The sequence below is a fragment of the Bacteroides sp. RTP21281st1_H5_RTP21281_210402 genome, assembly GCF_040918965.1.
Lineage (GTDB): Bacteria > Bacteroidota > Bacteroidia > Bacteroidales > Bacteroidaceae > Bacteroides > Bacteroides congonensis.
This window is the reverse complement of sequence record NZ_JBCOWR010000013.1, coordinates 1-115343: the sequence shown is the minus strand read 5'-3', so window position 1 is coordinate 115343 and position 115343 is coordinate 1. Positions and strand designations below refer to the sequence as shown.

Below are 115343 nucleotides of genomic sequence, written 5' to 3'. Positions count from 1 at the left end.
GACGGTAAAGAAGTGCAGAATGGATGTACGGCAGATATGCTTTTCAAAGTAGACGATATCATAGCGTATGTCAGTCAGTTTGTTACCTTGAAAATCGGTGATTTGTTGTTTACAGGCACTCCTGTCGGTGTAGGGCCTGTCAGTATAGGACAACACTTGCAAGGCTATCTGGAAGGGGAGAAGCTGCTGGATTTTTATATCCGTTGATTGCCCTTCGAACATTTATCATTAACCATTATCACGATTACTAGTACTCATTTATTAAACAAATTATGAAGATAAGAGTAGGTTTTGGCTTCGACGTACATCAGTTGGTCGAAGGGCGCGAACTGTGGCTCGGCGGTATCCTTTTGGAACATTCGAAAGGATTGCTGGGACATTCGGACGCTGATGTATTATTGCACGCCGTTTGTGACGCCTTGTTGGGGGCGGCAAATATGCGCGATATTGGCTATCACTTCCCGGATACAGCGGGAGAATATAAAAATATAGACAGCAAGATTCTGCTGAAAAAGACAGTGGAATTGATTGCTTCTAAAGGATATAAGGTCGGCAATATTGACGCCACCATCTGCGCCGAGCGTCCGAAACTCAAAGCTCATATCCCTTTGATGCAGGAGACAATGGCGACAGTTATGGGAATTGATGTGGATGATATCTCCATTAAAGCGACTACTACCGAGAAACTCGGGTTTACGGGTCGCGAAGAAGGTATTTCAGCCTATGCCACAGTACTGATTGAGAAGAATAATTAACCCCCTAATATAAATAATTATGATTCGACTTTTGAGATTTCACTTAACACTAATCTTACTGTTGGCAACTACTTTTTGTATAGCTCAAAAAAGAGAACTGAAATTCAGTAAAGATGGTAAATTCAAGATTGTGCAATTTACCGATGTACACTTCAAGTATGGTAATCCGGCTTCTGACGTAGCATTGGAACGTATCAATCAAGTACTTGATGCCGAACGGCCGGATTTGGTTGTTTTTACCGGAGATGTTGTTTATGCAGCACCTGCGGATTCCGGTATGCTGAAAGTCTTGGAACAGGTATCCAGGCGCAAGCTTCCTTTTGTTGTGACTTTTGGCAACCATGATGATGAACAAGGACTGACACGCTCACAGTTGTATGACATCATCCGTACCGTTCCGGGTAATCTGCTGCCTGACCGGGGAACTGCTTTGTCACCGGACTATGTATTGACCGTGAAATCGTCTTCTGATTCTAAAAAGGATGCAGCTTTGCTTTATTGCATGGACTCTCACTCTTATTCACCTTTGAAAGATGTGAAGGGATATAATTGGCTTACGTTCGACCAAATAAACTGGTATCGTCAGCAAAGCGCCGCTTATAAAGAACAGAATGGCGGACAACCGTTACCTGCCCTTGCATTTTTCCATATTCCTTTGCCCGAATATCACGAAGCCATTCGCGATGAAAACGCAGCTTTTCGTGGAACACGTATGGAAGAAGCCTGTGCACCTAGAATAAATACAGGAATGTTTGCTGCCATGAAAGAAGCGGGAGACGTGATGGGTGTATTTGTCGGTCACGACCATGACAATGACTATGCGGTCATGTGGAAAAATATCCTTTTGGCTTACGGGCGTTACACCGGTGGGAATACAGTGTACAACCATTTGCCGAACGGTGCCCGTATCATCATATTGGATGAAGGCGCACGCACGTTCACTTCCTGGATTCGTCAGAAAGACGGTATTGTGGATAAAGTCTCTTATCCGGCAAGCTTTGTCAAGGACGATTGGACTAAACGTTGAGACTTGCAAACTTCACATGGCTAAGGCGCGTATATTTTGAACCGTAGCTTTCGTACTGGCGTGATACTTTCGCCGATGCGACGTAGATAATCTCTCCCAGTCGGTATTCATGCTCTATCCCGGATAAAGTACATGATACCGCACTGGGATTTTTTGAAGGAATACTCATGACGACCAGGTTTCCGCTGGCATCCGTCAGCGTGAGCATCTGCTTGACAAAAAACTGTGGAGTAGTACCATTCACTCTTGTTTTGTACGGATCGTCTTCCAGCCGTACACGGGTCACTTTCAGTTTCAAGTCTGTAAGTTTCTCTCCCAACTCTCCCAAATACCGGCTTGACGATCGCTTCTCTCTGGACTTTCTCTGCATAATGTCCAGATGTATGGAATGGTAAGCCTGTGCTATCTTGACGAAGCGTTCCTGTTTCGGGATTTTCGGAGTAAACTTATAGGCTATCCAGCTTAAATAAGCAGGGTCTATCTTCAGTATTTCATGCAGGAAGTGTCCGCGATATTTTCCGAAGAAGATAAGGTCGTCGCCATTGCTCTGCATTCTTTTTTCATTATAATCCACAAGAATAAGGCAACGTCTTGAGTAATAAAACATCGTGCTTGCCATCCGTAGAGATTCATTAATATCCGGTGACAGGTCATGTATGTAAAGAATTGATTGTTTCTCGGGCAGGGGAGAATAGAGCCAAAGGGAATAGTTTGGTTTCCCCGGTCGGGGCATCACCACCAAGTAAACACCCGCCTCTTTGAAAGAGGCTCTGCCTCGGTTGTATTCATTCAGTTTGGCATACAATAAGGCTTGCTCGTTTTCGGAAATGCCCGGTAATCTAGGGTTAGCCATAATTGTTCTCGCTTTTGTTATATTTCAAATATAGGGAATTTTATTTGGAAAAGCAACATTTTGTTTGCTAAAAACACTTATCGGTTATGACCTTCTTCTCCAAGTTCCTCTATATTCTCACTCAATTGTCGCATTTATAAATTGAACTCAGGATTCAACTACATAGTGAAGAAAATATCTATCATGCCATCATTCATTTCTGTATTTTGTTAATTGTCAGAGTAATAAGTATGATAGATGTTTTTCTAAAAAGGTATCTATCATACTTTTATCGTAAAAATAGGGTATCTATCATACTTATATTGCACCTGTTTTAGGGTAGCATTAGGTGAAACCATCCATTTAAAGGCATAAGGATACCCCTTTTATAGGATGATAACCTGTATTTAGCAGCTTAATAATCCATTTGGAACGGTAGTCTTTTTATAGCTCACACATGCAGGCTGTACAGCCCGCATGTGTAAACCGTACAGCCCACGTATGGGGGCTGTATATCACACATATGTGGGCTATAAACTTATCGCCATTAAAGTTGTATTATTAAGCCATGATGGTTGGATTTATGCGGGTTTATTGTAACAAAAACGAGCTGTCTTACGTTTGTTCAGCCTTTATCCGACTGTTTTATTAATGATAGATAGCCTGTTTTTGGTGGTGTAAGTATGATAGATACCTTTTTGGAAAATTATCTATCATGCTTATTCTTTTGATAATTAATAGAATACAGAAATGAATGATAGCATGATAGATGTTTTTTCGCTATGTTATATTTTATAAGCTTGGTTACAATATCAAGGCGGATATTTCAGGTGATAATCCGATGCTTTTGTTTTCGTGGAAGACGATAAAGTTGGCATTGTATAATGCATTGATTATTTCATTGTAAGTTATCTCCCCTAATCCTTCAAGACGTTTCAGGCGAGGCCATCCGTTTTGGGCGGTGTATTGCAGAAGCTGATGTACGGTATGTATATTCAGTTTGAACAATGCATTGCAAGCACGGTCACTGATCATCCGCCTTAATGGAATATTTGTGGGATCATCCGTATTGTATTTGCCGAAAAGGGATGTCATTGCCCGGTCGCGGAAAGTGGCTATCCGTTCGGTATTCTTGCTTAGATTTATGAGGAGTTCACTATAAGTGTTGATTGTGTCTTGATATGTCATATTATGTCTTACTGCTACTCGTGAGATTGGTTCCCCACAAGAGATACTAAGAAATATCTCCCGCTGACTGGTGTCGGTAATCAGCTGACCGAGTTCCTTGATGATAATATGAAAGAGTGGTTGGTGGAGCTTTTGAGTTTTTAACAGGAAAAGTTCATCGTCAAGTTGAGAAAGAACTATTTCATATTCCGATTCTTTTTCTTTGATTAATTTTTCCAAGGATTCTTTGTTTAGTCCTTTTGTTTGGTGAACATTCAGATAAGAGGTTAGACTGTCATCATCTAACATGATAATGCCATCAATAGTTGCAGAAGTGATGTAGCCTAAGTTTGTCCAATTGCGTAAAGTTGATTCTGTAAGACCTCGTTTTGCGGACAGTTGTTTGATTGTTAGCCAGTTTGCCATAGGTAAATAGGGAATTAAGTTAATAATATGTTTCATGTTTTGTTTTCTATGAATATTAATCCCTGTCCGTATTCTGATGTATACCCTGTATATAAAAGAAGCCGGGCGCTGAGTTCATATTTATCCGCTAAGAGGTAGTACCAATACCCAAGACTTAATAAATATGTTCACACGCCCGACCCTACGTCGCACGCATGAAACAGATTTATTGAAGTCTTGTTTTTTGTTTAAATGAAATTTGGTACTTTTCTTAGCGCAAAAAACGTTTCAATATGCCGTATTTCTCTTCGGCTTTGTAAAAGGCAAAGATAGGTGAATTATTGGGGATAGCAAAGAAGTGACAAGGAAATTCAATAGAAAAAGATATAGGATATGAAATTACATCTTCTCTCTATGGCTATCTGAATAGAATCTCGTACATTTGTGTCCACGTAATTTATAAAATTCGGATGAAAGAACGAAATAAGCGAGTATTAGTCGGAATGAGCGGTGGTATTGACAGTACCGCCACTTGTCTGATGCTACAGGAACAAGGATACGAAATAGTAGGAGTGACCATGCGTGTATGGGGCGACGAGCCGCAAGATGCCAGGGAATTGGCTGCACGGATGGGAATCGAACATTATGTGGCGGATGAACGTATTCCTTTTAAAGAGACTGTCGTAAAAAACTTCATAGACGAATATAAGCAGGGACGTACGCCGAATCCATGTGTGATGTGCAACCCTTTGTTCAAGTTTCGTGTTCTGACGGAATGGGCGGATAAGTTGGGCTGTGCCTGGATCGCTACCGGACATTATTCGCGACTGGAAGAACGGAACGGACATATTTATATAGTAGCCGGAGACGATGATAAGAAAGACCAGTCTTATTTCCTTTGGAGATTGGGACAGGATATACTAAGGCGTTGTATTTTTCCTTTAGGGGATTATACAAAGGTGAAAGTTCGGGAATATCTTGCGGAGAAGGGCTATGAAGCCAAGTCGAAAGAGGGGGAAAGTATGGAAGTCTGCTTTATAAAAGGCGATTATCGTGACTTTCTCCGTGAACAATGTCCGGAACTGGACACCGAGATAGGGCCGGGATGGTTTGTCAATTCCGAAGGTGTGAAACTGGGACAACATAAGGGTGCACCTTATTATACTATCGGTCAGCGGAAAGGATTGGAGATTGCCTTAGGTAAACCGGCTTATGTGTTGAAAATCAATCCGCAGAAAAATACGGTGATGCTTGGTGATGCCGAGCAGTTGAAAACCGACTATATGCTGGTGGAGCAGGATAAGATTGTTGATGAACAAGAGTTGTTCCAGTGTGAGAATCTGGCTGTGAGGATTCGTTATCGAAGCCGTCCGTTACCTTGCCGGGTGAAGCGATTGGAAGATGGTCGTCTGCTGGTGCGTTTTCTTGAGACTGCTTCGGCTGTTGCTCCCGGACAATCGGCTGTATTCTATGACGGAAAACGTGTATTGGGAGGAGCTTTTATTGCTTCGCAGCGAGGAATAGGACTGGTGATTATAGAGAACGGGGACGAATCAAGATGAATGAAGACCAGAATATAGAATATAAACAAAGTTGGCGTGATGAATATCTGAAATGGATATGCGGCTTTGCCAATGCTACGGGAGGAAAGATTTATATCGGGATAGATGATAACGGTCAGGTGGTCGGCGTAGAAGACGCAAAGAAACTGATGGAGGATATACCGAACAAGATAGTCAACTTCTTGGGCATTGTGGCGGATGTGAATACTATGGAAATGTTTCTTGGGAAGCATGCCTCGAAACCATATAATAAGAATATTGCGGATATATTCTTCAAAGCCGGGTTCATTGAGGCCTGGGGGAGAGGTATCTCCAAGATAATGAAGGGGTTTGCGGATGCCGGAATGGAACTGCCGACTTTTGAATTTTCGATGGGAGGACTTTGGGTTGTTATGAAGAGAAAGGTGTTTGGGGAGGTTACCCCCCAAGTAAGTGTACCAGTAAGTGTACCAGTTACTGCACCAGTTATAATGGAAATTTTGAATTCAAAAGAATATGTCAATTCCTTTATATATCTATTCTCTGAGAAACAAGAATGTAGCTCCAGGGAAATAATGGAAGCATGGGGATTGTTGAGTTTACGATATGTCAGGCTTAATTATATCACTCCTTTGTTGAAAGCTGGTATTTTAAGGTTGAAATACCCTGACAATCCTAACCATCCGCAGCAACGTTATCTACTTAATGAAATAAAATAAAGCAATCATAATATGAAGAAACTAATTACATTGATTCTTTTTACAGCCGTAGCCATCAGCATGTCGGCTCAATTCACGCCGGGTGATACTTTGAAATACCGTATTAGTCTGAAAGACAAGGCGGCTACGGAATACTCTCTGCAGAAGCCGGAAAAATACTTGTCCGTGAAATCTATTGAACGGAGAAAAAGACAGGGATTGGCGATAGATTCCACCGACTTGCCGGTATGCGGAAAATACATAGATGCGATACGGAAGAAAGGCGTTCACGTACTTGTTACCGGAAAATGGGATAACTTTGTCACTGTCTCCTGTAATGATAGTATGCTGGTAGATGAAATAAGCAAATTGCCTTTTGTACTTTCTACCGAAAGGGTTTGGAAGGGTAAAATGGAGAAATCTACCAAAAGGGATTCGTTGATAAATAATCCGTTACGTACCGATAGTCTTTATGGCCCTGCTATTACACAAATAAGGATGAGTCGGGCGAATCTTCTCCATGATGCAGGTTTTAAGGGACAAGGGATGACAATTGCTGTTATTGACGCTGGATTTCATAATGTGGATAAGATTGAAGCAATGAAGAATATCAATATACTGGGGGCGCGCGACTTTGTAAATCCCGAAGCAGATATCTATGCAGAAAGCAGTCATGGCATGTCCGTTCTCTCCTGCATGGCGATGAATCAGCCAAATGTGATGATTGGTACGGCTCCCGAAGCTTCCTATTGGTTGTTGCGCAGTGAGGACGAATATTCGGAGAATCTGGTGGAACAGGATTATTGGGCGGCGGCAATCGAGTTTGCCGATAGCGTGGGAGTGGATTTGGTAAATACTTCCCTCGGCTATTATTCATTTGACGATCCAACGAAGAACTATCGCTACCGTGACCTGAACGGGCATTATGCGTTGATGTCCCGTGAAGCTGCAAAGGCTGCTGATAAAGGGATGGTGGTTGTTTGCAGTGCCGGAAATTCCGGTGCCGGCTCTTGGAAGAAGATTACTCCGCCGGGAGATGCGGAGAATGTAATTACTGTAGGGGCTATTAATAAAAGAGGAGAACTGGCTCCATTTTCTTCAGTTGGCAACACGTCGGACGGACGGGTGAAACCGGATGTAGTAGCAGTTGGGTACGGTTCGGATGTAATGGGGACAAACGGCAATCTTCGCCATGCCAACGGTACTTCTTTTTCTTCTCCAATCATGTGCGGAATGGTAGCTTGTTTATGGCAGGCTTGTCCGAAACTGACGGCGAAAGAGATTGTCGAACTGGTTCGTCGCTCGGGTGACAGGGCGGATTTCCCGGATAATATATATGGATATGGTATTCCTGACTTGTGGAAAGCGTATTTAACGGTTAACGGGAAAGTGATTAGTGATTAACCACTGGTTGCTGGTACGTTAACACTAATCATTAATCACTAACCGTTATGGATTCCTCTCTTTCCCTTTTAGAACTGAATTCGCTTGTCCGCCGTAGCCTGGAACAATGCCTGCCTGATGAATATTGGATACAGGCAGAACTGAGTGACGTCCGTTCCAATACGACCGGACACTGCTATTTGGAGTTTGTGCAGAAAGATCCTCGTAGTAATAGTCTTGTTGCGAAAGCGCGCGGTATGATATGGAACAATATTTATCGCTTGTTGAAAACCTATTTCGAGGAAACTACCGGACAGATGTTTATGTCCGGCATCAAAGTATTGGTGAAGGTGACGGTTCAGTTCCATGAACTTTACGGTTACAGTCTGACTGTGCTTGATATCGACCCTACATATACTTTAGGAGATATGGCGCGCCGTCGTCGGGAAATATTATTGCAGTTGGAAGAAGAAGGAGTACTCACGCTGAATAAAGAACTGGAAATGCCGGTTCTTCCGCAGCGTATTGCTGTCATATCTTCCGCTACCGCAGCCGGATACGGCGATTTCTGCCATCAGTTGCAACATAATCCCGGCGGATTCTTCTTCTATACGGAGCTTTTCCCCGCATTGATGCAGGGAAATCAGGTCGAAGAGTCGGTATTGGCAGCCTTAGACCGTATCAATGCCCGTGTAAACGAATTTGATGTAGTCGTTATCATCCGTGGTGGTGGAGCGACTTCCGATTTATCCGGTTTTGATACCTATCTGTTGGCGGCTGCGTGTGCACAATTTCCGCTGCCTATCATTACCGGAATCGGACATGAACGGGACGATACAGTTCTTGACTCAGTAGCGCATACACGTGTGAAAACCCCTACGGCTGCTGCCGAACTTCTGATTCATCGGATCACGGAAGTAGCCGACCATTTAGAGGAACTATCTGTCCGTGTCCAACAAGGAGCCTATGCGATTCTTGAACAGGAATGGCGAAGACTGGAGAATCTTCAGACCCGTATTCCGAATCTTGTTCACCGGAAACTTACTGATGCCCGTTTTGCATTACTGGCAGCCAAGAAAGACTTGTCACAAGTGACGATGTCGTTGTTAGCGCGCCAACGACATCGGCTGGAGCTCCTGCAACAGCGTATTGCGGATGCTTCACCCGATAAATTATTGAGCCGGGGATACAGTATTACACTAAAGGATGGAAAAGCTGTGACAGATGCTTCTTCACTGAAGCAGGGAGACAGGTTAGTCACCCGGTTTTCGAAAGGAGAAGCCCGTTCGGTGGTGGAATAATAAGCATCGGAATAGAAATTATAAAAGAAACGGAATTATAAAAGAAACATTCATCATTAACCATTAATAATCAATCATCGTGGCAGCAAAAAAAGAAACATATCTTCAGGCGATGGAACGTCTTGAAAAGATTGTCCGCCAGATAGACAATAATGAATTGGATATCGACGTTTTGAGTGAGAAAATCAAAGAAGCCAATGAAATAATTGCCTTCTGTACCGAAAAACTGACGAAAGCCGATAAAGAAGTCGAAAAATTATTGAAAGAAAAGCGGCAGTCTGAAGAATAAAAGTTATTTTTGCGAATCAAAGCTTAAGAAAAAATAAACTAATACATTACGATATGGAACAAATAGACTGGGCGAATCTGTCATTTGGATACATGAAGACAGACTACAATGTGCGAATCAATTTCCGCAATGGAGCATGGGGAGAACTGGAAGTTAGTAGTGACGAGCATCTGAATCTGCATATGGCAGCTACGTGTTTGCACTATGGACAGGAAGCATTCGAAGGATTGAAAGCATTCCGTGGAAAAGACGGTAAAGTGCGTATCTTCCGTTTGGAAGAAAATGCGGCCCGCCTGCAATCTACTTGTCAGGGAATCCTGATGGCTGAACTTCCTATCGAACGTTTTAAGGAAGCTATCTTGAAAGTCGTGAAACTGAACGAACGTTTCATTCCGCCTTATGAGACGGGTGCTTCTCTCTACATTCGTCCTTTGTTGATTGGTACAAGTGCGCAGGTAGGTGTACATCCGGCAGATGAATATATGTTTGTAGTATTCGTGACTCCGGTAGGCCCGTACTTCAAAGGTGGTTTCTCTACTAATCCGTACGTTATCATCCGCGAATTTGACCGTGCCGCTCCTCACGGGACAGGTATCTATAAAGTTGGCGGTAACTATGCAGCCAGCCTCCGTGCCAACAAGAAAGCACATGACTTGGGCTATTCCTGCGAGTTCTATCTCGACGCTAAAGAAAAGAAATATATCGATGAATGTGGTGCTGCCAACTTCTTCGGTATTAAGGATAATACATATATTACTCCGAAATCATCTTCTATCTTACCGTCTATCACCAACAAGAGCTTGATGCAGTTGGCAGAAGATATGGGTATCAAGGTAGAACGTCGTCCGGTGCCGGAAGAAGAACTGGAAACATTCGAAGAGGCAGGTGCATGCGGAACAGCAGCGGTAATCAGCCCGATTCAGCGCATTGATGATTTGGAAAACGGAAAGTCTTATGTAATCTCCAAAGACGGTAAACCGGGGCCGATTTGTACAAAGTTGTATAATAAATTACGTGGTATTCAGTACGGTGACGAACCGGATACGCATGGCTGGGTAACTATTGTGGAGTAATACACACACTAAACTAAGACACATTTATTTATTTAATTAATTATATCATGTTAAAAGAGAATTCGCAATTACGTGCAGAAGCACGTCAGGCACTTCAAGGTAAGTGGCCTATGGCAGCCGTTGCTGCACTTATTTATTCAATCGTTGCCGGTGGTTTATCAGCTATCCCTTTCATTGGAGGATTGTGCTCATTATTTATCGGACTGCCAGTTGCTTACGGTATTGCTATCGTGATGTTTGGCGTATTCAAAGGTAAGGATGTTGATTTTGGAGTATTATTTGAAGGCTTCCAGGATTATAGCCGTATTTTTGTAACGAAATTGCTTCAGGGCATTTACACTGCTTTGTGGTCATTGCTATTGGTTGTTCCGGGCGTCATCAAGTATTATTCTTATGCAATGACGGACTATATTCTGAAAGAAGAACCGGAAATGAAAAACAATGCGGCTATCGAAAAGAGTATGGCAATGATGGAAAACAACAAAATGAAATTGTTCTTACTTGATTTGAGTTTCATCGGTTGGGCTCTTCTTGCTATCGTTACTTTTGGTATCGGATTCTTGTTCCTGCAGCCTTATATGCAAGTATCTCGTGCAGCTTTCTATGAAGACCTGAAAGCACAGCAAGGCGGAAATATTGAAGTAGACGTTGAAGTGAACGTTACTATTTAATAGACGAATACATTCAGCTATATAGAAGAATGGAGTACGGAGAAATCTGTACTCCATTTCTTTTTGCCGGTTGCGTCAAAATCAGTACCTTTGCGACCTAATCAGGATTGATATGGGTAAGAATAAATTAGAAAAGTTTGCCGATATGGCGAGTTATCCGCATGTGTTCGAATATCCTTATTCGGCAGTAGATAACGTGCCTTTTGACATGAAAGGGAAATGGCACAAGGAGTTCTTTAAAAATGACCATCCGATAGTGCTTGAACTGGGCTGTGGACGTGGTGAATATACCGTCGGACTTGGTAAGATGTTTCCCGAAAAGAACTTTATAGCAGTTGATATTAAAGGTGCCCGCATGTGGACGGGGGCAACGGAATCGTTGCAGGCAGGAATGAAGAATGTAGCTTTTCTGCGCACGAATATCGAAATCATCGAACGCTTCTTTGCCGAAGGCGAAGTTAGCGAGATATGGCTGACTTTCTCCGACCCACAGATGAAGAAAGCGACCAAACGACTGACTTCCACTTATTTCATGGAAAGATATCGCAAGTTCCTGCAACCGAACGGTATTATCCATCTGAAGACAGACAGTAACTTCATGTTTACTTATACCAAATACATGATAGAAGCCAATAAACTTCCGGTTGAGTTTATGACGGAGGATTTATATCACTCCAACCTGGTGGATGATATTCTGGGTATCAAGACTTATTATGAACAACAATGGCTTGATCGTGGTTTAAATATAAAGTATATCAAATTTCAGCTTCCGCAAGAAGGCAAATTGCAGGAGCCGGATGTCGAAATAGAACTTGATCCTTATCGTAGCTATAATCGTAGTAAACGCAGCGGGTTGAGCACAAGCAAATAACTTGCTGAAATAATCGCCATAAAGTAAGCTAAACATAAACAGTATACTGAGTGGTGAATCTGAAATGGTAGATTGTAAATCGTCAAATAGTAAATAAAATGACTCTTTATCCTAAATTGATATTGGATGCATTGGCAACGGTGCGTTATCCCGGCTCGGGAAAGAATTTGGTGGAAGCGGAGATGGTTGCCGATAATCTCCGTATTGACGGTATGACTGTCAGCTTTTCATTGATATTTGAAAAACCGACAGATCCGTTTATGAAATCAATGTTGAAGGCTGCCGAAACAGCTATTCATACCTATGTATCTCCGGATGTACAGGTTACGATAGCAACGGAAAGCAAGCAGACTCCTCGTCCGGAAGTGGGCAAGATGCTTCCGCAGGTGAAGAATATTATTGGTATTTCTTCAGGCAAAGGTGGGGTAGGTAAGTCTACTGTATCTGCGAACCTGGCAGTCGCTTTGGCTAAATTAGGCTATAAGGTAGGTTTGCTCGATGCGGATATTTTCGGACCTTCTATGCCGAAGATGTTCCAGGTGGAAGATGCGCGTCCATATGCTGAACGTATAGATGGACGTGACCTGATTATCCCTGTAGAAAAATATGGAGTGAAATTATTGTCGATCGGTTTCTTTGTTGATCCGGATCAGGCTACTTTGTGGCGTGGCGGAATGGCAAGCAATGCACTGAAGCAATTGATTGGCGATGCGTCCTGGGGTGATCTGGATTATTTTCTGATTGACCTTCCACCGGGAACAAGTGACATTCATCTGACTGTTGTCCAGACATTGGCAATGACAGGTGCGATTGTTGTCAGCACTCCGCAGGCAGTGGCTTTGGCAGATGCCCGTAAAGGAATCAATATGTTCACTAATGATAAGGTAAATGTACCTATCCTCGGCTTGGTTGAGAATATGGCATGGTTTACTCCTGCCGAACTTCCGGAAAACAAATATTATATTTTCGGTAAAGAAGGTGCAAAGAAGTTGGCCGAAGAGATGAATGTGCCTTTGTTGGGGCAGATTCCTATTGTGCAGAGTATTTGTGAGGGTGGGGACAATGGTACGCCGGTTGCGTTGGATGAAAATACCATCACCGGACGTGCTTTCTTGTCATTAGCTGCGAGTGTTGTCCGCCAGGTGGATCGTAGAAATGTTGAGATGGCTCCGACCCAAATTGTAGAAATGCATAAATAGCCGGAATCCGGACAAGATAGCTTTTATATAAGCTGTTCGTAAGATATAAGAAAGAACCTTCATAGTTTTTATAAAGACTATGAAGGTTCTTTTTATAGTAGCTCTATTATTTATTCAATGCTTCTGTCAGTTTCTTTTTCATGGTGTCAGCTCCTGGGAAACCGATCTGCTGGTAAACTGTGTTACCATTGCGGTCGATAACAAAATAAGTCGGTACTCCCTGAATATTGAATTTATCCATAAGATATCTCCATTGGTCATTAGTCACACGGAAATGTTCTCCGTGAACATCGGGTATCATATTTTCCCAAGTTCCTTTGGGGGAATTTTCTCCTGCGACATATAAATAGAGGATATCCTTATCTTTTAATTCTTCTTTCATTGGAACCATAGCTTTGTTCGCCATTCTGCAAGGGCCGCACCAAGTAGCCCAAAAGTCTACTAATAGGACATGGCCTTTAAATTTGGAAATGATGGCAGAGAAAAGTTCTTCATTTTCTACTTCGCCTATTTCATTGATTTTGTATCCGGTCTTCTGTTTGTTCAATTCCATCTTCTTGAGCAACTCTCCATTGAGTGCTGTCAGCATGTTTTTGTAGGCGGGCGAAGGCAGTGCTTCAAGCGCGGTTATCTGTTCGGCGGTCAGCGGGGTAAAATCTTCAATCGAACGGTAACATTTATATGCTTCCATCATTTGGAATAGAATCCCCTGGTTTGTTCCCAACTGTTTTTCCAGAAGATCTTTCCGGGAACTGAATATTCCCGTTCCGTATGCGTATTCCGATGCATATAAATCTACCGGTGTATTGAGAGCCAATTCTTTGAATATATCAAAATAATTATCCGGAAATTCAATCTTGGTGTTTGTGTAATATTCCTTAGTCTGCTCTCTGTTCAACTTTTGACTAACGACATGTGCACGCATCAGGATATCTTTGCCCATAAAAAGTCCGATAGCTGTAGTTATATCTGTATTGGCTTTCAGAACTTCTTTTGCGGCCGGACTAAGAGGAGATTCTGCTATCTGTTTATGGATATTGCTCCGTTTCTCTATGAAATAGTTTTTCACTCCATCTATATCTTTTCCGATTACTTCGTCTACGATTTCCCCCGGACTGCTGACCAGATTACACTGAATGGTATTGTCCGTCAACTCTTGTTGCAGTTCAGCCAAATAACCGCTGTAATAAGCTTTCTTTCCATAAGGCTTATCGTCCTTTTGCAAGTGTGATTGTTGGCGTGTACATTCGGCCGTATTAATAATAATGGAACTTTCTTTTCCCGGAGCTAATAAGCAGGAAATTTGAGCAAACGGGAAAACAAGAGTCGCCGGAGTTACCGTGATGACATTTGTTTGAATCTGGAAAGTCCCGTCTTCATTTATACTCACTTCTTCGGCAAAGTTCAGCCACCTGACCGGGTCATTCAGATGCAATTTACCTGATGCCGGCATATCTTTCTTAAAGTCGAGCACTCTTCCTGTTAGTGTGGCTTTACCGTATGCGAGTTCCGGGGTAGGTAATTGGGCTTTCTTATTAATCTTATGGATTATTGCGTCTTTAGGTAACGGAGTTTTACGGAAATTCTTCTCATTGAGCTGTATTCCCCATATCTTGTATGCTCCGTCAAAGTCTCCTTCAGAGAAATCCAGGCTGGTAACATTTTCCGGTATAGGAGGAAAGAGTAACTGAAATTCCGCTTCTCCGGATTCCGGCATCCAAAATTCTTTGTCCAGTGTTATTCCAACTCCCTTCCGGATTGGATAAAGTGCCCCGTTATTATCTTTCAGAAAACTTCCGGTTGCTACTTTTATCCAGTACTTAGGCCGATAGTAAGCTTTCACATAGACAGTGGTCACTGTGTCACTCATGACAATTTTATCAACTTCGATACTGTTGGAGCTCCAGGCAAGAAAAGGAGGACGCTCGATAACTCTGTCTTTGGCTTGTACAGTGCAAACTGTGCAGAGTATCAAACCGATAATCCATGCGAATCTTTTCATATGAATAGCGTTTTATTTCTAACAAATATAAGGATATTTTTGTAAACTAGCCTTATGGAAGTAGAAAAAAGAAATTCTTTTTGGAATTGATGAGGTTAGTGTTCCCCACCGATGAGACTTGTGTCCGGCACCGGGGAACGCCTCTCTCCCCACCGATGAGGAGAGAGAGCGGCATCGGGAAAATAAATTATTGTAGCCGGAATGTAATAGGAAGGGTGTATTCTACGGCAACCGCTTGTCCGCGTTGCAGTCCCGGTTCCCATTTCGGCATATTACTTACTACGCGCATGGCTTCTGTATCTAAAGAAGGAGAAACGCTCCGCAGCACTTTTATTTCTGACAAGCTGCCATCTTTTCCGACAACCATCTTTATGATGACTCTGCCTTGCTGCTTTTTCTCTTGTGCAATAACAGGATATTTGATACTTCTGGCAAGATATTGCATTAGACCTCTTGTTCCGCCGGGGAATTTCGGCATTGTTTCTACTACCTTGAAAGTAGGCTCTGTATCTCCGGTTTTTACACCTACTGCATCGGGATTTGAATCTTCCTTTAAACCATACCCTACAACGACTACTTCTTCCAAATCAGATTGTTTGATTTCTTCAGCTTTCGGAGTTTCAGGTCCGGTTAGTCTGAACATGACAGGAACTGTAAATCTGACATTTACTGCTTCTCCTCTTTGCTTGCCGGGCTTCCATTTTGGCATGGCAGTAATTACACGTATGGCTTCCTTATCTAAATAGGGGTCTACACTCCGAACTACTTTTATGTTATCTATACTTCCGTCTTTTTTTACTACGAAACATACAATCACACGTCCTTGTGTGCCTTTTGCGTGTGCTTCAGCCGGATATTTGATGTTTTGTGAAAGATATTCCATCAAGGCTTTCATTCCTCCGGGGAAATCCGGCATTTCTTCTACAACTTCAAATATGACGGAATCCGGTACAATCTTGCTATGAGTCTCCAGTGTCTCTTGCGCCTTTTTCTCCTGCGGGAGAATGATTTTTTGAATTTCTTCTGCAGGAAGTTCGGGAATAGTCGCTATTTCGGGTTTCGAAGTGACTTGTGTCGTCGCCTGTCCCATTACTTCCTTGGCGAATTTCTCTGTGGTACGTGCCACCATTTCGATGTTGCTGACAATCATCAACAGGGCAGCCAAGGGGAGAAACATAAGATACTTTGTTCTCCCTATTTCTTTTGTTCTTCGTTTATTCATCATTTTAATACGATTTTTGAGTGGTAAAACATTGAAACTATTTGATAAATTTGCTGCAGCCTTGTGATGTGCCAGTCCCAATAAATGGTACTGGTATGATTTACTGTCATGTCCCGTCTCCAATACCCGGTGATCCGCCATGTATTCGAGATTTCCTCTGACTTCCCGTTTCATCAGCCAGATAAAAGGGTTGAACCAGCAGAATGTACACATTAGTTCACTGATTAACACATCTACCGAATGATGCTGACGGGCATGCGTTTCTTCGTGAGTAATGATTTCACCGATTTCGGACTCTGTATGTGACTGTGGATGAATGAATATCCAATGGAAGAAAGAGAACGGGCCGTATTCTTTCTTTAAAAGATGTACGCGTATTCCTTGTATAGTACTTTTAGGGCACTGGATATGTAGCCGTATGATACTGCCTAATTGCACAAGGAAACGTGTTGTTAATACTAATACTCCACTCCAATAAATGATTTTCAAAAAGAGTATGATTAACTCTCGCCAGTTCATTGTTGGTTCTTGCAGTGGAGTGATGGTTTGTTCCGGAAGTATAATTGTAGCATAAAGATCTGCCATTGCCACCATTGGTTCATGGGCTTTTACCCATCCTTGAATGTTCAACAAAGGATAAAGTAAGGAGATGGCAAAAAAGCATAGCAAAGCCGCCCGACGCCAATGGAAGAAGGTGTCTTTATAGAAAAACAACCGATAGAATGCGTAGAATAGGGCTATTGCTACATTTATCTTTAGAAAATAGGCTAATTCCGGAGTCATCATAGTAATGAATATTTTCTATTAATCTTCTTTTCCTTTTTCAATCAGGTCGATGATATCTTTGAGATCATCGGTCGAAATCTTCTGATCCTTAGCAAAGAAAGAAACCATTTCTTTGTAAGAGTTCTCAAAATAGTTACGAACTACGCCGCTCATAAAATGGCGCTTATACTCATTTTCGCGAATAGCGGGAGTGTACTGGTAAGTGTTACCCACACGTTTCGGTGTGACGTATCCCTTCCGTTCGAGGTTCTTCACGATGGATGCTACTGTGGTGTACGGCGGAGCAGGTTGCGTATATTTCGCTACGATGTCCTTTACGAAACAGCTTTGTAACTCCCAAATGTAGATCATTACTTCTTCTTCTTGTATTGTTAACTTTTCCATGGAGATATTGTTTAATTACGAATACTTCGCAAATCTACGAATATTTCGTAAATAGGCAATGGTTAGTCGGTTAATAATTGTAAATGCATGAGACTTGCAATTATATTTTGATTGTCTTTCTGTCCTTAAAATAATTAAGCACAAAAAACGAATGGATGGGCATAATTTTTGCCTAAATAGTCACTGTTTAATAACATTTATGCAAAAAATAGACTATCAAGGATTTTTTTATATAAAATAAATGAAATATATTTGCGGACACGAAACAGACGTTAAATATGGACAGTGTGTTCCGATACGCTGGTAAAGTTCGGAAAATTCCCCGCACTAGACAATGGAACTATTTAATTAACAATGCTGCCCGAAGGGAAGAGGGGAGCAAACTAAAAAAATAATGATATGAAAAAAGGTTTGATTTTTGTGCTATTCGCACTTGTTTCTATCGTTTCTTATTCTCAGATTTCCTGGAATGCCAAAGTAGGTATGAATATGAGTAACTACACTGGTGACATGGATACTGATATGAAGATTGGTTTCAATGTGGGAGTAGGTATGGAATATCAGTTTACTGATATGTGGTCTATTCAACCTTCTTTGATGTTTACTCAAAAAGGAGCTAAAGCTGGTGATGAAAAGGTTAAGCCGATGTATCTTGAAATTCCGGTACTTGCAGCGGCTAGATTTGCTGTTACAGATAATCAGAATGTTGTAGTTAAAGCAGGTCCTTACTTTGCTTTTGGTGTAGCAGGAAAAGGTGGTGATGTGAAATGTTTTGATAAAGACGGATGGGATATGAACCGTTTTGATGCTGGAATTGGTGTAGGTGTGGCTTATGAAATCAATAAATTCTTTATTGCTTTGGATGGAGAATTTGGTTTGACAAAAGTTCTTGATTTTGAAACTGATGGTGTAAGCAATCCGAAGAACATGAACTTCTCTATCGGCGTAGGTTACAAATTCTAAAAGAATTATACTCTCTTTATAATATCTCTGAAAATCCCTCGTCCTATACTCTCTTCGGACGGGGGATTTTTTTATCCTTACTTTCCGAAAAAGAAAAAACGGCATATCTTAATAATAAGAATATACCGTTCGTTTCTCTCTCTTGTGTTATATTTATCAATCACTTACCTGCTTGGATAAGTTCTCTTTTTCTTTTAGTTCCTTATATCTCTCTATGGCATGTTTACGACTCATAAGTATTTGCCAGCGATATACCCAACAGGTAGTAAGGAAATAGATACCTGCCTGTAACCACAAAGCTTTGTATTCAAAAGCCACTTCACTCAAAGTTGCTCCCATATTATTGATTTTTACAAAACCATTGATTCCGAAAGTAGACGGGAATATGTAAGATACATATTTCCAGAACGGAGGAATTGCAGCCCCCGGCCAGGAAATTCCTGATATAAATAGCAAAGGAACGGATGTGAATACAAAAATCAGCATACATGTTTCCCGGTTGCGAATGGCAATGGACGTTGTCATGGCAAAGAAAATACAAGCCGCCAAATAAGGAACAACGAATAATATTAATGAACCGGGTTGTCCGATTTGGTTGAGGCTGAATAGTCGTGGTACGATATGTAGCACATAGAAAGCCACCAATACATAAACCATAAAATAACTCAGTCCTTTTCCGAGTACGATTCGCAATGTACCGTTATAATGCCGGTTGATGGGTACGAGATCCTTGAACCGATTATTTTCACGGGCAGTTCCGGCAGCAAGACCGATGCCGAGCGATAATGTCTGTTGAATAATCAATACCAGTACGGCAGGAATCAGGAAAGCGGCGAATCCGGCAGTAGGATTGAATATCGAAATCTCCTCATATTCTATCGGATAAGCAGTTATCTCATCCTGCCGGTCGGTTGTATTGCCGCTACGGGCAATCTTAATATCCTGATTCATATCCAATGAAACGGCGGTATTGGCTATCAACATGGACTTATAATAAAGTAATCCGCTCATATCACAATAGATGCTGACTTGCGTCTGCTTTCCTTTTGCGATATTATCACTGAAATCCGAAGGAATGTAAATGATGCCATACGCACGTCTGTTCTTCAGCATTTGCTTGGCTTCTTCCATATCGGCGCAATAAGATACGATTTGAATGTCGGGCGTAGCATCTACTTTCCGGAGATATTCACGGCTCAAAGAGGAATGAGAATCGTCCACAACAACGGCAGGAACTTCACGCACCACTTCATTGTCATAGATAAAGCTGTATAGCAGTGGATAACCTAACGGGACGAGTATAAAGAATATCAGTACCCCCTGGTCGCGGAAAGTTGTCTGAAACTCCCGCTTCCAGATATAAAACAGGTCATTGATGCCTTGGGCTATCTTATCTTTTAATTTTATATCTTTCATTTAGGGTATGTATTTATAGTAAACCAATGCTTCTTTCAAGCGGTGAACCACGAAGAAAGGAAGCATCATGAATATTAATAAGGCCATATAGTTACTCCATGAGTAAGCCATGCTATATCCGTTGAGTGCCTGATCTACATAAATCAGGAAATAATGACGCAATGGAAACAGGTTGCTCAAAGCCTGCAAAACAGGATGCATCGCCATCACCGGAAATGAGAAACCGGAAATAGAGAACGATATGACACCCCATAACGAAGCGAAGCTTAGTCCGAGCCGCAGAGTAGGCAGAGTCCCTATCATGAGAATTCCGCAACACTGTGATGCCAGCACAAGACAGAGTGTGGCGAATATCATGGGAAAGATACCGCTATTGCAGGGGAAATGCAGGAAACCATATAAGTATACATTATAAAATATACCCATAATGAAGAAGATTACCGTGTGTGGAAGCAGTTTTCCTGCCAATGCTATATAAATGGAATTGTTACTCATGCGCAACCATTCACGGGCGGTGCGATCTTTGATTTCTACACCGATAGAATAAACGGTGACCATGAATATAAGCAGCATGAGTACTCCCGGTATCAGCGTATTGCATAGATATACCGAATAGTTCAGCCAGGGATTATTCAACGGATGCGTATCTATCACGATAGGTTGCAGAAATCCCATAGCCTGGTCTTCCGTAGCTCCTTTGGCATATAGCGTGGTACGTGTGGCAGAGCCTGCTGTCAGTTCCCCCATCATTTTCATATCCCTGAAAAGCAGGGAACCTGCAATCAGGTATGAATAGTTGGTATAGAAAGAAATCTTGGGTTGCCGCTGGCTTTGTGCTTCCGCCGACAAGCCTTTGGGTATATAAAAGAACCCGTAGATTTTTCCTTCCTGTACGGCGATACGTGCATCCGTCACATTACTGTAATGGGCGACGACACCCGTCTGCGAAAAAGCATCCAGATTGCGCACGATATTGCGGGACGTAGACGAATCATCCATATCCACCACACCGGCAGGAAGATCCTTCGGCAGTCCCGAATCCATTAAAGTGGTGAAGAAGATATAGCAGAAAAGTGGGGCGATGACCATGCAGAAGAGATAAAGCGGTCGTGATACCAACCGCCGGTATTCTCTTTGCATGACCTGCCACAATGCTATATATTTCTTTTCTCTCTCTTTCATGATTACTTATCAATGACAACTGACATGCCCGGACGAAGATTCTCTACTTTTTCCATCGGAGATGCTTTCACTTCAAATGTTTTCAGATCAAACTGACCGGTCGTCTTGGTAGCCTTCCAGGCTGCGTAACTACCCAAGTCCTTCATATAATACACTTTGAGTTTGATCGCTTTATTATCCAAAGCCGGAACGACTGCTTCAAATTCAGTTCCCATAGTCAGGTTTTTAAGCAGGTCTTCGCGTACATTGAATGTTATCCACATGTCATTCAGTTCGGCAATATTCATGATAGGTGCGCCGGTACCTACCAGTTCTCCTACCTTCGGGAAAATCTCCGAAACCTCTCCGGCTGCCGGAGCGATAAGATAAGTCTCCTTGATGTAAGATTCAACTTCGGCAACGGCTCCTTTTGCACGGTTGACAAGAGCTTCCGCAGCCATTTTGTCCTCACGTTCAGCTCCGTTCCTTGCCATTGTATATTGTGCTTTTGCAGCTTTCTCGGTAGCGATAGCGGCGTCCCGTTGTGCAGTTACTTCGTCCAGCTTTTGTGCGGGCATCACTCCCTGTTCATACAAGTTTTTCACTCTTTTGTATGACTTTTCGGCAATGGTGACTCCCGCCTGTGCTTTCTGCCACATCTCATAAGCGGCCTGAATCTGTTCCTGACGTACCCCTTTGATAGCTTTTTCGTTTTGTGCCTGTGCGGCAGCTTCGGCGGCACGTGCCTGTTCCATCTTCGCCACTACATCCGGCGCTTCCAGGATAGCTAGTGTATCACCGGCATTGACCTGCTGTCCTTCTTTCACGCGAAATTCCAGAATACGTCCCGGAACTTTACTTGAGACACGATATTCGGTAACTTCTGCCTGTCCCTGAATGATTTCAGGCCCTTTGCGAAGCATGAAAAAACCAACGACTGCAACGATTGCAATAACTCCGAGTAAAGTAAGAAATGCCAGCAGCATATTGCTGTTTTGTGATTTAGTAGGTGCCATATGATTATGAATTATTTCAAAGTTCCTAATGATTTTTTTAGATAAATTTCTGTCAGCTTCACGTCTATTTGAGCATCAATCTTCTCCGATTGAGCAGATAACCAAGCTGTTTGCGCTTCGAGAACATTACTGGTAGCAATTACGCCTTCTTTAAAGCCAAGTGTCGCATAGCGAAGATTCTCTTCCGCCTTCTCCATATTCTTGGAAGCCATCACCAGTTTTTTACCGGCCTCGTTCACCTTGAACGCTGCCTGATTAACCTGCAATTCGATTTTTTCCCTGGCATCTTCCAGTTGATATTGCGCGATTCTTGCTTCGGCTTTGGCAGACCTTGTTTTGTAAATACCTTCGCCCCAATGCCAGATAGGTATCTGCACCATCACTCCGACATTCCACATTCCTTTGAACTTATTCTCGAAACTGTTGAAGACAGAAGGATTCGTGACCATATAATTTCCCATTAACGCAATAGAAGGAAGATGCTCGGAACGGGTTACATTCACTTTCTGCCTGTAGATTTGCGTAGCCAGTTCGAGACTGCGTATCTCCGGTCGGTTGGCGTAGGCGGTTGACATATCGTAATGAGTCTCCGGTGCTAATAGGGGAATGTCATCCATATTTTCGTCTGTCAGAGTGACGGGAGAGCTAAGATCGAGCCCGCATAGTTGGCACAACAACATTCGGGCAAGGCTTAATCCGTCCTCTACTTTTGTCAGGGTCATTTCCGCTTCATTCACCTTGACGCGCACGGATAAACCGTCTGCTTTAGTGGCTACTCCTTCGGCAATCATCTTTTCCACATCGCTGTCCAACTGTTGTAGAAGTTTCAAATATCCTTCCGCCAACTTTTTTTTATTGACTAATGAAATGACTTGCCAATAAGCTTGGTCGGTGCTCATGATAACTTCCTGCATGCCGCCTTGATGTTGCTGGCGTGCCAGTTCTTCGGCGTATTGTGTTATCTTGTTGTAAGCGCGGATTTTTCCACCCATATAGAGTGGCTGTGTCAGCGTGACAGCTCCGGCGTACACGTTTCTAGTGTCCGTGCGGAGCGCGTCTACCAGAGAACTTCCGGCATTGTTAAAGGCAGAAGTCAGGCTCGCTCCTAATTCAGGGATTTTAGAAGCAAGTTCCGGATGTAATTGCGCTATGATTCCGCCGGCTTGCTCCAATGGGCCTGCCATACTGGTTCCTAATCCCGAAAGTGCAACTTTCTGGTCGGTATTCAATAAAGAGAACTCTTTTTGATTTCTCATGTAAGCTCCGGTTGCCGAGAAGCTGGGTAGGTAATTGGTAAATGCGGCTTTTCGCTGATAGTGGGCGGCATTTATCTTTTCATTGCTTATCAACAGATCTTTATTGTTGGCAAGGGCTAAAGCGCGGCAACTATCCAAACTCAGTATAGTTTGTGCTTTTACTATAAAAGTCAGGTTTAACAGAATTGTCAGGAGAAATAGTTTTTTCATCGCATCTTGCATATTAATAAGGTGATACTTCTATTTAAATAACCCTGTTCTTATGTAATTTGTTTATTGAAGTAGTCAGTTTTTTTGAACTTGTTAGCTTAAACAATAATTGCATAAACAACGATGCAAATGTATGCGCTTTCTGTGAAAACGCAAAAAGAATTAGCTTTTTTTAAAAATATAACAAGATGAGCGGGGGGAGAAGAAAAGAAAGAAGGCTGTCCTTCCATGATGAAGGACAGCCTTTCCTGATATATAAATGTAAGGGGATTTGCTTTATTAAAGAGCACCTACTTCTTTCAAAGCAGCGTTAGTTCCGTGTACAGCTTTTGCGCTAGCTGCGAACTTGGCTTTTTCGTCTTCGTTCAGGTCGAGTTCAACGATCTTTTCGATACCGTTCTTGCCAAGGATTACAGGAACACCGATACAAATATCTGATTCGCCGTATTCACCTTCGAGGAATACTGAACAAGGAACCATCTTCTTCTGGTCGTGAAGGATAGATTCAACAACGAATGCTCCTGCTGCGCCCGGTGCATACCATGCGGAAGTACCCAGCAATTTAGTCAGAGTAGCGCCACCTACCATAGTAGCAGCGGCAACTTCTTCCAACTTTTCAGCAGAGATAAAGTTAGTTACAGGCATACCTTTGTAAGTAGCGAAGCGAGTCAACGGAATCATTGTAGTATCACCGTGACCGCCGATAACCATACCTTCTACTTCGTTAGCATTGCATCCCAAAGCTTGAGACAGGAAATATTTGAAGCGAGAGCTATCCAAAGCGCCGCCCATACCGATGATACGGTTTTTCGGCAAGCCCAGAGATTTCAATGACAGGTAAGTCATTGTATCCATCGGGTTAGAAATTACAACAAGGATAGCGTTAGGAGAATATTTCAAGATGTTCTGTGCCACTGATTTAACGATACCAGCGTTTACACCGATCAGTTCTTCACGAGTCATACCCGGCTTGCGAGGAATACCTGAAGTAATCACAACAACGTCAGAGTTGGCAGTCTGGGCATAATCGTTAGTGCAGCCTACGATTGTAGTGTCGAAACCCAACAATTGGGCAGTCTGCATCATATCCATTGCTTTACCTTCTGATACGCCTTCTTTAACGTCCAGCATTACTACTTCGTCTGCTACTTCATTAAAAGCAAGTACATTTGCACATGTAGCACCTACGTTACCTGCGCCTACTACGGTTACTTTTGACATAATACTATATATTTAAAAAGTTGATAATTTGTTTCATCTATTTTGCGCGACAAAATTACAACGATAATCCTAATTAAAGAAATTTTTCCGTAATAATTTTAGTTAAAGGTCGAAGTAATCAGAATCTACAGACAGTAGCCTGAAAGGAGAGCCGATAGAATGCCAAACTGGTTAATAAATTAAAATTGTACGGATTAGCCGATGGTTTTTCTAAAACTCTCTGTTTTTCCGCTTGACTTCTGTTGTGAAATGATTACTTTTGCGCACGTTATCAATTCACAACTGAAACTATGAGTAAAAAAAGTCTTCTTATTGCGGCCGTAGCTATTTTGGTAATAGCGATTATTGGCATTACCTATTTATTGTTTACAGAAAAACAAGCCAACAGGGAGTTGGTACAGGAATTCCAATTAGATAAGGAAGAGCTGGAAACTGAATATACCCGTTTCGCGCAGCAATATGATGAGTTGAAGATGACCATATCTAATGACTCTTTATCCCAACTGCTTGAACAGGAACAATTGAAGACACAGCGCTTGCTGGAAGAACTCCGCACGGTGAAAAGCTCGAACGCTACGGAAATCCGCCGTTTGAAGAAGGAACTGGCCACCCTGCGTAAAGTTATGATTGGGTATATCAACCAGATTGATTCATTGAATAAATTGACTGAGCAGCAGAAATTGGTGATAGCTGATGTGACCGATAAGTATAATAAGGCTTCTCAACAAATCAGTAATCTTTCTGAAGAAAAGAAGAACTTGGATAAGAAAGTGACACTGGCAGCCCAGCTTGACGCCACCAATATCCGTATCGAACCCCGCAACAAACGCGGCAAAGTAGCGAAGAAAGTGAAAGACGTGGTGAAACTGGCTATCAGCTTTACAGTCGTAAAGAATATCACTGCTGAAAACGGTGAGCGTACCATATACATACGTATCACCAAACCGGATAACGATGCGTTGACTAAGAGTGCGTCCAATACTTTCCCTTATGAGAATCGTACACTGACCTATTCTATCAAAAAGTATATCGAGTACAACGGAGAAGAACAGAACGTAAATGTGTTTTGGGATGTGGAAGAGTTTCTGTACGCCGGAAACTATCGGGTTGATATCTTCGAAGGTGGTAATCTGATTGGCTTGCAGACGTTTACATTGAATTAGACTCCAGTTTAGTTCATAACCAACATCATTGAGTAAGTGACTCACCATATCAACTGTTGAGCTAATAAATTATCTCATTAGGGTACGGAAATGAACTAATTCGATTTCAGAACTAAACACGCACTCCAAACAAAAGTTTTCACGATTTACCCTCATACCCTCATAAATTTCTTCAAATCCTTTATTCATCGTAGCTTCAGCTATGAGAGCAGGTCATGATAGCACCCTGAGAGTAACTTTTGCTCTCAGGGTATTATCATCCCATCCCCCTATAAAACATAGGATATACTAACGGGATATTAACGTTATCTCTTCGGTATCCTTTCGTTAGATTACCGATATCACTAGTTCGTCACAGCCGTGACAAATTCCTACCACGGCTGTGAAGAGAACCTACCATGGCCGTGACGAATAGTTACCACGGCCGTGGTGAGATAACAATACCGGTAATCTAATGAAAGAATACCGGCAGCCTAACGCAAGGATAAAGGCAAGATAACTAACACTTCCTTACTTCATAACTTATTGTTTCCCTAAACAACATAGCCAGGGAACCCACATTAAAGCACAACGTACTGAAATGAGTTAAACAGTACGGAAATAAATCTTCTGGGGCTAGTTGCCCTAAAAACACATTCCTAAACCTTTCAAACTCAGGTTTTGGTACAGCATATGTGGAATATCCGTTATTGGGTGTCTATGATTTTTATAAGAAAGGACTATTGCCTGCCGTCCGCCCCCCACATCATTTTGCTGCGAAGCGTATCGAAAAAGATATGATTGAAGCGTTTTACTACTTTCACGCTGTAGTCGGCACGGCGAATAGTGAGTTGAGTCGTTTCTTTGCAAGTTTCACTGCTGCCGTCGATGGCAACCAGAAAGTTATGACTGCGGCTTTCCACGTCTAATGTGATTTCCCAATCATCACGGATGACGATAGGGCGGACGTTGAGGCTATGCGGAGCTACGGGAGTAATGACGACAGTGTTGGCATGGGGAACCATAATCGGGCCGCCCACACTTAGGGAGTAGGCTGTTGAACCGGTTGGAGTAGCAATCACTAATCCGTCGGCCTGATAAGTATTCAAGAATGCACCGTTGATAGCAGTGCGGATACTAATCATTGAAGAACTGTCCCGTTTGAGCACGGCAATTTCATTTAAAGCATACGGAGATGCTTGCAGATGGGTATCGTTGCAGATAAGTTGAAGTACACTCCGTTCTTCCACGCTGTATCTTCCGGCTTGAATCTCGTTGAATGTCTCTTCCATCTCTTCGGGAGAAATGTCTGCTAGAAACCCCAGGCGCCCTGTGTTGATGCCAAGGATAGGGATTCCCTTTCTGCCTACCCGGCGGGCAGCTTTCAGGAAAGTGCCGTCCCCGCCGATACTGATTACCATGTCGGCTGTGAAATCATCACCGTCAAATAACTGGTCGGCTTCGATTTCCATATGCTCTGAAATCAGGAATTGATAGAACTCCCTGCATACACAGACTTCCGCTCCCCGTTTTTTCAATAACCGGAACAGATTGGCGGCATGAGAGGACTTCTTGGCCTGATAAGTATTTCCGAAGATGGCAAATTTCATAAGCGATGTCATTAGTTTCGGTTGCAAATTTGGCATTTTTTCTTGGATTTCTACTTTAAATAACCAAAAAAGAAACGAGAATGCGTTTCGTATTATTAGGCAACTAATAATAATATTTGTATTTTTGCGGCAAATATTACGTAGAACCATGACTAAATTAAGTGTAAACATAAACAAGATAGCTACGCTGAGAAATGCACGCGGTGGAAATGTGCCCAATGTAGTAAAGGTAGCGCTTGATTGTGAATCTTTTGGAGCAGACGGTATCACCGTTCATCCTCGTCCCGACGAACGCCACATCCGTCGTTCGGATGTATATGATTTGCGCCCTTTGCTGCGGACAGAATTTAATATCGAAGGCTATCCGTCGCCTGATTTTATAGACTTGGTGTTGAAGGTAAAACCGCATCAGGTAACTTTAGTGCCTGACGATCCTTCACAGATAACTTCCAATTCCGGTTGGGATACAAAAGCGAATCTGGAATTTTTGACCGAAGTTCTCGACCAGTTCAACAGCGCCGGTATCCGTACATCTGTCTTTGTGGCTGCCGACCCTGAAATGGTGGAGTATGCGGCGAAAGCAGGGGCCGACCGTGTGGAACTGTACACCGAACCGTATGCGACGGACTATCCGAAGAATCCGGAAGCAGCCATCGCCCCTTTTATCGAAGCTGCCAAAACTGCCCGTAAACTGGGTATCGGTCTGAATGCCGGACATGATTTGAGTCTTGTGAATTTAAACTATTTCTATAAAAACATTCCTTGGGTGGACGAAGTCTCTATTGGTCATGCATTGATTAGCGATGCGCTGTACTTGGGACTGGAGCGTACCATTCAGGAATATAAAAACTGTCTACGCTGATGAATGCAATGATCTTGTTGGCCCAAGGGGCTATGAATATGGCCGATTCGCTGGCTACTGCCAATCCTGTCCTGACAGAGGTGAACGCTCCTGAAATGAACATGCTTGATATGGCTATCAAGGGTGGTTGGATTATGATTGTGCTGGGTGTGCTGTCCGTAGTCTGCTTCTATATCCTTTTCGAGCGTAACTATATGATTCGCAAGGCGGGAAAAGAAGACCCCATGTTTATGGAACGCATTAAGGACTATATTCATAGCGGCGAAATCAAGGCGGCCATTAACTACTGCCGCACGATGAACACGCCTTCGGCACGTATGATAGAAAAAGGTATCAGCCGCCTGGGACGTCCCATCAACGACGTGCAGGCTGCCATCGAGAATGTCGGTAACATCGAAGTGGCGAAACTGGAAAAAGGACTGACTGTGATGGCAACCATCTCCGGTGGTGCCCCGATGCTCGGATTCCTCGGTACGGTGACCGGTATGGTACGTGCATTCTACGAAATGGCGAACGCGGGTAGCGGAAATATAGACATTACACTGCTTTCCGGCGGTATCTACGAAGCCATGATTACTACAGTCGGCGGTTTGATTGTCGGTATCATTGCCATGTTTGCCTACAACTATCTGGTGATGTTGGTAGACCGCGTGGTGAACAAGATGGAATCTCGCACGATGGAGTTCATGGACTTGTTGAACGAGCCCACATAAAGGCAGAACGAAGCCCGCGTAAAAGCAGGAAAGTAACTGAGAACGTTAATCATGAATCACTAACCACTAATCGTTAATAAAGTGGGATTAAAAAGAAGAAATAGAGTATCGCCCAATTTCAGTATGGCTTCCATGACGGACGTCATATTCCTGTTGCTGATATTCTTTATGATAACCTCTACGGTGGTGTCGCCCAACGCCATAAAAGTGCTGTTGCCGCAAGGCAAGCAGCAGACTTCCGCCAAACCGCTGACAAGAGTCGTTATTGATAAAGACCTGAACTTCTATGCCGCTTTCGGCAATGAGAAGGAGCAACCGTTGGCGTTGAACGAACTGACTCCCTTCCTGCAGAGTTGTGCAGAGAAGGAACCTGAAATGTATGTGGCTTTGTATGCGGATGAATCGGTACCTTACCGTGAGATAGTACGTGTGTTGAACATCGCAAACGAGAATCATTTTAAGATGGTGCTGGCTACACGCCCGCCTGAAAATAAATAGGAACAATGGACAGAAGAAAAAAGGGTGAATACATAGGAGCGCTGGGTGCATTGTTGGTGCATGTGGCAGTGATTGCTCTTTTGATTCTGGTGAGCTTTACTGTCCCTCAACCGGATGAAGACGCAGGCGGAGTGCCTGTGATGATGGGGAATGTGGAATCGGCACGCGGCTTTGACGACCCTTCACTGGTAGATGTGGATGTACTGGATGAAGATGCGGCAGCCCCTGCGGAGACAGCACCCGAACTTCCTTCCGAACAAGACTTGCTGACACAGACCGAAGAAGAAACGGTCGCTTTGAAACCGAAAACGGAAGAACCCAAAAAAGAAACGGTGAAACCGAAAGAAGTGGCCAAACCGAAAGAACCCGTGAAGAAGCCCGAAAAAACGGAAGCCGAGAAAGCCGCCGAAGCCAAACGGCTCGCTGAAGAAAAAGCGGAGCGTGAGCGCAAGGCCGCCGAAGAAGCTGCAAGAAAGAGAGTCTCCGGTGCTTTTGGAAAGGGAGCGCAAATGGAAGGAAACAAAGGAATATCGGCCGGTGGTACCGGAACTGAAGGTAGTAAGGAAGGAAATTTTTCTACCGGAGCTAAAACAGGAACGGGTGGTTATGGAACATTTGACCTCGGCGGACGTTCTTTAGGTACGGGCAGTTTGCCAAAACCTGCATATAATGTGCAGGAAGAAGGGCGTGTCGTGGTGAATATTACTGTAAACCCTGCGGGACAAGTGATTTCGACCGGCATTAATCCCCAGACAAATACTGTAAGTTCAGCGTTGCGCAAAGCCGCCGAAGATGCGGCAAAGAAAGCCCGCTTTAATACAGTGGATGGAGTGACGAACCAAACGGGAACGATCACTTATTATTTTAATTTGAGATAGAAGAAGTATCATTAACCAAAAATAAAAAGCATTATGGGAACTGTATACGCATTTTTTGCAGATGGTTTTGAAGAAATCGAAGCTTTTACTACTATTGACACGTTGAGACGTGCCGGAATGAATGTGGAAATCGTATCCGTTACACCGGATGAAATTGTAGTCGGAGCACATGACGTGTCTGTCCTTTGCGATGTCAACTTCGAGAATTGCGATTTCTTTGATGCTGAACTTTTGTTCTTGCCGGGTGGAATGCCGGGAGCCGCTACGCTTGATAAGCACGAAGGGCTGCGCAAGCTAATCCTTAACTTCGCGGAAAAGGGCAAGCCTATTGCTGCCATTTGCGCAGCTCCGATGGTATTGGGTAAACTGGGACTGCTGAAAGGAAGGAAAGCTACCTGCTATCCTAGTTTCGAGCAATATCTGGATGGCGCTGAATGTGTCAATGAACACGTAGTGCGTGACGGAAATATCATCACAGGTATGGGGCCGGGCGCTGCCATGGAATTTGCTTTGACTATTGTTGACCTGTTGGCAGGTAAAGAAAAAGTAGACGAGCTGGTAGAAGCGATGTGCGTTAAACGCTAAGCTGTCCATGAAGAAATCTGTCATTATTGTCGCCGGTGGAAAGGGCTTGCGGATGGGAAGTGAACTTCCGAAACAATTCCTTCCTGTCGGTGGTAAACCTGTGTTGATGCATACGCTGGAAGTATTCCGGAAGTATGACGCTGCACTTCAGATTATATTAGTGCTTCCAAAAGAGCAACAGGACTTTTGGAAACAACTCTGCAAGGAACAGGGTTTTGCCGTGGAACACCTCATTGCCGACGGCGGTGAAACACGTTTCCATTCCGTAAAGAATGGACTGGCATTGGTGCAGGCTCCCGGATTGGTGGGAGTGCATGACGGTGTCCGTCCATTTGTCTCGATAGACGTGATAAGTCGTTGCTATGATTTGGCAAAAGAGCGGAAAGCGGTGATTCCGGTGATTGACGTGGTAGAGACATTGCGCCATTTGACGGACGGCGGAAGTGAAACGGTCAGCCGCAATGACTATAAATTGGTGCAAACCCCGCAAGTCTTTGATGTGGAATTACTGAAACAGGCTTATGCGCAGGAGTTTACTCCGTTCTTTACCGATGACGCTTCGGTGGTAGAAGCAATGGGCGTACCTGTATATCTTGCAGAAGGTAACCGTGAAAATATAAAGATAACAACTCCTTTCGACCTGAAAGTAGGGAGTGCTCTGTTGTAAATGTTCGATTTAGCCACACGCGACATAAAATTTATCTCCGGTGTAGGGCCACAGAAGGCTGCCGTATTAAATAAGGAGTTGGAAATCTACTCTTTGCATGATTTAATTTATTACTTCCCTTACAAATACGTTGACCGGAGCCGCATCTATTACATTCATGAAATAGATGGCAATATGCCGTATATCCAGTTGAAAGGAGAAATACTGGGTTTCGAAACCATTGGCGAAGGGCGTCAACGGCGTCTGACTGCCCATTTCTCGGACGGAACGGGAGTCGTGGACTTAGTATGGTTTCAGGGAATAAAGTATATCTTAGGTAAATATAAGCTTCATGAAGAATATATCATCTTCGGCAAACCGACTGTTTTCAACGGACGTATCAATGTAGCCCATCCTGATATAGACAAGGCGGATGAACTGAAACTTTCTTCCGTAGGCCTGCAACCTTATTATAATACGACGGAGAAAATGAAACGCAGTTTCCTCAATTCTCATGCAATAGAGAAGATGATGGCAACTGTGATTCAGCAGCTACAAGAACCTCTGCCCGAAACACTCTCTCCCAAGTTATTGGCAGAACATCATCTGATGCCGTTGACGGAAGCTCTCCGGAATATCCATTTCCCGACCAATCCCGATTTGCTTCGCAGGGCGCAGTACCGCCTTAAATTCGAGGAACTGTTTTATGTGCAACTCAATATCCTCCGATATGCCAAAGACAGACAAAGGAGATACCGTGGCTATATCTTCGAAAAGGTGGGCGATGTATTCAATACATTTTATACAAAGAACCTTCCTTTCCAACTTACAGGTGCGCAGAAACGAGTCTTGAAAGAGATACGTAACGACGTAGGCAGCGGGCGGCAGATGAACCGTCTTTTGCAGGGAGATGTGGGAAGCGGAAAAACACTGGTCGCCTTGATGAGTATGTTGCTTGCTTTGGATAACGGCTATCAGGCATGTATGATGGCGCCTACCGAAATTCTGGCAAACCAGCACTATGAAACCATAAAAGAATTGCTTTTCGGAATGGACATCCGTGTCGAACTACTGACCGGCTCTATTAAAGGAAAAAAACGGGAAGCTATCCTTACCGGATTATTGAACGGAGACGTGAATATCCTGATAGGGACGCACGCCGTCATTGAGGATACTGTCAACTTCTCCTCGCTGGGTTTTGTGGTTATCGACGAACAACACCGTTTCGGTGTGGCGCAACGCGCCCGTCTCTGGAGTAAGAATAATCAACCTCCACATGTACTTGTAATGACTGCCACCCCCATTCCCCGTACATTGGCAATGACACTATATGGTGATCTGGACGTATCTGTAATTGATGAACTTCCTCCCGGACGAAAACCAATTACCACTGTTCACCAGTTTGATAATCGTCGGGAAAGTATGTATCGTTTCGTGCAGAAACAAATAGACGAAGGACGGCAGGTCTATATCGTTTATCCTTTGATAAAGGAAAGCGAAAAGATTGATTTAAAGAACCTTGAAGAAGGTTATCAGCATATCCTTGAGGAATTTCCCAAATGCACGGTGTGCAAAGTGCATGGCAAAATGAAATCTGCCGAGAAAGACGAGCAGATGCAACTTTTCATTTCGGGAAAGGCACAGATAATGGTAGCCACCACAGTCATTGAAGTGGGAGTGAACGTACCGAACGCTTCGGTGATGATTATAGAAAATGCCGAACGTTTCGGACTGTCGCAGTTGCATCAGTTGCGCGGTCGGGTAGGGCGTGGCGCCGACCAGTCTTATTGTATCCTGGTGACCAATTATAAACTGACCGAGGACACCCGGAAACGACTGGAAATTATGGTGCGTACCAATGACGGCTTTGAAATAGCCGAGGCGGATTTAAAACTTCGTGGCCCTGGTGACCTTGAGGGGACACAGCAAAGTGGTGTCGCTTTCGATTTGAAGATTGCCGATATAGCCCGTGACGGACAACTGCTGCAATATGTCCGTTCCATAGCCGAAGGAATTGTGGAACAAGACCCCGCGGCACAGAATCCGGAGAACGAAATTCTGTGGCGGCAACTCAAATCCCTGCGGAAAACGAATGTTAACTGGGCTGCCATTAGTTGAAAAACGGTTAAACATACGGTTTATTTGCGTAAATGTGTTGCATAACATATTTAGTCCCTATCTCTCCTATTTATAGGGGTTTAAAGACTCATTTCTTATCCCTTTTGTCGCTAACCATCTGAAAAATAGTTAATAACTCTCTTGCTGTTTCAAAGGAAAATACTACCTTTGGGGGAATTTTTTTAGTAAATGTATCGTTTAACCAATTGAAAAGTCGAGTATTATGCTTGAAAAAACGCTGGTCATTTTAAAACCATGTACCCTTCAACGGGGATTGATTGGTGAGATTACTCATCGTTTCGAACGTAAAGGATTACGGTTGGCCGGCATGAAGATGATGCAACTGACTGATGAATTACTAAGCGAACATTATGCCCACCTCAGTGGCAAAGAATTCTTTCAACGTGTGAAAGATTCCATGATGACAGCTCCTGTTATCGTTTGTTGTTTCGAGGGTGTGGATGCTATTCAAACAGTCCGTACGTTGGCGGGACCGACTAATGGACGTCTGGCTGCTCCGGGAACCATTCGTGGAGATTACAGTATGAGCTTTCAAGAGAATATAGTTCATGCTTCTGATTCACCGGAAACCGCAGCTATTGAATTAATGAGATTTTTTAAACCGGAAGAAATATTCGAATACAAACAGGCGACGTTTGACTACCTGTATGCTAACGACGAATATTAAATGAATTGACAAAGAACGAATGAATTTCAATTGCATTATTAAAACTGGATTGGTAGCTGTAGCGGCTATGGTTAGTCTGAGCTCTTTCTCTCAAGACCTGATTGCCCGCCAGGCACCGATAGACAAAAAACTAAAATCAGTAGACTCTTTGGCCTTGCAAAAGCAAATCCGTGCCGAACAATCCGAATATCCCGCCCTAAGTCTTTATCCTAACTGGAACAACCAGTATGTACACGCTTACGGAAATGCCATTATCCCCGAAACTTACACTATCGACCTGACAGGTTTCCATATGCCGACTCCGAGTACGAAAATTACTTCGCCTTTCGGCCCTCGTTGGAGAAGAATGCATAATGGTCTGGACTTGAAAGTGAATATCGGTGATACTATTGTTGCCGCATTCGATGGTAAAGTGCGTATTGTAAAATACGAGCGTAGAGGATATGGTAAATATGTCGTTATCCGTCATGATAATGGATTGGAAACTGTATATGGTCACTTGTCCAAGCAATTGGTTGAAGAAAACCAATTGGTGAAAGCCGGAGAAGTAATCGGTTTGGGTGGTAATACAGGACGTTCTACTGGTTCACATCTTCATTTTGAAACCCGTTTCCTGGGAATTGCAATTAATCCGGTTTATATGTTTGACTTCCCCAAACAGGATATCGTAGCCGATACTTATACGTTCAGGAAGACAAAAGGCGTGAAACGCGCAGGCTCACATGATACTCAGGTGGCTGATGGCGCAATTCGTTATCACAAGGTGAAGAGTGGTGATACTTTGTCCCGCATTGCCAAATTGCGTGGAGTGTCAGTCAGTACACTTTGTAAATTGAACCGCATCAAGCCGACTACAACTTTGCGTATCGGACAGGTTTTGCGCTGTTCATAAACTCGCTTGCTTATAAAACAGTAATACAATAGCTTTTGAAGAGGGCACTTTAATATAATTTAGAGTGCCCTCTTTCTGTTTTTACTTAATTATTGTTACCTTTGTGCACTATTTGGAAGAAGATGAAAGATACCAAGCAACAATTTGAACATGTCATCGCTTTGTGCCGTGACTTATTTTCCAAGAAGCTGCACGATTACGGGCCTGCGTGGCGTATTCTGCGTCCGGCTTCAGTAACCGACCAGATTTTTATCAAAGCCAACCGGATCCGTAGTATTGAAACCAAGGGGGTGACCTTGATTGACGAAGGAATCCGTGCCGAATTTATTGCGATTGTCAATTATGGCATCGTCGGACTTATCCAGTTGGAACTGGGATATGCCGAATCTGCCGATATCAGCAATGAAGAAGCGATGGCTTTATACGATAAATATGCCAAGGAAGCATTGGAACTGATGCTTGCCAAGAACCATGACTATGATGAAGCTTGGCGTAGTATGCGTGTCAGCTCTTACACAGACTTGATTCTGATGAAGATATACCGCACCAAGCAGATTGAAACTCTATCCGGCAATACGTTGGTATCCGAGGGAATTGATGCCAATTACATGGATATGATAAATTACTCTGTTTTCGGACTCATAAAGATAGAATTTGAAGGATAAGAACTTACATATTATTCAGAAAGTCATAGCGAATACCGGTCGCTTTCTTTTGGCGGCTTCGTTCATCTTTTCCGGATTTGTCAAGGCAGTTGATCCGCTGGGCTTCCAGTATAAGATACAGGATTATCTGACTGCATTCGGCATGGCTTCCTGGTTTCCTTCATTTTTCCCTTTGCTGGGCGGTATAGTACTGTCTGCCATTGAGTTTTTTGTCGGTATCTCCCTGTTCTTTGGTACGCGGAGAACGCTCGCTTCTTCGTTGGCACTGATGCTGATGATTGTCATGACACCACTGACTTTGTATCTTGCCCTCTTCGATCCGGTTTCGGACTGCGGTTGTTTTGGTGATGCGTGGGTGTTGACAAATTGGGAAACATTTGGCAAGAATGTCATATTGCTACTTGCAGCAATTGCAGCATTCCACTATAGGACGATGCTGACCCGCTTTATTAGTGTGAAAATGGAATGGCTGGTTTCTTTATACACATTGTTTTTTGTATTTACCCTGTCATTCTATTGTTTGGATCGTCTGCCGGTTTTAGATTTTCGCCCCTACAAGATAGGAAAGAATATCCTGGAGGGAATGACAATGCCCGAAGGAGCAAAACCTAGTGTATATGAAAGTGTCTTTATCCTGGAGAAAAACGGAGAAAAGAAAGAATTTACGCTGGATAACTACCCGGACAGTACATGGACATTTGTAGACACACGCACTGTACTCAAAGAGAAAGGATATGAACCGGCCATCCACGATTTCTCCATGATGGACTTGAGCACCGGAGATGATATTACACAAGATGTATTGACTGATATGGGATACACTTTCCTGTTGGTCGCCCATCGGATTGAAGAAGCGGATGACAGTAACATTGACTTGATTAACGAAATATATGACTACTCGGTGGAGCATGGCTATAAGTTCTATTGCCTGACCTCTTCACCGGAAGAACAGATAGAATTGTGGAAGGATAAGACCGGAGCGGAATATCCTTTCTGCCAGATGGATGATATAACGTTGAAGACGATGGTACGTTCTAATCCGGGATTGATGTTGATAAAGAACGGAACGATTCTGAATAAATGGAGCGACGAGGATATACCGGATGAGTATGTGCTGACTGACAAACTGGAAAATATACCGTTGGGACAACAAAAGATGGAGAGCGATGTTCACACCGTGGGATACGTATTCTTGTGGTTCATCATACCATTGTTGCTGGTATTGGGAGTGGATGTTTTGGTGGTTCGTCGTAGAGAACGGAAATCCGTAAAGAGGAAGCAGCAGGAAGATGCCCTGAAAGCAACTGAAGTCCAAGAACTGACGGACAGTGCCCGGAAGCCGACAGACAACGCGCCAATGTCAGTGGATAACTCCAACGGGGTGAAGCCATAGACTATTAAATAGAAAATCGTAAATAAGAGAATAGTAAATTTATTAACCCTTTAAATAAAGAAAACAAAATGAGAAAGAACATTGTCGCAGGAAACTGGAAAATGAACAAAACCCTTCAAGAGGGTATCGCTTTGGCAAAAGAACTGAACGAAGCATTGGCTAACGAAAAGCCCAATTGTGATGTAATCATCTGTACTCCGTTTATTCACTTGGCTTCTGTTACTCCGTTGGTAGACGCTGCCAAGATCGGTGTAGGTGCTGAAAACTGTGCAGACAAAGCGTCAGGTGCATACACAGGTGAAGTTTCTGCTGAAATGGTTGCTTCTACCGGTGCTAAATATGTAATTCTGGGTCACTCTGAACGTCGTGCTTACTACGGTGAAACAGTTGCTATCCTTGAAGAAAAAGTAAAATTGGCTTTGGCTAACGGTCTGACTCCGATTTTCTGTATCGGTGAAGTATTGGAAGAACGCGAAGCTAACAAGCAGAATGAAGTAGTAGCTGCTCAGATGGAATCTGTATTCTCTCTGTCTGCTGAAGACTTCTCTAAGATTGTGTTGGCTTACGAACCGGTTTGGGCTATCGGTACAGGTAAAACTGCTACTCCTGAACAAGCACAGGAAATCCACGCTTTCATCCGTTCAATCGTGGCTGACAAGTATGGCAAGGAAATCGCTGATAATACTTCTATCCTTTACGGTGGTAGCTGTAAGCCTTCTAACGCAAAAGAACTGTTCTCTAACCCGGACGTTGACGGTGGTTTGATTGGTGGTGCTGCTTTGAAAGTATCTGATTTCAAAGGTATCATTGATGCATTTAACGCATAATTAAAACTTATTTCGGGCACGGATTTCACGGATTACACGGTTTAGTGTATGAAATCAGAAACCGTGTAATCCGCATAATCCGTGCCTAATATTATTTATAAAATGAGAAAACTAGCTTTACTTACTTTATTGTTGGTCTTGGCAAGTGTCGGCGCACAAGCACAGGGCATTGTCAAAAGCCTGGAACGTACAGTGCCGGGACAGGGAAAGGTGACTATTCATCAAGACCCCCGTATTGGAGCTCTGATTGGTGTGGAACGTCCTGCGACAGGAGAACAGAAAGTAATAAAGACTTCCGGATACCGGATACAGGCGTATGCCGGTAATAATACCCGTCAGGCTAAGAATGATGCTTATCATGTAGCCTCACGTGTTAAAGAGTATTTCCCGGAGTTGCCGATATATACTTCATTCACTCCTCCCCGTTGGCTTTGCCGTGTGGGTGACTTCAGGAGCATTGAAGAGGCGGACGCAATGATGCGTCGGTTGAAAGCTACCGGTGTGTTCAAAGAGGTCTCTATTGTAAGAGATCAGATAAATATCCCTTTATAAATCTATCATGTTAGGAAAAGAAGAAATTATCTCTCCGAATCTGGAAGAGTTGAAAAGTCATTATCACAGTATTATAACTTTGTTGGGCGAAGATGCTGAACGGGAAGGGTTGTTGAAAACTCCGGAACGGGTGGCTAAGGCAATGTTGAGTTTGACAAAGGGATACCATATGGATCCTCACGAAGTGCTCCGCTCTGCTAAATTCCAGGAAGAATATAGTCAGATGGTGATTGTAAAGGACATTGATTTCTTCTCTCTCTGCGAACATCATATGCTGCCGTTCTACGGAAAGGCGCACGTGGCTTATATCCCTAACGGCTATATCACCGGGTTGAGCAAGATTGCCCGTGTAGTCGATATTTTCTCTCATCGCCTGCAAGTGCAGGAACGCATGACGCTGCAAATCAAAGAGTGTATCCAGGAAACACTGAATCCATTGGGAGTGATGGTTGTAGTGGAAGCAAAACATATGTGTATGCAGATGCGTGGTGTGGAAAAGCAGAACTCTATTACTACTACCTCAGATTTTACAGGCGCCTTCAATCAGGCAAAGACTCGCGAAGAGTTTATGAATCTTATTCAACACGGGCGGGTATAAACAGTTTCCCGCCTTAGGAGATTAGCGTAAAACGACGCGGTCTCCCAGGCGTTTAGCCATAATGCTTTGGACTGTTCTTAGTTCATTATAGCGTTGCATCAACGAATCGCACTTTTCATTATCGTGCGCTAGTGCAGGGTCTTGCAAAGCATAAAGCATATGCTTTAACTCTTCCGTTACAATGGCATATTTGAAGTTAATCATCAGCATTGGAACCAGTTCATAAAGACGTTCCTCATCTGTCACAATCTTCTGTGACTTGGAATGATATTTACTAAGCTGATAACGTACATTAATCAAGTCCACACTCAGTTTACTGATAACCTGATCGGGATGTGCCAGAAAATAGCGTTCCGCTACGAAACCTGAATCGTGCATATGTGCGGCGGCTTCCGACAACATTTGGCGGTGTAACGGATTATGAAAAGCCAAATCATCTTCTTTCAAGTCATTGATGACGTACTCTATAACGGTCACCGGAATCTCGTTTCCTTCTTCATCCGTCAGATTACACATGACTTTTTCTCCATAGCGGACTACCGCCTGCAATATCAGTCGCTCGAATTTATAGAACTCCTGTCCTTCTTTTCCTTCCTGTGGAATAAAAGAAGCATAGTTATCTTCTTGTGGCGGGAAAGGGGCTTCTGTATATCCGGCATCAGTAACTTCCGGTGGTAACGGAACATCACCGTCCGTCATGGGGATATTACCATTCGCTTCTCCCTGCTGACCTTGTTGAGCCATCGTAGCTGTTCGCTGGGCAATCCGGCGATCACGTTCAGTCTGTTCGGCACGTTTTTCTGCTTGTGTTTCCCTTCTTTTGGCAACTTCCGAGACCAGCAGTTTGTCTTCTACATGCAGTAACTGTGCGCATTCTTTGATATATACATCCCGTACAATCGCTTCCGGTATGACGGAGATGCTTTGTACCAAGTTGCCGATCAACTCTGCCCGTTTGATAGGATCTTTTCCGGCATCTTCCAGCAGCAAGTTGGTCTTGAAGCGGATAAAGTCCGTCTCATGCTCCGATATGAAGGCTTGGAATTCCGTAGAGTTATGTTTGCGGGCAAAAGAGTCCGGGTCGTCGCCATCGGGCAGCAGACAAACTTTGATATTCATGCCTTCTTCAAGCAGCATATCAATGCCTCGGATAGAAGCCTTTATACCTGCAGCGTCGCCGTCATAGAGCACAGTCATATTATTGGTGAACCGGTGAATCATACGGATTTGTCCCGGTGTAAGAGCCGTTCCCGAAGAAGCTACCACGTTTTCTATACCGGATTGATGCATGGAAATAACATCCGTATAGCCCTCGACCAAAAAACAACGGTCTTGTTTCACAATCGCCTGTTTGGCGAAGTAGATACCGTATAATTCGTTACTCTTATGGTAAATCTCCGATTCTGGAGAGTTGACATATTTGACTTTTACGCCTTTGGTGGCACTGGCAAGCACACGTCCGCCGAAGGCCACTACTTTACCGGAAAGAGTATGAACGGGGAAAATGACACGTCCCCAAAAACGATCCCGCAAACGATGATCGTCTGTCTCATAGCAAAGTCCTGTTTTTACGAGATATTCCTTCTTATATCCTTTCTGTAAAGCTTCCTTGGAGAAAGCATCATGACTATCAGTACAATATCCCAATTGGAACTTCTCGATAATGTCATCCCGAAAACCACGGTTACGGAAATAAGCCATACCGATGCTACGACCGTCTATATGGTTCTTCAGTATATTCTGAAAGTAGTCGCGTGCGAAGTTATTAACAATAAACAGACTTTCGCGTTCACTCTGCACAAACTTCTCTTCATCGCTCAGCTCCCGTTCCTTAATCTCGATATTGTATTTCTTGGCAAGGTATCTCAGAGCTTCCGGATAAGACATCTGCTCGTGTTCCATGATGAAATGCACCGCATTTCCACCTTTGCCACAGGCAAAGCATTTGCAAAGCCCTTTGGCGGGAGAAACGTAAAAAGAAGGTGTCTTGTCACTATGAAACGGGCACAAACCGACGTAATTGACACCACGCTTGCGCAGGGTGACAAAATCTGAAACGACATCCATAATCTGTGCCGCGTCCAATATTCGGTCTATGGTAACTTGATCTATCATTCTTTCTCCTGTGAATCTGTTTTTGCGGATACAAAGGTACATATAAAAAAATCCCCTGCAAAGAACTTTTTTGCAGGGGATCGTTAAATCTTATATGCCGGTTAGGAATTATTTAATCTTCTCCCGAATCTTCGTCAGATACTTTTTCATCCCTTCCGCATCCTTGTTTTCGATAATTTCGAGAAGGTTTTTCAACTCGGTGCGGATATTGGTCACTTGTCCCGGAGTACGCGGGTTGAACAGGATTTCCTGAAGCAGATAATCATCCTCGTTCAACAATCCCTTGGCGATAGCCATGTGCTTCTTGAACGTAGTTCCCGGAGCTTCCTGATGCTTCATTACGGCCGCGAATACGAAAGTCGAGACGAACGGGATAGAAAGCGAGTAGGCTACTGTCTCGTCATGTTCGTCGAATGTGTATTCGAAAATATTCAGCCGTAACGTTTGGTAGAGGTCTTTGAAGAATATCTTTCCCAAATGATCCCCTTCACTGATGATAATGGCATTTTCGCTGCTTAGGTTACTAAGACTGGCGAAAGTTGGGCCAAACATCGGGTGACTGGAAACGTAACGGAAACCGCTTTCTTCATAAAACTTCTTCAGTCCTGTTTTTACAGAGGCAATGTCACTAATGATACAGTCTTTGGGAAGTACGGGCAGTACTTTACGAAAAGCATCCAGCGTGTACTTTACGGTGACGGCATTAATAACCAGTTCCGGTTCGAATTCCTTAATCTCCTCTAATGTAGTGAAACGATACGTGTTATAGACAAAGCGCAACTGGTGCGGGTTGACGTCATACACGGCCGTCTCGTGTTGAAAGCTCAAAATATCAGTAAAGAAGGAACCCATTTTTCCGGCTCCAAGGATTAATATTCTCATATTCTTATTTATTTAATAGTAAGTAGTCAATACCTGACTACTTATTGATAATTTCCATCTGCTGACGAACAGATTCCTCGTGGATGGCTTCGAAGATTTTCTTCATAAATTCGGCATCCATGCCACATTGCTCTCCTTGTGTACCGCGTTTTTCGAGAATCTCATTATAACGTCCGGTTTGGAGTACCGTGATACTATGTTCTTTCTTGAATGTACCGATTTCACGGGCAACACGCATTCTTTTTGCAAGTTCCTGGATGATGTTATCATCACATTCGTCAATCTGTTTGCGCAATAGGCTCAGACTTTCCGTAGATTGGGTTTCGGTGCGAATAACCAGCAGGTTGAGAATGTAATCGAGTACATCGGGAGTAACCTGTTGCGAAGCGTCGCTCCATGCACAATCCGGGTTGCAGTGACTTTCTACAATCAGCCCGTCGAAATTCAAGTCCATCGCTTGTTGGCAGAGCGGAGCCACCAGTTCACGTTTTCCACCGATGTGGCTCGGGTCACAGAAAATCGGGAGATTAGGAATGCGACGACGCAGTTCGATAGGAATGTGCCATTGGGGAAGATTACGGTAAATCTTCTTATCGTAGCTGCTGAAACCACGATGGATAGCACCCAAACGTTTCAGACCTGCATTGTTGATACGTTCCAAAGCTCCGATCCATAATTCAAGGTCAGGATTCACAGGGTTCTTGACAAGTACAGGGATATCTACCCCTTTCAGAGCGTCAGCGATTTCCTGTACGGCGAAAGGATTCGCAGTAGTACGTGCACCTACCCAAAGGATATCAATTCCGGCTTTCAGACATTCATAAACGTGCTTGGCGGTTGCTACTTCGGTAGAAACATACATACCAGTTTCCTTCTTTACTTCTTTCAGCCAGGCAAGACCTTCCACACCGATTCCTTCGAAACCACCCGGTTTGGTACGCGGTTTCCAGATTCCTGCGCGGAATATCTTTTGCCCTTTAGCTGCCAATTGCTTGGCTGTATCCATCACTTGTTCTTCAGTCTCTGCACTACATGGGCCGGCTATGACAATCGGTCTTTTAGCTTCAATGCCCGGTAATAAAATTGATTCGAGTTCCATATTCTTATTTGTTTTTACTTTTATTCTTGTTTATTGTAACGACTCTGGCGGGATATCGTTTTTGATTATCAACAATCTCCTTTTCTTGTGAACGGTCAGAGTCTTTTGATTCTTTCCAATGCTTCCGCTAATTTTGCATCCTTGCAGCAGAGGGAGATACGAATATATCTTGCTCCGTTACTGCCAAAGATAAATCCCGGCGTGATAAACACTCTTGCTTCGTGTAGCACTTTTTCCGTCAGTTCTTCTACGTCTTTGCAAGAAGCCGGAATCTTTCCCCAAAGGAACATTCCTACTTGCTTTTCATCGTAAGTACATCCCAATGTTTTCATAATTTCACCGGCAAGATGGCGGCGGTTGCGATAATTCTCATTATTGCCTTCGTACCAGTCTGCTTCTGCTTCCAAGGCTGTTGCTGCCGCCAACTGCATGGCGCGAAACATTCCGCTGTCGATATTGCTTTTTACTTTCAATATCCATTGTACGAATTCAGGGTTCGACGCTAACATTCCGATACGCCATCCCGGCATATTGTGGCTTTTGCTCATGGAGTTGAACTCAATACAACATTCTTTAGCCCCCGGCACACTCAGGATACTGATAGGTTTTTCATTCAGTATGAAGCTATACGGATTATCGTTCACAATCACAATATTCTTGCGACGGGCGAAATCAACGAGACGTTCATACAGTTCGGGAGTTGCGTTAGCACCAGTCGGCATATTCGGATAGTTAGTCCACATCAGCTTCACACGGCTTAAGTCCATCTTTTCCAAAGTCTCGAAGTCAGGCATCCAACCATCTTCTTCTTTCAGGTCATAGTTGATAACTTCCGCGCCGAGTATCTTACTTAGAGAGGTATAAGTAGGGTATCCCGGATTCGGAACCAACACTTGCTCACCCGGATTGACGAATGCCAGCGTGACATGAAGGATACCTTCTTTCGAACCGATCAATGGTTGTATTTCCGTATTCGGATTCAGTTCTACTCCATACCAGCGTTGATACCAATTGGCGAAACCTTTGCGAAGTTCAGGGATACCTACATACGGCTGATAACCGTGTCCGTTGGGGTCGTGGGCATTGTTGCACAATGTCTCGATGGTCTTTGCCGAAGGCGGCATATCAGGGCTTCCGATACCCAGGCTGATAACGTCTTTTCCTTCTGCGTTCATCTGTGCTACCTCTTTCAGTTTCTTGGAGAAGTAGTATTCGCTTACACTTGCCAGTCTGTCGGCAGGAGCGATCTTATACATTTGACTTTCCTTCTGCATATTCGCCTAATGTTTTGAGTTCTTTAGTTAATGGAGTGATTGCTGCAATAGATTGCTTATATCTTAGGTAATCGTTGAAAGCTACATCTACGTAAAATTGATATTCCCATTCACGTCCGATAATCGGCAACGATTGTATCTTGGTCAGATTAATATTGTAAAAAGATAGAATAGATAATACTTGTGACAAACTGCCTTCGGTATGCGGTAGAGTGAATACCATACTTGCCTTATTGGTTGCGTTGGCGTGATGCTGGCGAAGTCCGTCTACCTGCCAGGGATCGGCAACGACCAGGAAACGGGTGAAATTGTGTTTGTTAGTTTCGATACCTTCCTGAAGGATTTTCATTCCGTAGCGTTCTGCCGCTGCCTTGGAGCAGATGGCTGCATGCCCTTTCAGATTGTCCTTTTTGATGATTTCAGCGCTGCGGGCGGTATCTTCGCCTTCCACCACTTTCAGTTGCGGATGCTGATTCAGAAAATCACGGCATTGCATCAGGGCGATGGGATGGGAGTTAACTTCCGTCAGGTCTTCCCAACTTTCATCGGGCAGGCAGACGAAGCTGTGAGAAATACGCAGTTTGTATTCACCGATAATCTGCGTACCGCTTTGTCTCAACAACTCATTGTTGTGCAGCAAGCTTCCCGCAATCGTATTTTCGATGGCTAGCATTCCGATAACCTGGCTGTCTTTTCGTATCGAACTAAACACGTCCTCGAAGTTGGCACAACAGATTAACTCTATTTCTTCTCCCTCGAAGTACTTGTGTGCGGCGATATCATGATATGAGCCGAGTGTTCCTTGAATTGCTATCTTTTTCATTGTTCTAATGTATTATATAAAAAAATCCCGCGTCCATATCGGAGCGGGATTCATATGATTGATTTCTCTATTCAGTCCTTAAGCATCACTGTCACTTGATACATACAAACTCCCGCTCTACTTTGTTGCTAAAGTAAAAGTAAAAAAAGAAGTAATATGCATAAGTAAATGATCTCATACGAGTCTTTGTTTTTTGCTTTGGTTTCTAATTCTGGGGACAAAAGTAATACTTTTCTGTTAAACGCAAACAAAAAGCGATACTTTTTTTGTTTTCTTGCCTGAAATATATGAAAAGGACACTTAAAAGATGCCGGGAAGTGCTTCCGACTTTGGTTCCAGGTTCTTGAATTCACCGTTTAAGCTGGCTTCATCTTTCGGATTCAATTCCAGTGACTTCTTCATATCTTCCACAGAACCGTCCTTGTCTCCGTTCAACAGTTTGGCACGTCCGCGTTCCTTGTAGGCTTCCGCGAAATTCGGGTTCAGTTCGATAGCCTCATCAAACAGAGCGATGGCTTCCGTCAGTTTCTTTTGGTTGATATAAAGTTGGCCTAAATATAGGTATGCCTGTTCGTTGAAAGGATTTATTTCCGTGACAAGCCGGTAGTCCGCTTCCGCTTCTTCAGCCTGTCTGTTCGCTTCTTTCACTTTCCCGCGCAGGAGTATGGCTGTTTCTTCTTCCGGATTTTGGGCAAGTACAGCATCTATGTCTTCCATCATTTCGTTGTACTGTCTCAGATTCAGTAGGGCTTCCGCACGCAGCAGGCGGGCTTCGATGAAATCATCTTTCAAAGTGATGGCCTTCGTGAGATGAGCAATGGTCATCAAGTCGTCGTCCTGTCCTTGGCGGGCTTTTCCCAGGAGATAATGTGCTACGGCATTTCCTTCTTCGATGGCAATCGCCTTGTTGGCGGCTTCTTCCATCGCCTGATAATCTTCCTGGATGAAACATACATTGGCTAATGTAAGGAAGGTATTCGTGATATGCGGTTCCATTACAGCCATTTTCTCCAACAGTTCGCGGGCTTTTGCCGTATCTCCCATTTGGATGTAGAGTTGGCTGAGATACCCCATTGTTTCAAACTCTTCCTCAATAGCAAGAGCTTCAGTGAAACATTTTATGGCATAATCCGGACGTCCCATACGTTGCGCACGCAAACCGTCATATTTGAAAATATCGAATCTTTTCTGATCGTTTTTCTGCTTTTCATTCTCCGGAGTTTCAGACTTGCCGGAGAAGAAAGATTTAAAAAAGTTCGGCATGATATGTTGTTTTTAAGTTTATCTGCAAAAGTAATAACTTATTTTGAAATATGTATCATTCCATCCTGCATCTTCAATGCGCCTTCTTCCAATAAATGATGGATGACTTCCGCGACTCTCTCTCTTTCCGCTTCTATTTTATTAGCTATCTCTACAGGGAGCAGCGGTTTCTGTGCCAGTAATTCTGTGATTTGCTGTTTCAGTTCTTCGAAAGAGTCTTCGGATAGGGTAACATCCGTTGCACGATGGCTGATACAAACATCGCATTGTCCGCAGTTATGTTCATTTTTCTCCCCGAAGTAGCGGAGCAGCATCCGGCTGCGGCATACATCTTCCGAAGTGACATATTCTTCCATCGCCTTGATGCGCGCTTCATAACGGACTTTGCGTTCTTCGTAGACAGAAGGCGGAATATGTACGAAACGAAGTTCCTGACGTTCGCGCGTGTATATAATATAAGGTGTCTTTTTGCGGGGAATATAATCCACGATGCGGCGTTTGGTCAGTGTCACGAGTATATTGTAGATCTTTTCACGTGTCAGTCCGGTACGTATGGACAGGGATGCTTCGCTGATATAGGCATAGTCGGTGAACACGCCTGTATATGAGCGTAGAATGGTCTGTATCAGTGCTTCCGTTTCCGCACCCATTTCGCGCAACTTATACAACTCATCCCGCCGAAGCGTAAACAGGATACGTGACGCATTGTCCTGTTCGTCCGTATATTCCAGATAACCGGCTTGGGACAGTATTTTCAGCGCACTGTCTACCGGCACCGGAAAGTATTTGAACTTCCGGCAAAATTCCTCGATATTGAATTCGCGGACACACTGGAATCCGTCTCCCATCGCCATCTGGTAGTAATACTGCAAATGTTCGTAGACATTGAGGATATATTCTTTGTCGGGAAAAGTATCCACTACCCGTTTATGTAGCGTCGTCTTATCTGATTTGGAATATAAGATGACAGCGTAAGCCTTTTCCCCGTCTCTTCCCGCACGTCCGGCTTCTTGAAAATATGCTTCGGGAGAATCGGGAAGATCGAGATGCAGTACGATGCGGACATCCGGTTTGTCAATGCCCATTCCGAAAGCGTTTGTCGCCACCATTACGCGAACCTCTCCATTTTGCCAGCGTTTCTGCCGGAGGTCTTTCACGGCGTTATCAAGTCCGGCATGATAGAAATCAGCGGTAATGTCTTCATTTACCAGCAGTTCGGTGATTTCTTTGGTTCGTCGTCTGTTGCGGGCATAAATAATGGCACTACCCGGTATTCTTCGTAAGATATGTAATAATTCGCTCGTCTTATTATCCGTCTTGCGGACAATATACGCCAGGTTCTTCCGTTCGAAACTCATACGGAAAACATTTCCTTCATGGAAATTCAGGCGGGCTTGAATATCTTTCACGACTTCCGGAGTCGCGGTAGCGGTAAGTGCAAGTACCGGAACTCCCGGCAATAACTCCCGTATTTCCGCTATCTTCAGATAAGCGGGGCGGAAGTCGTATCCCCATTGCGAGATACAGTGGCTCTCGTCCACGGTAATCATGGATACCTTCATGGAACGCAGTTTGATACGGAATATTTCCGTATCCAGACGTTCCGGAGAGATATAGAGGAATTTGTAATCACCGAAGATACAGTTCTCAAGCGCGGTGATAATCTCCTGGCGTGTCATGCCGGAATATACGGCAAGTGCTTTGATACCTCGTTTACGCAGATTATGCACCTGATCCTTCATCAAGGCGATAAGCGGGGTAATGACGATACAAAGCCCTTCCTGGGCGAGGGCAGGTACTTGAAATGTGATGGACTTACCGCCACCGGTCGGCATCAGTCCTAATGTATCTTTACCTTCGCCGATACTGGTAATGATCTCTTCCTGCAAGTCGCGGAAAGAGTCATATCCCCAGTATTGTTTTAATATCTCCTGATACTTATTCAATCGGTCTTATATCCTCGATTTGAAGTTGGACTTCACCACGTTTGTGGGTATTCTCTTCGATGGTGTAACAGATGTCGAACGAACGTTTGGTCTTGATATAACGCACGTGTGAGCTTTGCCCGAATGCGATACCGTTCATTACATTGTTCGATTTATTGTCAACCAGTTCCAGCTTGATATGCTCCTGGTCGCGCCCCACCACTTTGCTCGTTCCATAATCGTAGACGTGATGCGTACAGAAGACAGGTTTCAAATTATCAGGGCCGAAAGGATTGAACTTCTTCAGGTCATTGAAGAACTTGGGAGAAATATCCCTGAAATCGATCTCGGCATCAATGTCAATAACGGCACTCGTCTGTTCCGGCAGGATATGTTGTGAGACATATTCCTCAAACCGCTTGGTGAAAGCATCCACATTCTCTACTTTCATAGACAGTCCGGCGGCATAGGTATGCCCGCCAAAATTCTCCAGTAAGTCCCGGCAATGCTCAATCGCCTTATATACATCAAAACCAGAAACGGAACGTGCGGAACCGGTTGCCATATCATCCGTCCGGGTCAGCACCACGGCAGGGCGATAATACACTTCCGTCAACCGGGAAGCTACGATACCAATCACGCCTTTATGCCATTCCTCATTGTAAAGCACGATAGAACGGCGGTCGGCCAGCCCTTCCAGGTTGGCAACGATTTTGTTCGCCTCTTCCGTCATACTCTTGTCGAGGTCTTTGCGAGTCTCGTTATACTGATTGATTTGTCCGGCCTTCTCAAGCGCGGCTGAGAAGTCTTTTTCCGTCAGTAAGTCCACCGCTTCTTTTCCGTTTTGGATACGTCCCGACGCATTGATGCGCGGCCCGATTTTGAAAACAATATCGCTGACGGTGATTTCCTTTTCAGAAAGTCCGCATACGTCGATAATGGCTTTCATTCCGATACTCGGGTTGCTGTTCAATTGCTTCAAGCCATGAAAGGCAAGAATGCGGTTTTCGCCCATAATCGGCACAATGTCCGATGCGATACTTACCGCTACGATGTCAAGCAGCGGAATCAAGTGGTGAAACTCGATACCGTTATTGATAGCGAATGCCTGCATAAACTTGAAACCGACACCACAACCGGAAAGGTGAGTGTACGGATACGTATTGTCCAGGCGTTTAGCATTCAAAATAGCTACAGCAGGCGGCAGAATATCATCCGGCACATGGTGGTCGCAGATGATGAAATCAATGCCTTTCTCTTTGGCATACGTAATTTCCTCTACTGCTTTTATTCCGCAATCGAGTACGATAATCAGTCCTACACCGGTTTCAGCGGCATAGTCTATTCCTTTTTTAGAAATGCCATACCCTTCGTTATAGCGGTCGGGTATGTAATAATCAAGGTTCGAATAGAACTGTTGAATAAACTTGTAGACCAGTGCCACGGCGGTAGTACCGTCTACGTCATAATCTCCATAAATTAGAATACGTTCTTTCTTTCCCATCGCCTTGTTCAGACGTTCTACTGCAATATCCATGTCCTTCATCAGGAACGGGTCATGCAGGTCGGGCAATTGCGGGCGGAAAAACTTCTTGGCGTCCGTTGCCTTCGTTATTCCCCGCTGCACCAAAAGTTGTCCAAGTATCGGGCTAATCCCTAATTCTTGGGCCAATGTTTGGCTTGTCTCTGCCTGTTCGGGTGTAATGGGTCGATAATTCCATTTGTGATTCATTTTATATATTGTTTTTTCTTTTTCTGCTCTCAGGGGTTGAGAAAGGCACTTCTTTCCAACGAGGGGTAAAAGTACGAAAAAAACGGGAAGTGGGAGTAGATATGACGAAAATATTTCAAAACGCTTTCTTAAAGAGTTGATTCCTAATCTCCCGGATTCGTTCGTTATCGTTTTTAGGTTTTATCTGGATTATACTGTTTGCCATGTTTTCAGCTTTTTCTTTTTCTCCTGTTTTTTTGTATAATAGATATAGCTGATAGCGGGGGACGATATGATGCGGAAGCATTGTGATGGCATCTGAAAAGGCGTTTTCTGCTTCTTTGTATTTACCAGTTTCTAAATAACAAGTTGCTAAGTCACAGTATTTGTCGGTTGTAGGATAAAGGTCGATAGCCTGTTTTATAATAGGAATAGCCAACTGATATTCTCTTTTCAAGAAAAGAACGCGTGCATATCGGAAGATAAAAGAGGAAGAATATTGGATGGAAGAATAATGGTGTTGAATGTAACTTAGGTTCTTATAATCGTCTCTGTAGAAAAATCGGGAGAAGGATTTTTCGATTAACTCTCTACTTAGTAATTTATTACCAGTTACTCCAATGAGTGATATAATTATGGTGGAAGCAATTATAGTGAAAGGGTATTTTTCTATTTGAATTATGAGGAATGTGTCAGCGGATAGTTTGCCTAATAGCAGTGCAAAGAATAGAAATAACAGGAAGATGTCATTTGGGTATGAAAAACAGGAAAACAGAATGTAAGTAATTAAACAAGGAAATAATACCGAGTGTTGTTTGACGTATTTGATATATAGTAATATAAGGATGCTTAAAAAGGAAAATAGTCCGATTATTCCCTGTTCGACGGTAATATGGAGAAATTCATTGAATGCATATCGGTTGTTATTCAATAGTCTATGATTGTCCGATGAAGGAAATTGCTGGATGTAATGTGTTTGATAATTCATGTATTCACGTTGAAATCCGCCGAAGCCAAATCCAGTGAGAGGATGTTCCCCAATCATTGTGCAGCAGACTTTCCAAATTTCTATACGTCCTTTTGCAGATTGTGTTTTGTATAAAGTAAGAGAAAATATACCGGTCAATAATAGTAGAAGTAGTGCAATGCTCCATTGTTTGGCGGGATGTATTTTCCAGTATTGCATACCCATATAGGACAAAGCAAAAATTGTGGCTATCCAGGTTGCCCTTGAGTCGGAGTATATGATGCCTGCGAGAAGAATTAAGACGCTTAGTTCTCGCCATCCTTTTTTCATGTGCATATAGTTGGCGATAGAGGCAATCAGGCTGATAGCCAGGTAGCCTCCTAATGGTCCCGGATTCTTGAAACTGCCGGTTATGGGAAAGATGCTATGGTTGGGAGGTAGGCAGTCAAAGAATTGCGCCAGCATCAGAAAAACCTGAAAACAGCCGGATATAGTTAGTAGATTTGCGATACGATTCTCTGTCGTTGCTGTTTTTGACAGTAGATAGATTATAAGAAATGTTCCTATTTGCCCTTCCATGTGGTATTTGAAGATGTCGTTCCCATTACTGATGAATGGAATGAATATCAATATGTCAATCCATGAAAAGGATATCTTTGTTTGCCAGTGTAACAAATGGAAAGCAATAAGTAGCAGCCCGCACAAACAATATAGATAAGGTATGCGGAATGTAGCATCCGGATACCAGATGCTTATTATTGGTTCTATCAGAAATACGGAGAATAAGAATGCATTATTTCCATATTTGGTTGCCGTTTTCATATACAAATATGCGTTCTTGAGTTCCACGGGTATAATTACATAATAATAAAAGGGCATTTTGTGGTAATTGTTGGTAATGCAGGGAATCGGATGTTGCCTGCATTTCACCTGCTGATATCCAGTCTTTATCACAGTAGAAAAGTTCGTATATATCTCCCGGACGAATGTAGTTATCGTGGTTACGAGGCGTATATACTATTTTATCAATTTGGGTAGGTACTCCTAAATCCAGTCCTGCCCATCCTCCTTCGGATTCTTTGTAATCAAAGGAAGTCCAACTTTTCCCATCAAAAACATTGGTGTACTCATGGCTTCCGTCTTGTTGGAAACATCCGGGAGTTCCTATCACTTTCCCTTTCAAGGGAGTGTCTTCACCGGCGGCATAGAATGCTACTTCCGCTATGTTACAATTGGAATTTTTGCCTCCCATGTATCGTACATACCGATAGCTTTTGTCCAAATGGATTTTTACGGAAGTATTCAGCCTGTAGGGCTTTTCACGAATGACAAATAAGGTGTCCTTAGTTTTGAAGTCTGCCCGGTTGCTTCCTTCGAATACGCCTCCTAACATTCGATTCAGGAACAATTCATCATTCGTGAGTTGGTATTTGCTATATAAGGTAATTTCTTTCATCTGTTTTTTGCAGGTATAGAAATGCAATTCGTTTGTGTTTTTGTCAATGTAGAATGGATCGGTTAAGTATATCAATTCTTTATTTTCATAGGTAGCGACCCGCATTACACTTCCTTTGCGTAGTTTGTTGAAAATTAGCTGTTTTCGCTTGTAAACAGTACGGTCTACCGGAATCCATTTTTTTCGGTAGCTGAGGCATAGATACACTATTCTTCCTTTTGTGGGAGTGTTGTAAAGTCTGGAAACAGGGATTCTTACTTGTTCCAGATAATGTTTACCGTAAACATGGGTAATGTCTGTAAACTTTGGCAATGACCAAAACGGGTAGATTTCTTCACCGTCATAGCCTGTCTCTTCTACTAGTGTGTGATTGAGGCTGAAAGTAGTGCGATATACTTTCGGACTGTCGTCATGTTCATGCCACCAGTTCTTTTCAGTAGGCCATAGTTCCCTTGGAAAGTCCGTCATGTATTCTTTTCCATACTTGTCCCAACAAACTACCCATAGATGACTGGCATTCACATTGCCGCGTACTGGTATAAAGTCGATTGCGCACGGGATGCCCAGTGCGCGGAAAAGATAAACGGCGAAGTCGGTGACTTCTCTACATGAGCCGGTAAGATATTGTACGTGTTCCGGTCCGACATGTCCGAAAGAGTAGGGAAAGATACCTGTGTAGCGATGATACTTGTGCGGAAGCTTTTGTATTAGGTAGTTAGCTACTGAGACGGGATTTTCTTTATCCAGAGAATTGCTATTCTTTAAAGGGAGTAGTAATGAATCAAACTTGTTGTAATATTCTTCACGCCAGTATTTCAGTGGTTCGTCTTCTATCCGGTAAGGCAAGAGGTATTCGCAAAACGTAGCGAAAGAGATATGTTTTCCCCATGGTTGTTCTTTCCAGACTTTGAATGCCCATTCGATGTTGTGACATAGATAGGCGGAGTCTATTTCATGAATATCTTGTTTCTTTTCCAGTTCTCCGATGGGACCGAAAAGCTGTCGGATAGAGTCAGATAGTTCTCGGGGTGTCTTTTTTCTGTAATGTCGGAGCCAGTTGAAATATGTTTTATAGTTATCTAGTTGCTTGCCAACCGGATAACTATAGTATGGCATGTTCTCAATCAGGAAACAAGCGGCTTTATATTTCAGACTATCTGCGGGACTTTGCTGATAATGACGAAGTACTTTTTCTAGTTCCTGCCGATTATCACCTGCTTTTTCCATTGCTATATCCAAAGCTGTCTGTGTGTCTTTATTCTTGCATGAATATAGCCCCAAACATAGACTGCCTGCTACAAACCAACTGAATAGGATATAATACTCCACTTTCCTGATTTTCATAGTGCTATTGTTGCTGTTTTTTCAATTGAAGCGTTCCGTATCCGGATGCTTTGATTTCAGTGAAAACGGGCGGAATACATAGTTTTCCGCAAGAATCATATTCTTCCAATACGGTTTGCACCTTCATGGTATATAGAGGATATGTCTTAATGGAATCCAACCCCATTCTTTTGTGGAAAACGATATTGGCTTCTTTTTCTGTTGCTACAACGATTGTCATATACGGCATATCTCCACCGTATGGCCATCCGAGGAATACCATAGCTAAAGATTTGGGCGATAGCTTTATTGGAATAAAGAATTGGTTGTCAGTATAATCGCGAAAATCGATAGCGGAGCCTCCGTTATATACATATGTCCATAGATCTTCTTGTTTCAATATTAATTCTGTATGTCCATCTTTATATAAAGTTATCACATTAAATCCTCTGTTAGGGTCGTCTCCCCAGTCTTTAAACACACACGTTTTAAGCGTATAAGATGCTGAACCTACAGTGAAATTATAGGGATTAGTTGGTTCGTATTCTAAATTTTTCACTGTTTGACTGAGGTCAAAATCGTCAATCATGGAGTATATTTTATAGATACTGCCATCTGAGAATACATCAAAAATATCTTCTGCTATTTGTGCCTTACAAATAGAGCTACCCATTAATAATAGTAATAATAATTTTTTCATATTTATTTGTATTTAAAAAAAATGACTTCTTTATGCTTCTTTTTGCCGAAACTACAATTGATAAGTTGTGATTTCTCTTTCATGTTAGCTCCTGTATCCATTGTGTTTGGTATTTTAATTCTGCACTCGTTCCAATTACCAGTTGTAGCTTTTCCCGGAACAATTAGACACACATGACCACTACCTTTGGTATTTATCCACCCGGCAACCACAAAGAAACCTTGATTAGCCAGTCCTTGTGCTTCCTCCATACGTATTACCTCCCACTTTTCCGGATGACTTTTCCAATATTTCACCATGTCGTTGGCACACATATTATACAATTCTTTGGATTGGAATAGATTATAAAATGCATTTCTTACTCCTTCATTGCAGTGGGCGGTTTTTCGGTCATTATTATGATCCTTCAAAACCTTATCTACAGCATCCGAAGCAGCTTGCGTGATATCCTTTACCGGTTTTTGATTAGGACTGGTGATTACGATATCTCCATCGCTGGATTCGTTTCCTTCAGAAACATTGTTGTCGCCAGAGTTTCCACCACCAGTTCCGTTTCCTCCGCCAGAAGGACCATTGTAATCATCATCTCCGCTATTTTCATTTCCATTGCTTGGTCCGAAAATGTCCGATAAGCATCTGCATGAACCCCAAGGGCCACCACATATGGGACATCTCATACCATCGGGAGTAATAACGACACATGTGCACAAATCCGCGGGAAGTCCACAGAAAGAGCAAGGGAAATCATCTTCTTCTATATCCGAATAAGTACTTAAAGGTTGTATGTTGTTAGATTCAGAAAAAAGAGCAATATAAATACGGCTTGTTCCTGCTGCATTTTCATCTTTAACGGTGGTTGAAAGAGAATCTGCATTGGTGTTCGCTTTGTGTTTTACCATCTGCGGATTACGCATGAAATGGAATAAATGCCGTCCTTTATCATACTTGTCTCCATACAAGAATTCACCTTCCAGTGTGGAAATCAGACAGAAACCGCTAAATTCGCTTCCTTCCAGTTTGTATCCCAATTCTTTTACGCTATGGCCGGCTTTTAGGAATTTCCTGTCCGGCAGATAAGTGATAATTCTGCCGATTAGCCGTCCTTTGACTTTCCACAACGCCAGTTTGGAAGCAGATACTGCTAGCAACCTTTCTTCCTTTCCTTTGATTCGTGTGTAGACGAAACCGGAAAGAGGCGTCTTTGTCTCCTTTAGTGAAAACAGGCGGACATCCTCCCACTTGTCACGATATGTTTGTAACGAACTCCAATCGGGCAAAATCATTGCTTTCTTCTCGGTCAACGTTTCTGGTACTGCCATCGCTGAACGTGTACTGACGGTAGGATGCGATGATGTCTGGTGCATGTCTGGTAGCGACAGTTCCTTTGTCTTTAAATAATTCATAGCCTCAATAGTCTCGGGAGGCAATGCCTCTTGTTCTACTCCTTCTGTATTATCCGTGTTTTCGCACGAATAAAAACAGAGGCAAGACAAAAGTAGAAATACTTGTGCAAATAAAGAAAGTTTTCTCATTTTTGTTTTCAATACAATGTTTCATTTAAAAGTTTATTTTGACACACAGAACTCTGTTCGACCATTATATACGTTGAAGGTGTGAAAAACACGTATTAGTTGGTGTATTTCGGGAAACTATTTTATCTTTGCTCCACCAATAAGAATCTGATAAATGAGAAAGCCGCGCAACGTCACAGACTCCAATATGACATTTGATAATATCTATTCAGAGTATTATCAACGTTGCTTTCTATTCGCCAAATCCTATCTCCATGATGAAATGCTGTCGAAAGATATAGCTTCCGAAGCGATGATTACCTTATGGACTACGATGAAAACGGAAGAAGTGGATAATATCCGTGCTTTCCTGATGACCGTAGTAAAGAACCAGTCGTTGAATCATCTGCGGAACGAACACCTGCGGATGGAAGCTCGTGAGAATATCTTGAATGATGAGCTTTATGAACTTGATTTTCGCATCTCTTCTTTGGACGCCTGCAATCCGACGGATATTTTCTCGGAAGAAATAGACCGGATTGTCAACCGGACGTTGGATACCCTGCCGTTGCAAACCCGGAATGTTTTCAGAATGAGCCGTTATGAGAACAAATCCATAAAAGAGATAGCCGACGCATTGAATATCAGCGTCAAAGGTGTCGATTATCATATCAGTAAGGCTCTGAAAGCCTTACGTGTCAGTCTGAAAGATTATCTTTATCTCTTCTTCTTTTAATAAAGTACTGCTTTATCCCTAGTCTATTAATAGATAAGGAATGAAGAAGTACTGTCCTGACCATTAATAACCTGCTGATGGAAGAAAAACTCACTTTTTTCATCTTTTCAACTAGTGAACTTCTTTTCTGGCGTGTCTATTATGTACAAGGCGGATAAATGCTTTGGATAATAGAACGCTATATGGACGTAAGACTACTTAATAAATATATTGCCGGCGACGTACTTCCCGAAGAAAAAAAGGAAGTGATACGTTGGATGAGGGAGAGCGAAGAACATCGTGAACAACTGATGCAGTTGCATCGCATTTATAACGCAACTCTTTGGAATGGAAACGTTGACAGCCAGGATACGAAGAATGCGGAAAAGAAGAAACCTGTAATGCGGTATCTTTGGGCATCGATGAAGATAGCCGCGGTGGTTGCCATGCTCGCTTTTATTATCCATAAGGAATATCAGGACTATCGGTTGGAACATTCTACCGATGTACAGACGGTAACCGTTCCGGCAGGACAGCGTGCCAGTCTGATATTAGCCGACGGGACAACTGTTTGGCTCAACTCCAACTCCACATTGAAATACCCCGCCAACGGCTTCCACTCTAAAAACAGAAAAGTGACTTTGGAAGGAGAAGGGTACTTCGAAGTGGCTCATGACGAGAAACACCCTTTCATTGTTGAAACGGAGAAATATGACATCCGGGTATTGGGAACCACTTTCAACGTATCCGCCTATCCGAATTCCGATATGTTCGAAACATCTCTGATAGAAGGAAAGGTAACTGTCTACCAACCGGATACACAACATGAAGTGACCTTGAAACCTCATGAAAAGGTGGAAGCTAAAAACGGAAAACTCTATAAGGAGACTTTTTCATCGGACAATGATTTTTTGTGGAGAATGGGTATCTATTCCTTCAAGGATGAGCCGTTGGAAACTGTCTTCAAGAAACTGGAGCAATATTATGAAGTGAAGATTATTAATAAGAACGAGGAAATCGCTTCCCGCCCGTGTACCGGTAAATTCCGTCAGAAAGAAGGAATCGAGCACGTGATGAAGGTATTGCAGAAGTACGTCAAATTCAACTATACGCAGGACGATGAGAAAAACCAGATAATTATCTATTGAATTAACCCTAGTATTTAATCTAAAAAAGAAACACCCGGAATGAGAGCAAGAGAACCAGCCCCATCAAAACAGAAATATCGGTAAATGCTGCAACACTTACCGATATGTGAGAAGTCAATAAAAAAGACTCGACATCTGTTACAAATCTTTATGTATTAACTTAATAACTCTAGGCAAAGATATGAAAAATAATCTTTGGTGTGGACGTATTGTCCATAGAAAAACACACTGTACTCAAATTTTAAGAATTATGAGGTTAACTGTCTTTTTCCTGTTATTCATTATCTTTGAGACGTATGCTTTGAACAGCTATTCTCAGAATCAAAAAGTTACGATGAATAAAGGAACCGCAACATTGGCCGAAATCATCAGGCAGATTGAAAAGCAAACAGACTATTTGTTTATTTACAATGAACGTGAAGTTAGTCTGAAACGTAAAGTTTCCATTTCTACTCAAGACGGGACAGTGGCAAGTCTGCTGCTGGATGCGTTGCACGGTACGGAATTCTCCTACACGATGGAAGGGAAGCACATCATCCTTACGAAAAAACAAGCGGAAGTGCAAAATCCTGTGCAGAACAGGAGAAGAGTGACCGGACAAGTCAAGGAATATTCGGGCGAGGTTATCGTTGGGTGTAATGTGTCGGTCAAAGGCACTACTATCGGTACAATCACCGATATAAATGGCAAGTATAGCCTCGAAGTTCCCGATAATGCCACCTTGGTCTTTTCATTCCTAGGATATAAGAGCATGGAATATCCGGTGAAAGCGCAGCAGACCATCAATGTGACTCTGGATGAAGATTCGAAAGCATTGAATGAAGTGGTCGTAGTGGGATACGGAACACAGCGCAAAGCGTTGGTTACGAATGCTATCAGCTCTTTCAAACCGACAGAATCGAATATGCGTCCGGTGTTGACACCGAGTGAATTATTGCAGGGACGTGTAGCGGGTGTCACGGTATCGACCGGCTCAGGCAACCTGGGAAGTTCCGAACGAATGAGCATTCGTGGTGCCGCCTCTTTGAGCGCCAGCAATGAACCGCTTTATGTGGTAGACGGGATACCCATCCTCAACAGTAACGCTTCCTTATTTAATATGGGAGAAGATTTAAGCTCGATGGCGGTATTGAACCTGACGGATATTGAATCTATCGAAGTACTGAAAGATGCGGCTTCGGCAGCTATCTACGGTTCGCGTGCCACCAATGGGGTCGTAGTGATTACCACAAAATCCGGTAAAGAGGGACGTTCGGATATTCGTTTGAATGTCAGTACGGGAATTTCCAAATTCGCCAATAAAGGACGCATCAAATATGCGGATTCCGACTTGTATGTAGAAACCTACAACGATGGAGTCGAACGTTATAATCGTCAGAATGGTTACACCGTAGGTTCTGCGGGTTATGTGGTTCCCATCTCCAACCCCTTCCAGGGATTACCCGATACGGATTGGCTGGATCTGATAACTCAAGTAGGACATTCCTACAATGTGGATTTGTCTTTTTCCGGTGGAAGCAAGAAGACGAAATTCTATGTAGGAGCCAACTACAATTATCAGGAAGGTATAATCAAGACCAATGATATAACCAAAATCAATCTGAAAGCCAAGATTAGCCACGAAATGACTTCCTGGCTGGAAGTCGGCGCTAATGTCAGCGGTAATTATCTGAAGAACAACCGTGTGCCGGGAGCTAATATCGGTTCTACCATCGTAGCACGTGCCGTAGAGCAACGTCCTTTCGACCGTCCGTACAAACCGAACGGTGACTATTACTTGGGAGGAACCGACGAGCTGGCACGTCACAACCCGCTTCAGATTCTGAACGAAGAGGTTTCCTATATTGATACCTATCGTTATTTAGGAACGTTCAATGCCGACTTGAAATACAAGAAGTTCAGTTTGAAAAACTCTGTCAGCACTGACATCGGATATACATATGACTATGTGTATTATAATGAAAACCATCCTTATGGAGCAGGAGGGGGACGAATCGTGGAATATAATCGTTTGGTGAAGAATATATTGATAGAGAATGTCTTTAATTATAATGATAAGTTCGGAGATTTTGAAACAGGCTTGATGCTGGGACATTCTTTCCAGAAGATGTCCACCCGTACGTCTTCCATTGACGGACGTGGTTTCCCTTCTCCGGTATTTGATACGGTAGGCACGGCTTCCGAAATCTATAACGCTTCGGGCGGTATCTCCGAGTTTGCCATGGAGTCTTACTTCGGACGTATCAATCTGTCTTATTTAGACCGTTATATCTTGAATGTGACCATGCGTTCGGACGGTTCTTCCCGTTTTGCTCCTTCCGACCGTTACGGATACTTCCCTTCCGTTTCTCTAGGATGGAATGTTTCAAAAGAATCTTTCTGGAAATTCCCTCAGACAGACTTGAAGTTCCGCCTGAGTTATGGAAAGACCGGAAATCAGGATGGAATCGGCAACTATGCCTGGCAACCGTTGATGTCCGGTGGCATCAACTACGGCAATAATAGCGGTATGGCGGTCACCAGTATGGGAAACAACAAACTGACGTGGGAAACCGCCGACCAGTATGACTTCGGTTTCGACCTCGGCTTCTGGAACGGAAAGCTGAACATGATTGCGGATATATATCTGAAGAATACGAACAACCTTCTTTATTCAATGCCCCTGCACGGTACAAGTGGATTTACCAGTATCACCAGTAATATCGGTTCCATGCGGAATTATGGTGTCGAGTTCTCAATAAACGGGCATATGAATATCGGCAAGGTGAACTGGACTTCTTCTTTCAATATATCCCACAACAAGAATAAGCTTACTAAATTGCTGGGAGATGATTTGCTTCCGATAGGCGCCAACCGCGCTTTGAAAGTAGGTAAGGAACTGGGGGCTTTCTACCTGTTCCAAATGGACGGGCTCTATCAATATGACGGCGAAGTGCCGCAACCCTTGTATGACTTGGGCGTCCGTGCCGGTGACGTGAAATACCATGACGTGGATAACAATGGCATTATCAATGATAACGACCGTGTGCTGACAGGTTCTTCCAATCCCGATTTCTTCGGCGGATGGAACAATACTTTCAAGTATAAAGGATTTCAGTTGGATGTATTCTTCACCTATATGTATGGCAACGACGTATATGCCGAATGGGCGGTGACAGCTACCCGTCCGGGTTACCGGATGGCTATCACGGAAGATGTCGCGAAGAATCGCTGGACAGCTCCGGGAAGTTCGGATAAATATCCGCGTGCGGTCAATACATTGTGCGGACACAATAGCAAGAACTCCACCCGTTTTCTGGAAGACGGTTCTTTTATCCGGCTGCGTTCTCTGACATTCAGTTATACATTCCCGCAAGTAATGTTACAGAAGATTCGCCTGAAAGGGCTTCGTATGTACGTTCAGGGAGACAACCTGCTGCTGTTCTCCAAATACTCCGGTTGGGATCCGGAAGTGAGTAAGAATATGGATCCGCAGTTCTTTGGAGTCGACTTGTACGGAGTGCCGCCTTCACGTTCGGTCAATTTCGGAATAAACCTTAGTTTCTAATCATAAACGCTCACAATGATGAAAAAGATTATTTATATATTTCTCGGATGCCTGTTGTGGACTTCGTGCAGCGGTATGCTGGATATTGAATCGCATTCTGCCGTATCGCCGGGAAGCGTGACTCCCAAAGACCTGTCCGCCCTGCGAATGGGGATGTACAATAAAGTGCAGAACTCTCCGGCACGCGAATCATACATCACCTTCGATATATTAGGCGGTGACTTGACCCAAAGTACGGGAAATGCAAGAGACTTGATAAACTCGGTGCTTTCTTCTTTGAATTCAATAGTCGCTACTAGTTGGAACGGCTATTACAATGCTTTATATCAAGTGAATAATGTAATCTCCATCGTAGAAGACCTTCCCGAATCCGACCTGCGGAATCTGATTATCGGAGAAGCACATTATTTCAGGGCATACATTTACCACGCGCTGGTGACCCGTTGGGGCGGTGTCCCTATTCAGAAAGTGAATACCATGGAAAAACCTTTCCGTGATCCGGAAGAAGCTGTATGGGCATTTATTGAAGAGGAACTAGAAACGGCGCTTGCTTTCCTGGGCACGTCTTCAAGTTATTATTATGTGTCCCGGGATGCTGCCGTAGCTCTGAAAGCCCGTGTAATGCTGGAACGTGGAAAGCTGACGGAAGCTGCTGCTTTGGCCGAGAGCCTGATAACAAATGGGAAGTATAAACTGGACAGCTTCGATAAGATATTCCGGGGACAGGCAAATTCGGAAGTCATCTTCTCTTTCCAATGTCTGGCAGAAGAATCGAATATTACTATTTCCACCTTGTTTTATACCTATGCGCATCCCAATCACGGCAGCTATGTGTATCGTCCCACGAACGACGTAATGAATATGTATGACGACAAGGATAAACGGAAAGAAGTTTCCATTATCAATGTAGGTGCCGAACCTTGTATCAATAAATATCCGAGCGGACAAACCGGTACCGACCCGGTAGTGATGAGTCGTTTGGCTGAAATGTACCTGATAAGTGCGGAAGCGCAAGGACTCTTCAAAGGTCTGGGACGGCTGAACGACTTGCGGAAAGAACGCGGGCTGGACGCCGTAAATCCGAAGGATGAAGACGAATTTATAGAATATATTCTGGACGAACGCCGGAAGGAACTGCTTGCCGAAGGTTTCAGATATTATGACCTCATACGTACGAATAAGGCAAAGACAATGCTTGGACTGAAAGATTATCAGTTGGTATTGCCTATACCGGGCAAGGAAATGATTTCGAATCCGAACCTGGAGCCGAATCCCGGATATTGATAATGATTGTATTTATACTTATTAAAGAGACAAAATGATGAAAAAACTGATATATGATTCCGCTCTTCTTCTTTTGGGTTGTCTGCTATGGACGGGATGCAATAATGATGAAGACCTGACCGTCTATTCCACCGAGGGCGCGAAAACGGAGTTGGGACAGAAGATAATTGCCGGAAGTGACGGATACGTCGGACAATATTTCTCGGACACTACTTACACGTTGGCTCCGGGTGTAAAGGCTTTGGAGATGGAAATCCTTTCTGCCACAGGTATGGCGGTAAAGATGTTTGTCCTGGAAGTCGATTTGAAAGACACGCATCTGACGATGAAGGCTTCGTCTCCCAAAGACGAAGGCAAGCTCAAGACGAAACAACAAATGACGTTGCAGGCATTGGCACACGACAAACAGGGCAGCCGTGTTCTGGCTGCCGTGAATGGTGATTTCTTTGCTACGGACGGAACACCGCAAGGCATTTACTACCGGAACGGAGTATGTCTGAAGAATACGATGACCGATAATGTATGTACTTTCTTTGCCGTCACGAAGGGTAAGAAGGCGGTGATTGGCTCGTATGACGAATATGATACTTATAAGGATGAGATTCAGGAAGCGGTGGGCGGTCGCGTGCGTTTGATGACGAACGGGAATGTGCTTCCTCAGACATCAACGGCACTGGAACCCCGGACGGCTATCGGCGTGACGGACAATAATGTCGTTTATATTTTGGTTGCCGACGGACGTAACTTTTGGTACTCCAACGGCATGAGGTATGCTGAAATGGGAGCTGTTATGAAAGCATTGGGAGCGAAGGATGCTATCAATCTGGATGGCGGTGGTTCGTCTACGTTCATTATCCGCTCGAAGGCGGGATTTGAAGAGGACCGTTTTGCTATCCGCAATTGGCCTTATGATAATGGCGGTGTCGAAAGAGCGGTTGCCAACGGACTGTTGGTGGTGACCGATAATTAATAGTTTGAATCTTAATAGTTGAATCATTATGATACGAAATAATAGAATGTATAGTTGCCGGCAAGGTCTATGGGGAATCATCTGTTGTCTGTCCTTGCTGATGGGTATGGCAAGCTGTCAGGACTTTACGGATGATACGGGACGTACAATGCCCGAACCGGATTTGAAGTTTGCGGACGGAACGCTGAATCTTCCGTTGGAAGAAAAGGAATATACGGTGGATATCGAATCCAATCTGCCTTGGCGTGTGAAGACTTCCGCCACTTGGATTGACTTGCTTTCATCGAACGGGATGGGGACGGGAAGTTTCAGAATATCGGTATCCAAAAATGCGAATGTAGCTCCCCGCGAAGCGGAAATTGCAGGCTGGATTATCGAAGGTGCCGAAACAAAGCTGAAAGTGGTACAGGAAGGAGTGGGCATCGCTCTAAAAAAACGTGTGGTGAAAGTAGGTGCGGAAGGCAGTGCGGAAGAGGTGATACCTTTTTCGACAATGGTTACTTACACATACGAACTATCTGAAGGATGCGACTGGATACACGTTACCGACGGGGCAGCAATTACTCCGGGCGTCATCAATGAATCGGAACTGAAATTGGCGATTGACCCTTATACGGATATAGACGAGGGACGTACCGCCTCATTGTACCTGAAAGGTTCGAATGGGATTACCGACGTACTGACGATAACGCAGGATAAGAAACCCTTGGGAGACATCGATTACCTGAGAATGTTCTACGAAAGTGCGAACGGGGATAACTGGACGAAGAAATGGAACTTTGACGCTCCACTGGAAACTAACCCGACAAACTGGTTCGGATTGAAGTTTGAGAATAAGAGGGTGGTTGAGATTGATATTCAGTCCCCGAATAATATCGAAGGAGATATTATCCCCTTATGCAACTTGTCGGAACTGAGAAGCATAAAGTTCAAACATCAGAAGTTAGCAGGTATTCCAGAGGAAATAGGACAACTGTCCCAGTTGACCACTTTATGGATAATAGAATCTGCTGCAAGCGGAAACTTGCCGGAATCTTTGGGAGAATGTGAATTATTGACTAGCTTTAACATCTCAAATCATCCAACTTCCACTCCGGCCGGATTTAACAACACGTTTACCGGCAATCTGGATATGTTGATAAATATCCCCGGTATGGTGACAATAAAGGCATATTGCAATAATTTGAGCGGACCGCTTCCGGTTATTCCGTTAGACGGAAACAATAAACCGACCACTTGGAAGAGCCTGAAAGAGTTTATGATTTATACCAACGGATTCAGTGGAAGTATCCCTTACGGATATGGAACGGTAATTGAGAAGAGTGGTTCGACTGGTATATTCAGAGTGAATGATAATCAGTTGAGTGGACAGATACCTGCGGATATCAAGGCATGGTCGCAATATGCAACCCGGAAAGCTGCGTGGATAATGCAAGGAAATAGTCTTACTGAATAAGATAACTTGATTAATTTATTAACTTAACACATTTATCTGTCTGTTTACAATGAGAAAATACTTCGTTATCCTTGTCTTAGCTCTTTGTTCCGTCGGAACATTGAAAGGGCAGACTGCATCAGATTCTTTGGCAATCGTTTCCGCACAATGGGAGATAATACATGCTCAAAAAGGAATTATCCACAAGAGTGCGTCTATACCTCAGCTTTATCAGTGCCCCCAAGTTATCAACCTGATAGAGATTGACCCCGGCAAAGGGATGAAAGCGGGTATTGCCCTATCGGACGGTATGAAAAAGACAAGCCGGATAGCTTCCGAACATCATGCGCTTGCGGCAATCAATGGTTCTTACTTTGATATGAAGCATGGGAATTCTGTCTGTTTCCTGAAAATAGACAGGCAAGTGATTGATACGACAACGATAAACGAGTTTAAACTACGTGTCACGGGAGCCGTTTACGAACGGAACGGAAAGATGAAGCTGATTCCCTGGAACAGACAGATAGAAAAAAAATATAAGCGAAAGGTGGGTACAATATTGGCATCCGGACCGTTATTATTAAAAGACGGTCGGGTATGCGACTGGAGCTTATGTGGAAAGGACTTTGTTCAGAACAAGCATCCCCGTAGTGCTGTTTGCATGACGAAGGATGGAAAGATACTGCTTGTCACGGTGAACGGACGTTTCCCGGGGCGTGCCGAAGGGGTGAATATCCCCGAACTGGCACACTTGCTTCGGATATTAGGCGGTAAGGATGCGTTGAACCTGGACGGTGGCGGTTCCACAACATTATGGCTGTCGGGAGTACCGGAGAATGGTGTCGTCAATTATCCTTGTGATAATAAACGTTTCGACCATGCCGGAGAACGCGGAGTGCCCAACATCATTTATATTTATGAATAATCTTATTATTTATTAGCTATCGCACGACTTAAAGCTGCGAATAAAATGGAAAATGAAATGAAGAAACTTTTAAGATGCTCCCTGTTGGGGCTATTATTATTGTGCAGTGTCGTTGTAAACGGAGCACAAGTCCCCAAATATATCTTCTTGTTTATCGGTGACGGCATGGGATTCAACCATGTGGAAGCAACCCAAATTTATGCGGAGAAAGTAGGAACAGATACGGGCGAACGTTCACTATTATTCCCTACTTTCCCTGTGATGACTCAAGTATGTACGCGCTCGGCTTCTCACTTGATTACGTGTTCATCCGCCGCGGCTACCGCTTTGGCTACCGGAGAAAAAACGACGAACTATGTAATCGGAATGGATGCGGAAAAGAATCACGGGTTAAAATCCCTGGCACGCCAACTGAAAGATAAAGGTTATAAAATAGGAATAATCACCTCTGCCTCTATCGATCACGCTACCCCCGGTGGATTCTATGCTTCACAGCCCGACCGTTCTATGTATTACGAAATAGGAGTGGATGCCGCCAATTCCGGTTTCGATTTCTTCGGCGGGGCGGGATTGCTCGAACCTCGCAGCAAGCGGAACCTTTCGGCGCCTTGCCTTTATGACCTGTTTAATCAGAAAGGCTATACGATGTTTCGTGGAATGGACGCTTATAACCGTGCTACTGCAAAGGATAAAATTCTTCTCTTCCCAACCGATACAGTGAGCAAAAGCCTGAAATATGCGATGGACCGTTCTGGAAAAGACTTGAGTTTGCCTGACTTGACAAAAGCCTGCCTTGCTAATTTTCAGGAAACCGCGAAGAAGGGTTTCTTTATGATGGTAGAAGGCGGAAAAATAGATTGGGCGGCCCATGCCCATGACGGTGGCGCTGTTGTGAAAGAAACCATTGATTTCGACCAATGTATCCGCTTGGCTTATGATTTCTACAAAAAGCATCCGAACGAGACATTGATATTAGTGACTGCCGACCACGAAACGGGCGGTCTTGGACTGGGCAACTCCGATATGAACTTGAATATAGACTTGCTCCAATACCAGAAGTGTTCACAAGAAGCCTTGACTGCTGCTATGCGTGAAATGAAAAGCGGAAAGATGATTCCTTCGTGGGAAGACATGAAAGCGTTTCTGAAAAAGAACCTGGGCTTTTGGGAACAAATTAAGATTACTCCGCGTGAAGAACTGGAATTATTGGTTTGCTACGAAGAGTCTTTCTTGAAGAAGAAGCCGAAAGATGTGGTCAGCCTTTACGCGAAAGATGAGCCTTTAGCGGTGGCTGCTATTGCTTTGCTGGATAAGAAGGCGTCATTGGGATGGACAACTAAAACTCATACGGGAGCGCCTGTGCCATTGTATGCAATAGGAAAGCAGGCTGTTCTTTATTCGGGCAGGAGAGACAATACGGATATGGCTAATGTTTTGCGGAAGTTATTCCTTATCAAATAGGGAGAGGTTTATCAAGCAAGAATGTGAATCAGTATTTGAATTAGAGAAAACCGGTACGGTTATGAATCAAATCCGTACGGTTATGTTATGAACTAATTTCGAGCTTGTGCAGATTTATTTTTAATGCTTAATGGATTTATGGTTAATGATACATGGCTTTATTCGTCTGACAACTGTTTCTTTTTCGTCTGACAGTTGTTAGACGAAAGAATAACAGTTGTCAGACGAAAGTTTAACAATTGTCAGACGAATAAAGTTATGTATAACGGGGATTAAATCATTGTATACTACCAATAAAGTTTTAGAAAAACTAAGTTTAGTTCATTTCTGCACCGTATTGAATGAAACCGCAAGAAAAGAAACAAACTTTTGGTGCAATTACCCTAATTGAGTGCTAATGTATTGAGAAATAAAAAGAGCGAAGTTTCCTTGGAAGCTTCGCTCTTTTCGTTATTGTAATATCCGAAAGCAATGTATGGCTTTAGTCTTTTATTTTACGCAACTTTGCTTTCTTGATGAAGAACTTGGCAAGTTCTCTTCCTGCTTTGGCATACGTTTCCTGAACGCGATATCCGGAAGTAAAATCAGTACCCCAAAAGTTATTGGCTGAGGCATTGCGTATTCGGATAGAGGCTACTTGCTCGCCTGTTTCAATATTCTTCACTTTGCAACTTAAGTCGACCGAGGCATTTTGTCGCATGACACCTACATTCCAGCCGGGTTCTGTGAAGTCCGTATTGATTTCAATTCGATATTGCGCTCCTTCTGTACCTGCTGTGATACCTACCTCACTCATATATTTGTCGAAAAGCTCTAAGAACTTTGGTTCAAACCGCTCTTTGCGGTCACCATACCAGGCTTCTTTCCATTGGTCGCCTTTGCCCTCTTCTTTCTTGTTATACTCGGACACTTTCTTATCTACATATTCTTTTTCGGTTAGTTTGCCTACCAACATCTCTTCATAAGAGAAAGAAAAGTCAATGGTCTTTTGGCCTTTAATGAAATCAATAGAACCGGAAGTCATAACAATGCTTTGTGCGTATGAAAGGATAGTAAAGCAACTTAATAATACAACTGTTGTTATTCTCTTTTTCATGCTTTTGTTTGGCTTGTTATTATGGATATTAGTTACTTAAATCTACTAGAATTCAAATCCTACTTTAAATCCAAGACCTTCCAAATCCGCTGTGTCGTCATAACTAATATAATAGCCACTGTAATAGTAATCATATTGCTGATAGTTATATTCCAATTTGAGATTTAGAGCTTTTTTGCCTTTTAGGGAGAAACGTACTCCGATACCGGTAGAGACATACAGTCCTTCAACATCTCCAACTGAATATCCTGTTTTGATATCAGCAAACGGAGTTACTTTCTTGTTGATAAAGTTGGCTCTGAAATCAACAAAGATAGGTACGGCTATCAGGTCTGCATCGGTATAGAAATCTGCCGCAACACCACCACCCAAGTAGAAATAGTTATTGAACTGGTATCCGTGGGAAGTTGAAATTTCTACTTTGTTCGCATCATAATCACTAAGGTCAGCTATGTAACCGAAGTCAATGAAACCTTTATAGCCTTTCAGTGTATTTCTCGCTGCTTTGCGATTGTCGATATCGGTGCGATAATCTCTTGTGTATCTTTCCTCTTTAATGATTTTCTCCACTTCATTCATCTGGCAGATGATGAGACTGCCGTCGCCGGTCTTAATCTTTAAAGAAACATTGGGCACTTGCTCAATGATAACTCCTTTGATAACGCTTCCGTTTTTCAGATATACAACTTCTGTGTAGTTTTGAGCTGCAACGTAAGTACTGATACTCAGTAATAAAGTCAGTAATAATAGTAGTTTTCTCATAATTCTATTTCTAATTGTTTATAATTTCTTGAGTGCGCTATGGATGGAACCGGCCCAGTAGTTACGTAATCCGAATCCACCTGCTTTTCCTTCCGTAATCCATTCCTCGATGATTTCTTTAGTTTCGGTATTGAAGAATACGACTTCATATGTACCTCTGTTTTTGGACTTGTCCAGGAATTGTGCGACAAATACCATGCCTACGCCGGGCGTTTTCTGAATAGGCAGTGCTTCGATGGCTGTCTTGATTTGTTCTTTGTCGAGACTATACTCTGTTTTAGTAGTCATCAGTTCGGACTCGTTAATATTGCGATTTACCTGATTAACGGCGTCCAGTGAAATTTCCGTCACCTCTTTTCTCAACTGTTTGCCTACATTATACTTCTTGGCTTCCGTGATAAACAATTCATTGATACGTCTGAAAGCATCTTTGAATTGTAGCGGTGATTCATCCGCACCGAAAACTTTGACCTGAGAGTAATCTACACCATAGAATTTGATAGACTGAACATCTTTCAATGCACTCTTGCCTTGTCCGAAACAGAACAGGCTTGTGCTTAAGAATAAGAATAGGATAAGTTTTTTCATATACGTTAATGTTAAAGTGAATTATGTATATTGTTATTGATTCCCAAAAGTAGAAAAAAGTTATCGTAAATCAATGAATTTAATCGCTTTTCGACTCATGGGGGGCATTTGTATCTTGGCGATATACTCCGCCGACTCGAAATTGATGCTTGGCGCCACTCTGACTTTCGAGCGGAACAAGTCCTTTATCTCCTTGGCAAAACTCTCGCTGCGGTTCTCGCTTCCGATGCGAATCAGAATCTCATCCGTACCCAGTTCGTTGGTGTAGACCTCTATAATGTAGTTCTTTACCAAAGGAATATTATCCAGAATATCGAATAATGCGGGTGGATATAATGTCGTACCTTTGTACTTTATCATTTGCCCTTTCCGACCGAGGATGGAACTCAGGCGAATCGTGTTTCTTCCGCAGGCACAAGGTGAGGTGTGATGGTAACAGATATCACCCGTTTTGAAGCGGAGCAGCGGCATCCCTTTGACACCCAATGTCGTAATGGTCACTTCGCCTGCTTCTCCCTCGGCAACAGGCTGGTTATTATCATCCAGAAACTCGACGATGATAAGTTCCGGTTGCAGATGTCCGCCGTGGAATTCGCTGCATTCGGTGAAGGATGACTGCATTTCGGTGGAAGCATACGTGGAATACAGTTGCAAGGCAGGCCATTTATCATGTATTTTCTGTCCGAGCGTATTTAACTGGAACTCCTGGTTGCGCAATGCTTCACCGATACAGATACATTTCTGCATGGAACAGGCATTATAGTCGATATGGTTTTTCTCGGCGAACTCTATCAGTTTGATAAGGAAAGAAGGAACCACCATTCCGCAAGTGGGTTGTATCCGCCGAATCGTATCCCATTGCAGCTCGGGGATGCCGTTGCCTACACGGATAACTCCCATGCCGAGTTCGCGTGCCCCCATATAATACGCCAGTCCTGCCATGAAGCGGCGGTCGATGGTAGTCATCAGTTGCAGGATATCCTGCCTGGTGCATCCGGTGGTGGTGAAAGATAGAAACTCGTTGTAGGATAAGCGGTCGAGGTCTTCGGAAGTGAGGACGAAAGTCACCGGGTCGCCTAATGTGCCGGAAGTCGTCACGTAGTCGATGATTTCTTCTTTGCCTACGCAGATGAAATCTTCATTATGAAGTTGCAAATCCGTCTTCGTGGTAACGGGGATGTGTTGCAGGTCTTCTATCTTCCGAATCCGGTTGATATCAATATGATGTTCCTCGAACATCTGTTGGTAGAACTTGGAATGTGCTTGCAGATAGGCTAACGCTTCAGCTAGCTGTTCTTCCTGATAGCATTTTATTTCTTCCGGTGAGCGGAACTGAATGTCGGGATTCTTTTCCATCTTAAGAGTGTTTTTGTATTTTCTGTTGGATACGTTCTTTTTCTTGTAGTTTGGGAATCGGTCTGGTCAATGCCTTTTTCCAATAGCCGACGGCTTGTTGAGGCTGGCGGATAGCTTCGTAGTAATTGCCCAGTACTTCATACACATAATAGAAAGAAGGGTTGGACGCTTCGTATTCCTTGAGCAGACTGTCTTCCACTTTCTCCTTTGCTTTTATCTTTTTCAGTAGCAACGGAGTAAGCCTTTTGTAAGTAAGGAGTTGTTCGAACTCCGGTTCCTGCATGAATTCATCTGCGGGAATGGTCAGTTCCGGAATGTATATCTCAGCCCGGAGAGCGATGGCTTTTTTGAATATCAGGTTCAAGTCGTAAGCTACGTATTTGCCGCATTGCCACGGAGAGGTGGATACCCACATCAACTGCTTCTCAGGTTGGAAGATGACGGAGTGGTGGGCGATAAACTGGTTGATAGCCATTTCGTTTGCCAGTCCCAGGTCGGCGTTTTGCCGCCCTTTGTGATTACGCAGGATAGAAGCGGCTTTTACTGGATTCATCGGTTGGTTCTCGCTAATCAGTTCTTCCAGACGTGCATAACGGTAAGGACTGTCGGAAGTCTGTATGTTTTCTATGTTCCGTTCGTCCTTGGCGAACGCTTCCGATTGGTAATGATTGGTGCAGATAATCCTGTCTTTTTCCTTTCCGTTGAAAAGAACGGTCTTTTCCGGAGATTTCTCGATGATAGCTGCCCTGCCGTCTTTGGCGGAGCCTATCAAGATAGATTCGGAGACAAAAGTGTTCCGCTTTTGGGCGATGGCGAGGGCTTCGTCGATAGTTGACGCATATTGCAGGATTTCCCGGGTAAGGATGGAGATAGGCGTGGCGGAACTTGTCGGCATGGCGGATTTTGCCGCGTTGATGGTTACGGTGAGCCCGGTTTCGTTCATGCCGGACAATACGCCTATCATGCCCGGCCATCCGATGGAAGCGAATTTATACCCTTTGGACGGTGCGCAGAAGGTGACCTGCTTGTTTTCTGCAAAGGCATCCCCGACATAGAAATCGAAGTTGCGCCCAATAAGCAGCGACGAGTCCGCACTTTGAGTTCCCCAGGTGGCGAACGAGCTGCATCCCACTAACATATAGTCCTGCATGGTGTGTCCCAAGTCGTGTGCCGCATGGTAATTCAACTGGCGTTCGTAAGGAGTGCCGATAAAGTCGTAGTCGTGGGTGCACGATAGCGAGATTCCATAAATCTCTTCCCGATATTCTTCAGGGACATTCTCACCCAAATTACGGTTGAACAGTACAATGAAGAACCGCAGAAATTTCAGATAACTGTCTGAAGGTATAATTTCACGAATCTGGTCAACGAATACTTTCTCTTGGTGATGAAGCAAATCGGCAGACAGTTTGCCGATGGCGTCCCCTCTTTCAAGGGCATCGCCTCTCACGAACAATTCCCACAATCCGCTTTCACTGCGTCGCATAAAGTTATCAGCATAATATCGAAGGTCGAGAGTATCCTTGTAGAGCACTTCTGCCGGAACCAGAGCAATAGTATCTGCATAAGGTACTTCTGTCAGGATGATATTAGGCTCTTTTGGCGGTGTCATCATATCCGCTGAAAAGTAGAGATAACTGATTCCGCCTATTAATACGATGACGAGCAACAAGAGAATGAGGCTCGTATATTTGATGGTCCGTTTGATAACTTTATGCATTTCCTACTTTTTTAGCTAAATATTCCTGTCCCACAAATTCGGTGCAAGTAAGCATAGCTGTCAGTGTTACGCCCAGTGCGCCATGCACATTCAGGTTTTGACCTGTAAAAAAGAGATTTCCCAATCGGCTTCGTGTAGATACAAAACCGATTTGCGGGCATTTATAGTCTTTGATGATTCCGTATGCGGAACCGTCTACCGTACCTGTGTAGTCACGATAACTCAATGGAGTAGTGGTGAATAGTTCCTCTATGTTTTCAGAGAAATCGAAGCCGTGTCTTCGCAGGAAACGGAGTATTTGTTCCGCTTTCTCTTTCTTGAAGAACTGGTAACCCTCGCCGCGGTGTTCGGGAGAGGAGTCCTTCCATGTAGACAATTCATCCATATACATCGGTGTCAGGATAGAGATGACACTGGCATATTGGCTGTCCTCGGAAGAGGCTTGCATCGAAATCATGCAGTTAGTAGTTCGTCCCGGATAGAGCAACTTGTCATACCACACTTTATTGTTCCCATGCAGATAGATGTTGCGGTTCTGGTACGGAGTACTTTTCTTTTTCATTACCAGATAAAGTGTGAAGATGCCGTACGTGTTGTCGAGCGAACGGATTCGGGAGATAAAGGCATTCTTGATACTGCGGTTCTTGTCCAGTATTTCCAATGTCCGTTTGGGGTGTATGTTCGATATGACATAATCGCTTTCCAACCGTTCTTCACCGTTGACAATGACTCCCTGCACTTTCTCGTTCTCGACGATGATGCGGGTTGCTTCGCTGTTGTTGAGAACCGTACCGCCATTGTCCCGGATTACGTCAATCAGTTCCAGACTGACCTGCATGCTTCCGTCTACGAAACGGTAAGCGCTTTCAATATAGGAATGGTTAATCATGGCATGCTGATAGAAGGTGGAAACATCTTTCAGGCCGCCATAGAGCAAAGCGGAGCCTGCTAACACATTTTGCAGGGTATGGTCGTGGGTGATGTCGGCAATCAGTCCGGCAGCGGAAGTGCAGAAGTACTTCATGCCTTCGAGTGCAATGACGCCTTGTTTCAGATGGTCTACGCTAATCAGGTTCCCTACCGCTTGAAGCTGCTCGGTATAGCGTTTCAGGTTCTCTTTCTCGTGAGGGAAAGACCGGTGGAGCGTCTCGATAAATTGCGGGTATCCCATTGCGTAATCATACGCTTGCCCTCTGTAGTGAATCGTATCGAAAGCTTCGGCGTCCAACCGCTTCATTTTTAGTTTGTCCATAATGCCGAAATAGCGGAAATACTGGTTCATCACCTGTCCCTCATCCAGGCTTCCTACATAATGAATGCCTGTATCAAGCAAACGTCCTTTTCGCTGATACGTCTGGAAGCATCCCCCGAACTGCGCATTTTTCTCTATTACGCATACGTTGAATCCCTCTTTGCTGAGAATCGCTCCACATTCCAGTCCGCCCAGTCCGCTTCCGATGATGATAATGTCATATTTACTCATGCCAGTCCGGTTTTCTGAATATATAAATGGTGTTTGATGTATATTTGTCGTTGGGTATGGTTTCGACGTTCATGCCGCAGGTTGCCGCTATCTCCCGCAGTTGGGCTTCCGTGGTGAAGGACAACTCTTCGGTAGTCCGGTTGAAATTGAAGATGCGCGTGGACAGTAGCTCTGTGAACCGGGTCAGACGGTGCTTGGAAGTGTTGGCGGAATTTCCGTCACGTATAATCATTATTCCTTGCGGGCGTAGCCGGTCGGCACATTTCAACAGCAATGACCGTTGATGTTCATAACTCATATAGTGCAGCATATCGTTCAGGATAAACACGTCGCTTTCCGGCAACGGATATTCAAGTGCGTTGCCGTGCCTGAACTGAAGGCGGTCGCCGCGCAACCATCCGTGCTGTGCTACGGCTATTTTGTCCTCGTCATAGTCGATGCCCAGAATATTCCGGTCGTCGGACAGCAGGGAGAGCATGTAGCATAACGGGCCGAATCCGCAGCCTATGTCCGTGATTTGTCCCTGAGTGGGAATCAGCCGGTTGAACAACCGGTAATTTCCTTCCATCTTCACCTTGATGCGGATATACCATTCCACGATAGGGCCTTTGTAGATATAGTTCTGGATAAGCGCTTCATAAAAAGCGGGGTTGTCCGTTGTATTCTTTTCCCGGCAGATACGCGCATACTCCTGTTTCATATAGGTGGATATGCGTTTGGTACGCTCCTGATAGGTAGCTCCGAAAGACGGGTCACCTGCGGGTATGCGCGGAAGTATCTCCGTGTAGATGATTCCTTTGCGGACATTGAAAGGCTGCGCTTTGGCAATAATCTTGTCATTGCCGTATAGCAGAATCGGGAGAATATCCAGTTGCAGCATTTCCGCCAAATAAAACGCTCCTTTGTGGAAACGCTTCATCTTTCCGTTATAGGTACGTGTGCCTTCGGGGAAGACAGCAATGGAATAACCTTCTTCCACCTTTTTCTTCATCCGTTCTATATATTGTTCGTATCCTTCACCTATATAATAGAAATCGGCATAGCGGATGATGGCTCCGAAGAAAGGGGAATGCCATACCCAGTGATTGGTCATCATCAGGACTTTGGACGAAAGAGACAGCAACACGAGAATATCAATAAACGACTGGTGGTTGGCAATGATAATGGCCGGACGGTCAAACCTTTCGTTGGCTTTGTTGATATGTTCCTTTTTGACGGCGGTAGCCAATAATAGAATCCCTTTGCAGGTAATCTGTATCAGGCGGCAGACGAAATGCTGCTTGCTGCTCTTGCGTACGGGAACCAGATAGAGCAAGGCTATCAATATCCGGAGAAGGATACATCCGATAAAGAAGAGCAGAAAGAGTGCGACAGTCCGTAGCAGCCCGATAAGCGTATAAGGCGGCAACCCTTTGGATGCCGGGGCTGCAATGAAGAACCGGAAGATAAGCGGCTGGATGGTATAGGCTACCAACACCACTGCTATCATTCCAAGTATGGAAATCAGTGAAATAGATTGCAAGGCCGGATGCTTGGCGAAAACGAGCGCACCCATTCCGACCACCGTAGTGAAGGCAGAGAAGAAGATGGCTGTTTTGTGCGAGTTCAGTACTTTCTGGCCTGTACGGTACTTGTTCTGCAATCCGTCCATAATGAAAATACTGAAATCATCACCGATACCGAATATAAAGGTAGACAGGATGATATTGATGATATTGAACTCAATCCCCAGGATTCCCATCAGCCCGAGGATAATCACCCAACTGACCAGCATCGGGAGAAAACTCATCAACGTAAGTTCGATACGTCCGTAAGAGAACCACAAGGCAAAGAATATCAGGAAAGAAGAAAGATACAGAATCAGGTAGAAGTCATCATTGATGGCGGACACCCATTTGTTGGCAAAGTAGGAACGGTCGAAGATGACGACATCCCGGTCTTTGTTGAAATGCGCATATACCGCTTCCTTATTTGTCTCGCTAATCCGTATCTGGCTGATAAGCATCGTTATGGAATCAGCCGATGTCTGCCATTCATTCAATAGCTTGCCGGATAAATCGTCCTCTTGGGAAGAGTAATGATATTCGCCGAAAGGCCGGGCGAGCCATTGACAGAAGCCGTCGAAACTTCCGGGACGGAAACGGTATTCGGCAGCGGATGCTTCCAGATGCTCGCGAACCTGTTCCTTCCTCTCATTCGTCCAGTAATCTTCCCATTTCTTCAGGCGTTTCTGCTGTTCTTGCGGGGAGATAAGGAATTGTGAGGCGGAAGCGTATTCTTTTATCAGCCCTTGTTCTTTCAAGGTAGATAGCTTCCGGTTGGTCGCTGCATAGGTTTCAGTAGCTCCGACCATATCTTTGCCTACGCTGACAAAGAGAACTGTCTTTTCATGGCTGTCGAAGAGGTGCAGTAGTTTCTCTTCCGATTGTTTGAGATGTTGAGGCTCGTAGTTGAGACTCATCATATCGTTGTTGAACCCTACTTTCTGTGAGGTAAACAGGCAGATGACGGTGACAAGGGCGATGCCCCCGACCAGCCATTTATTCTTATCGAAAGAATAAGCGTTTATTTTCTCTATGATACGTAATACACGCCCTTGTTTCACATCTGCCTGTCCCTTCAGGAAATGAGGCAGGTAAATCAGGCAGAAAAGAGTAGTGCCTACCAGTGCCAGGGAAGCGAACAGACCGAAGTCGCGCAGCAGGTCGGAACTAGTGAATATCAGTCCCAGAAATGCCCCGATGGTCGTAAAACTGCCTACCGTCAGCGGGTAAGCGATTTCTTTAATCAGTTGTTGCACCGTGGATACATGATTTTGATGCGCCAGCATATGGATGGAATAGCTGAGTGCGATACCCATCACCGCCGAGCCGGCTCCTACGGCAATAGCCGAAATGCTTCCTTTGATAAAGAAAATCAGGAACAGGGCAAACAGTCCGCCGAACAGTACAGGGGTAATAATCAAAGGTATCGACCTCTTCCGTTTGAAGACGAATGAGATGAATACAATGATGATGAGCAGTGCAATAGTAGAGGTCAGTATAGTGTCCTTTTTTATCTGCCGGGCGTTGTAGACTCCTACTGAAGGACCACCGAAATATTCCGCCCGAATCACAGGAGACTCACTTTGTACGTGCCGGAGTTCTTCTTCCAGTATTCTGACGAGTTCGTCATTCTTTCCAGTGCTTCCTGTGCTGAATACCGGAGTGATGAACATCAATAAGGTAGAACCGTCTTTGGAGAAGATATGTTCGTTGTAGATTTCGTAGTTGGCTTCCAACTGGAAATCCTGTAAGTGCTTCAGGGCTTCACTGCCAAGTCCGAGCGGGTCTCTGAGGATATAGCTTCTTAATGCAATGCCGGCAGGAGAAAGAAGGTTGGTGTAATTCTTCTGCATGGCGGCGTGTATTCCCTTTTGCGTCAGCAGGGAGTCGAACCGCTGGTAATCCGTGTCTGTCAGGAAGAGTGGGAGATGGTCGTAAACGAAGTCGGTGGCTCCGCTGACGAGATTCTGGTCTACTTGTGCGAAGATACTTTTTATCAGCGTCCCGCCTGCTTTTTCGGTCAGAGCTTGTTGTAGTTGTCCGGCTGCTTCAATCAGGGAATCCGGTTCTACGGCATTACACGTATCCGCAGAGGAGAGCATGACAATGATTTTGTCCTTAATCTTGAGATTATCAAAAACCTTGATGGTATTCTGTGAATCTTTGGTGTCGGGGAAGAACTGTGTGATGTTCTCTTCAAACTTCACTTGCAGGGCAAAGTAGCCCATGAACAGGATACAGCAGATGAGGGACAGGTAGAACAGAATCTTGTGTCTTTCAAAATAATCATATAGTCCGATAAAAAACTGGGTCATATCTTTTTTCTCCTACAAGTCGTGAGCAAGGCGAACGAAATGACTCCCGCTACCAGGCTGCAAACGACTGCAAAGATAATACTTCCTATCAAATATTGCTCTATGACTGATTTTACATTTGCGAAAGAGAGTTCATTTAAGTGCAGGTTGACGGGTTCGCCCAGCACTTTGCATCCGGTTGCGTAACTTCCGTACAGCAAAAACGGAATCATCGGGGGGATACTGATGTTGGCCGCTACAATAGCGATGACTTTGTTCAGCCGGAGCAGATGTGCCAGAAACAGGGTTATCAGCATTTGGTATCCCCATGCCGGAACGATGCCCATGAATACTCCGAGTGTGATGGCTGCCGTGATTCGCAGGTTGGATTCCGGTGAATGGATGACATGTTCGGAGAAAAAACGCTTGCAGTTCTTCCAGGTCAGTTTGCGGAAAAAGTTGCGGGGGATAATCCACAAGAAAGTGATAAATACCAGTACCGTATTCAGGATGCTGATACGGGTGAAATCCCTGAACGGGCGGAAATGCGAAACCCGCTCTTCTTGTGGCGGATAATAGACATGTACCGGTATGTTTTTGACTGCGATATCTCCCCATGCCGCGAAAACGAGGGCTTCCAGTTCAAATTCATACTTGGCGGTATAGTACCATTTGTCGACATTCATCTGTTGCAGTGGATACAGGCGGTAACCGGACTGTGTGTCCTGCAGCTTGATTCCCGTTTCGAGGGTGAACCAGAAGTTGGAGAATTTATTGGCAAATGTATTCTTTCCTGGCATATTGTCCGAAGCAAGGTTGCGCGAACCTACCAGCAGGGTATCCGGTTCCTTTTCGATGGCTTCGATGAACGAAGGGATATCCGAAGCGAAGTGCTGCCCGTCCGAATCAATGGTGATGGCATAGCGGAAGCCTTGTGCCTTTGCGTGGCAGAGACCATGTTTCAAGGCTACCCCTTTTCCCTGGTTGGCAGGGTGGGTGATGACTTGCAGGTTTACTTCCCGGCTGAGTATCCCGGCTGTTTCGTCCGTCGAACCGTCATTGACGACGAGAATGTCCGGTGCATAGGAGCGTACACTCTCTATGACATCCGCCAGTGTCTTGCCGTTGTTGTAACTTGGGATGATAACGATAATTCCCAATTGTTTCAACTTCTCGTGCCAGTAGGCTGTACTTTGCGGCTCCTTCATGCTTTCGTTGAGGTAAGTACGGCTTTCAGTTTGATAAAACATTCGTTTTCTGCGGTTCCTTCCATCTTAGCAGTACCTTCCGCCTGCAACTGAAGTTTACCTTCTTCCATATCTTTGAGGGTCAGCGTTACTGACAGGCACGGTGTCTTTACAGGATTGACGACTGACAGGAACTTGCATGAAGACACTTGCATATATTGCAACTTTTGCCGGCGGATACCTTCAGTACATTCTTTGATAAGTTGCAGCAGACAGACTCCGGGAACTACCGGATGTTCCGGAAAGTGTCCCTGATAAATAGCGTGCTCCGGATTCAGTTCTACCCGGATAGTCCAGGTGATTGAGTCCGGTGATTCGGAAGAGAGAAGCGTATAGAAGTTATCAAGTAACATATATTAAATCTCTTTAGATAGTTTGTCCAGGCGAATTGTCAATCGTATCCATGGATGCTTTATTTTTATTTGTACCGGGTCGCCCGGAATATCGCCCGTGATGTATAAAACAGATTTCCCGAAGCCTTTCCCACTGGCTCTTTTTTCCGTCGAACCGTCTTTGGACATCTTCGCACGAATACTTTTCTCGCTTAGAAACAGGCGTTTGAAGTCCATCTCCAGAAGTTTCAGTACCTTTTCTTTCTGTATGGGTTCGATGCAACTGTTGACATTGAACGTGCCATCTTGAAGGGAGAAGTCGAAAAGGCTTAGCCCGAAATAGGTGGACGCCACTATCCGGATTTCATTGTCGGGCATACGGCGTACTATCAGCATGCCGCTCATATGATGTTTCATGAAGTCCAACTGGATATTATACTTTTGCGAGCTTTCTCCTTTTGCCAGTTCGATAGCAGGCGGCACTATACTGCCTTCCCCGCTTATGCGCGGAGAGCAGGAAACCGATAACTGCATCACTAGGAAAAGCAGAACCGTCCGACTAACGAATCGCAAACTTCGTCTCATTCTTCAGGGAGTTGAATTTTTTGTTATAGAATTCGTATTCGGTATAATTCGTGGCTGTTTCGGACAGGCGGAGTTTGTGTACCGACATATCCTTCTTGTCGAGGTAGATTTCTATCCCGGTGATATAGGCTTGTACGGCTTTATTGACCGGCTTTATCTTGACCAGGTAGAATTGTGCATCTTCAAAGTATGCCAGTTGGTAGTTGGATGACATTTTGGAGAGGTCGCCTATCATGCAGGCGGTCAGCATATCCTGCATCTGTCCCATCATCTTGTTGGCGCTCAGGTTCATGATGTTTTTCTTGCCGTCCGAAACGATTTTGAGCTTACTGCCGTTTATCACAATGAGATAGTCCATCGGGCGGAAATATTCCATGCAGATTTTATTGCTCTTCTGGTAGTAGAACTTCCCTTTGGAAGTAACTTTTTCGTCGAATATGTCGAGGTATTTCACTTGCGTGAAATCACTTTCGATAGATTGTACGGTCTGTGCTTCTTCTGCCAGGCGTTTCTCAAAATCCTGAAGTTGCGTCAACTTCTTCATGCCTTGCGCATGGGCAGAGACAACGGACAGAAAGATAAGTAATGTATATGTAACTAAAGTTCTCATACGTTTTTATTTTATGCCAATAGTTCGTCCAGCCGGACAACGGTGTATTCCTGTTCTTTCAGTAAATCCAGTATCTGTTTCACCAGTTGCCCGCTGTTTGGCATCCGGTCGTGCAGCAAGATAATAGAACCAGGTTTAATACCTTTCCGGATTCTGTCGAGTACTTTGTCCGGTGACGGCTGTTGGGTATCCAGTGTACGGATGTTCCATCCTATAGAGGTGTAACCCAATTGCCGGACGGCTTTCGCAATCGTCGGATTGGTGACTCCGAATGGCGGACGAAACAAAGTTACCGGCTGCGAAGTTACTCGTTCTAGTTCAGACTGACAAGTTTGCAGGTCTTTTTTCATTCTGGAGAGTCCGTATAGCGGGAATAAACCGGAATGGGTAAATGAATGATTTCCAATTAGATGCCCTTCCACTACCATTTGCTGCAACAGTTTTTCATTTCCTTTTACCTTGTGTCCGATACAGAAGAAACAGGCTGTTGCTTGCTGTTCTTTCAGTATTTGCAGTACTTTCGGAGTCTGTATCGGGTCGGGACCGTCGTCAAAAGTCAAGGCTACTACCTTTTCTCCAGTACGCTTTCTGCAAAACGAGCGGAGATAAATCCCCGACCGAATGCTATAAGAAGCATAGACGAGAAAAGACAGTATCAACAATGAACCAAGTACGATACAGGTGATAATCATACGCTTTTCCGGATTAGAATCAAAGAATGATTGATGGAGTGGTGATGATTATAAATCAGTATATTCGTAGGAGTAGTGCAGTTTTCCGATTCTTTCACTACTTTCCATACGGCATACGATGAGGCGGTAGGATACTCGCCACATTCGTCTTTGAAGCTGAGATGCATACTTTCCGGGAAGAGGTTTGTTTCGAGTTTCTCATAAATGGCATTACTTTCAGAGGTGATTGCTTGATTCAATGGCACATCTTTTTCAGATATGATTGTCTGCTTCGAAGAATTATCCTGCCAGGATTGTTGCTTATTCTTTCCGGTCATAAACCACTGAATATCCCGGCTATTTAATCCATTCCGTTGCAGAAAACGCATAATCCGGTTTTGGATTTCTTCTGTCGTTTGCTGCCCGGCGAAAGTTTCTATCCCTTTTATTTCAGCGAGCGGGTGTTCTCCGACTTCCCGGCTCAACAGGAAAAACTGCGCGCCTTCTCCGGCTTCTATTCCTTTTAGTATCCCCAGTCGCTGTTGGATGGCGTGACTGGTATCCGTCATTTCGTCCATGGCTCCTACCAGTATATGCCCGCTTCCTTCCCAAATCTTCATCATGGCATCCAGCAAAGCACTTTCGAAACTTAGACCTCGGTGTACATAAGTCATGTTGTAGGCATGTATCCCACGTATCAGGGCGATTTGCGCACCGATTGTATTGAATGTTGACTGGATGAAGGGGGTAGGGTTCAGCATCCGTTCTTCATTGTCTATCAGTGTGTTCAGAAACTTTTCCGTATCGACCAGACAGCCTAGTCCTGTGGCTGTGATAATTCCCTGTATCTCTTCGGGCGGCAGTCCGCCTATACATTCTAATCCACAGGCTACCCCCATTTTTACGATACGGCTCATGCGTCTGCGTAAGGTCGGATTGGTAATGATATTCTTATAATCAGGCTCACAGGCTTGGAGATAAGGACGGCTGTCATTCCGTTTTCCTTGAGGATGAATCGAGGCGATGCGTTGGATATAGACTGGCTGCATAGACATAATAACTTAAAGGTTCGTTCCTTGCGGAATAGTAGTTGCAGAAAAGAGAAGCGATGAATCGTTCCCACCGAAACCGAAAGAGTTGGATAATACGTGGCGTACGGGGATTCCTTCCCGGAAAGTCGTTTCCGGTATCAGTCCCGTTTCGGGCATCGCGTCCGTGAAGTTCAGATTCGGGTAAATCATACCTTTATATAAGGAAAGAACGGAATATACCGCTTCAATCCCTTCGGAAGCTCCTAAAGTATGTCCGATAAAGGCTTTCACCGAACTGAACGGCGGAACGTGCTCTCCGAAGATTCTCCGTAATGCCATTCCTTCCGATGCGTCGTTGCCGGGAGTGCCTGTGCCGTGCACATTGATATAGTCTATTTCTTCGGGAGAAATACCGCTTGAAGCGATTGCTTCGCTCATTGATAGAAAGGCGCCGTCTCCTTCTGGAGAACTTCCCGTCTGGTGATAGGCTTCGTTTGTATTAGCGTAACCGCTAAGTTCGCAATAAGGAGTTCGCCGGAGTGAGCTTTCCGGTTGAAGTACTAAGTAACCTGCCCCTTCTCCGAGGTTGAGCCCCGTACGCGAACGGTCAAAGGGACGGCAATGTGCCTTGTCCAAAATCATAAGAGAGTTGAATCCGTTCAGTGTGAACCGGCAAAGCGCATCCGTCCCCCCGACAACAACGGCATCCAATAACCCGTGTTTAATCATCCTTGCTCCCAGCATGATAGCGTTGGCGGCTGACGAACAGGCGGTACTGATGGTTGTTATGAAATCGTTGATGCCCAAGTAGGAAGCAATCAGTTCCGTACTGGCTCCGCAGTCATGGGAGATGACTTCACGCAGTCGTCCCCGTTTGGGATTCTCTTTGAATGATTCATAGAAATGCTCGCTTAAATCCATGCCGCCGACGGAAGTTGCAGAAATAAAACCGATACGTAACGGTTGAGAATCCTGCTGTGTCTGCTGAGAGTCCTGCTGTGGCGGTTGCTGTATATGCTGTGACGGTTGCCGCGCATACCGTGATGTTCTCTGATTCAGTCCTGCATCTTCCAACGCTTCTTTAGCCGCCACCATTCCCAACAATGCTGTGCGTGAGACGGTCCGTTGCGGAGAGATGCCGAGCAATTGTTTCAGTTCCTTATTGTTATGCTTCACTTCGGATACGGGCACATCGAGGGCAGTCGGGAAAAGAGTTACTTTTCCGATACCATGTTTCCCTTGTCTCAAAGCCTCTATGTTTTCGGAAACTCCGATGCCGATGCCCGAAACAATTCCCAGTCCGGTGACATAAATCTTCATGCGTCAGGCTTTACGATTGGCTGCAATGTAATCAGACAATGTGCGCACCGAATAGAAGATTTGCTTTCCTTCACCCGGGTTTTCTATTTTAATCCCATATTCACGTTCCAGAATCAGTATGATTTCGAGAGCGTCGATAGAGTCAAGACCGAGGCCTTCATCTCCGAACAGGGGTGCTTCGTTGTCTATATCTTCCGGAGTGATTTCTTCCAGGTTCAACTCTTCGATGAGTTTGCCTTTCACTTCGTCCATCAGTTCTCTTGGGGTTTGATTTGAATTATCCATAAGTTGTCGATATGTTATTAATAAGTCGTTGATATATTAGTAATTTGTTTAAATTCTGCCTGATATTGTCCGTCCATCAGTTCACACCAGCCTATGACGCATGCGCGCAACTTCCCTTTAGCCATTACGATACGTGCGTAATCCTCTAAAGAATCAGGCTCGTAATGCGGACAGACAAAGAAAGTATTCTCTCCCTTTATTTTATGCCGGATACAAATCTCACCCAACACCACATTGGGGAGCGTATAGACAAATACGGCGGGACTGGCGGCTTTGTCTCCTTCTTTGCTGATAAGAGTCTGATGTTTGCAGTCCGTATCCAGCGATGAAGAAGCGTTGGCAAGAATAATTCCAATCTCTTCCGGTTGATAATCAGTTCCTTTCAGCAAGTGGCCGGCAGCCACATATCCCAGTTTACACAGGTCATCCATTTTATAGAACTTCATATTGTTTTCTCCCAAATTCTTATAGGCTTCCCGGATAAACGGTGCAAAGTCCGTCTCTGAAGAGTTGAATATGACTGTTCCGTCACGTTCTACCACTCCCGGTCTGATAGTGATACTGTTCGCAGATTCGGTGAGTGCCTTGGAGAAAGGAACCTGTTTCTGACGGTGACGGGCGGCAGGAAGAGACAATACAACTGCGGCATTGCATCCACCGAAACCGGAAGCGGTCTTGACGCAACATTTCATCGGCATCGGTTGATGCGTGCCATAGACGGTGACAGGCATAGGAACACCGAGTGTTTCGTATCCTAAAGTCCCGTAGAATATTCCTGTTTTCAACTGCTCCATGCAAAGGATGGTTTCGATAATGCCCGAAGCTCCTAACGTATGCCCGAAATAAGGTTTCAAGCTATTCACCGGAACAGTTGATAATCCTGCCAGATGGATAGCTTTGGATTCCATTTCATCATTGTAGACGGTAGCTGTCCCGTGTGCATTGATAAAGCTGATGTCTCCGGGAGTTACTTCTGCCTCTTCCATTGCCTGGTTGATAGCCATTGCCAGTCCGTCTCCCGTCCGGGAAGGACCGGATATGTGGTTGGCATCATTGCTGACAGCTCCACCGGAGAGAATAATATCATTGGCGTTCCCTTGAGTTTCTAAAAGAACGGCTCCGCAGGCTTCGCCCAGGCTCAATCCGTCCCGTTGTATGTCATAAGGTCGGCAGCGCTGTGCGCTTACAGACCGGAAAGACAGGAATCCGCTGGTGATAAAATGAGACAGAATATCTCCACCGGCAACGATGATCCGTTTGTAACGTCCCGATTCTATCTGTCTTTTAGCTACAATGAGTGCTGAAACTCCTGATATACAGGCATTGGAAATGACGTCTACCTGATTGCAGGCTCCGAAAAAGTTGCCGATTCGCTCCGCCATTTTCCAAAGAAAGGCAGGACTGTCCGTTGGAAGCTGTATAGACGAACCGTTCGATTCACCCAGAGCAACCAGTTCGTCCGAAGCAACCTGCTTACTTAATAAATCGACATTCCCTTTTGTCGTAGAGAGTAGTAAGGCACAATCCGGTTCACGGAGACTGGCTCCCGACTGGAAAATCACCTCTTGAACAGCCAAAATAAATAGTTGTTCCATACGGGGATAATCCGTTATCTGCATCTCCTTCGCCCGTCTTTCCAATTCGACAGCGTCAATCATTCCTGCCAATAGCGGGCTGTCGGATATCCGTCCGGCTTCCTGTATGCGGATGCCACTCCGGCAGGCACGGATAGCTTCCGTATTCTCCTGTATGCCGAAGCCCAGTGAAGTAATAAGCGTATGAGCTGTAATATATATGTTCAGAGAATGTTCCATTTCTTTTTCCATTCCATATAAAACGGCGGATTAATAAGTTCCAGTTCTTTATTCAGGTTCAGGAATACCTGCATCGTGCTTCCGGTAGCTACTACGCTCTGGTCACTAGCCCGATAGATGACGTATTCGAATTTTATCTTGGCAGCTTCGCAGGCGATATAGCGCGTTTCGATAATTGCCTCTTCACCGAAAGATAACGATTGCTTGAACTGGCAGGTCAAATCGACAATGGGAACCATGTACCCTTCGCGGTAAATACTCATATAATCCAGACCGTACTGCTTGCCGAAGGCTTCCCTTCCGTCTTCAAAATAACGTACGTACTCACCGTGCCATACGATTTGCATGGAATCTATTTCGCTGAACCGCACTTTGAATGTAGTCCGGTTGGTCAGAGCGGGTGTATGTTGAGTCGTTTTCCGTTTCATTCTTTCTTGATAAATATTTTCATCCGACATTCGGCTATCAATTCCTCACCGGCTTTTACTTGTGCGGAAACCAGTGTAATATCGAATACTTCCTGCACGACGGTAATCTCGGTAAATAGCTTCATTCCCACTTCCGGTAATTTATAAATCTTGAGTTTATCCACCGAACCGATAAAGCCTAACGGAACCTGTGCGCCTTGCCGAGTGTAGATAAACCCGATACGTACGGCTGCCGATTGGGCGATGTGCTCGATGATTCCCGGTTCTTGCAGTTTTCCTGCTTCGCAGAAGATATTATCGGACGTGATGGTCAGCCCGGAATAGGAACAGTTTTCTTCGATGCCGAAGAAACTATCCACCATGACAATGGGCGGGCGTTGCGGAATCAGTCCGAGTATTCCTTCTCCGTGTATGATAGCTTCTCTATTCATCTTAATCCGCATTATTTTCTGTTGTAACTTTCAGTTTGCACTGTACGATGCTGTGTCCCATTCCCAGGTGGTCGTGCATTTCTTCTATTTCCAGTCCCGCTGCTTCGATGCATCGTTTCATGTCGTCCGAGTGGTACATCTTGCTGTTGCCGTTTGCCATTGCTGTGAAGTAGAGGCTGATTTGCGTCAGGCAGTAAGCGGCTGTATCAAACTTCTGCCGGTTCCAGAAAGTTTCCATGATATAGAGCCGGCTTTCTTTGTCCATAGAACGGGCGGCACGTGTCAGTATGCTGGTCACTTCTTCTTCCGAGAAGCAATCGAGGAACTGGCTCATCCAGATGGCGTCGAATCCCGTGGGAAAAGGAACTTTCGGGTTGAGCAGGTTAGCTCCGTACCCGTGGATACGTGTTGCTCCGGGCAGTTCTTTGGTCTGTTGGCGCATCATCTCCAGTTGTTGCGGCAAGTCCATGATGGTCACTTCCACTGCGGCGTCATAGCCTACACATTTCGTTGCCCAACGACCGGTATTGCCGCCTACGTCCAACAAAGTCTTGGGATGACGGGCGAAAACGATAGCCAGTGCTTCGTCAAACGAGCAATCCGAATAATAGTGGTCGAATCCAAACCAACTCTTCTGTACCTGTGGCGGCAGACTGGACAGTCCTTCATAAATCGTACTCCATTCTCCGAATACTTTCAGCCCTTCGGGACGTCCGTTGGTCAAAGCTTCTTCAAGATGGAACATACCCAGATAATTGACATCCTGGTTAAAGTCCATGTTGACACGCACCATCTTGTCATTAAGCAGGAACCAACCGGCTTTGGCGAGTGAGTATCGGCCTTCGCGCAATAGCACCGTTCCGATTGTCAACGATGCTTCCAATAATACTTGTGCGGCATAAGAAGACAGTCCGCAAGCCTTGCTGATTTCTTCCTGCGTCTGTCCGTTCCGGTGGTCTGCAAGTAACTTGAAAATACCGAATTTAAGCATCAGGCGCGATACCTGAAATACGATGGGGCCGAAAGCTATCTCTTGTGCCAGGCGTTGAGCTTCTACCGCTGTCAACGGTTCTTTGTCATATCTGTTCTGTTGCATCTTTTTGTCTTTCTTTTGAATCCGGTGACTGCTTTTCGGCAGATTCCCAGAAGGGGTAATAATTAAACCATTGTTCCGGATAACGCTTTAGTATTTGTTCCAAGGCAACGGTATATTGTTCGAGCAGAGCCGTCTCCGCTTTTTTATCTTTGTTTCGTACCACCGGCTCCGCGACAATGAAGTGAAAACGGTACGTTCTTCCCGGTTCCCGCATGGCGAAATAAAATACGACAGGTACTTTCATTCGCGAAGCCAACAAGAAAGGTCCGGCAGGGAAAGGGGCTTCCCGTCCCAATAATCTGCCTGTCAGTAGCTTCTCCTTATTCAGGTAGCGGTCGCCCTGGAAACAGACATATTCTTTTTTGTTCAACGCTTCAGTGATGCGGAAAACGTGTGTCAGATTGTCCTCGTTGACAGGAATAATCTTGTATTCTTTCTCCCTTCCGTTTTTCTCCAACATCTCCTTGATTTTGCGATGTTCGGCATCGTACATCACGATATGGATTTTCTTTCTGTAATCATCAAAGAAAGGAACGCCTATTTCCCAGTTTCCCACATGGGCGCCAATCATAATCACTCCTTGCTCGCTGTCCAATAATCGTAAAAACTCCGGATATCGTTCAAACTCAAACCGATACCGGTCTGCTTTCCCATTGCCGATGGCTACCTTGTCAATCAGAATCTGTCCCAGCCGGTAATAGTTGCGCAGCAACATTCCAACAGAACGTATCCGATTGTATTTCAGGATGTGGCGGGCATAAAACCAGGTGCTCTTCGTCGCTTTCGGGGCGAACGGTATAAAATAGAGGACTACCAGGCTCAAGAAAATATAAGCGGCAGTGATGCCCAGATACTTAATCAAATAAATAAAGAATAAGTATCCGAACGTTCCACCCCTGGTTTTGCCTTTCCACGTCGACATGTCTATTTTGTTTCCTGCATACGGGTAATAACAAGATTGTAGAAGTCCTGGAAGGTCTTGATACCTGCGAAATCCTGTCCGGTCACGTTAAATCCGAAATTCTTTTCTACCAGTACCACCATGTCGACCAAGTCCAGGCTGTCTAGTTCGAGAGTTTCCATCAACGGTGCATCCGGCTGGATGACGTCGATGTCTACTTCAAACTCTTCTGCCAGAGTGGTTCTTATTTTCTCGATGATTTCTTCGTTTGTCATATGGTTTCTCTTTTAATCTATTATTTATTGAATTTACGTACTATCAGAGTGGAGTTGGTTCCACCGAATCCGAAGGAGTTGGACAAGAACGTGTCGAACTCCAAGTCTACCCGTTGCGCCGGAATGTTCAACTGCGCCGAGGCTTCGTCCGGCTCCTCGAAATTGAGGTTGGGAGCGATGAAATTGTTGTTCATCATCAGGGTGGAGTAGATAACTTCGCTGGCACCCGCCATCCACATCTCATGTCCTGTCATGGACTTGGTGGAAGCTACATACGGACGGTGTCCGTCGAATACTTCCGCGATGGCTTTCGCTTCGTTCAAGTCGCCTACCGGAGTTGAAGTGGCGTGTGCATTAATATATTTGATACGTTCGAGCGCAATACCTGCATCCTTGACAGCCATTTGCAAAGAACGTCTGGGGCCGTCTACATTCGGCACGGAAATATGGTCGCCATTGGATGAAAAACCGTATCCGATCACTTCAGCCAGAATAGGCGCACCTCTTTTCACTGCCGATTCGTAGCTTTCGAGTACCAGACTAGCAGCTCCGCCGCTTGGTATCAGCCCGTCCCGTCGCTTATCGAAAGGTTTTGAAGCCTTTTTCGGTTCCGCTTCCTGAGTGGAGAAAGCGCTTAACCCGTCAAAACTACCTACAGCATACGGGTTCACTTCCTGCGCGCCGCCGCATAAGATGCAATCCTGCAATCCCGATTTGATAAGCAGATATCCCATACCGATAGCATGCGAACCGCTGGCACAGGCTCCTGCGATGGTAAAGTTGACACCTCTTAGCTTGAAAATGACAGACAGATTCATTGTCACGGTAGAGTTCATCGACTGGAAGATGGAACCGGAACCGACCAGTGCCGTATTCTTCTTTTCACGGATAATGTCCACCGCATTGATTACGGGAGCGGCACTGCTGTCGTTGCCATACAGGATACCGACTTCGTTGCTTTCGAGGAAAGCTTCATCAATGCCGGCATTGCGGAAAGCTTCTAATGTTGCGAGATAAGCATATTCTCCCTGTTCCGGCAGGCAATGACGTTTGCGCCGGTCCAGTAGCTTTTTCAGGTCGGGACGTTCCAAAATACCTGTCAGTGCGGAAAAATAACCTAGTTCTTTCCGTACCGGGTCTATCCCGATGCCCGATTTTCCATTGTATAGTGAGTCTTTTACTTCATCCAGGTTCTTGCCGATGCAAGAATAAATCCCCATTCCCGTGATAACAACTCTTTTCATTATTTTAGTCTATTCTATGCTTTTGTTTTTAAGTATATAGTCCGCCGTTGATGGAAATCACCTCTCCCGTGATGTAGGATGATGCCGGAGATGCCAGGAAACCGACCAGGTTGGCCACTTCTTCCGGAGTTCCGAAACGTCCTGCCGGGATATGCTTCTTCCATTCGTTTTCGTCAATGCCTTCTGTCATGTCCGTGCGGATAAATCCCGGAGCCACCGCGTTGACCGTCACTTTCTTCTTAGCTACTTCCTGTGCCAGCGCTTTGGTTGCGGCAATCACGCCGCCTTTGGCTGCCGAGTAATTGACCTGTCCCGGCATTCCCTGGATGCCCGACAGGGATACGATATTCACGATACGCCCGTAGCGTTTCACCAACATGTTCTTCAATAAAGGCTGTGTCACATGGAAGAAACCGTTCAGGCTGATGTCGAGCACTTTACTCCATTCTTCGCCCGTCATCCATAACATCAGGTTGTCTTTGCGGATGCCCGCATTATTGACCAGCACTTCGATATATTCGTCGGGATGCAGTGAAGACCAGTTGCCTAAAGCAACGGCAACCGCTTCGGAATCGGTGACATCGAACTTCATCAATTCGCCGTCGCTCCCTTTCTCCCGTACTAATTGCAATGTCTTTTCCGCTTCCGCGTCGTTACTCTGATAATTGATAAGTACGAAGTAGCCCATTTCCGCCAGCCTGCAACTGACGGCACGACCGATACCTCGGCTTCCACCGGTTATTAATGCGTATTTCATCTTATTTATTTTCTTTTTTGAGATAAGCTATCATGGCTTCTATCTCTTTATATTTAGGTGTGTCATTGGTGAAAACGGGGAAGAAGCTACGGATTTCATCGTAAACCTGCCGGCTTTTCGGACTAAGTTTCTTCTGTATCTTCAGATAGTCGACAGCCTGCGCCATCCCCATAAACTGAATAGCCATCACTTGATAGGAATTCTCAATAACAGTTTTTGCTAATAAGGCGGAGTTAGTACCCATGCTGACAATATCCTGATTGTCATTATTGTTGGGGATACTGTGGACATACATTGGATTCGATAGGGTCTGACACTCGGCGGTGGTGGACGTTGCCGTGAACTGGGATGCCTGCAGACCGTAATTCAGTCCCAATACTCCTAAGTTGACAAATGGCGGCAGGATGCCGTTGATGCGGTCATGGAACAAATAGTTGATTTGTCTTTCGCAAAGCATAGTCAGCTTGGTCACGGCGATTTTCAGTTTGTCCATTTCGAAGGAGATATAGTCTCCATGAAAATTGCCGCCATGATAAATATTCTGTGTTTCCGGGTCGACAATCGGATTGTCACAAGCGGAGTTTATCTCATTGATTAATACTTCTTCCGCATTCTCCAGCTCGTCATAAATAGGGCCAAGGATCTGTGGAACACAGCGCAGAGAGTAATAAGGCTGCACTTTATGTTCGAAGATTTTTTCTTTGTGTACTTGGTTATAGAGTTCGTTCTCTCTTTGGAGCACGCATTGGCTGCCACTTACCCATTCTCGCATCATAGCGGCAATTTCCCGTTGTCCGCGGTGATGTTTGGCTTCGTTCAGTGCCTGAGCCATAAAGTCATCGTAAGAGGCGGCGATTTCGTTCATCATAACGGAAGCGGCTACCGACCAACGAAGCAGTTTCCGGGCATAAATCAAGTTGACGATGCCGATTCCTGTCATTACGGAAGTCCCGTTGGTCACGGATAATCCTTCACGGATACGCATGGAGAACGGGTTCAGACCATTTTCCCGGAGTACGGTGGCGGCATCACGCAATTTTCCTTGATAGAAGACTTCTCCTTCGCCTATCAATGTCAGGGCTATATGGGCCAGTTGCACAAGGTCGCCACTGGCGCCTACGCTTCCATGTTCGGGGATAAAGGGGCATATGCCACGATTGATAAATTCGGAAAGGAGCGATACCAGTTCCATGTGTACTCCCGATTTCCCTTGCAGGAAAGTGTACAGGCGGGCAATCATAGCTGCTTTCACATAAAGTTCGGGGAGCGGTTTTCCGGCGCCGGTAGAGTGGCTTCGGATGATATTGTATTGAAGTTCAATCAATGACTGGTCTTCTATCCTGTATTGTGCCATCGGGCCGAACCCGGTATTGATACCATAAATAATCTTATCACTGGAGAAAGATTGCAGGAAATCGAAACTTTCCTCTACTTTTCGAATGCATTCTTCGGAGAGTTCCAGCTTCTCGTCTTCAAATAATAATTTATAAAGGGTATCTAAATTTATACTTTTGTCAGCTATCATTTTCTGTACTAGATATTTTATGCCTTAGTAATAAGGTGCAAAAATAGGCAATTTCTATTATATAGCGGACATGAATCAAAATAAAACTTTTCCGGAGAAGCTGGTTTTGCTTGTTTGGCACTCCATTGCAAGAGATTTGCTCCCCGGTGCCGGAGTAGTGCCTTATCGGTGCGGAGACAGTGTCTCCTCTCATGGGGAGAATTTGATTTACGCTTTCATCAAATCCCGCCCTTCATACTTGCATATCGCCTCTATCCACTCTTCCGTCAACGGCATGGACTCATGTCTTTCAAGGTCGAAAGTCACCATGACAGACTTGCAGATACATTTTATCTCGTTTGTTTCCGTATCGATTACCCGTTGAATCAGATGAAAACTTTTAGTGCCTATCTTAGAGACGGCAGTCTGCACGGCGATGTGGTCTGACGCAAAAATCTGCTTTACAAAGTCCGCTTCGATATGAACGACAACGATGCCAATCTTTTCCCAATCTACTCCCGGGCATACTGAAGCGAAGTATTCAGTCTTTCCCAAGTCGTAAAAAGAAAAGTAAACAGTGTTATTGACGTGACCGAATTTGTCTACGTCATTGAAGCGCAACTGAATAGGCAAAGTGTGGTGAAATACAATTTCTTCCATAGTTTTCACTTAATCTTTTTGAATTCGGCGCAAAAGTACTACTTTTGCGTGTTATTCTCAACAGAAATTAATCAAGAAATGATAGAAGATATTAAAAAAGCCTGTCAGGTGATGAATGAAGGAGGAGTGATTCTCTATCCCACCGATACCGTTTGGGGTATAGGCTGCGACGCGACTAACGAAGAGGCTGTACGCCGTGTATACGAGATTAAGAAACGTGCTGATAGTAAGGCTATGCTGGTACTGGTAGATACTTCTGTGAAGGTGGATTTTTATGTACAGGATGTGCCGGATGTGGCATGGGACTTGATTGAAGTTGCCGACAAGCCGTTGACGATTATATATTCCGGTGCACGCAATCTGGCTCCGAATCTGTTGGCTGAAGACGGAAGTGTGGGCATACGTGTTACCAACGAGGAATTCTCAAGACGCCTTTGCCAGCAATTCCGCAAGGCGATTGTCTCTACATCGGCGAATGTCAGCGGACAACCCGGTGCTGCGAACTTCAGCGAAATCAGTGATGAAATAAAATCGGCAGTAGACTATATCGTCAGCTTCCGTCAGGATGACAGGAGTCGGCCGAAACCCTCAAGTATTATTAAGTTGGATAAAGGTGGAGTGATTAAGATAATTCGCGAGTAAATGAAAGAGGAAAAACAGAGTTTATTACAGCGTTGCATCAAATGGCGGGAAGCCAATATAAAGGAGAAACAATTCATCCTGATATTGAGTTTCCTGGTCGGAATCTTCACAGCGTTTGCCGCTTTGATATTGAAGTTCTTCATCCATCAGATACAAAATTTCTTAACGGACAACTTCAATGCGACGGAAGCTAATTACCTGTATTTGGTATATCCGGTAGTCGGAATCTTTTTGGCAGGCTGGTTTGTACGCAATATTGTCAAAGACGACATCAGTCATGGAGTGACTAAAATTCTATATGCCATTTCCCGCAGGCAGGGACGCATCAAACGACATAATATCTGGTCGTCTACCATTGCCAGTGCGATAACCATCGGTTTCGGTGGTTCGGTCGGAGCGGAGGCGCCTATCGTTTTGACGGGGTCGGCCATTGGTTCCAATCTGGGAAGTGTATTCAAGATGGAACACCGCACGTTGATGCTGCTCGTTGGCTGTGGAGCGGCGGGCGCTATTGCCGGTATCTTTAAAGCGCCAATCGCCGGACTGGTATTTACATTGGAAGTACTGATGATTGACTTAACCATGTCTTCTCTGCTTCCTCTGCTGATTTCAGCAGTGACAGCAGCTACCGTTTCCTACATAACTACCGGTACGGAAGCTATGTTTAAATTCCATCTCGACCAGGCATTCGAGCTGGAACGTATTCCTTACGTTATTTTGCTGGGTATCTTTTGCGGACTGATTTCTCTTTACTTTACGCGTGCTATGAATTCGGTCGAAGGAGTTTTCGGTAAACTCAACAATCCCTACAAGAAACTGGCTTTCGGTGGTGTGATGTTAAGTGTACTGATTTTCCTTTTCCCCCCTCTCTACGGTGAAGGGTACGACACGATTAATCTTCTGCTGAATGGTACATCTGCCGCAGAATGGGATACGGTGATGAACAACTCTATGTTCTATGGCTATGGTAATCTGCTGTTGGTTTATTTGATGTTGATTATCCTGTTAAAGGTTTTTGCATCCAGTGCAACGAACGGTGGTGGTGGTTGTGGCGGTATCTTTGCTCCTTCACTTTATTTGGGCTGTATTGCAGGATTCGTATTTTCGAACTTTAGTAATAGCTTTGATTTCTCCGCCTATCTGCCCGAGAAGAATTTTGCTTTGATGGGAATGGCAGGGGTCATGAGCGGTGTTATGCACGCTCCGTTAACGGGAGTATTCCTGATTGCCGAACTGACCGGTGGCTACGACTTGTTCCTTCCATTGATGATTGTATCTGTAAGCTCTTACCTGACGATAATAGCGTTCGAACCTCACAGTATCTATTCCATGCGTCTGGCAAAGAGGGGACAACTGCTTACGCATCATAAGGACAAAGCCGTACTGACATTGATGAAAATGGAGAATGTGGTGGAAAAGGATTTTGTTGTCGTGCATCCCGAAATGGATTTAGGCGAATTAGTAAAAGCAATCGCTGCTTCCCACCGTAATGTATTCCCGGTGACTGATAAGAAAACGGGTGAACTGTTGGGGATTGTCCTGCTCGATGACATCCGTAACATCATGTTCCGTCAAGAACTTTATCATCGTTTCACTGTTAGTAAATTAATGACATCTGCTCCGGCCAAGATATTCAACACGGACGGAATGGAACAGGTGATGCAGACGTTTGATGACACCAAAGCCTGGAATCTCCCGGTCGTTGACGAGGAAGGACGTTACGAAGGCTTTGTCTCTAAATCGAAGATATTTAACTCATACCGGCAAGTACTGGTACATTTTTCAGAAGACTAGCCGGCAAGGTGCCGGAGCCAGGTTTCTATGCAGATAAAAGTAAGAAGATAATGAAGAAAGAAGATTTAAGAATAGTATATATGGGCACTCCCGATTTTGCGGTGGAGGCTCTGCGCCAGTTGGTAGAAGGCGGTTATAACGTTGTGGGCGTGATAACAATGCCCGATAAGCCTGCCGGACGCGGACATAAGATTCAATATTCTCCCGTTAAACAATATGCGCTTGAACAGAATTTGCCGCTGCTTCAACCGGAAAAGCTGAAGGATGAGGCTTTCGTGAAAGCATTGCGCGAATGGAAAGCGGATTTGCAGATTGTGGTTGCCTTCCGTATGTTGCCGGAAGTGGTATGGAATATGCCCCGGCTGGGCACATTCAATCTCCATGCATCTCTGCTTCCTCAATATCGTGGAGCTGCTCCCATCAACTGGGCAGTCATTAATGGTGACACGGAGACTGGTATCACTACTTTCTTCCTGAAACATGAGATAGATACCGGAGAAGTCATCCAACAAGTCCGTGTGCCTATTGCAGATACAGATAATGTGGAAGTAGTGCATGATAAATTAATGGTGTTGGGCGGAAAATTGGTTGTTGAAACGGTAGATGCCATCTTGAATGGTGAGGTAAAACCGATTCCTCAAGAAGAAATGGCTGTTATTGGCGAACTTCGCCCGGCTCCGAAGATATTCAAAGATACTTGCAGGATTGACTGGAACCAACCGGCAAAGAAGATATATGACTTTATTCGCGGACTATCACCTTATCCGGCTGCCTGGAGTGAATTAATCACTCCTGACGGAGAAACGGTAGTGGTGAAAGTCTTTGAAAGTGAAAAGATTAACGAATCGCATCAACTCTCTGTCGGGACTGTTGTGACGGATGGAAAGAAATATATGAAGGTAGCTGTACCAGATGGATTCCTGTCCATCCTTTCCTTGCAGTTTCCTGGCAAGAAACGTCTGAAAACGGATGAATTACTTCGCGGATACCGCCTGTCAGATGGATGTCAGATGAAGTAATAAAATAAATAGATAGCATGAACCGTCTCGATTTCGAGATAAATTGAACCTAAAATAGATGAATTATGAAACCGATTATCGCTCCTTCCATTCTTTCTGCCGATTTCGGATATTTGGCAAAAGATATTGAAATGGTAAACCGCAGTGAAGCGGAGTGGGTACATATTGATATTATGGACGGGGTATTTGTCCCCAATATATCATTTGGCTTTCCGGTATTGAAATACGTAGCAAAGTTAAGCAAGAAGCCATTGGATGTGCATTTGATGATTGTTAGTCCGGAGAAATTTATCCCTGAGGTGAAAGCGTTGGGGGCTCATACGATGAACGTACATTATGAAGCCTGTCCGCATTTGCATCGGGTGATTCAGCAAATCAAGGAAGCAGGGATGCAGCCTGCCGTAACAATCAATCCGGCAACTCCGGTTGCTTTGCTTCAGGATATAATTCGGGATGTATATATGGTACTTGTCATGAGCGTGAATCCGGGATTTGGCGGACAGAAATTCATAGAACATTCAGTAGAGAAAGTTCGTGAACTGCGTGCTTTGATTGAACGTACGGGCTCGAAAGCTTTGATTGAAGTGGACGGTGGCGTGAATCTGGAAACAGGTGCCCGTCTGGTTGAGGCAGGAGCCGATGCGTTAGTGGCCGGTAATGCCGTTTTTGGAGCTCCGGATCCTGAAGCTATGATTCGTCAGCTCCATGATTTGTAATTCATAGAACTTTAGTATGTCCTGTATAATATACTATTCTTCCTTGGAAGGAGAGGAGTTTCATGCATACAAACACATATAGACGGCCTAATTAATATTAATGAGTGAATAACTTTATTCATAAATATACTTATATGCGCCTGGTTATCCCCTGGATAGCAGGCGTTTTTTGTGGAGAGCGCTTTTTCAGTTGTTCGACAGAACTTATTTGGGGTATTCTAGCCTTTGGCTTTTTGTTCGCCCTGTCGTTTATCCTTTATTTCCTGGAACGTTATTCGCTGCGATGGTGTTTTGGAGTTGTTATTGCAGCCCTCTGCTTTACAGGTGGATGGTTTGGGATAATCTGTCAATTCCAACAAACAATTTATACTTTTCCACAAGGAGAAGTTGTCTATCGGGTTTTAATAACAGATACACCCCAAGCAAAAGAACGTACTTACCTCTGCCGGACACTTTTGAAAGAACATTGTGATTCTGTCGGTATCCATCCGATAGACCGGAACGCGATTCTTTATCTGAAACGGGATTCGGCAGCTGCACAACTAAAAACTGGTGATGAACTGTTAGTTTCAGCCCGTATATCTCCGCCTACAAATAATAAGAACTTTGATGAATTTGATTATGCCCGCTATTTGATGAGGAAAGGAATCTGTGGGACAGGCTATGTCGCATCCGGAAAATGGTCTATCTTATCTTCAGGCGGACACCCCCTGTATCTATCTTTGCCACCGGACGCAACGGACAATCATTATCTAAAAACGAGTGTGCTTTATCTTAGAAATATAGCCAACTCTTACCGGGAAAAGATAATCTCTCTTTATCGTGAACTCAGATTTAATGGTGACGAACTGGCTATACTTTCCGCATTGACCATAGGTGACAAAACAGAACTTAGTGAATCTATTCGTGAGAGCTATTCGGTGGCAGGCGCAAGTCATATCCTTGCTCTGTCCGGTCTGCATATCGGACTTTTATATGCCTTACTTTTCTTTGTTTTGCAACCTGTTGCCAAAAGAGGGAATGCAGGTAGATGTCTGCGTTCCCTTTTTCTCATAGTCTTATTATGGGCTTTTGCCTTCTTTACAGGATTCTCGCCATCGGTAATCCGTTCGGTTGCCATGTTTTCTATTCTGGCTCTTGCAGATATGTTTGGCCGTCAGTCTTTTTCTTTGAATACCCTGGCAGCTACCGCATGGCTTATGTTGCTTTGTAATCCGGCATGGTTGTTTGATGTGGGTTTTCAACTCTCTTTCGTAGCGGTCACCTCTATTTTACTCATTCAACAACCTATCTACCATTTGTTTACAATAAAAGGCGGAATAGGAAAATACGTTTGGGGATTGATGAGTGTGTCCATTGCCGCACAATTAGGTACTGCTCCGCTGGTTATATTTTACTTCTCCCGGTTCTCTACACATTTTCTGCTGACTAATTTAGTCGTTATTCCATTGGTTACCATTATCCTATATGTTGCTGTATTCATGCTGTTGTTCACTCCAATTTCGTGGATTCAAACCTATGTGGCAGAAGGAGTTAAAAAACTATTGGAAATCCTGAATCTTTTTGTTCGATGGGTAGAGCAACTTCCTTATTCATCTATAGACGGAATTTGGCTGTATCAGTTGGAAGTTCTCGGCATCTACGTCTCTTTGTTTCTGTTATTCTATTATTACATGAACCGACGATATAAAAACCTGATAACTTGTCTTTCTTTTATTCTTCTATTGGCTGTTTGTCATGTGGCGATGTCGTGGATAGACCGCCCGCAATCCAGTCTGGTCTTTTATAATGTGCGTGGTTGTCCGGCAGTTCATTGTATCGGAAGCGACGGGCATTCCTGGATAAACTATGCCGATACACTTCCGGATAAGCAACTCCTGAAGCGGGCGGCAACCAACTATTGGAACCACCATCATCTTCTACCACCGAAAGAAATAACTGCCGATTATAAGACTACCGCATTCTCCCGCCGGCAACAAATGCTATCTTGGCAAGGATGCCGTATCTGTATGGTGACTGACAATCGCTGGAGGAACAATTCGACTGTTTCTACGTTATATACTATTGATTATCTTTACTTATGCAAAGGTTATGACGGACATCTGGAAGAACTGACCAGACTCTTTGTTCCCGGCTGTATCATATTGGATGCCTCTCTTTCAGAATACCGCAAGAACCGTCTTGAAGATGAATGCAAACAATCCGGTTTGCGTTTTATCTCTTTATCCGAGGAAGGTTCTGTTTGCTTTTTGCTCTAAGTACAAAGATTTATCGTACATTTGCACCCTGATAAAGTAAAAGAATATGTTGACGAAAGTAATAGAACAAGCCAAAATAGACCATTTTACCAAATGGTTCGAGCGAGCTGACAAAATAGTAATTGTGTCTCATGTATCTCCTGACGGTGATGCCATCGGTTCCTCACTGGGATTATATCACTTCCTTGATTCACAGGAAAAAACAGTAAACGTAATCGTACCTAACGCTTTCCCCGATTTCCTCAAATGGATGCCGGGCAGTAAGGACATTCTTTTGTATGACCGTTACAAGGATTTTGCGGACAAGTTGATTGCCGAAGCAGATGTAATCTGCTGCCTGGACTTCAATGCATTGAAACGTATTGACGATATGGCGGATGCCGTAGCGGCTTCTCCTGCCCGCAAGATAATGATTGACCACCATTTGTATCCCGAAGAATTTTGTAGGATAACGATGTCTTACCCCAAGATATCTTCCACTTCCGAACTTATATTCCGTCTGATTTGCCGGATGGGTTACTTCGGTGATATATCTAAGGAAGGTGCCGAATGCATCTATACAGGTATGATGACAGATACCGGTGGCTTTACCTACAACTCGAACAATCGTGAGATTTATTACATCATAAGCGAACTCCTTTCCAAAGGAATTGATAAAGATGAAATCTACCGCAAAGTGTACAATACCTATTCCGAGAGCCGTTTGCGACTGATGGGATATGTATTGTCTAACATGACGGTTTACTCGGACCATAACGCCGCGTTGATAACGCTGACAAAAGCCGAGCAAAGCAAATTCAACTACATAAAAGGAGATAGCGAAGGCTTTGTCAACATCCCTCTTACCATCAAAAATGTATGTTTCTCCTGTTTTCTGCGGGAAGATACCGAGAAGCCGATGATTAAGATTTCGTTTCGTTCGGTGGGAACTTTCCCGTGCAATCAGTTGGCAGCCGAATTTTTTAACGGCGGCGGACATCTGAACGCATCCGGAGGAGAATTTTTCGGAACAATGGAAGAGGCTAAAGCAGTCTTCGAAAAAGCGCTTGAGAAATATAAACCACTACTAATAGCCAAAAGCTGAAAATGGAAGGTTAAAAGTGAATACGGAAAGGTTAAAAGATACGAACTTTCAACTATCTCCTTACAACTTTTAATGATTTTGCGATACATTTGCGGAATATAGCTATAAACAACAGATAATGAAGAAACTTTTATTTTTATTTCTCTCTTTGTTAACCGCCGGAAGTTTGTTCCAGGCATGCGACAACTCAAAGACATATGCAGAAATGCTGGAAGACGAGAAAAATGCAGTGGAGAGGTTCATCAAGGATAGTGCGATTCATGTGATTTCTGTGGAAGATTTCGAGCGGAATGATACCGTGACGAAAGCGAAAGCGAACGGAGATGCATATGATGAATTCGTTTTTTTCTCCAGTGAAGGAATATATATGCAGATAATAGACCGCGGAGATTACGATGCAGATAATAAGAATGCGTATAAATTTGAAGATCGTGACATCATCTGTACCAAGTATAAGGAGATAAATGTCGATACCCGCGAGCTTGCATCTTTTAATATTCCTACGGAAGAATATATGGATGCGGGACAATTATATGCTAATCCTGCTGTGTTTGTTTATGTGAAAAAAGAGACTTATTCAGCCGGTACATTCATCGAGATGGACTATGTATGGGCGTCTTATTACGGCAGTACCGCCGTACCGCAAGGATGGCTTTTATCATTACCTTATTTGCGTGACAACGCTCATGTGCGTCTGATTGTTCCTTCAAAGATGGGACACCAGTCCGCGCAGCAATACGTAACTCCTTACTTCTATGACATCACCGAGTTCCGTAAAGCACGAAGCTAAGACACTAACATTTAAATAAATCTTTTAGTAAAAGACCTATGACTCTAATCAAATCTATCTCTGGCATCCGCGGAACAATCGGCGGAGGCGCGGGTGAAGGACTGAATCCGCTTGACATTGTTAAATTTACCTCAGCTTATGCTACTTTGATTCGCAAGACTTGCAAAGTGCAGAGCAACAAAATTGTTGTGGGACGTGATGCCCGCATCTCAGGTGAAATGGTAAAAAACGTAGTAGTCGGCACCTTGATGGGAATGGGCTGGGATGTTGTAGACATCGACCTGGCTTCTACTCCGACCACGGAACTGGCTGTAACGATGGAAGGCGCTTGTGGCGGTATCATCCTGACAGCTTCACACAACCCGAAACAGTGGAATGCACTGAAATTACTGAATGAACATGGTGAGTTCCTCAATGCAGCCGAAGGTAATGAAGTACTTCGTATCGCCGAAGCCGAAGAATTCGACTATGCAGACGTAGACCACCTGGGTTCTTATCGCAAAGACCTTACCTACAATCAAAAACATATCGACAGCGTATTGGCTCTTGACCTGGTAGACGTTGAAGCTATCAAAAAAGCTGATTTCCGTGTAGCTATCGACTGTGTCAATTCAGTAGGTGGCATCATCCTTCCCGAACTCTTGGAACGCTTGGGTGTGAAACACGTAGAAAAACTCTACTGTGAACCTACCGGAAACTTCCAACACAACCCGGAACCCCTTGAAAAGAATCTTGGCGACATCATGAACTTGATGAAAGGTGGAAAGGCTGATGTAGCATTTGTAGTAGACCCCGACGTTGACCGCCTGGCAATGATTTGCGAAAACGGTGTAATGTACGGTGAAGAATATACACTGGTTACTGTTGCCGACTATGTACTGAAACATACTCCGGGCAACACAGTATCCAACTTGAGCTCTACCCGTGCCCTGCGTGACGTAACCCGCAAATACGGTATGGAATACAATGCTTCTGCCGTAGGCGAAGTAAACGTAGTGACGAAGATGAAGGCAACCAATGCCGTTATCGGTGGTGAAGGAAACGGTGGAGTAATCTATCCTGCCAGCCACTACGGACGTGACGCTTTGGTAGGTATTGCCTTATTCCTTAGCCACCTGGCTCACGAAGGAAAGAAAGTCAGCGAACTCCGCGCTACTTACCCGCCTTACTTCATCGCTAAGAACCGTGTAGACCTGACTCCGGAAATTGACGTAGACGCTATCCTTGCTAAGGTGAAGGAAATCTATAAAGACGAAGAAATCAACGACATCGACGGTGTGAAGATTGACTTTGCTGATAAATGGGTGCACTTGCGCAAGAGTAATACGGAACCGATTATCCGTGTATATAGCGAAGCATCTACAATGGAAGCTGCCGAAGAAATCGGGCAGAAGGTTATGGATGTGATTAATGAACTGGCGAAGAAATAACAGTCTCATTTATATCGAAATAAGAGAAAGGAGAGCTTGACAACCAGGCTCTCCTTTCTTTTATTTTTAATTTATTAGCCAGAAGAACATGTGTTCCTATATGAGCTTTATTGCTAACTTATTTCTTCTTTTATTTTTTGTTCTTCTGTCTGTAAATAGTTCATATCGATACCGAAATGAGCTAAATGATTTTTTGCAGACAGAATAATAAATTTCTTTTTAGACAGAAGAACATAAGAACAAAAGATAAAACAGTAGTAGTTTAATGACCGGCAGAAATAATTTTCCAAGCGCAGCCTTTATGTTCTTTTGTTCTTATGTCTAAATCAAATTCCCATTTAGCTCATAATAGTGCAGAAATGAGCCAAGTATTTAGCTTCATCAAGATTTAAAATGATATAATTATCTTGCACACCTACACTCTTTGCATCTATTCAATTGATACATAGAAATATAAGTATGTGCAAGATACCGTTGCAGATGCGTGCAAGATAAAAGTATCTTGCACGCTGTCTGCTGTGATTACTTAGCTATTCATTCCTGTTGACGGTAGTTCCCATTTGTTTCAAGTACTTGAAACAAAGTGTTCATAGGCTTGAAACAAAGTGTTTACTTACTTGAAACAAAGTGTTTCTCTATAGCAAACACTTTGTTTCATTACTTTGAACAAGTTATTTGATGCCTTGATTCTATAAATGACTGCATAGTTTTCGGGAATTATCAGGAACTTTTTGAAAAAGACACAGCGTGCAAGATACTTTTATCTTGCACACATCTGCAACGGCATCTTGCACACGCTTATATCTCTATGTATCAATCAAGTAGATGCAAAGAGTGTAGGCGTGCAAGATAATTATATCATTTTAAACTCTATGTAATGCAGGAACTATTATGATTTTGTTCAAAACCGTGCAGTGATGATTTGAAACTCAATGGAGTAAACTGAAGCTTTGTGATAGAACTGAAATTGGTATTGTTGAATTTAATTCCCGAAGTCAGCTTTTGATTTATAGTTTCTTAGAGAACCACTCTTTGAACTCCGCTACCCGTGCCTTGCTGACCAGAATCTTTTCCTTGATTCCGGAATAGCGTACATTGACGGACAACCGGCTGTTGAACCATAAATCAATATCTTTGATAGCTTCCCGTGAAACCAGGTATTGGCGGTTGGCGCGGAAGAAAAGGTGAGGATTGAGACAGTCGGTGAGTTCGTCCAGAGTTTGAGGAAAGTTATATTCTGTGCCGTCGTTTAGGACAGCTTTCACCTGGCAGTCTTTGATATAAAATAATTGTATCATATCTACGGAGACAGGCAGCAGTTTGTCTCCTTTTATTGGGATAAGGAAGTGCGTCTTATAGTTCTCCTGCTTTTTGAGTGAATGGAAAAGTTGCAGCAGTTCTTCTTCCTGATGTGGGGTGTGGCGCGATTGAGAGTCGGGGGTGGCGGTATGCTGCAAGTTTCCCAGTTTGGCGAGGGCACGTTCGATGTCTTCCTTGCCGATAGGTTTCAGCAAATAGTCGATACTGTTTACTTTGAAAGCCCGCAGGGCATATTCGTCATAGGCGGTGGTGAAGATAATCGGGCAGGTGATATGGGCATGATTGAATATCTCAAAAGCCGAGCCGTCCGCCAGGTGAATATCCATGAATACCAAGTCCGGCATCGGATGAGAGCCGAACCATTCGATAGTGGAACCGATACTGTCCAGTACGGCAGCAATTTCTGAGTCCGGCTTTACTTCGTTGAGCAATGAGGAAAGGTTGCGTACCGCTGCCTTTTCGTCTTCTATAATGACGGTTTTCATGGTGTCTTTTTATCTATAAATCACTGTTTTTTTATTGTGCTTCGTCAATCAGGGGAATAGAAACGGTAAATTCTTTATCCTCTGTGATTTGTATCTCTTGCTTGAATAAAAGGTGGTATCTCTTGGCAAGATTAACTAGTCCGATACCCGTTCCGGGGGTGGCAGTCCATTTGGGCTGAATGTCGTTGCTGACGGATAGGTAGCCGTTCCCGTTAGTGGTGATATGGATAGTTAGCGGTTTCCGGTTACTTATTTCATTGTGTTTTACGGCATTCTCAACCAATACCTGTACAGCCATCGGTGGAAGCCGGAAATCTTCGTATGCCTTGTCTACCTGTATGTCGAACTGCAAGTTGTTCTCAAAACGCATCTTTAACAGGAAGATATAAGCGGAAGCGAATTCCATTTCTTCGCGAAGGGTGACACTCTGTGATTCGTTGCCTTGCAGGGTATATCTCAGTACCCGGGAAAGTTCCTGGATATAATCCTGGGCTTTGTCCTGATTCTCACGTACCAATGAACGCAAAGTATTCAACGAATTGAATAGCATATGCGGGTTGAGCTGGTTTTTCAATACCTCGTATTGGTTGCGGATATTTTCCGCCTGGAGTTGCTCGTTCTCAATGAGCACCTGCTGTTGGCGGTATATCAGATGGATGATATAACAACTGCTGGTGACAAGACACGCCATGATGAAATCCCTCAATGGATGCAGGTAATGGTGTACCATCGCGTCGATAGCCGGAATGTCAAATGTCTTGTGCAGGAAGACAAAGACTTGTCCCAGCAGGTTGCTCAATATCCATGTCAGGATGAAAGAGAGGAGAATCTTTGTTCCCGTAATCTTGATAGACGACTGGTTGAAATGGAATAGCCGCGTATTGACAGCGAAGAGCAGGAGCAGAGACAGAAAAGTGAAGAGTATCTCATTGGCCACATCCATAAATTTCATTCCGGGAAATAACGAATGGCTCTCGAACCGGTCGAAAAGGGATACGGACTCCGGGAAATGGATTAGTACCGCCACAGCCACCGATATGATGACTGTGGAAAGCACATATTTGTCTTTTTCTATTGCCTTTACTATCATACTGCAAAGATAAGAGAATTTTTTAGTGATTAATCGTTTTTCTGAATATGTGCCGTGACATACATGCCCGGTCGGAATTGTGCGTTTGTCTCTTTGATAGATGAATAAACTTCGAGCGAACGGTTGGTTTCGTCTACTTTTTGTCCGATGGAGACTACCGTGCCGTTGAATGTCTGCGTTCCCATCCCGTTGACGCGGAATTGGACGGGACTGCCTGTTTGTATGTCTGCAAGGTCTTTTTCGTAAGTAGTCAGGCAGAGCATCGGGGAGCTTTTGTCAATAATCTCACAAAGAGCTTCTCCCGGATTGATGTATTTGCCTATATTCATTGCCACATTGGCTGCATAACCGCTGATGGGGGCTTTCACTTCCAGCAATGGCTGGATGCCGTTCTTCAACAGTGTCACCGGGGTGACACCCAAAAGGGAAAGTTGCGCGGCAGCGGCATCCTGGCGGCTTTTCATGGAGAGATAATCCGCCTTGCTTTGCTGGAACTTCTTTTGTGAAGCTGCCTGTTCGGCGGAAAGTGCCTTTTGACGCTCGTATTCCGCCAGAAGATATTCCGCCTGCGCGTGACTGTCAAGATAAGTCTGTTGCAGGGTAATGAATTCCGGATTTTCCAAGGTGGCAATAACTGCGTTTTTAGCTATATGTTGTCCGGGCAACAGAGAGGTGTGCTTGACTACTCCACCCATAGTCAATGCTATAGTCGCCTGTCGTTGGGGGGGAAGGACAATGCGCCCGTTGAATGAAACCTGATTCGGTTTTGAAGTCGCGGAAGTGATGGCATCCACTTCGGGTTGTTTCGCCACGGTGTCTGCCGCAACTTCCGTTGCGGAAATCACAACGGATTCGTTATCCGTAGTCTGTTGGTTGCCCTTACAAGCTGTCAAAGCAAGTAAAAGGACAGAATAAAATATCTTCTTCATCTTCATATACTGTATTTTATTATCTGAATAGTTCATACTCTAATGCGGCAATGTTATATTGGTAGACAGTCTCGATATAGCCGCAGCGAATATCCCGGGCGGTTGTTATGGACTGTATGTATTCCGCTATACCCGTTTCGCTCTGTTGCAACTGGAGATTGGCAGCCTTGGTCAACTCGTCCGCTTCTTTCAAGGCGGAAGAAGTGTAGTAGCGCAAGCTTTCGTTGTATCTGCGGAGTGAGGCTTCCAACTCAAGCACCTTGTTTCTCAATTCGCGAATATTTGCGTCTGCCTGAATCTGTGCTGAGGTAGCGGATAACCGTGCTTGCCTTACCTTGCTCTTTTGGGGCAGGAAATAGATAGGGAAGGAGACACCCACCATCCACGCACTCAGATTCTTCAACGGAAGAATATCCTGGCGGGTATATCCCACGCTGATTTCCGGAAAGAAATGGCTCCGCTCTACATGAAGCATTGCTTTCGCTTCGTCCGCCTGACTTTGAAAGTAAGCAGTGTGTGCTCCCGACAGCGTCCCGTCTGAAAGGCTGGTATAAAACAGCGATAAGGTAGAATCTGCTGGAACAATCGGTTGGTCTGAATAACAACTCCAATGGAAGCGTGCCAAAGCCATTTTCTCTTCTTCCTGTGCCTGGAACCAACGGTTGTGCAGTTCGGCAGCGATGGTTGTCATCATATTCTTTTCGAGCAGGGTGATTTCCCCCTGTTGATAACGCAGTTCACCGATATGCTGTAACTTTTCCGCCATCTTATCCTGGTCGCGGTACATCGCACAGAGGTTGGCGGCATATTGATAATAAGCCCATGCCCGTTTCACTTCTGCCGTGACTTCCTTCTCCACCATCTGACGATAGAAGGTGGTTGTTTTCACTTGTCGGTTGACTAATGCATTCTTGTAGAACGGAGTCAGCAGAGAACCCAGGCTTTGCTCGAAAGCCAGTTCCTTGTCTTTCTTGTTCTCTCCGTTGAGTTGCCCCCAGGAATAGCTGAATGAGGTAGGGGATACTTCTACAATCTCGCCACGGGTAGCTTTGGCTTGTTGAATGGCGTTTGTTGCTATTTTCAGACGTGGGTGATTCTGTTTCGCCATCTCGATAGCCTGTTCCAAAGTGACGGTTGATGCCTGTTGCGCGGAAACGAAAGAAGGAATCAGCAGGAACAGGGGAAGAAGGACGAAGAACGGCAGGTGAAACTTGACTCCCGGACGTTTCCATGTTGCCAATGAGTTCACAATCTTGTAGAACACCGGAATGATAAGCAATGTCAATACAGTGGAGATAATCAGTCCGCCGATAACGACAGTTGCCAGCGGGCGTTGCACCTCGGCACCGGCGGAAGTGGCGATAGCCATCGGGACAAATCCCAATGATGCCACCAAGCCTGTCAGGAATACGGGACGGAGCAGATGCGGAGTTCCCTTGGCGATGATTCGGTTTGTAGTCATGGGGTGAGTGTTTTGTTTACGAAGTTCGTTGAAGTGATTCACCATGAGGATGCCGTTCAGCACCGCTACGCCGAATAATGCGATGAAGCCTACACCCGCCGATATGCTGAACGGGAGTCCGCGTAGCCAAAGGGCGACAATACCGCCGATAAGCGACAACGGAACGGTGGAGAATACCATCAGTGTATAGGTGATATTCTTGAAAGCAAAGAACAGAATCAAAAGGATGAGCATCAATGCTACCGGAATGACAATGAGCAGTGTGTGAATAGCGTTCTGCAAGTTCTCGAACTGACCGCCGTATTCGAAGTAATATCCCGGTTTCAGCTTGACGTTCCTGTCCAATGTCTTTTGTATGTCCGCCACCACTTGCTGTATATCCGCGTCACGCACATTGACACCGATGACGATACGGCGTTTCGTAGCGTCGCGGTTGATTTGGAGAGGCCCGCTGACGAGGTCTATGCTCGCTACTTCTCCGACCGGAATCTGGATTCCTTCGGAAGTGCGCACAAATAATTTGTCGAGATTCAAATCCGCTACTTTCTCCTGGTCAAGACGGACGACGAGGTCGAACCTTCGTTCGTTTTCAAACACTACGCCGCTGGATTCTCCGGCATAGGCGGTTCGGATAATCGTGTTGAGTTCTTCTATGTTGATGCCGTAGCGGGCTATCTTGCTGCGGTTGTATTTTACTACGAGCTGGGGCAATCCCATTGTCTGCTCTACGATGACGTCTGACGCTCCCGGCACTTTTTCTACATAGGCGGCGGCTTCTTTTGCTTTTTCGTAGAGTTCGTGGGTGTCTTCTCCGTACAGTTTGACGGCAATGTCGGCTTTGGCTCCTGTCATCAGTTCATTAAAACGGAGCTGTATCGGTTGCGAGAAGTTGAATTCGGCACGCTCGGACAGTGGTTCGAGCGCTTCTTTCATCTTGTCCACCATTTCCGCGCGGTTTCCAGCGCTGATCCATTCTTTGAAGGGTTTCATGATAATCATCACGTCGGCGTCTTCTACTGCCATCGGGTCGGTGGGGACTTCCGCCGTTCCGATTTTGGCAACTACGTGCTTGATTTCGGGGAATTTGTCCATCAGTGCTTTTTCTGCCAGGCGTGATACCTCGATACTTTCGGTCAGCGAACTTCCGGCAGGCAATGTCATTTGCATGGCAAAGTCGCCTTCATCCAGTGTCGGGATAAATTCAGCACCCAGCCGTGTGAAGAGGAAGAGCGAGCCGATTAGTGCGGCAAAGGCTACGATGACGGTACGCCACTTGTGATGCAGACAGGAACGAAGGCAGCGTTGATATACGCTGTTCAGTTTCTCGAAGAAACGGTCGGCAAGTGTCGGTTTCACTACGATGGTATGTTTCAGGAAGAGCGATGCCATCATCGGGACATAGGTGAGTGAAAGAATCAAGGCTCCGATGATGCAGAATACAAGTGTTTTTGCCATCGGGGTGAAGTATTTCCCTTCAATTCCGTTTAGGGTGAGGATGGGGAAGAATACTATAAGGATAATCAATACGGCGAAAGTTGCCGAGCGGACTACGCCGGATGCTCCTTTTTCCACTTCTTTGTCCATCTCTTCACGGGTGAGCGTCCGTCCCCGGAACTGCTTGCCGTAGATATGGGCGAGGATACCTTCCAGTATGACGATAGAGCCGTCCACAACGATACCGAAGTCGATGGCGCCGAGGCTCATCAGGTTGGCGGTGACATTGAAAAGGCGCATCATGATAAAGGCAAAGAGCATCGCCAGCGGGATGACTGACGCGACAATCAGTCCGGCACGTACATTGCCGAGGAAGATGATAAGTACGAGGAATACGATAATCGCTCCTTCAATCAGGTTGTTGACAACGGTTGAGATATTCCGGTTCACCAGTTCCGAGCGGTTCAGATAAGGTTCGATGCTGACTCCTTCGGGCAGCAGGTGTTGTATCTTCTCCACTCTTTTTTCAAGTTCCTGGGTGACGACGTTGGCGTTAGCTCCTTTCAGCATCATCGCGATTCCGCCTACACACTCGCCTTCGCCGTCCATTGTCATGGCGCCGAAACGTTTGGGAGAGCCGAAACGGACTACGCCTACATCGCTGATATGTACCGGAATCCCGTTCCGGTTGGCTACAACGATGCGCTCGATGTCCTTCGTCCGGGTAATCATACCTTCCGACCGGATGTAATAGGCATTCTTCGCTTTTTCTATATAGCTTCCACCTGTGTTCTGGTTGTTGCTACTGAGGGCTTCGAATACTTCGCCAATGGTGATGTTCAGTGAAAAGAGCGCGTCCGGATCGACGGCGACTTCATATTGTTTCAGGTAACCGCCGAAACTGTTGATTTCTACGATACCCGGTATGCCGGACAACTGGCGTTTCACCATCCAGTCCTGAATGGTGCGGAGTTCCATAGCATCGTACTTCTCTTCGTAACCGGGGGCTACTTTCAGTATGTACTGGTAGATTTCTCCGAGTCCGGTGGTGATAGGCATCATCTCCGGTGCTCCGAGTTCGGATGGAATCTCTCCGGCAACGGTTTGTATCTGTTCGTTGATAAGCTGACGGGCATCGAGGGTAGGGACGCTTTCCTTGAATACAACGGTTACTACTGATAGTCCGAAACGACTGACGGAACGGATATCTTCTACATTCATGATGTTGCTCATCGCTAGTTCGATAGGCATGGTGATGAGCTGTTCTACCTCTTGCGGTGCGAGGGTGGGCGATACGGTCACAATCTGTACCTGGTTGTTGGTGATATCGGGCACGGCGTCGATAGGTAATGTCAACATCGCGTAGATGCCGCCGATAAGCAGGAAGAGAGTAGTGAGCCCTACAAACAGCTTCTTTTTGATTGAAAAACGTACAATGGCTGTAAACATGATTCTCTTTGTGTTATTATTTCATGTTACAAAACTACGGACTATCTACGTTCGTGATAGCCGGAAACGTTTGAAGCGGAAATATTGCGGGGCGAAGTGACGAAATGACGGCTTGGAATATATATTGTATATGGCGTAGTGATGGGGAAACCTTGGCAATATCGGACGAAATATTGGGAATAATGCGATGTGGAGCAAACATTTTTTCAGACCGGTTCGTTTAATATGAAACGAATTAAATAACGTATTGAGTATGAAATCATTTGTCTTAATGGTGGTAGCTATGGTGTGTGCGATATCTTTGGAAGCGCAGAATAAGTCTTTCTACGACTTCACTGTGCAAACGATTGACGGTAAGGAATTTCCTCTTTCGTCCTTGAAAGGAAAGAAAGTGTTGGTGGTGAATGTGGCTTCAAAGTGTGGCTTGACACCACAATATGCCAAATTGCAGGAATTGTACGAGAAGTATAAGGACAAGAACTTTGTTATTATCGGCTTTCCTGCCAATAACTTTATGGGACAGGAACCGGGAAGCAATGAGGAGATTGCCAGGTTCTGTTCACTGAACTATGATGTCACTTTCCCGATGATGGCTAAGATTTCCGTCAAAGGCAAGGAGATGGCTCCGCTTTATCAATGGCTGACGGAGAAGAAACTGAATGGAAAAGAAGACGCTCCGGTTCAGTGGAACTTCCAGAAGTTTATGATTGACGAGAACGGAAACTGGGTCGGGTTCGTCGCTCCCAAAGAGAGTCCGTTCTCGGAGAAAATCATTACTTGGATAGAGAAGGAATAAAGGATACTTTCTTCAGTTCTCCTTCGAAGTTGGGAGTGAAAATACCTTTTCCCAGATTCTCTTTTATTTCTTCTATTGTCCAGAACCGGCCGCCGTCCAATTCGTCGCTAGGGTGGATTTCACCGTCGTAGACTGTCTTATGGACGAATACAAGTTCCTTTTCACGATCGGACTCGAAAACATAATTAGTCAGAAGTTCAGGAGTAAAGTCCGTGATGCCCAGTTCTTCACGGACTTCCCGTTTAAGGGCTATCTCTACACTTTCTCCTAAATCGATATGTCCGCCCACGGCCGTATCCCATTTTCCGGGTTGGATGTCTTTCCATTCGGGACGTTTTTGCAGGTACAAGTCTCCTTTGGTATTGAAGACGTGCAGATGGACGACCGGATGAAGCAATTTGCTGCCGCTGTGGCATTCCCCGCGGGTGGCGGCTCCGGTGATATTTCCCTGTTCATCGACGACGGGGAACATTTCTTGGTTATTATCGCTTGATATCATTGTTTCTATTGTTTTCATTGGAAGGGTTATCACAGGTTATGATACTCTCGCGGTATTTGTAATATTCTTACGGTATTAATAAGGAAGAATCCCCATAACTCAGGAACCGGAAATCGTGGCTCAGGGCATAATCATAAATCGTGCGCCAGTCTCCTTTCACAAAAGCCGAAACTAACAATAATAAGGTGCTTTGCGGCTGATGGAAATTAGTAACCATTGCTTTTACTATTTTATACTGGTAGCCGGGGGCAATAATAATCTGTGTACTGGTATGAAGTGCTTCAAGCCCGTTCCTGTCGAGATAGCCCAATATCTTTTGCAACGCAACTACCGGGGGAATCTGGTCATACTTTTCATAGGGCTGCCATTGCCTGACGTGTAGTTCCTCTTCCGTGGCGTCCGGATTATCTGCCAATGTGACTCCGATATGATACAGGCTTTCGAGTGTGCGTACCGAAGTGGTTCCTACGGCAATGGCACAACCGTCATGGTCGATAAGTTTCTTGATAGTGCTCCGGTTGACAGATATATATTCCGTATGCATCTCGTGACCTTCAATCTCTTCACTCTTTACAGGTTTGAAAGTTCCTGCGCCTACGTGCAGGGTCAGTTCCTCAAGTTCTATTCCTTTCTCTTGCAGCGCATCCAGTACTCGGGAAGTGAAGTGCAGTCCGGCGGTAGGCGCGGCTACCGAACCTTTAATCTTTGAATAAACCGTCTGATAAGTTTCTTTATCGCTTTCTTCCGTCTCCCGGTTTAAATAAGGTGGGATAGGAAGTTCCCCGAATACTTCGAGAATATCAGCGAAAGTCACTTCCGGATTATCCCATGAGAAGTCTACCCAATGACTGGTTCCTCTGCTTTCTCCTCTCGTTGCGGTCAGTGTGATTGGTAATCCTTTTACCGTCATTTCCCGTTTCAAGGTTCCGTCTTTCCATTTCTTCAGGTTGCCAATCATGCAAAGCCATGCGGCATGTTCCGTTTGCTGGAAGTTCAGTACATAATCATTGGGCTGAATGGGCTCAAGGCAGAATACTTCAATCAGTGCCCCCGTTTCCTTACGGAAATGTAGCCTTGCCTGAATAACTTTTGTATTGTTGAATACCATCAAAGCACCTTTAGGCAGATACTCTGGCAAAGAGGTGAAAGTATCTTCGCTTACTTCACCGTGGCGGTACACCAGCAATTTCGACTGGTCGCGTACAGCCAGCGGGAACTTGGCAATACGTTCATCCGGCAATGGATAGTTGTATTCGCTGATATGGATATGTTTCGGGTCTTCTTTCATTGTTGTCAGGTATGTTTCTTGGTGAATATGTTCCAAATGTGTTCCATTAAAAAATGAATCAGCCACTTACTAAATTGTAAATGGCTGATTTCCAGTAGTCGGGATGACAAGATTCGAACTTGCGACCACACGCCCCCCAGACGCGTACTCTACCGGGCTGAGCTACATCCCGAATTGCGGATGCAAAAGTACGGATTAATTTTGAAATAGCAAATAATTCCTGTGAATTTTGTAGTGTACTTCCGCGGTTTATGATTATTTTTTTGATGATAAGTGAAATAAAGTACGGAATATTTTCTAAGTTTGTGTTATGAATAGTGGTTATAAATATAGGGACTTTGGCAATATTGTTTTAGATATCTGTGCTAATAGGTTGAACTTCCGTTTTATTTGAATTAGTAAACAAACTCATATTTTTCATTAAGTAGTTCGAAAAGACAATGTTTGCATAAAAACACTATTATATATTGGATAGTATATAATAAAAACTAAATGGGGAATTGCGAAACGAACTATCAATCAGTGAGTTTGTTTATGAATTAATGCAAATAAAGGGTGTGTGACTTCTTTAGTATGATACTATATTTCCTTTTTTGATATATGGTATTTTAGGAAGTTATACATTTGTAGTATAAGACTTAGTTTAGAATAGAAAGGTGTTAAATGTTAGACATTAAAAATAGAGAGACATTAGAGACAATAGTTCGTTAAAAATTCGCCACGCCTAAGCGGCTCTGGCAGTAAATAAAATGAGTTCTTTGAAAAGTTTGTCAA

Annotated in this window: 99 protein-coding genes, 1 tRNA gene and 1 pseudogene (1 of these 101 running past the window's edge); 46 read left to right on the top strand and 55 right to left on the bottom strand. The window is 44.3% G+C overall.

What is annotated here, in order from left to right:
- From AB5443_RS18370 to AB5443_RS18360, 3 genes are all read left to right on the top strand, one after another.
- Window positions 1-207: the end of a fumarylacetoacetate hydrolase family protein gene (locus AB5443_RS18370; protein ID WP_044654853.1), read on the top strand. 408 nt of this gene lie to the left of the window's left edge; only the last 207 of its 615 coding nucleotides appear in the window; the start codon falls outside the window, past its left edge; its stop codon occupies window positions 205-207.
- Window positions 208-272: 65 nt separating this feature from the next.
- On the top strand, window positions 273-755 hold the full coding sequence (gene ispF, locus AB5443_RS18365) for a 2-C-methyl-D-erythritol 2,4-cyclodiphosphate synthase (RefSeq protein ID WP_024987607.1): 483 nt from the start codon (window positions 273-275) through the stop codon (window positions 753-755).
- A gap of 19 nt (window positions 756-774) precedes the next feature.
- The gene (locus tag AB5443_RS18360; protein ID WP_195405720.1) at window positions 775-1782 is read left to right on the top strand and encodes a metallophosphoesterase family protein; all 1008 of its coding nucleotides are present in this window, start codon (window positions 775-777) and stop codon (window positions 1780-1782) included.
- On the opposite strand, the gene AB5443_RS18355 is transcribed toward AB5443_RS18360, so the two are convergent.
- Window positions 1772-2635 (bottom strand): hypothetical protein, encoded by an 864-nt coding sequence (locus tag AB5443_RS18355; protein WP_368114301.1) that lies wholly within the window; start codon window positions 2633-2635, stop codon window positions 1772-1774. The two genes, AB5443_RS18360 and AB5443_RS18355, sit on opposite strands and share 11 nt — an antisense overlap.
- Before the next feature lie 783 nt (window positions 2636-3418).
- Entirely contained in the window at window positions 3419-4243 is an 825-nt protein-coding gene (locus AB5443_RS18350; RefSeq protein ID WP_229127441.1) for a DNA-directed RNA polymerase subunit alpha C-terminal domain-containing protein, read from the bottom strand.
- A gap of 413 nt (window positions 4244-4656) precedes the next feature.
- Here AB5443_RS18350 and mnmA point away from each other — a divergent pair, with 413 nt between their 5' ends.
- The 10 genes and pseudogenes from mnmA to AB5443_RS18300 all read left to right on the top strand — a co-directional run bounded on the left by mnmA (window position 4657) and on the right by AB5443_RS18300 (window position 13212).
- A complete protein-coding gene (gene mnmA, locus AB5443_RS18345) occupies window positions 4657-5748 on the top strand; it encodes a tRNA 2-thiouridine(34) synthase MnmA (RefSeq protein WP_022136506.1) in 1092 nt (363 codons plus the stop codon).
- Window positions 5745-6128 (top strand): annotated as a pseudogene (locus AB5443_RS18340) (RNA-binding domain-containing protein); the annotation flags it as partial. The gene mnmA and the pseudogene AB5443_RS18340, both read left to right, overlap by 4 nt.
- Entirely contained in the window at window positions 6120-6446 is a 327-nt protein-coding gene (locus AB5443_RS18335) for a Fic family protein (RefSeq protein ID WP_349815081.1), read from the top strand. The pseudogene AB5443_RS18340 and the gene AB5443_RS18335, both read left to right, overlap by 9 nt.
- 12 nt (window positions 6447-6458) lie before the next feature.
- Window positions 6459-7829 (top strand): S8 family serine peptidase, encoded by a 1371-nt coding sequence (locus AB5443_RS18330; protein ID WP_277135037.1) that lies wholly within the window; start codon window positions 6459-6461, stop codon window positions 7827-7829.
- 47 nt (window positions 7830-7876) lie between these two features.
- A complete protein-coding gene (xseA, locus tag AB5443_RS18325; RefSeq protein ID WP_368114302.1) occupies window positions 7877-9109 on the top strand; it encodes an exodeoxyribonuclease VII large subunit in 1233 nt (410 codons plus the stop codon).
- Window positions 9110-9188: 79 nt separating this feature from the next.
- On the top strand, window positions 9189-9398 hold the full coding sequence (gene xseB / locus AB5443_RS18320) for an exodeoxyribonuclease VII small subunit (RefSeq protein WP_022136502.1): 210 nt from the start codon (window positions 9189-9191) through the stop codon (window positions 9396-9398).
- A gap of 41 nt (window positions 9399-9439) precedes the next feature.
- Entirely contained in the window at window positions 9440-10471 is a 1032-nt protein-coding gene (locus tag AB5443_RS18315; protein WP_368114307.1) for a branched-chain amino acid aminotransferase, read from the top strand.
- A 47-nt stretch (window positions 10472-10518) separates the two neighbouring features.
- Window positions 10519-11142: a DUF975 family protein gene (locus AB5443_RS18310; RefSeq protein ID WP_022136500.1), complete on the top strand. Its 624-nt coding sequence runs from the start codon at window positions 10519-10521 to the stop codon at window positions 11140-11142.
- 112 nt (window positions 11143-11254) lie between these two features.
- Window positions 11255-12013, top strand: a complete 759-nt coding sequence (gene trmB / locus AB5443_RS18305; protein ID WP_277135040.1) for a tRNA (guanosine(46)-N7)-methyltransferase TrmB — start codon at window positions 11255-11257, stop codon at window positions 12011-12013.
- A 98-nt stretch (window positions 12014-12111) separates the two neighbouring features.
- Window positions 12112-13212: an Mrp/NBP35 family ATP-binding protein gene (locus tag AB5443_RS18300; RefSeq protein ID WP_195405725.1), complete on the top strand. Its 1101-nt coding sequence runs from the start codon at window positions 12112-12114 to the stop codon at window positions 13210-13212.
- A 106-nt stretch (window positions 13213-13318) separates the two neighbouring features.
- Here the strand turns inward: AB5443_RS18300 and AB5443_RS18295 are convergent, their stop codons facing one another.
- The 3 genes from AB5443_RS18295 to AB5443_RS18285 form a co-directional block, all read right to left on the bottom strand.
- Complete coding sequence (locus AB5443_RS18295; RefSeq protein WP_277135041.1) at window positions 13319-15214, bottom strand: TlpA disulfide reductase family protein; 1896 nt, start codon at window positions 15212-15214, stop codon at window positions 13319-13321.
- Window positions 15215-15401: 187 nt separating this feature from the next.
- On the bottom strand, window positions 15402-17219 hold the full coding sequence (locus tag AB5443_RS18290; RefSeq protein ID WP_277135050.1) for a M56 family metallopeptidase: 1818 nt from the start codon (window positions 17217-17219) through the stop codon (window positions 15402-15404).
- 21 nt (window positions 17220-17240) lie between these two features.
- A complete protein-coding gene (locus AB5443_RS18285) occupies window positions 17241-17606 on the bottom strand; it encodes a BlaI/MecI/CopY family transcriptional regulator (RefSeq protein ID WP_022136495.1) in 366 nt (121 codons plus the stop codon).
- Between the two features lie 399 nt (window positions 17607-18005).
- On the opposite strand from AB5443_RS18285, the gene AB5443_RS18280 reads away from it, so the two are divergent.
- The gene (locus AB5443_RS18280) at window positions 18006-18569 is read left to right on the top strand and encodes a porin family protein (RefSeq protein WP_022136494.1); all 564 of its coding nucleotides are present in this window, start codon (window positions 18006-18008) and stop codon (window positions 18567-18569) included.
- A gap of 156 nt (window positions 18570-18725) precedes the next feature.
- Here AB5443_RS18280 and AB5443_RS18275 read toward each other — a convergent pair whose 3' ends face one another.
- From AB5443_RS18275 to mdh, 5 genes are all read right to left on the bottom strand, one after another.
- Complete coding sequence (locus AB5443_RS18275) at window positions 18726-19985, bottom strand: ABC transporter permease (protein WP_368114303.1); 1260 nt, start codon at window positions 19983-19985, stop codon at window positions 18726-18728.
- Window positions 19986-21167 carry an ABC transporter permease gene (locus AB5443_RS18270; RefSeq protein WP_368114304.1) on the bottom strand — a complete coding sequence of 394 codons (1182 nt, stop codon included), beginning with the start codon at window positions 21165-21167 and terminating at the stop codon, window positions 19986-19988.
- Between the two features lie 2 nt (window positions 21168-21169).
- Entirely contained in the window at window positions 21170-22162 is a 993-nt protein-coding gene (locus AB5443_RS18265; protein WP_368114305.1) for an HlyD family secretion protein, read from the bottom strand.
- 11 nt (window positions 22163-22173) lie between these two features.
- Entirely contained in the window at window positions 22174-23628 is a 1455-nt protein-coding gene (locus AB5443_RS18260; RefSeq protein WP_368114306.1) for a TolC family protein, read from the bottom strand.
- A gap of 279 nt (window positions 23629-23907) precedes the next feature.
- Window positions 23908-24849 (bottom strand): malate dehydrogenase, encoded by a 942-nt coding sequence (gene mdh / locus AB5443_RS18255; RefSeq protein WP_022136489.1) that lies wholly within the window; start codon window positions 24847-24849, stop codon window positions 23908-23910.
- A 290-nt stretch (window positions 24850-25139) separates the two neighbouring features.
- Between mdh and AB5443_RS18250 the strand changes: the two genes are divergently transcribed.
- Complete coding sequence (locus tag AB5443_RS18250; RefSeq protein ID WP_022136488.1) at window positions 25140-26012, top strand: hypothetical protein; 873 nt, start codon at window positions 25140-25142, stop codon at window positions 26010-26012.
- A 719-nt stretch (window positions 26013-26731) separates the two neighbouring features.
- Here the strand turns inward: AB5443_RS18250 and AB5443_RS18245 are convergent.
- Window positions 26732-27601 carry an NAD kinase gene (locus AB5443_RS18245; protein ID WP_277135226.1) on the bottom strand — a complete coding sequence of 290 codons (870 nt, stop codon included), beginning with the start codon at window positions 27599-27601 and terminating at the stop codon, window positions 26732-26734.
- Between the two features lie 148 nt (window positions 27602-27749).
- Here AB5443_RS18245 and AB5443_RS18240 point away from each other — a divergent pair, with 148 nt between their 5' ends.
- From AB5443_RS18240 to folE, 14 genes are all read left to right on the top strand, one after another.
- The gene (locus AB5443_RS18240; protein WP_022137726.1) at window positions 27750-28463 is read left to right on the top strand and encodes a pyridoxine 5'-phosphate synthase; all 714 of its coding nucleotides are present in this window, start codon (window positions 27750-27752) and stop codon (window positions 28461-28463) included.
- Window positions 28463-29176 (top strand): MotA/TolQ/ExbB proton channel family protein, encoded by a 714-nt coding sequence (locus AB5443_RS18235; protein ID WP_022137725.1) that lies wholly within the window; start codon window positions 28463-28465, stop codon window positions 29174-29176. The genes AB5443_RS18240 and AB5443_RS18235 overlap by 1 nt, the downstream gene beginning before the upstream one ends.
- 81 nt (window positions 29177-29257) lie before the next feature.
- Window positions 29258-29674 carry a biopolymer transporter ExbD gene (locus tag AB5443_RS18230; RefSeq protein WP_195405731.1) on the top strand — a complete coding sequence of 139 codons (417 nt, stop codon included), beginning with the start codon at window positions 29258-29260 and terminating at the stop codon, window positions 29672-29674.
- 5 nt (window positions 29675-29679) lie between these two features.
- Window positions 29680-30552, top strand: a complete 873-nt coding sequence (locus AB5443_RS18225) for a cell envelope integrity protein TolA (RefSeq protein ID WP_368114544.1) — start codon at window positions 29680-29682, stop codon at window positions 30550-30552.
- A 33-nt stretch (window positions 30553-30585) separates the two neighbouring features.
- On the top strand, window positions 30586-31137 hold the full coding sequence (locus tag AB5443_RS18220; protein ID WP_022137722.1) for a DJ-1 family glyoxalase III: 552 nt from the start codon (window positions 30586-30588) through the stop codon (window positions 31135-31137).
- Between the two features lie 7 nt (window positions 31138-31144).
- On the top strand, window positions 31145-31804 hold the full coding sequence (locus AB5443_RS18215) for a 2-C-methyl-D-erythritol 4-phosphate cytidylyltransferase (RefSeq protein WP_277135224.1): 660 nt from the start codon (window positions 31145-31147) through the stop codon (window positions 31802-31804).
- The gene (gene recG / locus AB5443_RS18210; RefSeq protein ID WP_022137720.1) at window positions 31805-33901 is read left to right on the top strand and encodes an ATP-dependent DNA helicase RecG; all 2097 of its coding nucleotides are present in this window, start codon (window positions 31805-31807) and stop codon (window positions 33899-33901) included.
- Window positions 33902-34124: 223 nt separating this feature from the next.
- Entirely contained in the window at window positions 34125-34589 is a 465-nt protein-coding gene (gene ndk / locus AB5443_RS18205; RefSeq protein ID WP_044653644.1) for a nucleoside-diphosphate kinase, read from the top strand.
- A gap of 19 nt (window positions 34590-34608) precedes the next feature.
- Window positions 34609-35481 (top strand): peptidoglycan DD-metalloendopeptidase family protein, encoded by an 873-nt coding sequence (locus tag AB5443_RS18200; protein WP_022137718.1) that lies wholly within the window; start codon window positions 34609-34611, stop codon window positions 35479-35481.
- A 122-nt stretch (window positions 35482-35603) separates the two neighbouring features.
- Complete coding sequence (locus AB5443_RS18195) at window positions 35604-36146, top strand: DUF1599 domain-containing protein (protein WP_022137717.1); 543 nt, start codon at window positions 35604-35606, stop codon at window positions 36144-36146.
- The gene (locus AB5443_RS18190; RefSeq protein WP_277135222.1) at window positions 36136-37539 is read left to right on the top strand and encodes a BT_3928 family protein; all 1404 of its coding nucleotides are present in this window, start codon (window positions 36136-36138) and stop codon (window positions 37537-37539) included. Before AB5443_RS18195 ends, AB5443_RS18190 begins: the two co-directional genes overlap by 11 nt.
- A gap of 68 nt (window positions 37540-37607) precedes the next feature.
- Window positions 37608-38366, top strand: a complete 759-nt coding sequence (gene tpiA / locus AB5443_RS18185; protein ID WP_022137715.1) for a triose-phosphate isomerase — start codon at window positions 37608-37610, stop codon at window positions 38364-38366.
- 102 nt (window positions 38367-38468) lie between these two features.
- Window positions 38469-38918, top strand: coding sequence for an SPOR domain-containing protein (locus AB5443_RS18180; protein WP_044653642.1), 450 nt, complete (start codon window positions 38469-38471; stop codon window positions 38916-38918).
- A 7-nt stretch (window positions 38919-38925) separates the two neighbouring features.
- Window positions 38926-39516 carry a GTP cyclohydrolase I FolE gene (gene folE, locus AB5443_RS18175; protein ID WP_022137713.1) on the top strand — a complete coding sequence of 197 codons (591 nt, stop codon included), beginning with the start codon at window positions 38926-38928 and terminating at the stop codon, window positions 39514-39516.
- Between the two features lie 21 nt (window positions 39517-39537).
- On the opposite strand, the gene dnaG is transcribed toward folE, so the two are convergent.
- The 12 genes from dnaG to AB5443_RS18115 form a co-directional block, all read right to left on the bottom strand.
- A complete protein-coding gene (gene dnaG / locus AB5443_RS18170; protein ID WP_277135221.1) occupies window positions 39538-41631 on the bottom strand; it encodes a DNA primase in 2094 nt (697 codons plus the stop codon).
- 108 nt (window positions 41632-41739) lie between these two features.
- Window positions 41740-42513, bottom strand: a complete 774-nt coding sequence (locus tag AB5443_RS18165) for a prephenate dehydrogenase/arogenate dehydrogenase family protein (protein WP_277135220.1) — start codon at window positions 42511-42513, stop codon at window positions 41740-41742.
- Window positions 42514-42550: 37 nt separating this feature from the next.
- The gene (locus AB5443_RS18160; RefSeq protein WP_277135219.1) at window positions 42551-43612 is read right to left on the bottom strand and encodes a bifunctional 3-deoxy-7-phosphoheptulonate synthase/chorismate mutase type II; all 1062 of its coding nucleotides are present in this window, start codon (window positions 43610-43612) and stop codon (window positions 42551-42553) included.
- Between the two features lie 95 nt (window positions 43613-43707).
- On the bottom strand, window positions 43708-44886 hold the full coding sequence (locus AB5443_RS18155) for a pyridoxal phosphate-dependent aminotransferase (protein ID WP_073347561.1): 1179 nt from the start codon (window positions 44884-44886) through the stop codon (window positions 43708-43710).
- The gene (locus AB5443_RS18150) at window positions 44861-45709 is read right to left on the bottom strand and encodes a prephenate dehydratase (protein WP_073347562.1); all 849 of its coding nucleotides are present in this window, start codon (window positions 45707-45709) and stop codon (window positions 44861-44863) included. Before AB5443_RS18150 ends, AB5443_RS18155 begins: the two co-directional genes overlap by 26 nt.
- A 300-nt stretch (window positions 45710-46009) precedes the next feature.
- Window positions 46010-46972, bottom strand: a complete 963-nt coding sequence (locus AB5443_RS18145) for a tetratricopeptide repeat protein (RefSeq protein WP_277135218.1) — start codon at window positions 46970-46972, stop codon at window positions 46010-46012.
- A gap of 38 nt (window positions 46973-47010) precedes the next feature.
- Window positions 47011-48918: an ATP-dependent DNA helicase RecQ gene (locus tag AB5443_RS18140; protein WP_277135217.1), complete on the bottom strand. Its 1908-nt coding sequence runs from the start codon at window positions 48916-48918 to the stop codon at window positions 47011-47013.
- The gene (gene recJ, locus AB5443_RS18135) at window positions 48911-50629 is read right to left on the bottom strand and encodes a single-stranded-DNA-specific exonuclease RecJ (protein WP_044654326.1); all 1719 of its coding nucleotides are present in this window, start codon (window positions 50627-50629) and stop codon (window positions 48911-48913) included. Before recJ ends, AB5443_RS18140 begins: the two co-directional genes overlap by 8 nt.
- A gap of 115 nt (window positions 50630-50744) precedes the next feature.
- Window positions 50745-51905, bottom strand: coding sequence for an O-antigen ligase family protein (locus AB5443_RS18130; protein WP_285948726.1), 1161 nt, complete (start codon window positions 51903-51905; stop codon window positions 50745-50747).
- Between the two features lie 463 nt (window positions 51906-52368).
- Window positions 52369-54375, bottom strand: a complete 2007-nt coding sequence (locus AB5443_RS18125; protein WP_229127369.1) for a discoidin domain-containing protein — start codon at window positions 54373-54375, stop codon at window positions 52369-52371.
- Window positions 54376-54379: 4 nt separating this feature from the next.
- The gene (locus AB5443_RS18120) at window positions 54380-55054 is read right to left on the bottom strand and encodes a hypothetical protein (protein WP_277135212.1); all 675 of its coding nucleotides are present in this window, start codon (window positions 55052-55054) and stop codon (window positions 54380-54382) included.
- Between the two features lie 2 nt (window positions 55055-55056).
- A complete protein-coding gene (locus tag AB5443_RS18115) occupies window positions 55057-56586 on the bottom strand; it encodes a hypothetical protein (RefSeq protein ID WP_277135210.1) in 1530 nt (509 codons plus the stop codon).
- 187 nt (window positions 56587-56773) lie between these two features.
- Here AB5443_RS18115 and AB5443_RS18110 point away from each other — a divergent pair, with 187 nt between their 5' ends.
- The 8 genes from AB5443_RS18110 to AB5443_RS18075 all read left to right on the top strand — a co-directional run bounded on the left by AB5443_RS18110 (window position 56774) and on the right by AB5443_RS18075 (window position 68050).
- Window positions 56774-57301, top strand: a complete 528-nt coding sequence (locus AB5443_RS18110; protein ID WP_277135229.1) for an RNA polymerase sigma-70 factor — start codon at window positions 56774-56776, stop codon at window positions 57299-57301.
- Window positions 57302-57483: 182 nt separating this feature from the next.
- Window positions 57484-58428 carry a FecR family protein gene (locus AB5443_RS18105; RefSeq protein WP_277135208.1) on the top strand — a complete coding sequence of 315 codons (945 nt, stop codon included), beginning with the start codon at window positions 57484-57486 and terminating at the stop codon, window positions 58426-58428.
- 334 nt (window positions 58429-58762) lie between these two features.
- Window positions 58763-61975 carry a TonB-dependent receptor gene (locus AB5443_RS18100; protein ID WP_195662691.1) on the top strand — a complete coding sequence of 1071 codons (3213 nt, stop codon included), beginning with the start codon at window positions 58763-58765 and terminating at the stop codon, window positions 61973-61975.
- Window positions 61976-61990: 15 nt separating this feature from the next.
- Window positions 61991-63259 (top strand): RagB/SusD family nutrient uptake outer membrane protein, encoded by a 1269-nt coding sequence (locus AB5443_RS18095; RefSeq protein WP_082073499.1) that lies wholly within the window; start codon window positions 61991-61993, stop codon window positions 63257-63259.
- 37 nt (window positions 63260-63296) lie between these two features.
- On the top strand, window positions 63297-64229 hold the full coding sequence (locus tag AB5443_RS18090; protein ID WP_229127371.1) for a phosphodiester glycosidase family protein: 933 nt from the start codon (window positions 63297-63299) through the stop codon (window positions 64227-64229).
- 28 nt (window positions 64230-64257) lie between these two features.
- Window positions 64258-65685 carry a BACON domain-containing carbohydrate-binding protein gene (locus tag AB5443_RS18085; protein WP_277135205.1) on the top strand — a complete coding sequence of 476 codons (1428 nt, stop codon included), beginning with the start codon at window positions 64258-64260 and terminating at the stop codon, window positions 65683-65685.
- A 49-nt stretch (window positions 65686-65734) separates the two neighbouring features.
- Window positions 65735-66589, top strand: coding sequence for a phosphodiester glycosidase family protein (locus AB5443_RS18080; protein ID WP_277135203.1), 855 nt, complete (start codon window positions 65735-65737; stop codon window positions 66587-66589).
- Window positions 66590-66646: 57 nt separating this feature from the next.
- A complete protein-coding gene (locus AB5443_RS18075) occupies window positions 66647-68050 on the top strand; it encodes an alkaline phosphatase (RefSeq protein WP_277135200.1) in 1404 nt (467 codons plus the stop codon).
- Window positions 68051-68531: 481 nt separating this feature from the next.
- Here the strand turns inward: AB5443_RS18075 and AB5443_RS18070 are convergent, their stop codons facing one another.
- From AB5443_RS18070 to AB5443_RS17950, 25 genes are all read right to left on the bottom strand, one after another.
- A complete protein-coding gene (locus AB5443_RS18070; RefSeq protein ID WP_277135198.1) occupies window positions 68532-69146 on the bottom strand; it encodes a hypothetical protein in 615 nt (204 codons plus the stop codon).
- Window positions 69147-69191: 45 nt separating this feature from the next.
- Complete coding sequence (locus AB5443_RS18065; protein WP_277135196.1) at window positions 69192-69908, bottom strand: DUF481 domain-containing protein; 717 nt, start codon at window positions 69906-69908, stop codon at window positions 69192-69194.
- Between the two features lie 18 nt (window positions 69909-69926).
- Window positions 69927-70496, bottom strand: a complete 570-nt coding sequence (locus AB5443_RS18060) for a hypothetical protein (protein ID WP_022137641.1) — start codon at window positions 70494-70496, stop codon at window positions 69927-69929.
- A gap of 60 nt (window positions 70497-70556) precedes the next feature.
- Complete coding sequence (locus AB5443_RS18055; RefSeq protein WP_277135194.1) at window positions 70557-71852, bottom strand: phenylacetate--CoA ligase family protein; 1296 nt, start codon at window positions 71850-71852, stop codon at window positions 70557-70559.
- Between the two features lies 1 nt (window position 71853).
- Complete coding sequence (locus AB5443_RS18050; protein ID WP_277135192.1) at window positions 71854-73572, bottom strand: C45 family peptidase; 1719 nt, start codon at window positions 73570-73572, stop codon at window positions 71854-71856.
- Window positions 73565-75055 carry an NAD(P)/FAD-dependent oxidoreductase gene (locus tag AB5443_RS18045; RefSeq protein ID WP_277135190.1) on the bottom strand — a complete coding sequence of 497 codons (1491 nt, stop codon included), beginning with the start codon at window positions 75053-75055 and terminating at the stop codon, window positions 73565-73567. Before AB5443_RS18045 ends, AB5443_RS18050 begins: the two co-directional genes overlap by 8 nt.
- A complete protein-coding gene (locus AB5443_RS18040) occupies window positions 75048-78914 on the bottom strand; it encodes a 1-acyl-sn-glycerol-3-phosphate acyltransferase (protein ID WP_277135188.1) in 3867 nt (1288 codons plus the stop codon). Before AB5443_RS18040 ends, AB5443_RS18045 begins: the two co-directional genes overlap by 8 nt.
- Complete coding sequence (locus AB5443_RS18035) at window positions 78911-80101, bottom strand: DUF2062 domain-containing protein (RefSeq protein ID WP_277135228.1); 1191 nt, start codon at window positions 80099-80101, stop codon at window positions 78911-78913. The genes AB5443_RS18040 and AB5443_RS18035 overlap by 4 nt, the downstream gene beginning before the upstream one ends.
- On the bottom strand, window positions 80098-80493 hold the full coding sequence (locus AB5443_RS18030) for a 3-hydroxylacyl-ACP dehydratase (RefSeq protein WP_277135186.1): 396 nt from the start codon (window positions 80491-80493) through the stop codon (window positions 80098-80100). Before AB5443_RS18030 ends, AB5443_RS18035 begins: the two co-directional genes overlap by 4 nt.
- A 3-nt stretch (window positions 80494-80496) precedes the next feature.
- Window positions 80497-81057: a hypothetical protein gene (locus AB5443_RS18025; protein WP_277135183.1), complete on the bottom strand. Its 561-nt coding sequence runs from the start codon at window positions 81055-81057 to the stop codon at window positions 80497-80499.
- On the bottom strand, window positions 81032-81667 hold the full coding sequence (locus AB5443_RS18020) for an outer membrane lipoprotein carrier protein LolA (RefSeq protein WP_073347578.1): 636 nt from the start codon (window positions 81665-81667) through the stop codon (window positions 81032-81034). The genes AB5443_RS18025 and AB5443_RS18020 overlap by 26 nt, the downstream gene beginning before the upstream one ends.
- An 11-nt stretch (window positions 81668-81678) precedes the next feature.
- Window positions 81679-82359 carry a polysaccharide deacetylase family protein gene (locus AB5443_RS18015; RefSeq protein ID WP_195662618.1) on the bottom strand — a complete coding sequence of 227 codons (681 nt, stop codon included), beginning with the start codon at window positions 82357-82359 and terminating at the stop codon, window positions 81679-81681.
- Window positions 82356-83387, bottom strand: a complete 1032-nt coding sequence (locus AB5443_RS18010) for a beta-ketoacyl synthase chain length factor (protein ID WP_044653338.1) — start codon at window positions 83385-83387, stop codon at window positions 82356-82358. The genes AB5443_RS18015 and AB5443_RS18010 overlap by 4 nt, the downstream gene beginning before the upstream one ends.
- Before the next feature lie 12 nt (window positions 83388-83399).
- The gene (locus AB5443_RS18005) at window positions 83400-84689 is read right to left on the bottom strand and encodes a beta-ketoacyl synthase (RefSeq protein ID WP_277135179.1); all 1290 of its coding nucleotides are present in this window, start codon (window positions 84687-84689) and stop codon (window positions 83400-83402) included.
- A 3-nt stretch (window positions 84690-84692) separates the two neighbouring features.
- Window positions 84693-84974, bottom strand: coding sequence for a phosphopantetheine-binding protein (locus AB5443_RS18000; RefSeq protein ID WP_195662621.1), 282 nt, complete (start codon window positions 84972-84974; stop codon window positions 84693-84695).
- 17 nt (window positions 84975-84991) lie between these two features.
- Complete coding sequence (locus tag AB5443_RS17995; protein WP_277135176.1) at window positions 84992-86788, bottom strand: beta-ketoacyl synthase N-terminal-like domain-containing protein; 1797 nt, start codon at window positions 86786-86788, stop codon at window positions 84992-84994.
- Window positions 86773-87216 carry a thioesterase family protein gene (locus tag AB5443_RS17990; protein WP_277135175.1) on the bottom strand — a complete coding sequence of 148 codons (444 nt, stop codon included), beginning with the start codon at window positions 87214-87216 and terminating at the stop codon, window positions 86773-86775. The genes AB5443_RS17995 and AB5443_RS17990 overlap by 16 nt, the downstream gene beginning before the upstream one ends.
- A complete protein-coding gene (locus tag AB5443_RS17985) occupies window positions 87213-87647 on the bottom strand; it encodes a hydroxymyristoyl-ACP dehydratase (protein ID WP_277135174.1) in 435 nt (144 codons plus the stop codon). The genes AB5443_RS17990 and AB5443_RS17985 overlap by 4 nt, the downstream gene beginning before the upstream one ends.
- Before the next feature lies 1 nt (window position 87648).
- Window positions 87649-88743 (bottom strand): class I SAM-dependent methyltransferase, encoded by a 1095-nt coding sequence (locus tag AB5443_RS17980; RefSeq protein WP_277135173.1) that lies wholly within the window; start codon window positions 88741-88743, stop codon window positions 87649-87651.
- A complete protein-coding gene (locus AB5443_RS17975; RefSeq protein WP_277135171.1) occupies window positions 88724-89665 on the bottom strand; it encodes an acyltransferase in 942 nt (313 codons plus the stop codon). Before AB5443_RS17975 ends, AB5443_RS17980 begins: the two co-directional genes overlap by 20 nt.
- Window positions 89666-89667: 2 nt before the next feature.
- The gene (locus tag AB5443_RS17970; RefSeq protein ID WP_022137623.1) at window positions 89668-89919 is read right to left on the bottom strand and encodes an acyl carrier protein; all 252 of its coding nucleotides are present in this window, start codon (window positions 89917-89919) and stop codon (window positions 89668-89670) included.
- Between the two features lie 20 nt (window positions 89920-89939).
- A complete protein-coding gene (locus AB5443_RS17965) occupies window positions 89940-91163 on the bottom strand; it encodes a beta-ketoacyl synthase (RefSeq protein ID WP_277135169.1) in 1224 nt (407 codons plus the stop codon).
- 28 nt (window positions 91164-91191) lie between these two features.
- Entirely contained in the window at window positions 91192-91920 is a 729-nt protein-coding gene (fabG, locus tag AB5443_RS17960; RefSeq protein WP_277135167.1) for a 3-oxoacyl-ACP reductase FabG, read from the bottom strand.
- A gap of 1 nt (window position 91921) precedes the next feature.
- Complete coding sequence (gene hutH / locus AB5443_RS17955; RefSeq protein WP_277135165.1) at window positions 91922-93445, bottom strand: histidine ammonia-lyase; 1524 nt, start codon at window positions 93443-93445, stop codon at window positions 91922-91924.
- 207 nt (window positions 93446-93652) lie between these two features.
- Window positions 93653-94084 carry a thioesterase family protein gene (locus AB5443_RS17950; protein WP_022137619.1) on the bottom strand — a complete coding sequence of 144 codons (432 nt, stop codon included), beginning with the start codon at window positions 94082-94084 and terminating at the stop codon, window positions 93653-93655.
- Window positions 94085-94162: 78 nt separating this feature from the next.
- Between AB5443_RS17950 and AB5443_RS17945 the strand changes: the two genes are divergently transcribed.
- The 8 genes from AB5443_RS17945 (at window position 94163) to glmM (ending at window position 103817) form a co-directional block, all read left to right on the top strand.
- On the top strand, window positions 94163-94726 hold the full coding sequence (locus AB5443_RS17945; RefSeq protein WP_195662629.1) for an L-threonylcarbamoyladenylate synthase: 564 nt from the start codon (window positions 94163-94165) through the stop codon (window positions 94724-94726).
- Window positions 94727-96520, top strand: coding sequence for a chloride channel protein (locus AB5443_RS17940; RefSeq protein WP_073347586.1), 1794 nt, complete (start codon window positions 94727-94729; stop codon window positions 96518-96520).
- Window positions 96521-96570: 50 nt separating this feature from the next.
- Window positions 96571-97539: a methionyl-tRNA formyltransferase gene (fmt, locus tag AB5443_RS17935; protein ID WP_277135159.1), complete on the top strand. Its 969-nt coding sequence runs from the start codon at window positions 96571-96573 to the stop codon at window positions 97537-97539.
- Window positions 97540-97604: 65 nt separating this feature from the next.
- Entirely contained in the window at window positions 97605-98255 is a 651-nt protein-coding gene (rpe, locus tag AB5443_RS17930; protein ID WP_044655586.1) for a ribulose-phosphate 3-epimerase, read from the top strand.
- A gap of 104 nt (window positions 98256-98359) precedes the next feature.
- Window positions 98360-100513, top strand: coding sequence for a ComEC/Rec2 family competence protein (locus AB5443_RS17925; RefSeq protein WP_277135157.1), 2154 nt, complete (start codon window positions 98360-98362; stop codon window positions 100511-100513).
- A 46-nt stretch (window positions 100514-100559) separates the two neighbouring features.
- Window positions 100560-101597: a bifunctional oligoribonuclease/PAP phosphatase NrnA gene (locus AB5443_RS17920; RefSeq protein WP_277135155.1), complete on the top strand. Its 1038-nt coding sequence runs from the start codon at window positions 100560-100562 to the stop codon at window positions 101595-101597.
- Between the two features lie 118 nt (window positions 101598-101715).
- Entirely contained in the window at window positions 101716-102387 is a 672-nt protein-coding gene (locus tag AB5443_RS17915; RefSeq protein ID WP_022138313.1) for a DUF4827 domain-containing protein, read from the top strand.
- A 38-nt stretch (window positions 102388-102425) separates the two neighbouring features.
- Window positions 102426-103817, top strand: a complete 1392-nt coding sequence (glmM, locus tag AB5443_RS17910; protein WP_044655590.1) for a phosphoglucosamine mutase — start codon at window positions 102426-102428, stop codon at window positions 103815-103817.
- 1007 nt (window positions 103818-104824) lie between these two features.
- Here glmM and AB5443_RS17905 read toward each other — a convergent pair.
- The 4 genes from AB5443_RS17905 to AB5443_RS17890 are packed head-to-tail and all read right to left on the bottom strand — an operon-like array spanning window position 104825 to window position 111986.
- On the bottom strand, window positions 104825-105622 hold the full coding sequence (locus tag AB5443_RS17905; RefSeq protein WP_277135154.1) for a LytTR family DNA-binding domain-containing protein: 798 nt from the start codon (window positions 105620-105622) through the stop codon (window positions 104825-104827).
- Window positions 105623-105653: 31 nt separating this feature from the next.
- On the bottom strand, window positions 105654-106712 hold the full coding sequence (locus AB5443_RS17900; protein WP_277135152.1) for a sensor histidine kinase: 1059 nt from the start codon (window positions 106710-106712) through the stop codon (window positions 105654-105656).
- A 29-nt stretch (window positions 106713-106741) separates the two neighbouring features.
- Window positions 106742-107641, bottom strand: a complete 900-nt coding sequence (locus AB5443_RS17895; protein WP_277135150.1) for an efflux RND transporter periplasmic adaptor subunit — start codon at window positions 107639-107641, stop codon at window positions 106742-106744.
- 19 nt (window positions 107642-107660) lie between these two features.
- Complete coding sequence (locus tag AB5443_RS17890; RefSeq protein ID WP_368114523.1) at window positions 107661-111986, bottom strand: CusA/CzcA family heavy metal efflux RND transporter; 4326 nt, start codon at window positions 111984-111986, stop codon at window positions 107661-107663.
- Window positions 111987-112239: 253 nt separating this feature from the next.
- Here AB5443_RS17890 and AB5443_RS17885 point away from each other — a divergent pair, with 253 nt between their 5' ends.
- Window positions 112240-112782 carry a glutathione peroxidase gene (locus AB5443_RS17885; RefSeq protein ID WP_368114524.1) on the top strand — a complete coding sequence of 181 codons (543 nt, stop codon included), beginning with the start codon at window positions 112240-112242 and terminating at the stop codon, window positions 112780-112782.
- Here the strand turns inward: AB5443_RS17885 and AB5443_RS17880 are convergent.
- The 3 genes from AB5443_RS17880 to AB5443_RS17870 all read right to left on the bottom strand — a co-directional run bounded on the left by AB5443_RS17880 (window position 112760) and on the right by AB5443_RS17870 (window position 114741).
- A complete protein-coding gene (locus tag AB5443_RS17880) occupies window positions 112760-113278 on the bottom strand; it encodes an NUDIX domain-containing protein (RefSeq protein WP_368114525.1) in 519 nt (172 codons plus the stop codon). The two genes, AB5443_RS17885 and AB5443_RS17880, sit on opposite strands and share 23 nt — an antisense overlap.
- 70 nt (window positions 113279-113348) lie before the next feature.
- A complete protein-coding gene (locus AB5443_RS17875) occupies window positions 113349-114569 on the bottom strand; it encodes an S-adenosylmethionine:tRNA ribosyltransferase-isomerase (protein WP_368114527.1) in 1221 nt (406 codons plus the stop codon).
- A gap of 98 nt (window positions 114570-114667) precedes the next feature.
- A tRNA-Pro gene (locus tag AB5443_RS17870) sits at window positions 114668-114741 on the bottom strand.
- Between the last annotated feature and the right edge of the window lie 602 nt (window positions 114742-115343).

Bases quoted from the DNA above. Each gene is read 5' to 3' on its own strand.
- AB5443_RS18120 (WP_277135212.1), bottom strand. From the start codon at position 55,054: ATGAAAAAATTATTATTACTATTATTAATGGGTAGCTCTATTTGTAAG.
- AB5443_RS17905 (WP_277135154.1), bottom strand. From the start codon at position 105,622: ATGAAAACCGTCATTATAGAAGACGAAAAGGCAGCGGTACGCAACCTT.
- AB5443_RS18280 (WP_022136494.1), top strand. From the start codon at position 18,006: ATGAAAAAAGGTTTGATTTTTGTGCTATTCGCACTTGTTTCTATCGTT.
- AB5443_RS18080 (WP_277135203.1), top strand. From the start codon at position 65,735: ATGAGAAAATACTTCGTTATCCTTGTCTTAGCTCTTTGTTCCGTCGGA.
- ndk (WP_044653644.1), top strand. From the start codon at position 34,125: ATGCTTGAAAAAACGCTGGTCATTTTAAAACCATGTACCCTTCAACGG.
- AB5443_RS17895 (WP_277135150.1), bottom strand. From the start codon at position 107,641: ATGAAGAAGATATTTTATTCTGTCCTTTTACTTGCTTTGACAGCTTGT.
- AB5443_RS18225 (WP_368114544.1), top strand. From the start codon at position 29,680: ATGGACAGAAGAAAAAAGGGTGAATACATAGGAGCGCTGGGTGCATTG.
- AB5443_RS18260 (WP_368114306.1), bottom strand. From the start codon at position 23,628: ATGAAAAAACTATTTCTCCTGACAATTCTGTTAAACCTGACTTTTATA.
- AB5443_RS18095 (WP_082073499.1), top strand. From the start codon at position 61,991: ATGATGAAAAAGATTATTTATATATTTCTCGGATGCCTGTTGTGGACT.
- AB5443_RS17985 (WP_277135174.1), bottom strand. From the start codon at position 87,647: ATGAATAGAGAAGCTATCATACACGGAGAAGGAATACTCGGACTGATT.
- dnaG (WP_277135221.1), bottom strand. From the start codon at position 41,631: ATGATAGATCAAGTTACCATAGACCGAATATTGGACGCGGCACAGATT.
- AB5443_RS18145 (WP_277135218.1), bottom strand. From the start codon at position 46,972: ATGCCGAACTTTTTTAAATCTTTCTTCTCCGGCAAGTCTGAAACTCCG.
- AB5443_RS17945 (WP_195662629.1), top strand. From the start codon at position 94,163: ATGATAGAAGATATTAAAAAAGCCTGTCAGGTGATGAATGAAGGAGGA.
- ispF (WP_024987607.1), top strand. From the start codon at position 273: ATGAAGATAAGAGTAGGTTTTGGCTTCGACGTACATCAGTTGGTCGAA.
- AB5443_RS18215 (WP_277135224.1), top strand. From the start codon at position 31,145: ATGAAGAAATCTGTCATTATTGTCGCCGGTGGAAAGGGCTTGCGGATG.
- AB5443_RS17885 (WP_368114524.1), top strand. From the start codon at position 112,240: ATGAAATCATTTGTCTTAATGGTGGTAGCTATGGTGTGTGCGATATCT.
- AB5443_RS18070 (WP_277135198.1), bottom strand. From the start codon at position 69,146: ATGAAAAAGAGAATAACAACAGTTGTATTATTAAGTTGCTTTACTATC.
- AB5443_RS18275 (WP_368114303.1), bottom strand. From the start codon at position 19,985: ATGAAAGATATAAAATTAAAAGATAAGATAGCCCAAGGCATCAATGAC.
- AB5443_RS18015 (WP_195662618.1), bottom strand. From the start codon at position 82,359: ATGATTATCACCTGTATCGTACTTGGTTCATTGTTGATACTGTCTTTT.
- AB5443_RS18330 (WP_277135037.1), top strand. From the start codon at position 6,459: ATGAAGAAACTAATTACATTGATTCTTTTTACAGCCGTAGCCATCAGC.
- AB5443_RS18165 (WP_277135220.1), bottom strand. From the start codon at position 42,513: ATGAGAATATTAATCCTTGGAGCCGGAAAAATGGGTTCCTTCTTTACT.
- AB5443_RS18055 (WP_277135194.1), bottom strand. From the start codon at position 71,852: ATGGAAAAGAATCCCGACATTCAGTTCCGCTCACCGGAAGAAATAAAA.
- AB5443_RS17990 (WP_277135175.1), bottom strand. From the start codon at position 87,216: ATGAAACGGAAAACGACTCAACATACACCCGCTCTGACCAACCGGACT.
- folE (WP_022137713.1), top strand. From the start codon at position 38,926: ATGTTAGGAAAAGAAGAAATTATCTCTCCGAATCTGGAAGAGTTGAAA.
- AB5443_RS17875 (WP_368114527.1), bottom strand. From the start codon at position 114,569: ATGAAAGAAGACCCGAAACATATCCATATCAGCGAATACAACTATCCA.
- recJ (WP_044654326.1), bottom strand. From the start codon at position 50,629: ATGAATCACAAATGGAATTATCGACCCATTACACCCGAACAGGCAGAG.
- AB5443_RS17940 (WP_073347586.1), top strand. From the start codon at position 94,727: ATGAAAGAGGAAAAACAGAGTTTATTACAGCGTTGCATCAAATGGCGG.
- AB5443_RS18030 (WP_277135186.1), bottom strand. From the start codon at position 80,493: ATGTTACTTGATAACTTCTATACGCTTCTCTCTTCCGAATCACCGGAC.
- AB5443_RS18265 (WP_368114305.1), bottom strand. From the start codon at position 22,162: ATGGCACCTACTAAATCACAAAACAGCAATATGCTGCTGGCATTTCTT.
- AB5443_RS18045 (WP_277135190.1), bottom strand. From the start codon at position 75,055: ATGAGTAAATATGACATTATCATCATCGGAAGCGGACTGGGCGGACTG.
- xseA (WP_368114302.1), top strand. From the start codon at position 7,877: ATGGATTCCTCTCTTTCCCTTTTAGAACTGAATTCGCTTGTCCGCCGT.
- mdh (WP_022136489.1), bottom strand. From the start codon at position 24,849: ATGTCAAAAGTAACCGTAGTAGGCGCAGGTAACGTAGGTGCTACATGT.
- AB5443_RS18150 (WP_073347562.1), bottom strand. From the start codon at position 45,709: ATGAAAAAGATAGCAATTCAAGGAACACTCGGCTCATATCATGATATC.
- AB5443_RS17995 (WP_277135176.1), bottom strand. From the start codon at position 86,788: ATGGAACATTCTCTGAACATATATATTACAGCTCATACGCTTATTACT.
- AB5443_RS18155 (WP_073347561.1), bottom strand. From the start codon at position 44,886: ATGCAGAAGGAAAGTCAAATGTATAAGATCGCTCCTGCCGACAGACTG.
- AB5443_RS17965 (WP_277135169.1), bottom strand. From the start codon at position 91,163: ATGAAAAGAGTTGTTATCACGGGAATGGGGATTTATTCTTGCATCGGC.
- AB5443_RS18105 (WP_277135208.1), top strand. From the start codon at position 57,484: ATGGACGTAAGACTACTTAATAAATATATTGCCGGCGACGTACTTCCC.
- AB5443_RS18285 (WP_022136495.1), bottom strand. From the start codon at position 17,606: ATGGAAAAGTTAACAATACAAGAAGAAGAAGTAATGATCTACATTTGG.
- AB5443_RS17950 (WP_022137619.1), bottom strand. From the start codon at position 94,084: ATGGAAGAAATTGTATTTCACCACACTTTGCCTATTCAGTTGCGCTTC.
- AB5443_RS18360 (WP_195405720.1), top strand. From the start codon at position 775: ATGATTCGACTTTTGAGATTTCACTTAACACTAATCTTACTGTTGGCA.
- AB5443_RS18235 (WP_022137725.1), top strand. From the start codon at position 28,463: ATGAATGCAATGATCTTGTTGGCCCAAGGGGCTATGAATATGGCCGAT.
- AB5443_RS18005 (WP_277135179.1), bottom strand. From the start codon at position 84,689: ATGAAGATTTATGTCACCGGACTGGGAATTGTTTCGGGCATCGGCATC.
- fmt (WP_277135159.1), top strand. From the start codon at position 96,571: ATGAAGAAAGAAGATTTAAGAATAGTATATATGGGCACTCCCGATTTT.
- AB5443_RS17915 (WP_022138313.1), top strand. From the start codon at position 101,716: ATGAAGAAACTTTTATTTTTATTTCTCTCTTTGTTAACCGCCGGAAGT.
- AB5443_RS18110 (WP_277135229.1), top strand. From the start codon at position 56,774: ATGACATTTGATAATATCTATTCAGAGTATTATCAACGTTGCTTTCTA.
- tpiA (WP_022137715.1), top strand. From the start codon at position 37,608: ATGAGAAAGAACATTGTCGCAGGAAACTGGAAAATGAACAAAACCCTT.
- AB5443_RS18250 (WP_022136488.1), top strand. From the start codon at position 25,140: ATGAGTAAAAAAAGTCTTCTTATTGCGGCCGTAGCTATTTTGGTAATA.
- AB5443_RS18295 (WP_277135041.1), bottom strand. From the start codon at position 15,214: ATGAAAAGATTCGCATGGATTATCGGTTTGATACTCTGCACAGTTTGC.
- AB5443_RS18220 (WP_022137722.1), top strand. From the start codon at position 30,586: ATGGGAACTGTATACGCATTTTTTGCAGATGGTTTTGAAGAAATCGAA.
- AB5443_RS18310 (WP_022136500.1), top strand. From the start codon at position 10,519: ATGTTAAAAGAGAATTCGCAATTACGTGCAGAAGCACGTCAGGCACTT.
- rpe (WP_044655586.1), top strand. From the start codon at position 97,605: ATGAAACCGATTATCGCTCCTTCCATTCTTTCTGCCGATTTCGGATAT.
- glmM (WP_044655590.1), top strand. From the start codon at position 102,426: ATGACTCTAATCAAATCTATCTCTGGCATCCGCGGAACAATCGGCGGA.
- AB5443_RS17890 (WP_368114523.1), bottom strand. From the start codon at position 111,986: ATGTTTACAGCCATTGTACGTTTTTCAATCAAAAAGAAGCTGTTTGTA.
- AB5443_RS18050 (WP_277135192.1), bottom strand. From the start codon at position 73,572: ATGCATAAAGTTATCAAACGGACCATCAAATATACGAGCCTCATTCTC.
- AB5443_RS18090 (WP_229127371.1), top strand. From the start codon at position 63,297: ATGAAAAAACTGATATATGATTCCGCTCTTCTTCTTTTGGGTTGTCTG.
- AB5443_RS18300 (WP_195405725.1), top strand. From the start codon at position 12,112: ATGACTCTTTATCCTAAATTGATATTGGATGCATTGGCAACGGTGCGT.
- AB5443_RS17980 (WP_277135173.1), bottom strand. From the start codon at position 88,743: ATGCAACAGAACAGATATGACAAAGAACCGTTGACAGCGGTAGAAGCT.
- AB5443_RS18075 (WP_277135200.1), top strand. From the start codon at position 66,647: ATGAAGAAACTTTTAAGATGCTCCCTGTTGGGGCTATTATTATTGTGC.
- AB5443_RS18200 (WP_022137718.1), top strand. From the start codon at position 34,609: ATGAATTTCAATTGCATTATTAAAACTGGATTGGTAGCTGTAGCGGCT.
- hutH (WP_277135165.1), bottom strand. From the start codon at position 93,445: ATGATAGCTGACAAAAGTATAAATTTAGATACCCTTTATAAATTATTA.
- AB5443_RS18020 (WP_073347578.1), bottom strand. From the start codon at position 81,667: ATGAGAACTTTAGTTACATATACATTACTTATCTTTCTGTCCGTTGTC.
- AB5443_RS17975 (WP_277135171.1), bottom strand. From the start codon at position 89,665: ATGTCGACGTGGAAAGGCAAAACCAGGGGTGGAACGTTCGGATACTTA.
- AB5443_RS18290 (WP_277135050.1), bottom strand. From the start codon at position 17,219: ATGACTCCGGAATTAGCCTATTTTCTAAAGATAAATGTAGCAATAGCC.
- AB5443_RS18100 (WP_195662691.1), top strand. From the start codon at position 58,763: ATGAATAAAGGAACCGCAACATTGGCCGAAATCATCAGGCAGATTGAA.
- AB5443_RS18195 (WP_022137717.1), top strand. From the start codon at position 35,604: ATGAAAGATACCAAGCAACAATTTGAACATGTCATCGCTTTGTGCCGT.
- AB5443_RS18125 (WP_229127369.1), bottom strand. From the start codon at position 54,375: ATGAAAATCAGGAAAGTGGAGTATTATATCCTATTCAGTTGGTTTGTA.
- AB5443_RS18000 (WP_195662621.1), bottom strand. From the start codon at position 84,974: ATGGATAATTCAAATCAAACCCCAAGAGAACTGATGGACGAAGTGAAA.
- AB5443_RS18180 (WP_044653642.1), top strand. From the start codon at position 38,469: ATGAGAAAACTAGCTTTACTTACTTTATTGTTGGTCTTGGCAAGTGTC.
- AB5443_RS18350 (WP_229127441.1), bottom strand. From the start codon at position 4,243: ATGAAACATATTATTAACTTAATTCCCTATTTACCTATGGCAAACTGG.
- AB5443_RS18240 (WP_022137726.1), top strand. From the start codon at position 27,750: ATGACTAAATTAAGTGTAAACATAAACAAGATAGCTACGCTGAGAAAT.
- AB5443_RS18335 (WP_349815081.1), top strand. From the start codon at position 6,120: ATGGGAGGACTTTGGGTTGTTATGAAGAGAAAGGTGTTTGGGGAGGTT.
- AB5443_RS18085 (WP_277135205.1), top strand. From the start codon at position 64,258: ATGATACGAAATAATAGAATGTATAGTTGCCGGCAAGGTCTATGGGGA.
- AB5443_RS18010 (WP_044653338.1), bottom strand. From the start codon at position 83,387: ATGCAGCCAGTCTATATCCAACGCATCGCCTCGATTCATCCTCAAGGA.
- AB5443_RS17970 (WP_022137623.1), bottom strand. From the start codon at position 89,919: ATGACAAACGAAGAAATCATCGAGAAAATAAGAACCACTCTGGCAGAA.
- AB5443_RS18115 (WP_277135210.1), bottom strand. From the start codon at position 56,586: ATGAGAAAACTTTCTTTATTTGCACAAGTATTTCTACTTTTGTCTTGC.
- AB5443_RS18355 (WP_368114301.1), bottom strand. From the start codon at position 2,635: ATGGCTAACCCTAGATTACCGGGCATTTCCGAAAACGAGCAAGCCTTA.
- fabG (WP_277135167.1), bottom strand. From the start codon at position 91,920: ATGAAATACGCATTAATAACCGGTGGAAGCCGAGGTATCGGTCGTGCC.
- AB5443_RS18160 (WP_277135219.1), bottom strand. From the start codon at position 43,612: ATGGAACTCGAATCAATTTTATTACCGGGCATTGAAGCTAAAAGACCG.
- AB5443_RS18130 (WP_285948726.1), bottom strand. From the start codon at position 51,905: ATGAAAAAAGGATGGCGAGAACTAAGCGTCTTAATTCTTCTCGCAGGC.
- AB5443_RS18270 (WP_368114304.1), bottom strand. From the start codon at position 21,167: ATGAAAGAGAGAGAAAAGAAATATATAGCATTGTGGCAGGTCATGCAA.
- AB5443_RS18245 (WP_277135226.1), bottom strand. From the start codon at position 27,601: ATGAAATTTGCCATCTTCGGAAATACTTATCAGGCCAAGAAGTCCTCT.
- AB5443_RS17920 (WP_277135155.1), top strand. From the start codon at position 100,560: ATGTTGACGAAAGTAATAGAACAAGCCAAAATAGACCATTTTACCAAA.
- AB5443_RS18025 (WP_277135183.1), bottom strand. From the start codon at position 81,057: ATGAGACGAAGTTTGCGATTCGTTAGTCGGACGGTTCTGCTTTTCCTA.
- recG (WP_022137720.1), top strand. From the start codon at position 31,805: ATGTTCGATTTAGCCACACGCGACATAAAATTTATCTCCGGTGTAGGG.
- trmB (WP_277135040.1), top strand. From the start codon at position 11,255: ATGGGTAAGAATAAATTAGAAAAGTTTGCCGATATGGCGAGTTATCCG.
- AB5443_RS18035 (WP_277135228.1), bottom strand. From the start codon at position 80,101: ATGAAGGAGCCGCAAAGTACAGCCTACTGGCACGAGAAGTTGAAACAA.
- AB5443_RS18065 (WP_277135196.1), bottom strand. From the start codon at position 69,908: ATGAGAAAACTACTATTATTACTGACTTTATTACTGAGTATCAGTACT.
- AB5443_RS18040 (WP_277135188.1), bottom strand. From the start codon at position 78,914: ATGACCCAGTTTTTTATCGGACTATATGATTATTTTGAAAGACACAAG.
- AB5443_RS17900 (WP_277135152.1), bottom strand. From the start codon at position 106,712: ATGATAGTAAAGGCAATAGAAAAAGACAAATATGTGCTTTCCACAGTC.
- AB5443_RS18060 (WP_022137641.1), bottom strand. From the start codon at position 70,496: ATGAAAAAACTTATCCTATTCTTATTCTTAAGCACAAGCCTGTTCTGT.
- mnmA (WP_022136506.1), top strand. From the start codon at position 4,657: ATGAAAGAACGAAATAAGCGAGTATTAGTCGGAATGAGCGGTGGTATT.